Source organism: Marinactinospora rubrisoli (genome assembly GCF_042664915.1).
Lineage (GTDB): Bacteria > Actinomycetota > Actinomycetes > Streptosporangiales > Streptosporangiaceae > Marinitenerispora > Marinitenerispora rubrisoli.
The window spans coordinates 1-89,340 of the sequence record NZ_JBHTBH010000016.1 but is presented as its reverse complement, the minus strand read 5'-3'; the positions used below and the strand labels follow the sequence as shown (position 1 = coordinate 89,340).

The window sequence follows — 89,340 nt, the reverse complement described above, 5'->3', positions numbered from 1 at the left end:
CGCGGCGGACGCCAGGTCGCCGCCCGCCTCGGCCGACGCGCGGAGCGCGTCGACCGCCGGGGCGAACGCGTCCACCATGGTCTTGTCGCCCACCTGGGCCGAGCCGAGGCGGCGCACCGCGGCCAGGCCGGCGTCGAGGGCGGCCGCCAGCTCCGCGGGCGCGGCACGCGCACCGGTGAGGTCGCGGCCCGCGGTGCGCAGCGCCGTCCCGTACAGCGGCCCCGCGGCGCCGCCGACCCGAGAGATCAGCGTGTTCCCCGCCTTGACGAGGACGTCGCCGACCGTCGCGGGCCGGTAGCCGTCCAGGACGTGGCGCACCGCCGTGAAGCCGCGGTGCATGTTCGTGCCGTGGTCGGCGTCGCCGATCGCGGAGTCGAGCCGGGTCAGATGGTCCCGGTTCACCTCGACCGCCGTGGCCGCCGCCCGCAGCCAGGCACAGGCGAGATCGATGTCCACCGCGCTCTCCTTCCCCGGATTCCCTGGCCGCCCCCCGGCCGCGCCCCTGGACGAGTGGTTTCGCCGTGGTCGGTGGCCGTAGGCGTCAGGGGCCTGGTGAGCGGCGCGCTCTGACCGAGGCCCCGCAAACCTCCGCCCCCGTGGCGCTCGGGGGCCGGCCGGTCCTTGAGGGTGCCGTTGACCGAATCGATCGACCGCCGCAGCCCTTTGAGCAGGTGCTCCCCCGGCCGGGGCGCTTCCCGCTCGACCGTGGCCCGCAGCAGCGTGATCTCCCGCCCGGCCGGCTCCGCTTCGGAGTTTTCGGTGGCGAAACCCTCGTCCGCGATCAGCGGCGGCCGTGGTCCGGTGGCGGCCAGGCGCGGTTCGGCTTCGAGCAGGGCACCCGGCATCCGCCGCGCGCCGATCTCCGGGCCGGCCGGGTACCGGGTGATGGGCATGCCGTGCGGGGTGCGCACCGGGAACAGGCGCACTAGCAGCCCCACCGGAGGGCCGGCGTCCGCACGGGCGCGTCCCACAGGTCGAGGAACGGCTCCTCCACCGCGCAGATCGTGATGGAGCATCCGGCCATGTCGAGGCTGGTGACGTAGTCGCCGACGAGGTTGCGGGCCACCGTGACGCCCCGGCCGGCCAGCACCGCGGCCACCTCACCGTACATGAGGTACAGCTCGCTGAGCGGGGTGCCGCCGAGCCCGTTGACCAGCACCATCGTCTCCGCCCCGCGCGGCAGCGGGCGGTCGTCCAGGATCGCGCGCACCGCCTCGGCGGCGATCTCGCGCGCCGGGCGCAGCTTCTCCCGGCCGCGGCCCGGTTCGCCGTGGATGCCGACGCCCACCTCGATCTCGTCGGCGGGGAGGTCGAAGCCCGGCCGGCCCGCCGCCGGGGTGGTGCAGGCGGTCAGCGCGACCGCGAAGGACCGCGACGCCGCGTTGGCCCGCCGCCCGATGCCGGCCACCTCGTCGAGGCCGGCGCCGCGTGCGGCGGCGGCGCCCGCGAGCTTCTCCACGAACACGGTGGCGCCGGTGCCGCGCCGCCCGGCGGTGTGCGTGGAGTCGCGCACGGCCACATCGTCGTCCACGAGCACCGTGCGCACCGCGATGCCCTCGTCCGCGGCGAGCTCGGCCGCCAGCTCGAAATTCATGACGTCGCCGGTGTAGTTCTTCACGACGAACACCACGCCGGCCCCGCCATCGGCCGCGGCGGCCGCGGCGAGGATCTGGCCGGGCACCGGCGAGGTGAAGACCTCTCCCGGGCAGGCCGCGTCCAGCATCCCCTCGCCGACGAACCCCGCGTGCAGCGGCTCGTGCCCCGAACCGCCCCCCGACACCACCCCGACCTTGCCGGGCACGGCGCCCGCGGCGCGCGCCACGGTGCGGGCCGCGGCGTCGACCCGCAGCTCCGGGTGGGCGGCGGCCAGCCCCGTGAGCGCGTCCGCGACGAACGACTCGGCGGTGTTGAGGAACTTCTTCACTCGGGACTCCCGCGGGCTCGGCGGACGGACGCACGGCCCGGCCGGTCGCCGGGCCTCCCGGGCGCCGGGGGCGGGCTCCCGGCCGGGGCGCCCGGCGGGCCGGGGCCGGGCGGCCGCTGAGTGGGACGCTAGGAGTGCGCTGGGTCACTGTCAAGCGTCCGGCCGGCCGCGGCCGGGCCGCGGCGCCGCGGCCCGGACCGCCACGCCCACCGCCTCACTGGTAGCCGCGGATCTCCCGGAACGCGGCGTCGAGGGAGTCCGAGCGGGCGTCGAACGTCCGGCCGCCGGTGAGCTCGGCGAGTTCCGTCATCTCCGCAGCGTCGCCCTCGCCGAACAGCACCGTGAACACCGGCACGTCGCGCAGCCCGGCCGGCAGGCGGGCGTGCGTCTCGTCGCGCAGCTCGGCGAAAGTCCGGCCGGTGTTCACCTCGCCGTCGGTGAGCAGCACGATGGAGGTGAAGCTCTCGGCGGCGTCGCCGCGATCCTCGGCTTCCAGCAGGCGGTACGCCTCGGCGACCGCGTCGTAGGCCGCGGTGCCGTCTCCCAGTTCCAGGGCGTCGACCTCGGAACGGATCGCGTCCAGCGTCGCCGGGTCCGGCTCCTCGGACAGCTCGTGGTCGACGGCCGGGCGGACGGCGCCGTCGAAGGGCAGCAGCGTGACCCGCTCACGCCCGTAGAAGCGCTGGAACCGGCCGGAGACCGAGTCGTCGCCACCGGTCAGCGTCTCCATGGCCGCGCGCAGCGCCTCGATGCGTTCGCCCTGCATGGAGATCGACGCGTCGAGCACGTAGACGGTCCGGGCCGGCTTGCGGATCTCGTCGAAGTAGGCCGCGATCAGCCGGTCCACGGTCTCCGCCCGGGTGGGGAACGGCAGTTCGGTGACCGAGGGCAGGCCGGCCTCGCCGAGCGCCTCCGGGTTCATGGGGCGGCGGTGGGTCTCCTGGAGGATCTCGCGCTGCACCTCGGCCGACAGCAGGTGGTCCACGAGCACCCGGTAGCTCTCGGCGACCTCGTCGGTGGCGGAGTCGAGCAGGGAGAGCGGGTAGTCGGCGGTGACGGTTCCGTCGGCGGGCCGCACGATGGTCAGGGGGCGGTCGAGCCGGCCCGAGGCGTTCAGCGAGAGCAGCACCGACTCGTAGTTGACCAGGCCGGCCAGCCCGGCGTCCCCGGACGCGGAGCGCCGCGCGAACTCCTCGGCCAGCCAGCCGGAGGAGCCGGCCGTCAGCTCCTGCCCGGAGAAGAACGCCCGCAGCTCCGGCGCGACCTCGTCGATGTCGGACGTCTCCAGGGCGGTCCCGGTGTCGGCGAGCGCGGACGCCACGCCGACCAGCGCGGAGAACCCGGAGTTGGAGGCGGCCGGGCTGCTCATCCCGTACGCGAGATCGCCGTCGGCGGCGGCCTCGGCGATGTCGGACCAGGTGACCTCCGTGCCGTCGCCCCAGCCCAGACCGGCGGCGGCGTCCTCGGTCACGCCGAGCGCCACCGGTGAGGCCATCACGGCGGTCTCCTCGCGCAGCGCGGTCCGGGCCTCGGCGTACAGGTTCAGGTACCGGTTCGACGCGAACCACACCGCGTCGTAGCGCTGGTCGGTCTGCCCGCCGAGGATCTGCTGCACGCCGTCGAGCGTCCCGGCGTACTCCATGTGCACGGTGACACCGGTGGCCTCGGCCGCCCGTTCCAGGACGGGCTCCAGGTCCGCCAGCTCGCTGCCGGCCAGCACCCGCAGCTCACCGGCCCGTCCCGGGCCGGTGAGGTCCGCGTCGCCGCCCGGCGCCGTGCAGCCGGCGCAGGCCAGCACGCCCGCCAGTGCGGTGGCCGCGAGCCGCCGCGCGGCGCGCGCCCCGTGTCCCGCGGCGCCGGTGCGCGGGGTCCCGTTCCGGTGCCCTCCACCACGCGTCACGCCGCCTCCTCGTCCAGTTCCGGCATGTCGGGAAGTTCGCCCTCGTCCGCCGCGGGCGGCCCCGCTCCGGAGTCGCTGTAGCGGCGCTCCACCTCGGCGATCATCCCGTTCAGCACCTCGTGGGCGGGCGCGTTGACGACATCGGCGATCTGCGCGCGGACCGGGAGGTCGTTCTCGGCCACCACCTGGGCGAACTCGTCCGGGTCGTTGGTCCGGAACCCGTGCCGGGCGGCCAGGCGCTGCAGTTCCGGATCCTCGCTGAGCAGCCGGCCGATCTCGTCGCCGGCCTCGGTCAGCGGCAGCACGGTGTGCGTGGAGATCGTGGTGGGGCCCGGGTACATGAGAACGATGTCCTCGGGGAAGCTCGCCATGTTCAGCTTCGCGGCCACGAACTGCGCCTCGTACCCCCACAGCAGCGGCGTGTGCCCGGCGCCGAGGGCGACGAACTGGTCGAAGGGCTGCTGGGAGGTCTGCGGCGGGTCGCCCTGGGCCAGGAAAAGCCGCGCGACCTCGTCCATCATGTCGCCGTCGGCGTCGCCCTCCTGGACCACCTCCTCGCCGTTGAGCAGGTAGCCGGTGACGACCAGGTACATCGCGGCGGAGTTGGAGCTGCGCGGGTCGGTGGTGCGGACGAGGACCTCGTTGCGGTTGGACTCCTGGCCGCCGAGGTCCCGCCACCGGGTGCGTTCCTCGGTGAGTTCCAGGTAGCCGGCCATGTCGAAGGTCCAGGTGCCGTCCGCGGCGCGCTCGGCGACGCCCTCCGCGGCGAGGGTCTCGGCGACGGAGGCGCGGCTCAGCACCGCCATGGGGGAGTAGAACGGCTCGTATCGGCGATCCACGTCCCACCGCCGGGCGATCTCCTCGGCGGCCGGCGTGCTGGACGGGAACGCGAAGTCGACGCCGGACAGGTCGGCCGAGGTCGCGATGGCGCGCGATCCCGCGGTCTCGACCACGACCTCGTACCCGAGCTCGGCGAACCGCGCCACCACGTCCGGATGCTCGAAGTACGGTTCCTTCTCCGACCCGATGACCCCGTGGACGGTGGTGCGGCCGGTGCCGAGCCGCTGCCACACGACCGTGCCCACGGCCCCGATGGCGAGCAGCAGGCCGGCGAGCACGAGGGCGAGCACGCGGGTGGTCGTCCGGCCGGGCGTGCGCCGCTGGAACGGTGGGGCCACGGTGTCCGTCCTCTCACGAACGCGGCGCGCGGCGTCCCCCCGCCGGGGGAGCGGGGGCGTGCGACCGGGACATGATTGTCGTCACTCCAGGCGCCGGTCCGCGGACCGGTACATGGCCGTGCGGTTACCGGCAGATGTCGGAAGACCCCTGTGCCACGGCGGCGTTCCCGGCCGGCACGGCTGGTGACCCGCGCGTCACGGACCGGTGTCCTCGCCTCCGGTCCGGCGCGGCCGCCGCCCACGTCCCCGCGCGAACGCGAGCGGGCGGCCGGTGTGCCGACGTTCCCGCCGCGGATCCGCCGCCGCGGTCGGCCCGGCCCGCCGCGGCTGACGAGCCGGCGCGGGATCACGGCCCCCACGGCGGCGAGCACCCGCCGGCCGGTGGTGGCCCGTCGCGGACCGGGGTCCGGATGTACGTGGCCGGGCACGCGCGGCACCCCGTCGCCGAAGCGGTGTCCGGCTGAGCGGCGCGCCGGGCGGTGCCGCCGCGCCCGCTGTCACTCCGCCGACGGCGGCGCTACCCTCGGTGTCCATGAACCCGCCCGTCGGCATCGTCCTGGTCTCCCACAGCCACCGACTCGCCGAAGGGCTGCGCGATCTGCTCGCGCAGCTCGTGCCCGATACGCTCCCGCTGGCCACCGCCGGCGGCACCGAGGACGGTGGGATCGGCACCAGCCACGATCTCGTCGCCGCGGCCGTGCGGCGGGCCGACGGCGGCGCCGGGGTCGTGGTCATCCCCGACCTCGGCAGCGCCGTGCTCACCGCGCGCACGGTGCTGGCCGACCTCGACCGGCCGCAGGCCGTGCTCGTGGACGCTCCGTTCGTGGAGGGCGCGGTCGCGGCGGCCATGACCGCGTCCGCGGGGGCCGGGCTGGCCGAGGTCGTCGCCGCCGCCCACGCGGCGCGAGGCGCCGACAAGTTCTGAGCCGCCGGTCCGGCACGCGCCCGAAGCGGGTGTGAATCGCCCGCTGACCTGCTGGTTTGTTCCGGGCGTTCCGTTTACAGTGATGAGGCGATCCTTTTCCCGGCCTATACCGGCGCGGGAGATCGGCGCCGTGAACGCCGCGAGGACCGCCGTCCGCGTCACCTACCCGGAACGTGATACATGCCGCGAACTGGCAGATGCTTGACCTTGCTGCCCGCCCGATCGCGCAGGTCACCCCGGCTCGCCCGGGTCCTCGCGCTCGGACTCGGAGTGGCCCTGGCCGTCGGACCGGCCGCGCCCGCGCAGGCGGCGCCGGCCTCCCCGGCGGCCACCGCGCCGACCGCCGAACGGCCGGCGCCGGCGCCCGGCGCCGTCTGCGGGTCCCGGAAGTACCCCACGCTCGCCAAGCGGCTCGGCGAGCGGATCGCGGCGGTGGCCGACGCCCGCCACGGCGACATCGCCGTCGGGGTGTCGGCGTTCGACGGCGCACTCGCCTGCGGCTACCGCGCCGACCGGGCGTTCGACGCCGCCAGCGTCGGAAAGGTCGTCGTCCTGGGCGCCCTGCTGCGCACCACCATGGACGAACACCGCCCGCTCACCCGCGAGGAGCACCGGCTCGCCGTCGCCATGATCACCGTCTCGGACAACGACGCCACCGTCCGGCTGCGCGACTCACTCGGCCGTGCCCGGCTCCAGCGCTTCCTGGACCGCGCGGGCATGACCCGCACCCGGCTGGATCCCGGCGACGCCGTCGGCCTGATGCGCATCAACGCTCGGGACGAGCTGCGGCTGCTGCGGCTCATCACCGACCGCAACCCCGTCCTCGGCGACGTCCAGCGGGCCTACGCGCGCCGGCTGATGGCCGGCGTTGCCGAGGACCAGCGCTGGGGTGTGCCGGCCGGGGCGCCGCCCGGCGCCCGCGTCCACGTGAAGAACGGCTGGCTGCCCCACGACGGCACCGACGTGTGGCGGGTGAACAGCGTCGGCGCCTTCCGCGGAACGCCCGCCGGCGACTACCGGCTCGTCGTGCTGACCGACGGCAACGACGGGATGCGGTACGGGATCGACAGCGTACAGGCGGTGTCCCGCGTCGTGCACGGCGCGCTGAACGCGCCGGGCGCCACGGCGCCCCGGCCCGCCCCGCACCCCGCCCGCTGACCTGCCGGCGGCGGTGGGCCCGGCCGGTCTCAGAAGTTGATCATGTGCCCGGCCAGCCCGTGCACCGCCTCCTTCACCGCCTCGCTCAGCGACGGGTGGGCGTGCACGTTGCGGGCGACCTCGTGCACCGTGAGATCCCACTGCTGGGCCAGGGTCAGTTCCGGCAGCAGCTCGGTCACCTCGGGCCCGATCATGTGGGCGCCGAGCAGTTCGCCGTAGCGGGCATCGGACAGGATCTTGACGAAGCCACGCGTGTCGCCCAGGCCGTGCGCCTTGCCGTTGGCGGTGAACGGGAACTTCGCCACCCGCACGTCGAAGCCGGCCTCGCGCGCCTGCGCCTCGGTGTAGCCGAAACTGGCGATCTGCGGCTGGCAGTAGGTGGCGCGCGGCACCATCCGGAAGTCGATCTCCTGGGTCTCGGCGCCGGCGATGGTCTCGGCCGCGATGATGCCCATCGCCTCGGCGGCGTGCGCGAGCATCAGCTTGGCCGTGACGTCGCCGATGGCGTAGATGTGCGGCACGCTGGTGCGCCCCCGGCCGTCGACGTCGATCGCACCGCGCTCGGTGAGCTTGACCCCCGTCCGGTCCAGCCCGTAACCGGCCACGTTCGGCGCGAAGCCGATGGCCTGCAGCACCGAGTCCGCCTCCAGCGTGCGCGTCTCGCCGTCGCCGGAGGCGACCACCGCGCGCACCCGGTCGCCGGAGTCGTCGATCGACTCCACCCGGGTCGAGGTGAGCACCTTGACGCCCAGGCGCCGGTACTGCTTGGCGAGCTCGGCGGAGACCTCCTCGTCCTCCGTGGGCGCCACCCGGTCCAGGAACTCCACGATCGTGACGTCCACGCCGTAGTTGCGCAGCACGTAGCCGAACTCGATCCCGATCGCACCGGCCCCGACGATGATGACGCTGCCCGGCAGCCGGTCGGACAGGATCTGCTCCTCGTAGGTGACCACCCGGTCCGAGAGCGCGGTGCCGGGCAGCAGGTTCGCCGAGGCGCCGGTGGCGATGATCGCGTTGTCGAACGTGACCGTCTCGGTGCCGGAGGCGGTCCGCACCGGCAGCGTGTGGTCGTCCACGAACGTCCCGCGCCCGGTGTACTCGGTGATTTCGTTCTTCTTCATCAGGAAGTGGACGCCCTTGACCCGGCCGTCGGCCACCTTGCGGCTGCGCTGGAACGCCGCGCCGTAGTCGAACGTCAGCCCGTCGGCGCCCCCGATGCCGAAGGTCTTGGCCTCGTGCGTCAGGGTGTAGGCGAGTTCGGCGTTGCGGAGCAGCGCCTTGGAGGGGATGCAGCCGACGTTGAGGCAGACGCCGCCCCAGTAGCGCTCCTCCACGACCGCCGTCGTCAGACCGAGCTGGGCGGCGCGGATCGCGGCGACGTAGCCGCCCGGGCCCGCTCCCAGCACCAGCACGTTGTAATGCGCCCTCATACGACTACCTCTCCACGCTTCTCGGCTCCTCGCCGCGGCGCACCGGTTCGCGGGCGTCGCGCGGCCTGGGCACCCCGCACGGCCACCGGGCGGCGCCGCGCCCCCGCACGGCGGTCCGGCCGTGGGCGGGCGCGGCACCGGCCTCTGCCGCCCAGTCTCGCCGAGAACGGCCCACCGCGTCACGGTGGGGGCGTCATGGGCGCGGCGGACCGCGCGGATGAGCGGGCGTCAGCGCGCTCGTCGTCCCTTGCGGCCCGACCCCCCGCGGTCGGGCGCCGAGGACGCATCACGGGACTTCTTCCCGTTGGCCGCACGCTGGACCGCGCCCTTGAGTCCGGCCCGCGTGCCGCGCTGGGCGGCGGCCTGCTTGGCCAGGTCGGCGGCCTTGTGCTTGATGACGAACGAGCTCAGCGCGCGGGCCTGCCGTTCGATGCTCTTCAGCGTGCCGGCGGGGATGGAGTTGTTCCCGTGTACGGGAACGATGACGGACGGGCCGATGTGCTTGCGCCCTCCGTCGGCGCACAGCCCGATCTTGACGTGGCTGCCCTTCTGGCCGACCACCTGCACCTTTCGGCCCTGGGAGTCCGTGTAGCCGCGGTACTCGCCGGTGATCTCCTTGATGACGTCGTTGCCGGACTTCTGGCTAGCCACGGCCGGTCTCCACGGTGACGACGCTGAGGACCGGCTCCTCCAGGGGCGCCGGGGCCTCCGCGTCCTCCAGGTACAGCTCCAGTGCCTCGGTGATCATCCGCTCCGCCTCCTCACGGGTGTCGCCGAAACTCGACACCTCGACCTCCAGGCACTGGGCGACGTAGCTGTCGCCCTCACGGTGGACGACGACGGTCAGGCGGTGCTGCGACATGCGGTTCTCCTCTTTCTGCCGAAGGACGCGCGGCGCCACGGCAGCGGCGATCGTGGACGCGTGCGGCGGGCCGGCGACGGAAGGCTACAAGCGATCCACGCCGGTCACGGGTATGGGACGTAGGTCCCGCGCGGGCGGTTCCGTCGCCCCTGGCGACGCGTCCGAAGCCACGGATAACCAGGAATCAGCGGCCGTGATCGGGCGCGGCCGGGGAAGCGACGCCCGGGAAGGGAGCCGCGGGTGAGGCCAGGGGCAGGCCCACCGCCGGAGACCGGCGGTGGGCACGAGGAGGCGAGACTCCGCGGGAGCGGCGAGATCGTCGTGGGGGTGGACGGTTCGCCGGCCAGCGAGACCGCGCTGCTGTGGGCGGTGGACGTCGCCAGGGTCGTGGGGCGGCCGCTCCGCCTGCTGCACGCGCTGAACACGCCGCTGGCGAACGTCCCGTTCGAGCAGCCGATGCTGCCGCGGCCGACTCTGGAGACGGTCGGCCGGGCCGACGCGCTGCTCTCCGACGCCCTCGAACGCGTCCGGGGACTCGCCCCCGGCGTCTCCGTCCGCACCCAGGTCTCCACGCTGTCGGCCCCCGAGGCGCTACTGGCCGCCTGCCGCCGCGCCGAGCGGGTGGTCCTCGGCTCCCGGGGGCTGGGCGCGGTGCGCTCGGTGCTGCTCGGCTCGGTCGGGGTACGGGTGGCGGCGCAGGCGGAGTGCCCGGTCGTCGTGGTCCCCGCCCCGCTCGGCTACCCCGGGCGCGGGTGGCGGCAGGTGGTCGTCGGCGTCGACGGGACCGAGCGGTCCGCTCCCGCGCTGGCGTTCGCCCTGCGGGAGGCCCGGCGGCAGGGCGCGGAACTGCTCGCCGTCTACGCCTGGGAGTCGCCGGGCTGGGACGACCCGCTCACCGTGCCGGCCGCGGGTTACGCGTTCGACCACGACGCCTTCGTCGTGCGCAGCCACGAGCGGATCGCCCGGATGATCGACGAGGCCGACGAGGGCGGGGCCGCCGGGCTCACCACCCGGATCGACGTGCCCCAGGACCAGCCGGCGCACGCGCTGCTCGAAGCCGGGGCGCACGCCGACCTCATCGTCGTCGGCTCCCGGGGCCGCGGCGGGGTCCGCGGGCTGCTGCTCGGCTCGGTCGGCCAGACCGTGCTGCACCACGCCCGCGTTCCGATCGCCGTCGTGCGCGGTGCGTCCGGCGGCGCCGCGCCCGCGGCGGGTGAGGAGGGGGCGGCATGACCGGCGGGACGGGGGACCGGCACGGCGCCGCCCGGCGGCGGGCGGCCACCGGCCCGGCGCGGGCGGCCACCACCGTGGGGACGCTGATGACCCGCGACGTCGTCGCCGTCTCCGAGGCCGCCGAGTTCCGGGAGATCGTGACCGTTCTGCGGCGGCACCTGGTGGGCGCGCTGCCCGTCGTCGACGCCGAACGGCGGGTGGCCGGGGTGGTCTCGGCCACGGACCTGCTGGTCAAGCTCGCCGATCCGGACCCGGACGAGGGCGGCGTCTTCGAGGAGCACCGGCGCCGCGCCGAGCGCCGCAAGTGCCGTGCGGCGACGGCCCGCGACCTCATGACCGCGCCGGCGGTCACCACCACGGCGGAGGCCACCCCGCGCGATGCCGCGGAGCTGATGCGGCGGCACCACGTCGGCCGGCTGCCGGTGGTCGACTCCGGTGGCCGGCTGGTCGGGATCCTCGGCCGGCTGGACCTGCTGCGCGTCTACACCGTGCCGGACGCCGTGCTGTGCGAGCGCGTCCGCCGGGCGCTCGCGGACGACGTCCCGCAGGACGGCGGCGGCGTTCGCGTGTCCGTCCACGGGGGCGAGGCGTTCCTGGACGGCCGGGTGCCCCGGCGTTCCGACGTGCCGCGGCTGGCGCACGCCGTCCGGGCCGTCGAGGGCGTGGTCGACGTGTGGTGCCGGCTCGACTTCGACCACGACGACCTGGAAATCCCGCTTCCGGGCGCCGGAAGGGACCTTGGTCCCTCATTCTCGACCAGCGACTACGGCATCGTGGAGCCGAGGAGGGAACCACCCACATGACCGATCACCACCCGCCGGACCCGACGGAAGGCGCGGTGGTCCCGCCCGCCGCGCCGCCCGCGTCCGTCGTCACCGTGCACGGGCCGGACGGCCGCGCCGTCGTCGTCGCCAGGGGAGAGCTGGACGTCGCGACCGCGGACGCTTTGGCGGACGCGCTCACCACCGCCGCCGACCGCACCGGACGCGATGTCACGGTGGACCTGTCCGGCGTCGCCTTCTGCGACGCCGCCGGTCTCGGCGGCCTCGTCCGGGCCGCCAACCACGCCGACCGCGCCGGCCTGCGGATCGTCCTGCGCGCCCCCACGCAGCGGATCGCCCGCCTGCTGTACGTCACGGGGCTGTCCGGGCGGTTCCGCATCGTGCCGTCCCGCCGCGCCCGGCGCCCGCCACCGGCCAAGGACGCGCGCGATCCGGCCGCCGCCGGGTAGCCCGCCGCGCGGCCGTCAGGAATGGAACCTGGTGGTCTCCGCCAGGTCCGCCCGGGGCATGGTGACGGCGTTGGCGGGGGCGGCACTGTCGGCGTACCCGAAGGAGACGCCGAACAGCACCTTGCGGTCCCGCACCCCCAGCTGCTCCCGGATGGTGTCGGCGTAGAAGCCCAGCAGGCCCTGCGGGCAGCTGGCGACACCGTAGGCGGCCATAGCGAGCAGCAGCGTCTGCCCGTACATGCCGACGTCCGCCGCCATCCGGGCGTCGGCGTCGGGCGGGGTGAACAGGACGGCGACGTGCGGGGCGCCGTAGAACCTCAGGCTCTCGGCGTTGTAGGCGTCGCGGGCGGCGTGGTCCGCGCGGTCGATGCCCACCGCCGTGTACATGCGCTCGCCGGCGTCCCGGCGGCGCCGCTGGTAGACGCCGTGGTACAGGTCCTCTCGGTAGGGGAAGTCCATGGAGACGCGCCGCGCGGCGTGCGCGGCCACCAGGGCGGCGCTGAGGCGGTCGCGGGCGGCGCCGCTGAGCACCTCGACGTGCCACGGCTGGGTGTTGGAGTTGGAGGGCGCCGCCCCAGCAAGGGAGAAGATCGCCCGCAGCGTGTCCTCCGGCACCGGGTCGGGGCGGAAGGCGCGGGTGGCCCGGCGGCCACGGATCAGCCGCTCGGCGTACGCGGGTGCGAATTCGGTGATCACGGTGGTCCTTTCTCGGCGTCCGGCCGCCAAGGTATACGCGACCGTTTACTTATGAGGGTGACTGTAGCGGACGCCGCCGGACTAAGTAAACGGTCGTGTATAGTTCGCGGTATGGACGGCGGGAACACGGGGCAACGTCGCCGCGGGCGGGGCGGCCGGGAGCGGATCCTCGCCGCCGCCACGAGCCTGTTCGCGGCCCACGGCATCAACGCCACCGGCATGGAACAGGTGGCCGCCGCCGCGCCGGTCTCCAAACGCACGCTGTACGCGCACTTCCCGGCCAAGGACGATCTCGTGGTGGCCTACCTGCGCCACCTCACCGAGTCGGGACGGACCCTGGAGAGCGTGCTCGACCGGGAGGACCTCGATCCCCGTGAGCGGATCCTCGCCTTGTTCACGATCCCGCACGACGGCACCGGTCCCGTGCGCGGCTGCCCGTTCGTCGACGCGGCGGCGGAGTTCCCCGACCCCGGCAGCCCCGTGCACGCCTACACCCGCGAGCAGAAGCGGCGATTCGCCCTGCGCCTCGCCGAGCTGCTGACCGGGCTGGGCGCCGCCGAGCCCGGTGCCCTCGGGGAGCAGCTCGCGATGCTCGCCGACGGTGCCGCCAGCCGGGCCATGGTCCTCAACGACACCGCCTGCGGCCGGCACGCCCGAACCGCCGCCCAAGCCCTCCTCGACGCGGCGCTCGCGGAGCCGTAGCCCCGGCCCCGCGAGCGAGGCCGCGCCGCGGTCAGCCCCCGGCGCGCAACGCCACCGCCGCCACCGGGGCGAGCGGCAGCCGCGGCAGCAGCACGGCCTGGTAGGCGTGGTACACGTCCGGCTTGCCGGCCCACACGGTGCGGGCCGGCCGGTTTTCGGCGTCGAGTTCGTGGTGCCAGCTGCCCGCCCGGTGGTCCAGCAGGTACCGGGCCGCGTAGTCCCACCACGTCCGGTACCAGTCCTCGAACCGCGCCTCGCCGGTGCGGCGGCGCAGGGCGGCGGCGGCCAGGATCGCCTCGGCGACCACCCAGTGCATACGCGGCCGGACGACCGGGCGGTCCGACCAGTCGAGCGTGTAGACGAAGCCGTCGGCGCCATCGGCCCGCCACCCGTACTCCACCGCGCGGTCGAACAGCGTGACGGCGTCCCTCAGCAGCCAGCCGGGGGGCTCGGCCATGCCCGCCTCCAGGTGCAGGAGCAGCCGGGACCACTCCAGCCAATGGCCCACGGTGCTGCCGTAGGGGCGGAAGGGATGGTCGGGGGCGTCGGCGTTGTATTCGAGCAGGGGCCGCCACGCGGCGTCGAAGTGCTCGACGAGCCGCCACCCGTTCCGCGCCGCGGATCCGTGGACGATGCGCTCGGCGATGCCGAGGGCGCGCTGCCGCCACACCGGGTCGCCGGTGACGTCCCCGGCCGCCAGGAACGCCTCCACCATGTGCATGTTGCTGTTGGCGCCGCGGTACGGCTCCGGGTCGCTCCAGGTGCGGTCCCAGCTCTCCAGGCAGCGCCCCTCCGCGGGGTCCCAGAACCGCTTCTCGACCACGTCGAGCGCCTCGGCCAGCAGGTCGGCGGCGCCCGGCCGCCCGGCGGCGGTCGCGCTGGCGGCCGCCAGGACGACGAAGGCGTGCTCGTACCCCGCCTTCACGGTGTCGGCGGGGTCGGCGCCCGCGTACCAGCCGCCGTGCCCGGCGTCGCGCAGCGGGCCGCGCAGCGCGGCGAGACCGTGGTCGGCGAGCGCGCCGCCGCCGGGCTCGCCGCGCAGGTGCGCCAGTGCGAACACGTGCGTCATGCGCGCGGTGATCCAGGTCTGCGTGGGGCGGTCGCCGTCGAGGTCCCCGCGCGCGGTCAGCCACCCGAACCCGCCCCGGGGGTCGGCGGCGCCCGAGGCGAACGCGGTCAGCCGCCGCGCCTCCGCGTCCAGCCACGCGCGGTGGGTGTCCGAATCCAGCCAGGAATCCGGCACGGTCTCCTCCTCAGCAGACGGTTCATCCGCGGTCGCCGGCGGTACGCGGCGGCCGGCGGTCGGTCACGCCGTACGCTAGGGGCCCGCCCGGCGGCCCGTCCAGGGGGACGGGCCCGGCGGCGGTTCCGCTCCCGGGCGCGGGCCACGGACGCACCGCGCCGGTCGGTCCGGACGCCCGGTGGCGTCAGCCGGGTTTGCGGGCCTCGATCAGGAACCGCGTCGCGTGCGCCACGAAGGGGCCGTGCGCCCGGATGTGGTCGTGCAGGGCCCGCAGTTCGGCGCGGTACCGGTCCACGGTGAAGCCCGGCACCAGCCAGATCACCTTGCGCAGCAGGTAGCAGACGGCGCCCACGTCGTGGAACTCGGCGCGCAGCCGCGCCGTGCGCAGGTCGATGACCTCCAGGCCGGCCGCCTCGGCCGCGGCGCGCGCGGCCTCCGGGTCGCGGCGGGCGCGGACCTCCGCCGGCTGCCGGCCGAGGAAGTGCTCGACGAGTTCGAACATGCTGGCGGGGCCCACCTGCTGGGAGAAGTAGCGGCCGCCCGGCCGCAGGACACGGGCGATCTCCTCCCACCACGTGGTGACCGGATGGCGGCTGACGACGAGGTCGAACGCCTCGTCGCCGAACGGCAGCGGGGGTTCGTCCGGGTCGGCCACGACCGCGACCCCGCGCGGGTGCAGCAGCCGGGTCGCCCGGGCCACGTTGGGCGGCCACGCCTCGGTGGCGACCGCCAGCGGCGGCAGGGTGCGGACGCCGGCCAGCACCTCTCCGCCACCGGTCTGGACGTCCAGGGCGGCCGAGGCCCGCGCCATGCGCTCGCCCATCATCCGCGCGTATCCCCACGGGGGACGCTCCTCGCTGGCGCGTCCCTCCAGCCACGAGAAGTCCCAGCCCTCGACGGGCGCGGCCGCCGCCTCGGTGAGGAGTTCGCCGAATCCGCGCGGCGTCCCCCGGTCTCCGGTCTCCGTTGCCATGCCGTCAGCCTGCCATCCGGGGCCGGCCACCGGCCATCGGTTTTCCGGCCCGCCGCACCGGCCGCGGGCGCGGCGGGCCGGTGCGCCTCACAGGCCGCGCAGCCGCTCCACCAGCGACAGAGCGTGCTCCTCGGCGGCGGCGTGCGCGTGCGCCAGCGAGGTGTCGGCCAGTTCCCGCAGGTGGTGCATCGCCGGGTTGACGGCGGCCAGCGTCAGTTCCGGCGTGATGATGCGCAGGTCCAGCCCCATGGTGCCGCTGAGGAGCTTGTCCAGGAAGGGGATGACGAAGTCGTTGCGGTGCTGCGGCGTTCCGGGTGCGTAGGAGCCGCCGCGGGAGGCGATGACGATCGCCGGCCGGCCGCTCAGTGGTCCCTCCAGCGGGTTGCCGGACATGCTGGCGGTCCGGCCCGCGACCAGCACCTGGTCCACCCACGCCTTGAAGGCCGACGGCACCGACCAGTTGTACATCGGCACGCTGAACAGGTAGGCGTCCGCCGCCCGGAGTTCGCCGATGAGCAGGTCCTGCAGTTCGATCGCCGCCCGCTGCTCCGGCGTGTGCAGTTCCCGGGGCGTGGTGCGGGCCGTGACACCGGCGCGGTCGATGTGCGGCAGCGGCTCGGCGGCGAGGTCGCGGTAGGTCACCCGGCCGCCCGGTTCGGCCTCCTGCCAGACCGCGCGGAAGGAGGCGGCCACGTCGCGGGAGACCGATCCCTCGGCCAGTGAGCTGGAGTCGATGTGCAGGAGGTGCGGCATGGGTCCTTCCCGGGGGTGGGCGCGATCGCGGGCGCGTCGGCCGCTCTGCGCGCCAGAGCACGCGGACGCGGGGGTCCGGGGCGCCGGACGGAGGAGGTCCGACGGCGCGGCACCGGAGACGGAGCGCGCGGCCCGTGACGCCGGTGGTCGGTCGCGCTCGGTGGGCAGTATGCCACCCAACGCACGGTTCCGGTGATCTTGACCGCCGGCTCGCGGCCGGCGGGCGGGGCGGGACCGCGTCGGGGCCGGTGTGCCGGCCGGTGCGGGGGAGGGGCCCGACGGAGGGGGAGCGGGCGGACGGGAGGGTGAATTTCGCGCGCGGGGCGCTGCCAACGCGATTTTTCGGTTTTCTCGGCCATCTTGCGCGAATCACCGGAATTCCGCAGAGGGCTTCGATACCGTCATGCATGCGGACGAACCTCTGGTTCCCCCTCTCCGGAGGCGTCCGTACGGCAGGGGCCGCGCTTCGTGGCGCGCGGGCGCCGGTGCCCTGCCCCGAGTCCGGCCCCGGGTTTCCGTTGGTCATGCCGGGGCCGGACTCGGTCGGGTGCGACCGCCGTGGGCGCGCGGGCGGGCCCGGGCCGCGTCAGGCGGTCAGTGCTCGTCCCAGTGCCCGGCGTGCGGCGCGTGGCGGTGGCCGTCGTGCACGTAGTCCACATGGTCACCATGTGGGACGGCGACGTGTCCGCACCCCTCGCCGTGGGTGTGCGCGTGGTCCTCGTGCACCGTGTGCGCGCCGCTCTCGCACTCGTCCACGTGCCCCTCGTGCGTCCGGTGCAGGTGGCCGTCGTGCACGTAGTCCACATGGTCACCGTGCGGGACGGCGACGTGTCCGCACCCCTCGCCGTGGGTGTGCGCGTGGTCCTGGTGCGTGCGGTGCGCGGACGTGACTGACATAGGGCTGCCCCAAACAGTGGATGGTCGCTCGGCCGCGGCGCCCCGCCGCGGGCGAACGGCGCCGTATCTTCGAACGCTAGGCCGGGGCGACCGCGCCGGTCGCCCCCGTGCGACGGTCCTTGACCGGAATATCGTCGCGGTTTTGCGGGCCCCGGACCCGGCCCCGCCGGTGCGCGGTCAGCGCGCCCGCGACCGGAACTTCTTCGTCCACGCCCCGTCCGGCCCCACATGGTGGACCGTCCGGATGTACCACGTCCCCGTGGGGCCGGCCACCGTCTCGATCACGTGCAGCTCCGAGCCGTCCGGCCCGGTCCGGGTGAACGAATGCCGGAAGGCCGACTCGGCCGCGGCGAGGCCGGGCGCGGCGCACGTCAGCACCGGCGCGGCCATGGCGATGCAGACGGCGCGGCGCAGGACGGAGGTGGCCATGAGCGGCATAGGCGTGTTCCTTTCGCTGGGATCGGCGGCGCGCCCGGCGACGGGCGGCCACCCACCCATGTTCTGGTGATATGTCCCAAGTTGAAACACTCTGTAGCCATCGGATGGCTAAAGGTGAAGGCCGGCAAGGTAAATAGCCGTTCGGCGGGCAACGGGGGCTCCGGCCGCTTCGTGCCGGGACGGGGCACGGTCTGCATTCGGTAATAACGGAGCGTGTCCTGTCAATTCTCCGCTGTCATGAAATTACGCTCCGTGACCAGCAAGGTGGGGGTCGCATGGGCATCCCGCTGGTGTTCGGCTCCGCCACGTTTGAGAACCGCTGCGCTTGGTAGTCGAGTGCCCGTGCCCGGCGATGGGCACGGAGCACGCCGCGCTCAGGAGAGACGGGAGCAGTGTCTATGCGTTTCCTCGGTGTCAACGCCGTGTTCCATGATCCCGCCGCCGCTCTCGTGGTCGACGGCGAAATCGTCGCGGCCGCCGAGGAGGAGCGGTTCAGCCGGCGCAAGCACGGCAAGCAGCCCGTTCCCTTCTCGGCGTGGGAACTCCCCGAACAGGCGATGCGCTGGTGCCTGCGCTTCGCCGGCGTGACCCCCGAGGAACTCGACGGAGTCGCCTACTCCTACGATCCCTCCCTGGTGCGCCCCGCCCAGGGCGGGCTGGCCCCGGGCTGGGAACGGCTGCGCACCCTCTACGCCGAGCGCGCCCCGCGGTTCCTCGCCAGCGCACTGCCCGGACTCGACCCGGCGCGCGTCCACCACGTCCCCCACCACGTCGCGCACGCCGCCTCCGCGGGCCTGGCCGCGCCCACCCACGGGGGCGGCATGGACTACGCCGTCTTCGTCGCCGACGGGCGCGGCGAGGACGCCTCCCACCTGGCCGGCGTCTACCGGGACGGCGAGCTGACCGTCCTGGCCCGCCAGAGCCTGCCCGACTCGCTCGGGCTGATGTACGAGGACCTGACCCAGCACCTGGGCTTCCAGCGCTCCAGCGACGAGTACAAGGTGATGGCGCTGGCCTCCTACGGGACGCCCCGCTTCGAGGCGGAACTTCGGCGGCTCGTCCGGCACACCGGGGACGGCCGGGTGCGGGTCGGCCCCTTCGACTGGGACGCCCTCGTGAAGCGGCGCCGCCCCGAGGAGGAGTGCACCCCCGACCACGCCGACCTCGCCGCCAGCGTGCAGCGCCGCCTGGAGGACGTCCTCGTGGAGCTGACCAGGTGGCTGCGCTGGGAGAGCGGGGCACGCCGGCTCGCCATGGCGGGCGGAGTGGCGCTGAACTGCGTCGCCAACACCCGGATCGCCGCCGAGAGCGGCTTCGACGACGTCTGGGTGCAGCCGGCCGCCGGGGACGCCGGCACCGCGCTCGGCGGCGCGCTGCACCTCGCCCGGCAGGCCGGGGACCGCATCATCCCCATGCACGGTGCCGACCTCGGGCGTGGATGGAGCGACGACGAGCTCGCCGCCGCCCTCGACACCGCGGCGCTGCCCTACGAGCAGCCGGACGACCTCGCCGAGACGGTCGCCGCCGCCCTCGCCCGCAACGAGCTCGTCGCCTGGTTCCAGGGCCGTTCCGAGTACGGCCCGCGGGCGCTCGGCCGGCGCTCCCTGCTCGCCAACCCCACCGACCGCGGCAACCTGGAGCGGCTCAACGACGTGAAGGGACGCGAGCAGTTCCGGCCCGTCGCCCCGATCGTCCTGGCCGAACGGGCCGGCGACATCTTCCTGCGCGGCCCCCTGCCCAGCCCGTACATGCTCTTCGTGCACGACGTCGCGCCGGACTGGCGGGACCGGATCCCCGCCGTCGTGCACGCCGACGGCACGGCCCGCGTGCAGACGGTCGCGGTCGCCGGCGACCCGCTCCTCGCCCGGCTGCTCTACCGCTTCGAGGCGCACACCGGGGTCCCGGTGCTGGTCAACACCAGCCTCAACACGGCCGGCCGCCCCATGGTCGACGCCCCTCGGGACGCGCTGGAGTGCTTCGGGGCCGCGCCCATCGACATGCTCGTGCTGGGCCCCTTCGTCGTCCGCCGCAGCCACGTCCACGGGAGGCGCTAGACCGTGCCATCCACAACGTCCGGAGCCGCCGGCGGGCGGCCCGCACGCACGGCGGAGGTCCGCTACGCCGTGGTCATCCCCACCGTGGGGCGGCCCGGGTTGCGCTCGATGGCCGAACGGCTGCTCGCGGCGGGGCGCACCGCCCCCGAGGAGGTCATCGTGGTGGACGACCGGCCCGGCGGCGCTCCGCCGCTGCCGGTCGCCGGGCTCCCCGGGGTCCGGGTGCTGCGCTCCGGCGGCCGCGGACCGGCCGCCGCCCGCGACGCCGGATGGCGCGCCGCCCGGGCCGAGTGGATCGTCTTCCTCGACGACGACGTGCGGCCCGGCCCGCGGTGGACGGACCGGCTGGCCGCCGACCTCGCCGGCCTGCCCTTCTACACCGCCGGCAGCCAGGCGCGCGTGCGCGTCCCGGCCCCGGCCGGCCGGCGGCCCACTGACTCCGAACGCGGCACGCTCGCGCTGGCCGGCGCCGCCTGGATCACCGCCGACATGGCCTACCGCCGCTCGGTCCTGGCCGAGGTGGGCGGCTTCGACACCCGTTTCACCCGCGCCTACCGGGAGGACACCGACCTCGCACTGCGCGTGTTCAACGCCGGTTACCAGCTCGTGCGCGGCGAACGGGAGATCACCCACCCGCCGTTGCAGGCCGGGCCGTGGTACAGCCTCGGCCGGCAGCGCGGCAACGCCGACGACGCGCTCATGCGCCGCCTGCACGGCCCGCGCTGGCGCGAGCGGGTCGGCGAGCCGGCCGGCAGGCTGCCGTGGCACGTCCTGACCACCGCCACCCTCGCCGCCGCCGGTGCGACGTCCGTTCTGGCGCGACGGCACCCGGCCGCCCGGCGGGCCGCGCCGCCGCTCGCGGCCGCCTGGCTGGCGCTGACCGCCGACTTCGCCCGCCGCCGCATCGTCCCCGGGCCGCGCACGCCCGGCGAGATCGCCGCGATGGCGGCCACCAGCGTCCTCATCCCGCCGGTCGCGTGCGCGCACCGGCTGCTCGGCGCGGCCCGGCACCGGGGGGCGCGCCCGCACCGGCGCCCCGCCGTGCGCGCCATCCTCTTCGACCGCGACGGCACCCTGGTCCGGGACGTCCCGTACAACAACGACCCCGCCCGGGTCCGCCCGACCCGGACCGCCCGCGCCGCGGTGGCCCGCGCCCGCCGCGCCGGGGTGCGCGTCGGCGTCGTGAGCAACCAGTCGGGCGTGGCCCGCGGGCTGCTGACACGGGAGGAGCTGGCCGCCGTCAACGCCCGGATCGACGCACTGCTCGGTCCCTTCGACACCTGGCAGGTGTGCGTGCACGGCCCCGGCGACGGCTGCCGGTGCCGCAAACCCGGCCCCGGCCTGGTCGAGGCGGCCGCGGCCGAACTCGGCGTGCGGCCGGCCGAGTGCGCCGTCATCGGCGACATCGGCGCCGACCTGGCCGCGGCCCGCGCCGCCGGCGCGCGCGGCATCCTCGTCCCCACCCCGGTGACCAGGCCCGAGGAGATCACCGGCGCCGAGGAGACGGCCCGTACCGTCGACGCCGCCGTCGATCTGGCACTGGCCCCGCGGCCAGAGCCGGGCCCCCCGACGGCCCCGCCGCACCGGACGCCGGATCCGCGGCGCGGCGCGACACGCCTCGCGCCCGCGCTGCTCGTCCTCGCGGAACGGCTGCGTGGGCGGTTGCGGGCCACCGCCCGGCCCGCCGAGCGCGAGGGGCGGCCGGCCGGCCCGTACGACGCGGCGCCGGCCTTGACGCTGCTCACGGCGTTGGCGCTCCCGGCCTTGTCGCTCACAACGGTGGTGGCGGTGCCGCCACCGCTCCCGGCCGCGCGGGCCCGCGCCGCCCGCCGGGTGCGGCCGGACCCCGGCCGGCCCGGCCGCTTCGCGGGGGTCCGGGGCCCGATCCGGGGCTTCGCGCGGCCCGCCGGCCCCCGCCCACGCCATCGGCCCTCCGCACCGGACCGGGACAGCGCGGGGGGTGCCGCCTGATGGCGCCGATGACAGAAACCACCGCCGGAACGGGCGGGACCGTCCTGGTCGCCCGCCTGGACAGCGTCGGCGACGTGCTGCTCGCCGGCCCGGCGGTGCGCGCCGTCGCCGCCGGTGCCGACCGGGTGGTGCTGCTCGCCGGGCCGCGGGGCCGGGCCGCGGCCGACCTGCTGCCCGGCGTGCACCGGGTACTGACCTGGTGCGCCCCGTGGATCGACCCCGAGCCGCCGGCCGCCACCGAGAAGGCCGTCGCCGACCTGCGCGCCGCCGTGGCCGCCGAGGCGCCGCGTGCGGCGCTCATCCTGACCTCGTTCCACCAGTCCGCGCTCCCGCTCGCCCTCATCCTCCGCACGGCCGGCGTCGGGTGGATCGGCGCGGTCAGCGAGGACTACCCGGGCAGCCTCCTCGACCTCCGGCACCAGCGGACCGACCTGCCCGAGCCCGAGAGCATGCTCGGCCTCGCCCACGCCGCGGGCTTCCGGCTGCCACCGGGCGACGACGGCCGGCTCGCGGTCCGCGGGCCGCTGCCCGACACCACGCACCTGACCGGGGCCGACGGGTACGTGGCCGTCCATCCCGGTGCGTCGGTGCCCAGCCGGGCCGTCCCGCCGTGGCTGGCCGCGGACACCGTCGCCAAGCTCGCCGCCGAGGGGCACCGTGTCGTCGTCACCGGCCGGGCGTCCGACCGCGAACTGACCGCGGCGGTCGCCGGCGGTTCCGCGATCGACCTGGGCGGGCGCACCGACCTGCCGGCGCTGGCGTCCGTGCTGCGCCGGGCCGCCGCCGTCGTGTGCGGCAACACCGGGCCGGCCCATCTCGCCGCGGCGGTCGGCAGCCCCGTCGTCTCGCTGTTCTCCCCCGTCGTCCCGGCCCGCAACTGGGCGCCGTACCGCACCCCGCACCGGCTGCTCGGCGACCAGCAGGCGCCGTGCCGCGACACCCGCGCCCGGACCTGTCCCGTGCCCGGGCATCCCTGCCTGAACTCGCTCGGCGCCGATGACGTCGTCGCAGCCGTGCACGAGCTGATCGAGGAGGGAGCATGACCGCCACCCGCCCGGGCGCGGCGACGCGGCCGGCACGGCCCCGAGCTCCCCGGCCGCGCCGCACCCTGCGCATCCTCATGTGGCACGTGCACGGCTCGTGGACCACCGCCTTCGTCGCCGGCGGGCACACCTGCCTGCTTCCGGTGACCCGTGACCGCGGCCCCGACGGCCGGGGCCGCGCCGCCACCTGGGACTGGCCGGAGAACGCCGTGGAGGTCGCGCCCGAGGACCTGCGCCGCCACGACGTCGACGTGGTCGTCGCGCAGCGGCCGCACGAACTCGGCCTCGCCGAACGGTGGCTCGGCCGCCGCCCCGGCCGCGACCTGCCCGCCGTCTACGTGGAGCACAACACGCCCAAGGGCGACGTCCCCACGACCCGGCACCCCCTCGCCGACCGCCCGGACGTCACCATCGTGCACGTCACCCACTTCAACGCGCTCTTCTGGGACTGCGGCCGGTCGCCGACCGCGGTCATCGAGCACGGGGTGCCCGACCCGGGGCACCGCTACACCGGCGAGCTCGCGCGGGCGGGCGTCATCGTCAACGAGCCGCTGCGCCGATGGCGGGTCACCGGAACGGACCTGCTCCCCGGCCTCGCCCAGGCCGTGCCGCTCGACCTCTTCGGCATGGGGGTGGCGGGCGTGCCCGAACGCCTCGGCACCCCGCCGCACCTGCTGCGCGCCCACGAGGACCTGCCACAGCACGCCCTGCACGCCGAACTCGCCCGCCGCCGCGTCTACCTGCACCCGATCCGGTGGACCTCGCTCGGCCTGTCGCTGATCGAGGCCATGCTGCTCGGGCTGCCCGTGGTCGCCCTCGCCACCACGGAGGCGACCGAGGCCGTGCCGCCGGGGGCCGGTGTGGTGAGCACCCGGCCGCAGGTGCTGCACCGCGCCCTGCGCGACCTCGTCGCCGATCCGGAGCGCGCCCGGTGCACCGGGGCCGCCGCCCGCGAGGCGGCGATCCGCAGGTACCCACTGTCTCGGTTCCTCATCGCCTGGGACCGGCTACTCCAGGAGGTCACACGATGAGGATCGCGATGGTGTCGGAGCACGCCAGCCCGCTGGCCACACTCGGCGGCGAGGACGCCGGCGGCCAGAACGTGCACGTGGCGGAACTCGCCCGCGCCCTCGGGGCCCTCGGCCACGAGGTCACCGTCCACACCCGGCGGACCGCACGGTCCCAGCCCGACACGCTCGGCTTCGCGCCGGGGGTGGTGGTCCGGCACGTCACGGCCGGACCGGCGCGCGTCCTGCCCAAGGACGGACTCCTGCGCTACATGCCGAAGTTCGGCGACGCGCTCGCCCGCGACTGGGCCGCGGCGCCGCCGGACATCGTGCACGCGCACTTCTGGATGAGCGGCGTGGCCGCGCTGCGGGCGGCCGAACGGCTGGACCTGCCGGTCGCGCTCACCCTGCACGCCCTCGGCACGGTCAAGCGGCGCTTCCAGGGGGACCGGGACACCAGCCCTCCGGAGCGGATCGGCACCGAGCGCGACATCGCCCACCGCGCCGCGCTCGTCATCGCCACCTCCGCCGAGGAGCGCCGGGAGCTGCGCTCCTGGCAGGTGCCCGCCGACCGGATCACCGTGGTGCCGTGCGGCGTCGACCTCGGCCGTTTCACGCCGGAGGGCCCGGCCGAGCCGCGCGGTGAGCGGCCCCGCCTGGTCAGCCTGGGGCGCCTGGTGCCGCGCAAGGGCGTGGAGACGGTCATCCGCGCGCTCGTCGCCGTCCCCGACGCCGAGCTCGTCGTCGCGGGCGGGCCCGGCGAGACCGAACTCGTGGGCGACCCCGAGGCGGTGCGCCTGCGGCGCATCGCCGAGCGGGCCCAGGTCGCCGACCGCGTCCGGTTCCTCGGCCGGGTGGCACGCACGGACGTGCCGGCGCTGCTGCGCTCGGCCGACATCGCGGTCAACGTGCCGTGGTACGAGCCCTTCGGCATCAGCACCGTCGAAGCCATGGCGTGCGGCGTCCCCGTCATCGCCTCCGGCGTGGGCGGGCACCTGGACACCGTCGTCAACCGCGTCACCGGCCTGCTGGTGCCGCCCCGGGAACCCGCCCTGCTCGCGGTCCGGCTGCGCCGGCTGCTCGCCGACCCGGTCAGCAAGGACAGCTACGGCATCGCCGCCGCCGACCGGGCGGTCGCCCGTTACTCCTGGCCGCTCGTCGCGCGGCAGACCGAGGACCACTACCGCGCGGTGCTGGAGGACTGGCGCGCCGGCCGGCGTCCCGGCCCCGCGCGCGGTGCGGAGCGGCCCGGTCCCGGCCACGGCCGCCCGGCCGTGGCCACCGCGCTCTCCCGGGAGGGCATGTGATGCATCCGCACCTCGTCGAACTCCAGCGGGCGCTGAGCCGCACCGACACGGCACGCGTCGAGGAGTGGGGGCGCCGCCTCGCGCGCGTGCTGCTGGCCGGCGGCCGGCTGTTCGCCTGCGGCAACGGCGGCAGCGCGGCCGAGGCCCAGCATCTCACCGCCGAGCTCGTCGGCCGCTTCGACGGTGAGCGCCGCCCGCTCTCGGCCATCGCCCTGCACGCCGAGACGTCCAGCCTCACCGCCATCGCCAACGACTACGGCTACCGCGACGGCTACGCCCGCCAACTGCGGGCGCACGCCCGCCCCGGCGACGTGCTCGTCTGCCTCTCCACCAGCGGCGCCAGCGAGAACGTCGTCGCCGCGGCCGCGGCCGCCCGCGAGCTGGAGGTCCGCACGTGGGCGCTCACCGGCGCCGGCCCGAGCGCGCTGCTCGCCGCCTGCGACGAGGCTGTCCGGGTCCACGCGGCCGCCCCGTCCACCGTCCAGGAGGTGCACCTGGTGCTCATCCACCTGCTCTGCTCCGCCGTCGACGCCGAGGTGCACCGCACGGCCGGGACCGTGCCGGCGGCGGTCCGTCAGGAGGTCCAGCCATGAACCGCGACACCCGCCCGCTCGTCGTCGTCGGCGACGCGCTGTTGGACATCGACCTGCGCGGATCGGTCCGCCGCCGCTGCCCCGACGCCCCGGCCCCGGTGCTGGACGCGACGGTCGCCCTGCACCGTCCCGGCGGCGCCGCGCTCGCCGCGTGGCTGGCCGCGCAGGGCGACCGCCCCGTCGTGCTGGTGACCGCGCTGGGGCGCGACGCGGCGGGCGCACGGCTCGGCGAACTCCTCGGCGACACCGTGTCGCTGGTCCGGCTGCCGCTGCGCGGCCGGACCCCGACCAAGACCCGGCTGCTCGGCGACGGCCGCACCCTCGTGCGGGTCGACGACGGCGAGGGCCGCGCCGAGTCCGGTCCCTCGGTGGCCGAACTCGCGCCGGTGCTCGACTCGGCCGCCGCCGTGCTCGTCTCCGACTACGGCCGCGGCGTCGCCGCCGTCCCGGAGGTGCGTGCGGCGCTGAGCGCCGTCACCGGATCGGTGCCCGTGGTGTGGGATCCGCATCCGCGCGGCGCCGCGCCCGTGCCCGGCCTGCGGCTGGTCACCCCGAACGCCGCGGAGGCCGAGGTGCCCGAGGCCGATCCGCGCCGTGCGCTGCGGCGGGCCCGCGCGCTCGCCCGCCAGTGGCGCGCCGCGGCCGTGGCCGTGACCCTTGGCCCGTGCGGCGTCGCCTGGGCCACGCCCGGAAACGGGCCCGGCGAGCACCTCAGCGCGCCCCGGATCGACGTTCCCGGCGACCCGTGCGGCGCCGGCGACCGGTTCGCCGCCGCGGCGGCCGAGGCGCTGGCCGACGGCGCCGCCACCGGTGCCGCCGTGGCCGGCGCCGTCGGTGCGGCCACCCGGTTCGTCGCCGCCGGTGGCGCCGGCACCGCGTCCGAGCGCGGACCGGTCGGTGCGACACCGCCACTCGGACTGGCCGACGGGCCGGTGGAACTCGCCGAACGCGTCCGCGGCGCGGGCGGCACCGTGGTCGCCGCCGGGGGCTGCTTCGACGTGCTGCACGCCGGCCACGTCAGCCTGCTGCGCCGCGCCCGTGCGCTCGGCGACTGCCTGGTGGTCTGCGTCAACTCCGACGCCACCGTCCGGCGCCTCAAGGGCCCGGACCGCCCGATCATGGCCCAGGAGGACCGGGTGCGGGTGCTGTCCGCGCTGGACTGCGTGGACGCCGTGGCGCTCTTCGACGAGCCCACCCCGGCCGAGATCCTGGACCGCCTGCGGCCCGACGTGTGGGTCAAGGGCGGCGACTACGCGGTGGACGACCTTCCGGAGGCCGCCGTCGTCTCCGGCTACGGCGGCGAGGTGGTGCTGCTGCCGCTGCTGCCGGGCCGTTCCACCACGCGGCTGGTCGCGGAGATGCGCGCCGCGAGCGACTGACCCTGTATCCGCACCGCACCGTATACGCAGAGGAGCACCATGCGCCTGTTGGGCAACACCCTGATCACCGGCGGCGCCTCCGGCCTCGGGGCCGCCGTCGCCAAGTCGGTCCTCGCCGAAGGAGGGCGCCCCCTCATCATCGACCGGGCCCGTCCACCCGGCGACCTCCCGTTCGCCCAGGCCGACCTGGCCGACCGGCGGGCGACCGAGGAGGCGGTGCACGAACTGGCCCGCCAGGCCGGGGGACTCGACGCCGTCGTCAACGCGGCCGGCGTCGACGCCTGCGGCCCGCTGGAGGACGTGCCCGCCGACGACTGGGAGAACGTCATCCGCGTCAACCTGCTCGGCACGGCCGCGGTGGTGCGCGCCGCGCTGCCCTACCTGCGCGAGAGCGGCGGCACCGTCATCGACTGCGCCTCGACCCTGGGACTGCGCGCCGTCAGCGACGCGACTGCCTACTGCGCCGCCAAGTTCGGCGTCGTCGGGTTCACGCGGGCGCTCGCGGCCGAGACGGCCGGTCAGGTCGGCGTGACCCTGCTCGTCCCCGGCGGCATGGACACCGCCTTCTTCGACGGCCGGCCGGACCAGTACCGCCCCGGTCCGGACGCCAAGCTCAACCCGCCGGAGCACGTGGCCCGCGCGGTCGTCTTCGCGCTGCGCCAGCCGCCCGGCTGCGAGATGCGCGAGATGGTCATCTGCCCGTCCCGTGAGTCGTCCTGGCCGTGACCGGGCGCCGCCCGGCGGATTCGAACCGAGGAGGAGCGAACATGGCACGTCACCGCACCGTCCGCGCCGTCGTCACCGGCGGGGCCGGGTTCGTCGGCTCGCACCTGTGCGAGCGGCTGCTGGAACAGGGCGGCGAGGTGGTCTGCGTCGACAACTTCTCGACCGGGCGCCCCGGCAACGTGCGGCGGCTGCGTGACGTCCCCGGGTTCCGGCTGGTGGAGGCCGACGTCACGGGTCCGCTGCCGGACACCGGCCCGGTCGACACCGTCTTCCACCTCGCCTCCGCCGCCTCGCCGGCCGACTACCTGCGGCTGCCGGAGGAGACGCTGGAGGCGGGGAGCCTGGGCACGCGCACCGCGTTACGCCTGGCCCGCCGGTACGGCGCCCGCATGGTCCTGGCCTCCACCAGCGAGGTCTACGGCGATCCCCTGCAGTATCCGCAGCACGAGGGCTACTGGGGCAACGTCAACCCGATCGGGCCGCGCAGTGTCTACGACGAGGCCAAGCGCTACGCCGAGGCGCTGACCATGGTGTACCACCGCACCTTCGGGACCGACGTCGCTATTGCGCGCATCTTCAACTGCTACGGCCCGCGGATGCGCCCCGACGACGGCCGGGCGGTGCCCACCTTCATCGCCCAGGCGCTCGCCGGCGAGCCCATCACGGTGACCGGCGACGGGCTGCAGACCAGGTCGATCTGCTACGTGGACGACACCGTCCGCGGCCTGCTGGCGCTCGCCGGAAGCGGCGCCACCGGGCCCGTCAACATCGGCAGCGCGGAGGAGCTGTCCATGCTGCGGCTCGCCGAGCTGGTCCGCCGGCTGGCGGACTCCGCCTCGCCGATCGTGCACGTCGGCCGTCCGGCGGACGACCCGCGGTTCCGGCGGCCGGACCTCCGCCTCGCCGAGGAGGTGCTCGACTGGCGCCCCACCGTGCGCATGGAGGACGGGCTGCGCCGCACCATCGACTGGTTCCTGACGGCGCCCGCCGAGTCCACGCCCCGCCCGGCGGTGCCCGCCGCCCGCGGCGGCGAGCCGGCGGCCGGCTAGCCGCGTGAGTCCGGTGTTCTTCATGGGCGTGGGCGATCAGTGAGCGTTGGACGGGCGCGTCGGTCCGCCGGTTGCGTCAGAGGGCGGCGGTGCGGGTGAGCGGGCGCTGCCCGACGCGGGCATACCCCCTGGCGTTCGGGGTTCGGGCGCGGTTTTCGTCCGGCGTGAGCCGGCCCGTCAGCGTATCGATGGCCGAGGGCGTTCCGGTCGCGCGTGGGGAGCCGCCTGGGGTGGGGGAGGCGATCGTCGTCCGACGGCCGTGATCAGGACGGCGGCCCCGAACCTCAGGACGAGCCCGCCGAGGCGGCAGGCAGCCGCGCGGCCGGGGCGGAGCCGGCCGGTCCCGCGCTCCGCCTCGGCTCGGCCGCCGCGGCCGGGCGGGGCGCGGTGCGGACCCTTCCGGTCGCGCCGCACCGAATGCGGTGGGCCGACGGCGGTCCGGTGACCGGGGGCCGGAGCGGCGCGCAGCGCCCGCCGGGTATCGGTGCGGCGGCCTCCCCGCGGGCGGGCGGAGACGGTGCGGAGCCCGCGGTGTGCGGGGTCGTCCGGGGCCTCGATTCCGGTGGCGGAGGCTTTGTGCGGGTGTTGGGCGGCACGCCCCGAAGCCGCCGATCCGGCACCGGCCGTCCTGGGCGGGCGGGTTCTTCGAACGCGTGCTAGTCGAACCCGCGCGCGGTGATGGCCAGGGCCGACCGCAGCGTCGCCGCGAGTTCGGCCTGCGCCGTCGCGGTGTCCGTCTCCTCGACGGGCGTGTGCCACGCGTGGTACTCCACCGCCGTGCGCAGGGCCGCGTTGAGGAGCGCGGCCTGGGTCATCGGCCGCAGGTCGTCGGCGGGCAGCCCGGCGCGGGCCGCGAGGGCGCGGGCGAAGGCCGGCTCGGCGTCGTCGCGTGCCTGCAGCCACACCGCGCGCAGGCCCGGTTCGGTCCGTGTCAGGCGGACCAGCGCCCAGGCGGGGGCGCCGTCCGGCGCGGCCAGGAGGGTGGTGCCGGCCGCGAAGGCGCGGTCGAGAGCCTCGTCGAGAGGCCGGCCGGGCGGCCAATCCCGCAGGCACGACGCGATCGCCTCGATCCCGGCGGTGAGCAGCGGACGGACGCAGCTCTCCTTGTTCGGGAAATAACGCCACACCGTCCGGGCGGACACGCCGGCGGCCGCGCCGATCTGCTCGCCGGTGGTGGCGGCCACCCCCTGCCCGACGAACAGGTGCACCGCGGCGCGGGCGATCTCCAGCCGGATCTCCGCCCTGCGGTGCTCGGTCAGCGGCGGCCGTCCCGTACGGCCGCCGTGGGAGCGGGTGGTCGCGACGTCCGGCACTGGCGGCTCCTTCCTTCGCGCTGCGGCCCCGGTCCGGTCCCGAGTCTAACCATCCCGGACTTTGTGTCACTTTGCGCCATAAAGTGCTAGGTTGAGCCGGCGGCACCCCCGCCGCACCTGGGCACACACGTTGGGAGCACCTCATGACCGGCACCGGACTGGACGGCCGCAGCGTCATCGTCACGGGAGCGGGGTCCGGTATCGGACGCGCCACCGCCCGCGCCTTCGCGGCGGAGGGCGCCCGCGTCGTCGTGGCCGACCTCAACGCCGAAGGCGCCGACGCCGTCGTCCGTGAGATCGAGGAGGCGGGCGGCACCGCCGTCGCCGTCACCGGAGACCTGAGCGAACAGGCCGTCGTCGACCGCGTGACCGAGACCGCCGCGACACGGTTCGGCGGAGTGGACGTCCTGGTGAACAACGCGGGCATCATGGACCGCATGTCGGCGGTGGCCGACGTGACGGACGGGGAGTGGGAACGGGTCATCCGGATCGACCTCACCGCGCCGTTCCTGCTCACCCGGGCCGTGCTCCCGCACATGCTGGCGGCGGGCCGCGGCGCGATCGTCAACACCGCCTCCGAGGCGTCCCTGCGGGGCAGCGCCGCCGGCGCCGCCTACACGGCGGCCAAACACGGCATCGTCGGACTCACCAGATCGCTCGCCGTCACCTACCGGGACCAGGGCATCCGCGCCAACGCCATCGCGCCCGGCGGCACCCGCACCGGGCTGATCCCCGACGTCGACGCAGACGCCCACGGACCGCAGGTCATCGGCTCCTACCAGCGCAACATCGGCCGGGTGGCCGAGGCCGCGGAACAGGCCGCCGCCATCCTGTTCCTGGCCTCCGACGCCGCGAGCAACATCACCGGCGCGATCCTGCCCGTCGACGCGGGCTGGTCGGCGGTCTGAGCGCCGCACCGCACGGCGGGCGACGGCCGGAACCGCGGCCGGCCGTGGCCGCCTGTGTTACCGGTCGCGCACCCCACCTCGCTCCCCTCCACCGCCCGCGCAAAAGTGGCCTACGGCAATCGGCGTCGGCGGCTCGCCGCTCTGTGTTTCTGGTCGCGCTCGCCGCCTCGCTTCCCTCCACCGCCCACGCAAAAGTGGCCTACGGCAATCGGCGTCGGCGGCTGCGGGCGCTCGGCGGCTCGCCGCTTTGTGTTCCTGGTCGCGCTCGCCGCCTCGCTTCCCTCCACCGCCAACACGGATGGCGCTGCGCGCGAGGGCGTTGACGGCTGCGGGCGCTCGGCGGCTCGCGCTCCGGTCACTCCGGCAGTAGCTGGGTGCGCAGCTTGGCGAGGGTCGCCCCCAGCGTGCGGGAGACGTGCATCTGCGACAATCCGACGAGCTCGGCGATCTGCGCCTGGGTCTTGTTGCCCGCGAACCGCAGCAGCAGGATGCGCCGCTCGCGCGGGGGCAGCCCGGCGAGCGCGGGCCGCAGAGCGGTGCGGTCCACCACGCTCTCCAGGTCCGAGTCGTCCTCGCCGAGGGTGTCGCCGAGCGTCTTCTCCTCCTCGTCGGCCCCGTAGGGCACGTTGAGGGAGAGGGTGCTGTAGGCGGCGGAGGCGTCGATCAGCTCGACCGTCTCCTCCTCGGTCATCTCCAGCAGCTTCGCGGTCTCCGCGACCGTCGGCGAGCGTCCGTGCTCCTGGGCGAACTCCGCCGTCACCCGGTTGAGCTCCGACCTTTTCTCCTGGTATTTGCGCGGCACCCGGATGGCCCATGTGCGGTCCCGGAAATGCCGCTTGACCTCGCCGGTCATCATCGGAAGCGCGTAGGAGATGAATTCCTTTCCGTAATCGGGGTTGAAATCGCGGATGGCCTGCACAAGTCCGACCGTCGCCACCTGCCGCAGGTCCTCTTCCGGCTCGCCGCGATTTCGGTACTGCCGTGCGATTCGCCGGACCACCGGTAAATGCAGTTCGGTCAACCGGTGGTAGATCCTCTCCCGTCGCGGGTCCCCGGGGTCGATGCCGGCCAGCTCGGCGAGCAGTTCCCGCGTCTGGCGCCGGTACTCCTCGTCCGACTCGCGTCGTGACGGCCGGCGGGCCTGCGGTGCCCGCGCCGGGCTCTCCGTGCGGAGTGTGTTCGATGGAGCCATCGAAGAACGCCCTCCAGTGCGCTCGAAAAAAAGACCGAAAACTGCGCGGTGCGCTTGAGTTGATGAATCCGGGCACGGGCAACCGCCGAGCCGTCGCCGTCATCCGCGGCGGAACACCTGCGAATCGACGCGTCGGGCGGGTATCATCCGCTCCATTCGCTGGCAGCGGTTCACCGGCGCGCAACCCGGTTCCCGGATAAAACGCAGGACATGGTGCCGACCCCGTGGCACAACACATCCGAGTGTAGGTAACCCGTGCCCGAAATGAAACAGGGCCGGTATGTTATAGCAAGCTTTTACGGGGAATTCGCATGCGCGGCGGGACCCCGGGTAGCGGGTCGCGGCAGGAAGTCCCGGCGCAGCCCGGCCGCCCGCATCCCCGCGCGGCGCCCGGGCCGCGCGAACGTGCGGGGAGGTGCAGGGGTGACACCTGACGACGTGATTGCCCGATCCCAGGTTTCGGTGGTGGTGGCCACCCGCGACCGGCGGGCCGAGCTGGCGCGCACACTCGGCCGGCTCACCGCGCTGCGCCCACGGCCGCCCCTGATCATCGTGGACAACGCCTCCTCCGACGGCACCGCGGCGTTCGTCCGCCGGACCTTCCCCGAGGCCACCGTCGTCACCCTGCCCGAGAACCGCGGTGCGGCGGCCCGCAACGTCGGCGTCGCGCTGGCGGACACCCCCTACGTCGCCTTCAGCGACGACGACTCGTGGTGGGAACCCGGCGCGCTGGACCGCGCCGCCGCCGCGCTCACCGCCCGGCCGCGGCTCGGCCTGGTCGCCGCCGCGGTCCTCGTCGGCGACGCGGAGCGGCCCGACCCCATCAACGAACGGCTGGCCGGCGGCCTGCCGGACGATCCCGGCCCCGGCCGCCGGGTGCTCGGCTTCCTGGCCTGCGCCGCGGTCGTGCGCACATCGGCGTTCCGGCAGGTCGGCGGCTTCAGCGACCTGCTCTTCTTCTGCGGCGAGGAGGCGCTGCTCGCCCAGGACCTCACCGCCGCCGGCTGGGAGTGCCGCCACATGCCCGAGGTGCGCGCGCACCACCACCCGTCGCGGCACCGGCCCACGGGCGGCTGGCGGTCCCGCCTGGAGCGCCGCAACGCCGTGCTGTCCGCGTGGCTGCGCCGGCCACTACCGCGCGCCGCCGCCGAAACCGCCGGTCTGGCCCGCGACTCCGTCACCGACCGCGACGCCCGCCTCGCCCTGGGCGGCGCGCTGCGCCGGCTGCCCAGCGCCGTGCGGCATCGCCGGCCGCTGCCCAGGGCGGTCGAGCGCGACCTGCGGGTTCTGGAGGCGCGATGACCACCGCCCGGATCACCGTCGTGCTCATCACCCACGAACGCCGTTCCGAGGTGCTGCACACCCTGGACCGGCTCGCCGAGCTTCCCGAGCGCCCGCCGGTCGTCGTCGTGGACAACGGGTCGGCGGACGGCACCGCGGCGGCCGTGCGCATCCACCACCCGCGGGTGCGGCTGATCCGGCTCGCGGCCAACCTCGGGGCCGTGGCCCGCAACGTCGCCGTCGCCGGGGTCGACACCCCCTACGTCGCGTTCTGCGACGACGACACCTGGTGGGAGGCGGGCTCCCTCGCGCTCGCCGCCGATCTGCTGGACCGGCACCCGTCCGTGGCGGCGCTCACCGGGCGCATCCTCGTCGAACCCGGGGGCCGGGAGGACCCGATCACCCCGGAGCTGCGCCACTCACCGGTCCCCGCCCCGCCCGGGCTGCCCGGCCCTGCGCTGCTCGGCATCCTCGCGGGGGCCTCGGTGCTGCGGGTGAGCGCCTTCCGCGAGGTGGGCGGATTCTCCCGGCGGCTCTGGCTGGGCGGGGAGGAGGAACTCCTCTCCATCGACCTGGCGGCCCGCGGCTGGTGGATGTGCTGGATCGAGGACATGCGGGTGCACCACGCCCCGTCGCCGCACCGCGACGGCCGGCGCCGCCGCCGGCTGGGCATCCGCAACACGCTGTGGACCGCGTGGCTGCGCCGTCCGCTCGGCGGCGCGGCGCGGCACACCGCCGACGTGCTGCGTGGCGCGCCCCGCGACCTGGTCAGCGCCGCGGCCGTCGCCGAGGCCGCGGCCGGACTGCCATGGGTGCTGTGCGAGCGCCGCCGCATCCCCGCCTCCGTCGAGCACGGGCTGCGGCTCCTGGCCGAGCCTCGCCGGAACTCCGCCGCCCGGCGCTACGTCGGCTGAGCCGGAGGGCACCCGGGCCGCCGGGAGTGGATGGCAGTGGGCGACGGCCCGGGTGGTCCACGACCCGGCGTCCGCGCCGGGACGGGCCGCGGGCCGGTGGGACGACACATCCGGACGAGCACCACAGCCGCGCCACAGGTATGTCCGGCCCGCGGTGCCCCTAGCGCTACCCCGGACGGCCGCCGCCATGCGGACGGGGAGCGCCAAGAGCGGGTAACGGCCCCGGCTCCGCGCCGGAGCGCGCATGTTTATCCGGCGCGCGGACCGGCAGTGGACAGGGGAGCAGCCGGACCGCGACGAAGGGGCACCCGATGCGAGCCGTGACCTGGCAGGGGCCGGAGGACGTCCGCACCGAGACCGTCCCCGACCCGGAGCTGCGCGAGCCCACCGACGCCATCATCCGGGTCACCTCCACCGCCATCTGCGGATCCGACCTGCACCTGTACTCGGTGCTCAGCGAGTACATGGAACCCGGCGACATCCTCGGCCACGAGCCGATGGGCGTGGTGGAGGAGGTCGGCCGGGAGGTCACCGCGATCGTGCCCGGCGACCGGGTGGTGGTCCCCTTCAACGTCTCCTGCGGCCACTGCCACATGTGCCGCCTCAACTACTACGCCCAGTGCGAGACCACCCGGACCCCTGGCAAGGGCGGGGCGCTGCTCGGCTACACCCGGTTGTACGGCCACGTGCCCGGCGGCCAGGCGGAGTACCTGCGGGTGCCACAGGCGCACTTCGGCCCCATCCGCGTCCCGGACGGCCTGCCCGACCTGCGGCTGCTCTTCCTGTCCGACGTGCTGCCCACCGCCTGGCAGGCGGTCGCCGACGCCGACGTGCCGCCGGGAGGCTCCGTCGCGGTGATCGGCCTGGGCCCGATCGGCCAGATGGCCGCCCGGATCGCGGTGGAACGCGGGGCGGAGCAGGTCTTCGGCCTCGACCTGGTGCCCGAACGGCTGGAGATGGCGCGCCGGCACGGCGTGCTGACCGTCGACGTCTCCGCCGGCGATCCGATCGAGGCCGTCCGGGAGCAGACGGAGGGCCGCGGCCCCGCCTCCGTCATCGAGGCCGTCGGCATGGAAGCGCACGGGCCGCCGATCGGCGCCCTTGCCGGGCGGGTCGCCGCCGCGCTGCCCGGCGCGGACGCGCACCTGTCCGAGCGGTCGGGAGTGGACCGGCTGGCCGCCCTCTACCTGGCATTCGACCTGGTGCGCCCGTCCGGCGCGGTGTCCATCAGCGGCGTCTACGGCGGCATGGCGGACCCGCTGCCCATGATGGACCTCTTCGACAAGGGCCTGCAGATCCGGATGGGGCAGGCGCACGTCCGGCGCTGGACGGACGCCATCATGCCGCTGCTCACCGGCGACGAGGACCCGCTCGGGGTGGGCGACCTCACCACGCACGTCATGTCGCTGGACGACGCGCCGCTCGCCTACGAGATGTTCCAGCACAAGCGCGACGGCGCCATCAAGATGGTGCTGCGCCCGTGAGCCGCCCGGCGCGGCGATCGGCCGGCCACCGGGCGCGGGACCGGCCATCGGATACCCTGAAGACCGTCGAACGGCCGCGCGGACCGGGGGTCCAGCCCGAGCGGCTGCGGAGCGGGAAATACCGCCGAGCGGCTGCGGAGCGGGAAATCCGTCCGAGCGGCTGCGGAGCGGGAAAAAACCGTCCGAGCGGCTGCGGAGCGGGAAAAGCCGTCCGAGCGGCTGCGGAGCGGAAGAGTTCAGCCCGAGCGGCTGCGGAGCGGGAGGAGTGCCATCATGAGCCGACCTCCGAGTACCAGCCACCGGTAACCAGGGCGTTCCGGCGATCAGGCGCCCGCGCACAGCGCGCGGCCCGCGCCTCCCGGCGCCCTTTCCGAAGCCATCGCCGGGAGACTCCAATGAACCAGCGCCGCATGCGCGGGTGGCTGCCCACCCTGCGCGCACCCCAGCAGCCCGACCGGAACGGCGCCATCGCGCCCGCGCCCGAGTACTCGATGGACCCGCGCGCTGACGAAACCGGCGCCCGCCGCACCCCGGTCGAGCACAGCGTCGTCGACGCCGCCGTCTACGTGGACGGCCACCGCCAGTACACGCCCGCCGAGATCGCCGGCATCTACCCGAGCCTGCCGCGGCGCCCGGGGGCGCTGGCCTGGGTCGGCATGCACCGGCCGGACGAGTCGCAGCTGCTGGCGGTGGGCGAGGAGTTCGGGCTGCACAAGCTCGCCGTCGAGGACGCCATCGTCGCCCACCAGCGCCCCAAGCTGGAGCGTTACGGCGACACGCTCTTCGTGGTGCTGCGCGCCGCCCGGTACCTGGACGATGTGGAGGAGGTGCGGTTCGGCGAGGTGCACGTCTTCACCGGCCCGCACTTCGTGCTCACCGTCCGGCACAGCCACGCCCCCGACCTGGGCGCCGTGCGGCGGCGGCTGGAGGCGGACCCCGCGCTGCTCGCCCGCGGCCCCGAGGCGGTGCTGTACGCGATCCTGGACGCCGTCGTGGACGGCTACGCGCCGGTCGTCGCCGGACTGCAGAACGACATCGACGAGATCGAGACCCAGGTGTTCAACGGCGATCCCGCGGTGTCCCGGCGCATCTACGAGCTGTCCCGCGAGGTCATCGAGTTCCAGCGGGCGGCCCGGCCGCTGCTGGGCATCCTCGGCGGGCTGGCCGCCGGGTTCGACAAGTACGGCACCGACGAGGAGCTGCAGCGCTACCTGCGCGACGTCGCCGACCACGCCACGACCGTGGCCGAGCGGGTCGACGGCTTCCGCCAGATGCTCGGCGACATCCTCACCGTCAACGCCACCCTGGTCAGCCAGGCGCAGAACGAGGAGATGAAGCATCTCACCCGGGCCAGCTACGCGCAGAGCGAGGAGGTCAAGAAGATCTCCGCCTGGGCGGCCATCCTGTTCGCCCCGACCCTGGTGGGCACCGTCTACGGCATGAACTTCGCCGACATGCCGGAGCTGCGCTGGCCGTTCGGGTACCCGTTCGCGCTGCTGCTCATGCTGCTGGTGTGCGTGACGCTCTACGCCGTCTTCAAGCGGCGGAACTGGCTGTAGCCGGACGGCGGGCCGGCGCCGGCCGCCCCACGCGGACGCTCACCGGCGGGCGTGCAGCAGGAAGGTCGACGGCAGCCGCCGGCGGACCTCCTCCGGCATGTTCGGGAACTCCGCCCAGAAGGCGTCCGGCAGCTCGGCCAGCCGGGTGATGGTCAGACCGGCGTCGATCAGCGCCTGCACCACCTGGCCGATGGTCCACAGCCGCTCGTACTTCACCGACGGCTCGCCCGCCAGCGCACCGATGTAATCGGCCGACCAGCCGATGTTGCTCTCGGCGTGGGCGAAGTAGTCGATGCCGCTGTAGCGCGGGTGCGCCGGCTCCCGGTCGAACAGCCAAGCGGCGGGGTGGCCGTCGAAGACCGACAGCAGCCCGCCCGGGCGCAGCAGCCGGGCGGCCACGGCGGCCCACCCGTCCAGGTCGTGCAGCCAGCACAGCGCGCCGCGGCCCGTGTAGACGAGGTCGGCGGTGCCGTCGAGCTCGCGCGGGGTGTCGAGCACGTCGCAGACGTGGAACTCGGCGGGCGCGCCGAGCGCCGCGGCCGTTGAGCGCGCGTTGGCGATGTGCGCCGCGGAGATGTCAACGCCCACCACCTCGCCGGCGCCCTCGGTCAGCAGCGACAGCGTGTCCTCGCCGGAGGCGCACTGCAGGTGCACCGCCCGGCGGCACCACGGCGCGAGGTCGCCCAACGCGGCGCGCTCCACCGGGTGCACGGAGGAGTGCCCGGCGCGCAGCCGCTCCACGGCGGCCGGCAGCTCCTCGGTGTAGCGGACCGCGGCCTGGTCCCAGGCGGCGCGGTTGGCGGCGTGCCGGCGGCGGACCTCCGGCCGCCCCTGGGCGGGCTCGATGACGGTGACGTCGTCCGGGGCGTGCTCGGTCACGGAGGTCCCTAAGGTCGTGGGTGTTCAGGACGTGTCGTCCTGGACGGCCAGGACGGTGGGGTGTGGCCGAGGGGGATTCCGTCCGTCCTGGGGGCGGTCAGGTGGACCCTAGCGACCCCGCCCCGGCGCGCGGAAGCGGTTTTCCGCGGACCGGGGCGGGCCGGGCGCGGCACCGGCCGCACCCGGCCGCGGGTCAGGCCGCGCCGACGGCGTCGAGCGAGGCGCGCAGCTCGGTCAGCATGGACTCCGGCAGCGGCGCCGATCCGGTCTCCTGGGCGGCCGCCCGCTGGCCCTCCTCGCTCAGGACGTAGTGCAGGAAGGCGGTGACGCGTCCGGCGTCGGCGGCGTCGGGGTAACGCAGGCAGACGATCTCGTAGCTGACCAGGACGATCGGGTAGGTGCCGGGCTCGGTGGTGGCGTAGTCGAGGTCGAGCGCGTGGTCGTGCTCGCCGCCGCCGGGCCGTTCGGGCGACACGGCGACGACGGCCGCGGCGGCCTCCGGTTCCGGGGCGACGAACTCGCCGCCCACGCCCACCCGGACGGTGGCCAGGTCTCCCACGTGCGACGCCTCCAGATACCCGATGGCGCCGTCGCCGTGCTCAAGGGCCTGGGCCACGCCGCTGTTGCCCTGGGCGGCCTCGACGGCGGGGACCGGCCACTGGCCGCTCGGCTCGTGCGGCCAGGCGCCGCCGGCCGCGGCGGCGAGGTAGGCGGTGAAGTTCTCGGTGGTGCCCGACTCGTCGGAGCGGCTGACCGGGGTGATCCGGGTGTGCGGGAGGGGGACGCCGGGGTTGGTCTCGGCGATCTCGGGGTCGTCCCAGTACCGGATCTGGCCGGCGAACACCCGCGCGATGGTGTCCGGGGACATGTTGAGCGACTCCACGCCCTCCAGGTGGAACGCCACGGCGATCGGCACCACGTAGGCCGGGATGTTGACGGCGCCGGAGTCGGCGCAGCGCGGGCGCGCGTCGGCGGCCTCCTCCGGATCCAGCGCGGTGTCGGAGCCGGCGAACGCCACCGCGCCGTCGATGAACTGGCTGCGGCCGCCGCCGGACCCGATGGCGTCGTAGTAGACCCGGGAGTCCTCGCAGGCGGTCTGGTAGCCGGCGATCCACACCTGCATGGCGTTCTCCTGGGCGCTGGAGCCGGAGCCGGACATGCTGCCGGGCGGGCACTCCAGGTCGGCCGGGACCGGAGGGCGTTCGGGGCCGCGGACGGCGTGGTCACTGCCACAGCCGGTGACGGCGGCGAGCACGCCGGCGAGTGCGATCGCGGACAGCCCTCGGGAGGTGGACGGCAACACGGTTCTCTCGATGCTCCTTCCGCCGCCGCCCGCCGGGCCCGCGCTCGGCCGGCCCCGGGGCGCACCAGCGATGCGTGAACGTGGGACGACGAGAAATCTAACAACAGATGTCCGGTTCGGCGGACCCGGAGGCGGTTCGCGCGTGCCGGCGTCCCGCTGACGTGCCGGAAGGTGACGGCCGGCCACGGGCCGTCCGCCGCTCCGTGTCCTGGGGAAATTGTGGTCAGGTATGGCCATCTGTATGCTGCCGTCCCTAATTGCGCTGTTCGTCCGAATCATTGGTCTTGTGCGATAAATACGGGGGTTTCGCATGGAAGCGGCGTCAGGGATCGACCACTTCGGCTACGGGTGGGTGACCCCGTTCCTCGCCTACCTCTCCTCCTTCGTCGGCGCGCTCGTCGCCCTCCTGGCCACCTCTCGCGCCCGGCCCAGCGACGGAGCGCGGCGGTTCGGCTGGCTGACCGTCGCGGCCCTCGCCCTGGGGTGCAGCAGCATCTGGTCCATGCACTTCATCGCGATGCTCGGCTTCGACGTGCACGGCACCGCGATCCGTTACGACGTCGGGCTCACCGTGCTCAGCCTGGCGCTGGCGGTGCTCGTCGTCGGCCTCGGCCTCGCCGTGGTCACGCTCGGGCGCGGGCGGCTCTGGTCCCTCCTGGTGGCCGGCCCCGTCACCGGCCTGGGCGTCGCCGCGATGCACTACACCGGCATGGCCTCGGTCCGGCTGCACGGGACGCTCCACCACGACCGCACCTTCGTGGCGCTCGCCGTGCTCATCGCGATCCTCGCCGCCACCGCCGCCCTCTGGGCCGCGCTGTACGTCCGAGGCCGCCTCGCCAGCGTCGGCGCCGCACTGGTCATGGGGGTCGCCGTCTGTGCGATGCACTACACCGCCATGGCCGGCACCGGCGTGGACGTCGCCCCCGACGCGCTGCTGCTCAGCCCGCCGGCCGGCGCACGGGAGACCGACTTCGTGCTCCCCCTCATCCTGGGCGTCGGCCTGCCGACGATCGTGCTCGTCCAGTTGCTGCTCATCAGCGACAACGAGCGGGAGATCGTGCGGGAGCGCACGCTGCGCGACCGTTTCGAGGCGCTGCGCGGCGCCGCGCGCGCGGCGGACGACGCCCACCCGACGGCGGCGCCGCCCGGGCCGGGCATGTTCACTCCCGGACCAGCAGCGCCACCGGATAACGGTCCAGCAGGTCCGCCGCGCGGGGAGCGGTGAAGCCGTCGGTCCGCTCCGGAGCCAGGGTGCGGCCGGTCAGCAGGTCCGTCCAGGCCCCCGGCCCGGACGGCAGCGGCAGCACCGTGTCGCGCCAGCCGCCGCCCGCCGCCAGACCGATCGGCAGCCGGGTGGCCACCGTGACCGCGACGGGATTCCCGTCCCCGTGCCGCCCCTCGCCGCGGGCGAACGCCAGCAGGTGCCCGGCGGCGGCCCCCACCGCGGGCAGCGGCCGGTAGCCGGTCAGCGCCCGCCGGCGCCGCAGGTGCAGCGCCTGCCGCACGACGTGCATCTTCACCGCGCCGGTGGCGTCCACCGGGGGCAGCCAGCCGGTCTCCAGCCGCTCCAGGAACACCTCGCGCTGCGGGTAGTCGACCGGCCGCCGGTTGTCCGGATCCACCAGCGAGAAATCCCACAGCTCACTGCCCTGGTACACGTCGGGGACGCCCGGCGCGGTGAGCTGGACGAGCTTCTGGCCGAGGGAGTTGGACCAGCCGGGGCGGCGGATCCGGGCCACGAACGCGGCCACGTCCTCCGACAGCTCCCGGTCGATGAGCACCCGCTCCGGCCAGGCCCGGACCTCCGCCTCGAACTCCGGATCGGGGTCCAGCCACGATGTCCGCAGCTTCGCCTCGCGGGCCGCCTTCTCCAGGTAGCCGCGCAGCCGCGCCGCGCTGATGGGCCACGCGCCCACCAGGGTCTGCCACGCCAGCAGGTTCAGCGCCGGCTCGGGCAGCCCGAGCCGTTGCGTCCAGCGCCGCGCCGCCGCCGCGAACTCGCCCGGTAGTTCGGCGATGGCCGCCAGGCGGGCCCGCACGTCTTCCGACCGCTTGGTGTCGTGGGTGGACAGTGTCGTCATGGCGGCCGGCCAGGACGCCTCGCGTTCGGCCGCGCGGGCGTGGAACTCCGCCACCGGCACGCCGAACCTCTCCGGAGCGCCGCCCACTTCGTTCAGCGCGATGAACCGGGTGCAGCGGTACAGCGCGGTGTCCTCGCCGCCCTTGGCGGCCACCATCCCGCTGGTCTGCTGGATCCGGTGGGCCGGCTCGCCGCCCGGGTCGGCGCGCACGGCCGCGTCGATCCGGGCCAGCGTGTCCGCGACACCGGGCCGGCACCGCCGGGCCCGCCGGACCGCGCGCGCCCACGCCTCCTCACCCTCGGGCAGGTAGCTGCGGTAGACGTCGAAGGCGGCGAGCAGGGCGGCGACCGCCTCCCGCGCCCGCTCCCGCCCGGTGCCGGGCAGCAGCGCGGCGATCCGGTCGACCTCGGCCGCCAGCAGCCGGTCGGTGACGTGGCGGCGGCACTCCCGCTCCACCTCGGCCACGTCGGTGCGCACCCCCAGCGACGCCGCCAGCTCGGTCAGCGGCTCGGCCCCGTCGGGGTCGATGAACACCCCGCACACCTCGCGCAGCGCGTCGTAGCCGGTGGTGCCGGCGACCGGCCACGACGCCGGCAGGGACTCGCCGGCCGCCAGGATCTTCTCCAGCACGATCCAGCCGCCGAAGGCCGCCCGCAACCGCCGCGCGTAGCCGCCCGGGTCGCTCAGGCCGTCGGGGTGGTCCACCCGCACGCCGTCCAGCTCGCCGGCCCGCGCCCAGCGCAGGATCTCGCCGTGCGCCGCGGTGAACACGGCCGGGTCCTCCACCCGCACCGCGGCCAGGTCGCTCACGTCGAAGAACCGCCGGTAGGTCAGCTCCGCGGCGCCGCGCCGCCACGACACCAGGCGGTAGTGCTGGCGAGCGTGCACCGTACGCGGATCGTCGCCCGCGGCGTGGCTGTCCGGCGCGAGCGGGAAGCGGCGATCGCCGTAGCAGAGACAGCCGTCGGCCACGGTCAGCTCGTCGAGCGCCGCCGCGCCGTCGTCGCCCTCGTCGGCGAGAACCGGCAGCAGGATGGGGCCGCGGCTCCAGTCGACGTCGAAGCAGCAGGCGTAGCGCGACTCCCGGCCCAGCCGCAGCACGTCCCACCACCATGGGTTCGCCGCCGCGTCGGCCACCGACATGTGGTTGGGGACGATGTCCACCACGATCCCCATGCCCAGCTCGCGGAGCCGGGCCACCAGCGCCCGCCGCGCCCGGTCGCCGCCCAGCGCGGGAGAGACCCGGGTCGGGTCCACCACGTCGTAGCCGTGCGTGGATCCCGCGCCCGCCGCCAGCAGCGGCGAGGTGTACACGGCGCCGGCACCGAGCCGGTCCAGGTAGCCGGTCAGTCCGGCGGCGTCGGCCAGCGTCCAGCCGGGGTGCAGCTGCAGCCGGTAGGTGGACGTGGGCGGACGGGCGGCCCCGGGCGTGCGGCCGTCGGGCGCGGTACCGCGCGCCGCGGTCTGCCGCTCCGTCGCGTGGTCCCGGTCGGGCACGCTCACCTCCACGTCGGTCGTCGGGGTGCGGCATACCCGCTCGGCGGCCTGCGGAAGCGGCCCCCGGCCGTGCCGTGCGCCCGCTCCCCGCGGCGACGCCGCAGACGGCCGACGGGGTTCGCCGGACCGCCGGTTCCCGTGGTGGACGGCGGCGGGGAGCGCCGGGTGAGGTCCACCCCTGGAGCCCCGCGCGGCGTCCACGTTCCGCCGGACCGGACGGTCGAGCGCCGGGCGCGCCCGGGCGTGGCGCGCCGGAGGGTGGCGGCGTGGCGACGGGTGGTCCCCCAGCGCCGTACCGGCCGTGCCCGGCCGGATCGCGGTGACAGCGGTACCCGGCGGGGACTAAGCCCGGCCGGACTCCGCAACGGCCCGATGGCCATCGTCGTCCCGAACGAGCCCGGCCCACGCGCGTGCGCCGGCCTCGCCCGCTGTGTCGGCGCTGCGGGGCACGGCCGGTGTGGCGCGTCCCGAGCGTTCGGCTCCGCGGACGAACCGGCGCTCAGGCGGCGTTCGGGACCGGGCCGCGCCGCGACGCGCACCGCCGAAGTCCCGGCGGGCACGCCGCCCCAGGGCGTCACCGCCGCGCTCCGGCGCGACCGGCCGGTCCGGACACCACGAACGCCGCAGCACCATCGGCCCACTGATCGCCCGGCTCGCGGCCCGGGCCCGGCACGTCCCCAGCCGGGACGGCGGCCTCCGGCCGATCGGCTCGGCTCCGATCCCGTGCGAATCCGCACGCGAGACCGTCGAACGTCCGGCCCCGGCCGGTACGGCCGGCCACGGCCACCGCCGCGCGCACTCCCGTCACTTCCGGCGGAACCGGCGATCCGGCACCCGCCGAACGCTCACTGATCGCGCATGACCATGAAGAACATCGGTCTCACTCATCTAGGGTTGAGCGTGACGACCCCGGAACGGAAAGGCCGCCCGTTGCCCACGCCCGCCGCCCCAGACGCCGCCCGCCGCACCGTGCTGCTGCTGAACGGGCCCAACCTCAACCTGCTGGGGGAGCGCGACCCGGCGCAGTACGGCACCACCACGCTGGCCGACATCGAACGGCGGGTGCGCGAGCTCGGCACCGAACTGGGCGTGGACGTGCGGTGCGAGCAGAGCAACCACGAGGGCGTGCTCGTGGATCTGGTGCACGAGGCGCGCGGCTACGACGGCATCGTGCTCAATCCGGGCGCGTTCGCGCACTACAGCATCGCGCTGCGCGACGCGATCGACGCGGTGGACACGCCCTGCGTCGAGGTGCACATCTCCAACGTCTACGCCCGCGAGGAATTCCGGCACCGCTCCGTGACCGCCCCGGTCGCCGCCGGTTACGTCGCCGGGTGCGGGGTGTTCGGGTACGAGCTGGCGTTGCGGGCGGTGCTGAACCGGATCGCCGAGGCGCCCACGCGGTAGCGCGGCCCTCCCGCCCCGCGTACCGGCCGGCGCCCCTGGTCACTGCCAGGTGGTGTGCTCCGGGCGCACGTAGACGACCACGCGGCGCGCGTCCGGACCGTCCCACGGGTAGACGTCCTCGCCGAGGTACTTCCGGGCCAGGCCGTTGATGAAGCTCCGGTCGGTGTCGTCCTCGATCCGGTCCACGGTGCCGCGGATCTCCAGGTACCGGTACGGCTCGTCCGGGTCGTGCACGGACAGCGCGATGCGCGGTTCCCGCCGCAGGTTGCGGTACTTCTGCCGGCCGGTCGTCTGACTGAACCTGACGAACTCACCGTCCCAGTCGACCCACACCGGGCTGGACTGCGGTTCGCCCCGTGGCCCCAGCGTGGCCACGTGCGCGAACGCCCGCTTGCTCAGGATGCCCGCACGCTGCTCCGGGAGAGTCGACATGACCGGCTCCTCTCTGCTCGGCTGCCCGGTGCGGGGGCGGCGGCCCGCCGCCCCCGCACCTTCGCGGCTGCCCGCTCCGCCGCCGCCCACACATCCGCAGGGCGGCGCGTCAGGACTTGCCGCCCGAGTTCATCTGCGACGCGACGAAGTACCGCTGGAACACCAGGTAGACCAGCAGCACCGGCAGCGTGGACAGCGTGGCCAGCGCCAGCTTCAGCGGGAACTGCTGGGCGCCGCCCAGCGGCCCGGCAGCCAGCCGCGCCAGCCCCAGGTTGAGCGTCTCGTACGCCGGGTCCGACGTCGCCACCAGGAAGTGCGTGAACTCGTTCCACGATCCCTGGAAGGACAGGATCGCCACCGTGATCAGCGCGGGCCGCACCAGCGGCAGCACGACCCGCCAGTACGTGGTGAAGACGCCGGCGCCGTCCATGCGGGCCGCCTCCTCCAGCTCGCGCGGCACCTGCTCGAACGCGGTCTTCAACAGCATGATGCCCACCGCGTCGCACAGCAGCGGCAGGATCATGCCGGCGTAGCTGTCGAAGATGCCGAGCTGCTTGAGCACCAGGAACTTCGGGATGAGCAGCACCACCCCGGGCACGGCCAGCACGGCGAGCACCAGGGCGTTGACCGCCGAGCGCCCCGGAAAGCGCAGCCGTGCCAGCGCGTAGCCGATCAGGCTGTCCACCAGCAGCCGCCCCACCGTGACCGAGACGGTCACGAACACCGAGTTGCCCAGCCACCGGCCGATCGGCATGTCCAGCGCGGTGTCCAGGCCGAACGCCTTGCGCCAGGCGTGCACCGAGAACGGGTCGGGCAGCAGCGCCAGCGGATTCGCCGCGGCGTCGGCGTCGGTCTTGACCGAGTTGGCGAGCTGCACGATGAACGGGCCGAGATACAGCACCGTCCCCACGGCGAGCACCGCGTAGCCCGCCACCCAGATCGCCGCCCGGCCGCGCACCCGCGGGCGCGCGGCGTGCGTCGCCTGTGCCATCAGTCCCTCTCCCTGCCGATCCAGCGCTGGACCACCGTCAGCAGCACGATGATCGCGAACAGCACGAACGCCATCGCCGCGCCCGCGCCGAACTGCCCGTCGCCGAAACTGCGCGAGTAGGACAGGTAGGCCGGGGTGAGCGTCGTCTTGGCCGGCGACCCCTGCGACATGATGTACACCTGGTCGAACACCTGCCAGCTGGCGATGAGCACCAGCGTCATCACCAGCGTCACGCTGCGCCGCATCAGGGGCAGCGTGACGTAACGGAACCGCTGCCAGGCCGAGGCGCCGTCGATCATGGCCGCCTCGTACACCGAGGCCGGGATGTTCTGCAGCCCGGCCAGGAAGAACAGCATGAACGTGCCCGAGGACGCCCACGTGGTCAGCGCGATGATGGCGCACATCGCCACCGACGGCCCGGACAGCCACTCCCAGAGCGGCAGACCGCCCAGCGTGCCGCCGGCCCACTCCGGGGTGCGGCCCGGCTCGGCCAGCCCCAGCGCACCCAGCAGCACGTGCAGCACGCCGCGCGAGTCGGTGAACCAGTTCGGGCCGTCCACCCCGGCCAGCGCCAGCAGGCCGTTCACCGCGCCCGAGCCCTGGAACAGGAACAGGAACACGATGCTGACGGCCACCGAGCTGGTGATGGACGGGAAGTAGAAGACGGTCCGGAAGAACGCCCGGCCCTTCAGGATCCGCTGGTTGACCACGAGCGCCAGGGCGAACGCCAGGGCCGTCACCGCCGGGACGTTCAGCACGACGAAGTACAGCGTGTTGCGCACGCTGAGCATGAAGTCGCGGTGCAGCAGCGTGTCCTCGGCGAGCAGCCGCCGGTAGTTGTCGACGCCGACGAACTCCTGGTCGCCGTCGAACGGGTTGGACTGGCCGTTCCAGTCCAGGAAGCTGACCCAGAGCGCCATGAGCACCGGGGCCACCAGGAACAGCAGCAGGGCGAGCAGCGCCGGGGCGGAGAGCAGCCATCCGGCGCGGGCTTCCTCCGCCCCCGTCGGGCGGCGCCGGCGCGGCGGGCGGAGCCGGCCGGCCCGCGGCGGCCGGGAGGACGGGGCCCCGCCGCCTGCGGGCGGGGCCGTGGGAGTCGCGGTCATCGGTTACGGCCCTTATCCGCCCAGGGCCTCTTCACCGTCGCGCTGCAGCCGGTCCAGCACCTCGGCGGGCTCGGTGCTTCCGGCCGCGACGCCTTGGAGGCCGGTGGTGAACTCGTTGAGCACGGACATGAACCCCGGCACCGGGACCTGGCCGCGGGCGTAGTCGACCCCGGCGGCGAACGCCGCGTGCTCCGGGAAGGTCTCGGCGGTCCAATCGGCGAGGCTCTCGCGGGGCGGGACGGCGCCGAAGTCCTCGGCGAAGGTCTGCTGCTGCTCGGCGCTGGTGAGCTGCCGGACCAGGTCGACGGCGGCCTCGTGGTCGCCACTGGCCTCGGCGATCCCCCAGCAGTTGCTGAACACGGTGGTCGCCCGGCCGCCCGGCCCCTCGGGCAGCTCCACGGCCCGCCAGTCCAGGTCCGGGTAGTCGTTGTCGAACGCCCCGGTCACCCAGCCGCCGTCCATGACCATCGCCGCCCGGCCGCGGCCGAGCGCCTCGGAACCGGACTGGGCGTCGATGTCCTTCACGAAGGAGAAGTAGCCCTCGTCCAGGCCGGTCCGCAGGTACTCCAGCGCCGCCAGGTTCTCCGGCGAGTCCCCGGTGGCCTCGGTGTTGTCGTCGTTGACGAACCACCCGCCGGCCTGCTGCATGAACGTGCCCACGCTGTTGTAGTCGCCGTTGAGCGCGAAGCCGACGCGGTCGCCCTCGGTCAGCTTCTCGGCGGTCTCGGCCAGCTCCTCCCAGGTGGTGGGGACGTCGTCCTCGCCGAGCCCGGCCTCCTCCCACATGGCGGTGTTGATGACCAGCGCGTGCGTGTTGTAGTCCTTCGGCACGCAGTACAGCTCGTCCTCGTAGGTGTAGGAGTCGCGCAGCGCGGGGTAGAAGTCGCCGGTGTCCTCGATCTGGTCGCCGTAGGGGTACAGCGAGCCGCCCTCCGCGTACTGCTGGAACAGGTCGGGGGAGACGTAGAAGACGTCGGCGGGATCGCCGCCCGCGAAGCCCTGCCGTAGCTGCTGCACGAGGTCCTGGGCCGGGACGGCTTCGGCGGGCGTGCCGGACTCCTCCGACCACGCCGCCACCGCCGCCTTGACCGCGGCGGTCTCGGCCTCACCGGAGGAGCCGAACAGGACGGTGATCGTGCCGTCGCCCTCGGAATCGCCGTAGCCGCTGCCGCACGCGGTGAGCAGCAGCGTCAGGCAGGTCCCGGCCGCGACGACGGCGCCGGTGCGGCCGGCCGGGTGGGATCTCATGGGTTTCTCGCCTCCTGGGAACGGGGGAACGGGGTGGAGCTGGCGCGCACGACCAGGGAGGGTCGCAGCACACGGTGCGGCGGCCGGCCGGGCGCTGGGGCGCGGTCGCCGAGCTGGTCGAGGACGAGGCCGACGACCTCGCGTCCGATCTCGCCGAGCGGCTGGCTCAGGGTGGTCAGATCGATGCCGGGCAGCGCGGCGGCGGGCAGGTCGTCGAAGCCGACGACCGCGACGTCGCGTCCCGGCCGCAGCCCGCGCTCGGCGAGCACGCCGAGGCAGCCGATCGCGATCATGTCGCTCACGCAGACCAGGGCGGTCGGCGGCTCGGGCAGGTCGAGCAGGCGGCGGGCCGCCGCGGCGCCGTCGCGCACCTCGTTGTTCTCGGCGGCGGCCGAGGGCTGCGGGCCGAGGCCGTGCGCGGCGCACGCGCGTTCCCACCCGGCGCGCCGGTCGTCGCCGACCCCGGAACCGGGCCGCCAGCCGATGAAGCCGATACGGCGGTGGCCCTGCTCGTGCAGGTGGTCCACGGCGTCACGGGTGCCGGCAGCGCCGTCGACGTCCACCCAGCCGCCGTGTTCGGGCTCCGACCACGACCGTCCGAAGGCGGCGAACGGCACGTCGCGTTCGGCCAGCCACTCCTGCCGGGGATCGCCCATGAAGGTGTCGGAGAGCACGAACCCGTCCACGGTCTGCTGCGCGAGCAGGTCGGCGTAGGCCGGCAGCCCGGCGTCGCCGGGTGGCGCGCTGAACAGCAGGACGTGGTAGCCGCGCTCGGCGGCGGACTCGGTGACGGCGTGCAGGAACCGGTCGAGCACGACGTTGCCGTCGCCGCGCGGCTGGACGCAGTAACCGAGCATGCGCGAGGCGCGTGTGCGCAGCGAACGCGCCAGGCGGTTGGGCCGGTAGCCGAGCTCTCGGATCACCGCCTCGACCTTCTCCCGGGTCGCCGCGCGGACCCGGTCGGGCGCGTTCAGCACGTTGGACACGGTCTGCCGGGACACGCCGGCCGCCGCCGCCACGCTGGTCAGGGTGACGGTTCGCGGTTGCTCGGGGGGCTGTGCCAAGGTCGGCCTCACTGCTGGACGGTAACCGTTCGTGACCATTTGATCGTTCAAGCCCACGGATGTAGCGTCCGCTTGCGCTTTTTATCGTTCAAATGAACACTGTGTGTCGAGAAGTGAACGACGTCACCCGTGTATCTGTCAAGACCCCAGGAGGAGACGTGGCCGACGAGCCCCGTGTGATCCAGCCGTACCTCCACCGGCTGCTGAGCTGCGTCCGCGCTCCGAGCGTGGTCCTCGCCGGTGAGGACGGCCAGATCCGTCCGGGCGGCACCCAAGGCTGGCTGCGCGACGACACCCGGCTGCTCTCCATGCTCGTGGTCGACGTCGACGGGATCGAGCCCGAGCCGGTGGGCCACGCCCTGCTCGGCGCCGACCGCGCCGCCTTCACCGGCGTCGCCCGGCTGCTCGGCGACACCGGCGCCGACCCCACCGTCCGGGTGGAGCGCGAGCGCGCCGTCCACCAGGACGGGCTCACCGAGTCGGTCCGGCTGGCCAGCGACGCGCGCGGTACCGTCCGCACCCGGCTGCGGCTGCGGCTGGCCGCCGACCTCGCCGGGACCTCGGAGGTCAAGCACGGCGGCGCCGGCGAGACCGTCCCGGTGCGGGTGACCGGCGGCCACCTCACCTGGGGGAGCGGCGCCGCCCGCGTCGAGGCGGAGATCGAGCCCGCGCCGGACCGGGTGGAGTCCGGCCCCGACGGCGTCGACCTGGTCTGGGACCTGGCGGTGGCCGGCCACACGGCGTGGACGGCGGTGCTGCGCGCGCGGGCCGTGGGCACGCCGCTGTTCGGCGGCGCCGGCCCCGAGTCCCCCGAGTGGCCGGTGGCCGTCGCGTCCCGGTCCGGCGACCTCGACCGGCTCGTCCGGCAGGGCGTCGCCGACCTCGCGGCGCTGCGGCTCACCGACCCCGAGGACCCGGACGACACGTTCCTGGCCGCGGGCAGCCCGTGGTTCTTCACGCTGTTCGGCCGCGACTCGCTGTGGGCCGCCCGGATGCTGCTGCCCGCCGGCACCGGCCTCGCCGGCGGCACCCTGCGCGTGCTCGCCCGCCGGCAGGGCACCCGGCACGACCGCGGCACCGCCGAGCAGCCCGGCCGCATCCTGCACGAGGTGCGCGGCCGCCAGGCGGTCGCCGGCGGCCACGCCCTGCCGCCGCTGTACTACGGCACCATCGACGCCACGCCGCTGTGGGTCGTCCTGCTCCGCGACGCATGGCGGTGGGGGCTGCCCGAGGCGGAGGTGCACGACCTGCTGCCCGCGCTGCGCGCCGCACTGGACTGGATCACCGGCCCCGCCGATGACGACGGCGACGGCTTCCTCGACTACATCGACACCGAGGGCACCGGGCTGGCCAACCAGGGCTGGAAGGACTCCGGCGACTCCATCCAGTGGCCGGACGGCCGGATCGCCACCGCCCCCATCGCGCTGTGCGAGGCACAGGCCTACGCCCACGAGGCGGCCGTCGCCGGGGCCGAACTGTTCACCGCGTTCGGCGCGCCCGGCGCCGGGGACCTGCTGGACTGGGCCGCCCGGCTGCGCGAGAGGTTCCGCGGCGCGTTCTGGGTGGGGGAGGGCGACGCGGCCTTCCCGGCGATCGCGCTGGACGGTGCCAAGGTCCCCGTCGCCACCCCCACCTCCAACCTGGGCCACCTGCTGGGCACCGGGCTGCTGGACGACCGCGAGTCGGCCCTGGTCGCCGCCCGGCTGGCCGGCCCCGACCTGGACTGCGGCTACGGGCTGCGGACCATGAGCAGCACCGCCGCGGGCTTCAATCCGCTCGGCTACCACGCCGGCAGCGTGTGGCCGCACGACACCGCGATCGCCGTCCAGGGCCTGTCCCGCACCGGCGCCGGCCCGGCGGCCGCCTCCCTGGCCAGCGGGCTGGTGACCGCTTCGGCGTCCTTCGGCCACCGGCTCCCGGAGCTCTTCGCCGGCACCGACGCCCGCGCCGGTGAACCCGTGCTCGCCTACCCGGCGGCGTGCCGCCCGCAGGCGTGGTCGGCCGCCTCCGCCCTGGCGCTGGTCACCGCGGCGCTCCGGCTGTCCGCGGACCTGCCGGCGGGCGTGCTGCGGGTCGCCCCGGACCCGGCGTTCGCCGACTGGTTCCCGATGACGGTGGACGGCCTGCGGGTCGGCGGGCACCCGCTGCGGGTGACGGTGGACGCCGACGGCGCAGCGACGGCGGAGACGTCGGCCCCGGTGCGGGTGGAGGGGGCGGTGCTGCGGCGGTCGGGAGGCTAGGAGGCGGCGAGGCAGGTATTCCCGTATTCCTGAGAACACGGGCGATCGGCGGGGAGAGTATCGATGAGAGACCTGCTCTCCCCGCCGATCTCACGCGCCACGCGAGTACACACACCCCGGGAGCGGTTTCGGTGGGTGTGAAGGCCGGCCACTTGGTGTCCGACTCGGCCGCATGCAGGGCCGTCCGCACGTTGGCCATGAAGAGGCGTTCCGCGTCGTCGCGGGAATCCGCGGCGATCGTCATGCTGATCGAGAGGGAGCGCTCAGCGATGCTGCCGACGATGTCAGGGTCTTCGATGCCTGGGTCGCGCTCTTCCAGATTGAGTAGCTCGTTCATGACGCGGTCGCTGAAGGTGCCGAACGCGTCGTCGCTGTCCACGGAGGACGGCGCGGTGAACACGAGATCGACGCGCAGGTCGTAGGTCATCATCGCTTCTCCCGGCAGGTGCTACGCCTCAACTCACCGAGCAGGTTCTTGATGTGGTTCGCCCCAGAGGGGGAGATTTCGACACTCTTCATGTGCCCTTTCGGGCGGGGGAGTACATCCTGAATTATCGCGAGTCCCTGATTCGCCTTCCTTGCGCTTCGATTTCCCGGAGGATGGCTTCTAAATCCCTGCCTGGATGCTTGACGTCGGTCCATGTGCATCCTGAAAACGCTGTTTTTTCATCTTTGCTGCTCCCCGTGAAGGGCTGTGTGATGAGAATACGCATGGTGATGTGATTTCGTGTCTCACTGCCGAAATTCATGGTGATCTGATGGGGGTTCCAAGAAACGCCGCCCCTCTCAGCCCAACCGCAGCGTGAAGAACCGCCAAATCGGGCAGTAGCCTCGCCGGCCGGCCGGCCGGCCCTCGGCCCGCGTTGGCACTGCGTCCTCTCCCGCTACGCTGGCCACTGCCATGACGAGCAGCCACTCCACGCCCCCCGCCGTCCCTGCCCGCCTTCGGATGCCGCCGCAGGTGCTCGCCGCGCTGTGCTGCCCGCTCTGCCAGGGGGCGCTGACCGGTCGCGGAGAGTCGCTGGCCTGTCCTGCCGGGCACGCCTTCGACGTCGCCAGGGAGGGCTACGTCTCGCTGCTCACCGGCCGCGCGCCGGCCAGTGGTGGGGACAGCGCCGACATGGTCCGGGCGCGGCAGGAGTTCCTGGCGGCCGGGCATTTCGCGCCGCTGGCCGACCGGCTCGCCGCGCTCGTGGCCGATGTTCCGCAGCCCGGGCTGGTGGCCGACATCGGGGCCGGGACCGGGTACTACCTCGCCCGGGTGCTGGACGCGGTGCCCGGCGCGCTCGGGCTCGCTCTCGACGTGTCCCGGTACGCGCTGCGCCGCGCGGCCAGGTGCCACGCCCGCGCCGGGGCGGTGGGGTGCGACGCGTGGCGGGGGCTGCCGCTGCGCACGGGCTCGGTCGGCGTGCTGCTCAACGTGTTCGCGCCGCGCAACGGGCCGGAGTTCCGGCGGGTGCTGCGCCCGGACGGCCTGCTGGTCGTCGTCACGCCCACCGAGGACCACCTCGGCGAGCTGCGGGCCGCGCTCGGTCTCGTTGAGGTCGATCCGCGCAAGGAGGAGCGTCTGGAGCGGTCGCTCGGACCGGGCTTCGGGCTCGCCGGGGACGAGCGGCTGGACGTCCCGCTGCGGCTCGGGCACGCCGACGCCCGCACGGCGGCCGGCATGGGGCCGTCCGCCCGGCACCTCGCCGCCGGGGAACTGGACCGCCGGGTGGCCGCGCTCCCCGACCCGGCACCCGTCACCGCCGCGTTCCGGTTGACGGCGTACCGGCCCCGCTCCGGAGCGTGACACCGCCGTCACCTGGGTAGACAGCCGCACGTGAACGCAACGCACTCGTTCTCCGTGTGGGCCCCCGGCCGCGACCGCGTCCGGCTGCGCACCGGCGGCGCCGACCGGGACATGGCGCGCGGCGAACGCGGCTGGTGGCACCCGGAGCCGGGGACGGCAGCGGTCCCCGGCACCGACTACGCCTACCTGCTGGACGACGACCCGACCCCACTGCCCGACCCCCGCTCGCTGTGGCAGCCCTCCGGCGTGCACGGCCCATCGAGGGTCTACGACCACGCCGCGTTCGAGTGGACCGACGGCGGCTGGACCGGCCGCGCGCTCGCGGGCAGCGTGCTGTACGAGCTGCACGTCGGCACGTTCACCGCCGAGGGCACCTTCGACGCCGCCCGCACCCGGCTGGATCACCTGGCCGACCTCGGGGTGGACATGGTCGAGGTGATGCCGGTGAACGCGTTCGACGGCGTCCACGGCTGGGGGTACGACGGTGTGCTGTGGGGGGCGGTGCACCAGCGCTACGGCGGCCCCGACGCCTTCAAGCGGTTCGTGGACGCCTGCCACGCGCGCGGGCTGGGCGTGCTGCTCGACGTGGTGTACAACCACCTCGGCCCATCGGGCTGCTACCTGCCCCGGTTCGGGCCCTACCTCCATGGCGCGAACGCGTGGGGGCCCGCCCTCAACCTGGACGGGCCCGGCTCCGACGAGGTGCGCCGGTACGTCATCGACAACGCGCTCGGCTGGCTGCGTGACTTCCACCTGGACGGGCTGCGGCTGGACGCCGTGCACGCCCTCGTCGACCGGCGGGCCACCCACCTGCTCACCGAGCTGTCCGCCGAGGCCGACGCGCTGGCGGCCCGGGTGCGCCGGCCGCTCAGCCTGATCGCGGAGTCCGATCTCAACGACCCGGCCATGGTGACCGCGCGCGAGGCCGGGGGCCACGGCATGACCGCGCAATGGGCCGACGACCTGCACCACGGCCTGCACGCCGCGCTCACCGGCGAGCGCCAGGGCTACTACGCCGACTTCGCCACACCGCAGGCGCTGCCGGTCACCCTGCGCCGGGTCTTCCTGCACGCAGGCACCTGGTCGAGCTTCCGGGGCCGCCACCACGGCGCACCGGTGGACACCCGCGTTATCCCGGGAAGCCGGTTCCTCTGCTACCTGCAGAACCACGACCAGGTCGGCAACCGGGCGGCCGGCGACCGGCTGTCCGCGACCGTCACGCCGGGACTGCTCGCCTGCGGCGCGGCCCTCATGCTCTGCTCGCCGTACACGCCGATGCTGTTCATGGGCGAGGAGTGGGCGGCGGGCACCCCGTGGTGCTACTTCGCCTCCTTCACCGACCCCGGCCTGGCCGACGCGGTGCGGAACGGGCGGCGGCGGGAGTTCGCCGCCCACGGGTGGGGGAGCACCGAGGTCCCCGACCCGATGGCTGGAAGCACCCGCGACCGCTCGGTGCTGTGCTGGGAGGAACGGGACCGGGAGCCGCACCGCAGCGTGCTGCGGCTGTACCGGGACCTCATCGCCGCGCGGCGCGCCCACCCGGACCTGGCCGATCCCCGGCTGGACCGCTTCGCCGTCGCCGCCGACGCGGACGGGCGGTGGCTGGTGCTGCACCGGGGCCGGCTGCGGGTGGTGGTCAACCTGCGGAGCCTTGCGTCCGCCGGCCCGCTGGACCGTCCCGGACGCGAGATCGTGCTCGCCTCGCGGGAGGCGGAGCTGACGGCCGACGGCGTGCGGCTGCCCGCGGAGTCGTTCGCGATCGTCGCCACCTGACCCGCACCGGCCCACTGGACCGGCCGGGGGCACCCGGGAGCGCCACCGGTGGTCAGGGCCGGGGCGGGTGCGTCCGGTCGTAGGCGGCCTGTGCCGCCAGGACGTCGGGCATCCGGCTCTCCACGTGGTCGGCCAGCGCGTACAGCAGGGCGGTGGTGGAGGCCCCGAGCTCGGTGAGGCGGTACTCCACGCGTGACGGGTAGCCCTCGCCGGGGTCGCGGTGCACGAAGCCGTCCCGTTCCAGCGCCCGCAGCGTCTGGGCGAGGGCCTTCTCCGCGATGCCGTCGACGCGGCGGCGCAGCGCGCTGAACCGCAGCGGCCCCTCGCGCAGCCCCAGCAGCGTGAGGGCGCCCCAGCGCCCGGTGATGTGCTCCAGCACGGGCCGCGAGACGCAGCCGCGGGCGAGCACCTCGAAGCGCGGCGCCGACGGACAGGGGTTCGGGGTGGACGTGGCGCTCATACCTCGATGCTAGCCCAGCGATAGTACTTTCTGTTGGGTTGTACTTTCAGTTCGAAAGTGCCAGACTGGCCGAGTTCGCTTCCCGAATGGAGACTTCCCCGATGATCGTTGTCACCGCAGCCACCGGCGCCCTGGGGCGCCTCGTCATCGACGGCCTGCTGGAGCGGGTCCCCGCCGAACAGGTCGCCGTGGCCGTCCGCGACGCCGGCAAGGCCGCGCACCTGGCGGCGCGCGGCGTGACGGTGCGGGTCGCCGACTACGACGACCCCGCGACGCTGGCCGGCGCGTTCCAGGCCGGCGATCGGGTGCTCTTCATCTCGGGCAACGAGCCCGGCCGCCGCATCCCGCAGCACACGGCGGTGATCGACGCCGCGAAGGCCGCCGGTGTCGCCCTGCTGGCCTACACCAGCGTGCTCGGCGGCCCGGAGGCGGACTTCGCGCTGGCCGACGACCACCGGGCGACCGAGCGGCTGATCCTGGACTCCGGACTGCCCTACGTGCTGCTGCGCAACGGCTGGTACAACGAGGTCTACACCGAGCGGCTCGGCGAGGTGCTGGAGACCGGCGCCGTGCTCGCCAGCGCCGGAGCGGGCCGGGTCGCCTCCGCCGCCCGCGCCGACTACGCCGCCGCCGCGGTGGCGGTCCTGACCGGCGAGGGGCACGAGAACCGCGCCTACGAGCTCAGCGGCGACGAGGCGTGGAGCCTCGCCGAGTACGCCGCCGAGGTGTCCCGCCAGTCCGGCAAGGAGATCGGATACCAGGAGGTCGACGCCGAGACCCACACCCGGATCCTCGTGGACGCCGGAGTGCCCGGGCCGTTCGCCGAGATCCTGGTCGGCATCGACGCCGCCATCGAGCGCGGCCTGCTCTCCCGGCGCACCGGCGACCTCGCCAAGCTGATCGGCCGTCCCACCACGCCGATCTCGGCGAGCATCGCCGCCGCGCTCAAGGGCTGAGCACGCCGTTCCCCGCGCCCGGTTCTCCCGGGCGCGGGGAACCGCCCGGCCCGCGCACGCGTCCCAAGATCACGAGGCGAGTCCGCCCGGGCCGGGAGCGAGGCCGGGGCGCGGTCATCTCGCCGCCGACCGTGCGATCAGGAAGAGCGACGCGACCATGCATCTCGGCGTCCCGGGCACCCCGGCCGCGCGTCCCGGACCGGTGCGGATCCTCGTGGTCGCGGTGATGAGCGGCCGTGACCCGCGTGGCGGCGGGCTGGCGGCCTTCAACCAGGACTTCACCCGCGCCCTGGCGCGCGAGCACGACGTCACCCTGCTGACCACCGAGTCCTTCGGCGACCACGGGGCGGCCCGGACGGTCACCATCGGGCCGGGCAGCGTCGACCTCCCCGACGGGGTGGCGGACGTGCCGCACGCCCGCCTCGTGGGCCTGGGGCGCCGGCACCGTCCGGAGGACATCGGGCTCGGCGGCGCGAGCGAGCGCTATGACCTCGTGGTCGCGCACTCGCTGTTCCTCGACGCCGCGGCGACCGAGCTGCGGCGCCTGTGGTACCCGGGGACTCCCGTGGCGCACGTGCTGCACACCGCGCCCGAGCGCTACCAGACGCTGCTCGGCCGACCTGAGGAAGGCAGGTCCGCCGCCCACCACCTGCGGCGGGTCATGAGCCGGGCCGACATCCTGGGCGGCGTGGGCCGGCTGCTGACCGACGAGGCCGTCCGGCTGGGGCAGGGCAGCGGGCGGACGCACCCCTCCCACGAGATCGTGCCCGGCGCCGAGATCCGCTCACCGGGCGGCATACCCCCGCTGGACGACGGGATGGTCGTGACCTTCCGGGGGCGGCTCGGCGACCCGATCAAGGGCCACGCCGACCTGCTGGGCGCCGCACGGATGCTGCACGAGGGGGGCCAAGACGTCCGGTTCCACAGCCGCGGCGCGGACCCCGAGACGTGGCGGCGGGAGCAGACCGCGGCGGACGCCGCCGTCGGCGCTCCGGGGGTCGTGCGCGTCGCGCCGTTCACCTCCGACGAGGCCGAACTGGAGCGGGACCTCCACGGGGCGCACCTCATGGTGATGCCGTCCCTGCACGAGGGGTTCGGTCTCGCCGCGTGGGAGGCCGCGGCGCGCGGGCTGCCGGTCCTGGTGAGCGAGGAGAGCGGGGTGGCCCGCTTCCTCACCGACCCCGCTCGGGTCCCGCCCGAGGTGGGGCGGCCGTGCGTGGTCCGCGACGCCGGGCTGACCGGCGAGGCCCGGTCCCGGGCGTGGGCGCAGGCGATCCTGCGCGCGCGGGCCGAACTGCCGCTGCGCTGGCACAACGCGCGGCGGCTGCACACGATCCTGGGCGGCTACTCCTGGGACGACAGCGCGCGGGCCTTCGTCAACGGGACACTGCGCACCCCCCTCACCCGGCACACCGTGCAGGTCGCCGGCGGTGCGCTGCACTCCTCGGCGTCGCCGGCCGGCCGGGGGGAGGCCGACCCGCGGGTGGCCATGTGGGGCCGCCCGGGGGCGCGTGGCCTGACCGGTGCGGTCGGCCGGGCCGTCAGCGGGGCTGGGCCCATGGAACGGCCGCGGCGGGTCGGTGCCGCGCATGCGGCGCGGCGGCGCACCGCAGGCGGCTGAGGCTCCGGAGTGCCGGTTGCGGCGGACCTGGCGGTCCGTCGTCCCCTCCCCGCCGGGCAGGGCACGTCGCCCCACGGTGCCCGCTGGTGATCGCGTCGAGAGTGTTCGCGTGGTCGTCGGCACCGTCGCGAGACCCGCGATGAGGAAGGCCGCCGCGACGATGGCCACCGACGGCCACGGGGGGGCGCACCGCCGAGCCCGTGCGGACCGGCGGTGAGGCACGGGAGCCCCGGCCGATCCGGGGAGCGGCGCCCGCATGTTCCTGCGGAGCGCCGCTTCCTCGCCAACGAGGCCGCGGCGACGACGCCTATCGCGTCCGGGCCCGGGCGCAAGGTCCGGGTCCGGCCCGGCGCGTCCACGGCGGGATCGCGGTTCTGCCCGGCGCCCCGGCGCCGCACCGTGCGCCGCCGGGTGCTCCTCGCCCGCCGGTCTGCTCTTTGCCAGCCACATTCCTGGCGAAGGGGACGAAACGGCGGGGGCGAGCCGGCCGGTCTGCTGCAATTGACGCACCGCGGCGACCGTGCCGCCGGTCTTGACGCCGGACGGTCCGCCGCCGAGGATCGGCCTGCGATACGGGTTCGATGCCGGTATCCGTCCCCCAAATCGGAGTACTGGAGGTACTCAGGTGGTTCGTCGATATCGCCGCAGGGTGTCGATGAGGGCGGCCGCGCTGTCATTGCTGACCGCGGCCGCCCTCACGCTGTCCGGGCTCCCCGCCGCAGCGAGCGAGGCCCCGGACATCCGCGAGCGGCTGGAAGCGATCCCCGGTCTGACCGTCGTGGAGGAGCGGCCGACCGAGCCCGGTTTCCGCTACTTCGTGCTCAGCTACTGGCAGCCCGCCGACCACGCGCACCCGCGGCGTGGCGGCTTCCAGCAGCGCCTCACCCTGCTGCACCGCGGCTTCGACCGGCCCACCGTGCTGCAGACCAGCGGCTACAACGTCCGTACCACGCCCTCACGGGCCGAGCCGACCCGGCTGGTCGACGGCAACCAGATCTCCACCGAACAGCGGTTCTTCACGCCGTCGCGGCCCGAGCCGGCCGACTGGGACCTGCTCACCATCCGGCAGGCCGCGGCCGACCACCACCGGATCATCCAGGCGCTGGACGGCCTCTACCAGGGCGCGTGGCTGTCCACCGGCGGCTCCAAGGGCGGCATGACCTCGGTCTACCACCGCCGCTTCTACCCCGGCGACCTCGACGGGACCATCGCCTACGTGGCGCCGCACGACGTCGTGGACGACGAGGACTCGGCCTACCTGGAGTTCTTCGAGACCGTCGGCGACGACCCGAGCTGCCAGGCGGACCTCGCCGCCCTGCAGCGCGAGGCGCTGCAGCGCCGCGACGAGTTCGTCGCCTACTACGAGGAGCGCGCGGCCGAGGAGGGCTGGACCTTCGACCGCACCATCGGCAGCGCCGACGCGGCCTTCGAGATGCTGGTCCTGGACACCGCGTGGGCGTTCTGGCAGTACCAGCCGGTGGACCGGTGCGCCGAGGTGCCGGGCACCGACGCCGCCACCGCCGACATCGCCGCGTTCCTGGACGACGTGGCAGAATTCGGCTTCTACACCGACCAGGGCACCGAACCGTACATCCCGTACTACTACCAGGCGTCCACCCAGCTCGGCACCCCGAGCGTGCCCACCGACCACATCGACGACCTGCTGCGCTACCCCGACCTGTACCAGGCGTCCAGCTACATCCCCGACGACATCGAGCTGTTCCCGTTCGACCGCCGGGCGATGCCGGACATCGATCGCTGGCTGCGCACCCGGGGCACCGAGATGCTGTTCGTCAACGGCGAGTACGACCCATGGGGCGCCGAGCCGTTCGACACCGGCCGCAACGCCCAGCGCCGCGACACCATGACCTTCGTGGCCCCGCGCGCCAACCACGGCGCGAACATCGCCCAATTGACCGAGGCCGACCGCGCGGCCGCCACCGACGCCGTCCGCCGCTGGGCGGGCGTCGCCGACGAGGTGCGGACCCTGCGTGGCGCGCAGTACATCCCGGCATTGGACGACGTCGAGGAGGAGACCGAACGCCGGCCGCTGTGACCCGGTGACACGCCCACACGGAACGGAGGCCCGGGGGCGGATACGATCCCTCCCCGGGCCTCCGGCCGATGCAGGGCGCCCCGGGCACGCGGTCACACGGTGCCTTGACGTCGCCGCCACGGGTCACGCCAGGCGGTGGCGCCGGCACCGCCGCCCCGTCGACCGGGGTCACACCCGCTCTGGGACCTCGTTCCCGGCCGCGCGGATCGCCGCCGGGACGTTCACGGCGCACAGGATCACGAAGCCGATCACGAAGAACGCGATGAGCGACAGGATCGCCAGCCGGTAGTCGCCGCCGGTGGCGTCCAGCGCGACACCGATGGTGAGCGCCCCGAGGAACGCCGAGCCCTTGTCGCTGATCTCGTACAGGCCAAAGTACTCCGCCTCCTTGCCGCGCGGGATGAGCTGGGAGAACAGCGAGCGGGAGAGCGCCTGGGTACCGCCCAGGACGATCGCGATGCAGAAGGCCAGCGCGAAGAACTGGCCCGCGGCGCCGGTCTGCAGCAGCGGGGCGGCCCCGACCACCAGCACCCACACCACCAGGCTGGCGAGAACGGTGCGCTTCGTCCCGAACCGCCGGGCGAGCGCGCCGAGCAGCAGCGCCCCGCCGAACGCGACGAACTGCACCATCAGGATCGCGCCGATCTGCACGTCCTGACCGAGGTCGAGCGCCTGGTCGGCGAAGGTCGCCGCGAAGGAGACCACCGACTGGACGCCGTCGTTGAACGCGATGTAGCCCACCAGGAAGAGCAGGGTGCGCGGATACCGGCGCAGGCCGCGCACCGTGCTCCACAGTTGCCCGAAGCTGGCCATGACCACCCGCGTCCCGCGCTCCGGCGGGCGCGCCGCAGTGGCGCGGCGCCGGTCGCGCAGACGGGCCAGCGGGATCAGCGCGAACAGCGCCCACCACACGCCGGCCGACGCCATCGAGATCCGGACCGCGTGCTCCTCCGCGAGGCCGAGCGACTCGTGCGACAGGTAGAGCGCCAGGTGCACCGTGAGCAGCAGCGCGCCGCCCAGGTACCCCGCGGCCCACCCGCGCGAGGAGACCCCGTCGCGCTCCTGCGCGGTCGCGATCTCGGGCAGGAAGGCGTTGTACACCACCACCGAGGCGCCGAAGGCCAGGTTGGCCAGCACGAACAGCGCCGCGCCGAGCAGGTAGCCGGTGCCCTGCACGAAGTACAGCCCCATGGTGGCGAACGCCCCCACGTAGGCGAAGGCGCCCATCAGGGCGCGCTTGCGGCCCGTGTGGTCGGCAACGGCGCCGATGGCCGGCAGCAGCACGAGCTGCAGCAGCACCGACAGGGAGGTGGCGTAGGGGTACAGCGCCTCGGGACGCATCGCCCAGCCGAGCACCTCCACGTGCACCGTGCCGTTCTCCCTGGCCGCCCGCTCGGCGATCGAGGTGAGGTACGGGCCGAGGAAGACCGTGATGACGGAGGTCGAGAAGACCGAGTTCGCCCAGTCGTACATGTACCAGGCGCGCTGCTCGCGGCGGCGGGCCTCGGGGCCGGGCGGCGCGGGAGCGCCGGTGGGGTCGGGCACGGGAACCGTCCTGTCGTGGGGATGTCCGGTCGGCGGCGGATGGAGCTCGGGGAGGTTCGGGCGAGGGACGTCAGGCGGGAGCGGCGGATCCGGCGGCCGGCCACGCGCCCCGCTCGGCGAGCACGCGGCGCAGCTCCACCACGTTGTCGCTGACGATGCCGTCGACGCCCGCGTCGAGCAGGCGGCGCATCACCGCGGGCTCGTTGACCGTCCACACGTGCACCTGGACGCCGGCGCGGTGCGCCGTGGCGATCAGGTCGCGGCTCACCACGGGGAAGCGCCCCAGCCGCAAGGGGAGCTGCGCGTAGCGGACGCCGTGGCGGGCCAGTGCCGCCAGCGGCGGGGCGAACGACGCGAACCGCAGCCGTGCGGCGTCCACCGGACCGCACGACATCGCGACCGGGCGGTCGACCGCGCGGCGCACCCGCTCCAGCCGCCGCTGGCTGAACGAGCCGACGCACACCCGGTCCCAGGCGCGGGTCCGGCGCAGCACCCGCACGAGCGGCGGCACCGCGGAGTCGGCCTTGACGTCGATGTTGAAGCGGACGCCGGGCCACGTGCCGAGCAGGTCCTCCAGCAGCGGCACCGGCTCCGTCCCGGCCACCCGGGCGCGCGCCACCTCGGCGTAGGGCAGGTCGGCGACGGCGCCGGAACGGTCGGTCGTGCGGTCCAGCGTGGCGTCGTGGAACGCCAGCAGCACGCCGTCGCGCGTGGCGTGCACGTCGGTCTCCAGGTGGCGGTAGCCGAGGTCGACGGCGTGCTGGAAGGCGGGCGCGGTGTTCTCCAGTTCGGTGCGCGCCCGCCCGGCGGCGTCGGTCAGCCAGCCGCCCCGGTGCGCCAGGCCGATCGGGGCCGGCGGATCGAGGAGGTGAGGGGTCACCCGAGCAGTATGCCGCCGGAACGGGCACGCGGTCGCCCCCGGAACGGCCGGGAAAGCTGGAATTCCATGTGGCACCGGAGACGGTGTGCGGACTCTGCTGCGGGTGACGGCTCACCCCGGAGCCGTCGAGACCAGCCCGCGCCCGTCCCGGCGGCGCCCGCGCCCCCGGCCGGCCGTCCGCACCCGAGAGGAAGTCCGGATGCCCGCCCTCCGCCCGCAGCACTCCTCCCACCCGGCCACGTGCCGCCACGCCGCCGTCCCCGCGACGCACGGCCGGGCCCGGGAACTCACCCGGTTCACCCAGCTCGTGGCCGAGGTACTGGCCGGCCAGCGCGACCCCGCGCAGCTGCGCGACCACATGTCCGGATCCGCCTACGGCGCCCTGCGCCGCCGGGCGGGGGCGTACGCGGTGTCGCGCTGCCCGCGACTGCGCCGCACCCACCTGCGTTCGCCCGCACCGGGTGTCACCGAGGTGTCGTGCGTGATCGACTGCGGAGCGCGGCACCGGGCTCTCGCGCTGCGGATCGAGTCGGCGCCGCGGTTCTGGCTGTGCACGTCGGTGGAGACCGATGTGCGGCATCGATAGGCGGTGGGACGCGACCGGGGTGTGGGCGCGGCGGCGCCCACACCCCGGTGCTCGGCACGGTGGAACCGTCCTACACGTAGGAGTAGCCGCCCCTCGACAGGTTCGACCCCACGCTCGCGCAGTAGGCGTAGGACCAGGACCCGTTGCTGGCCGTGGCTCCGTACACGCGTCGGCCGTTCGTGCAGTCCGCCCAAGCGCGGTAGGTGCCGCTGGTGCACGAGGCCCCGAAGGTCCGGCTGTCCCGCCACGTGGTACAGGCCGCGGCCTGCATGTCATCGGCGCTGGCCGCGGTCGGGGTCATCAGGAGCCCGGTGCTCATGACCAGGGCGGCGAGAACGGCGGGAAGGCGTTTCATCAGGACATACCTCCAAGGGGGTGGGGCCGCGAGACCCCGCGCGGTCGCGAGATGTGCCCATCCTGGCTCCGGGACCCGCGTCGCGCCTTAGCGGTGCGCGCCGAGGGGCGCGCACCGCGCGCCGACCTCGCGGAGCGGCCGACGCATGGTTCCACCGCCGGAGCCGTACGCCACCGGTCCGGAAGCGCATGCAGGGTCCACTAGTGACTGAACGCGCGTCCGGGCGGCCGTCGCCGCCGCTCCGGTCAGCGTGCCCACCCGGCCAGTGGGCCGCGCGACAGGTGCCGCGGCGGTCCGGCCCGACCGGGCGCCGGCCGACGTGCCCGCGCCGCCGTTCGCCGCCGTCGGCGGTCGCGGCGATCCCGGCACCGGCGCCGACCACGCCCGCGCCGTCGAGGCGCTGCGCGCCGTCGCCCACACGATGGAGTTCACCGGCAGGAAACCCTCGACCGGGACTTCGCCGTCGGTCCGCTCGAAGGGCCGTGGCGGTCCGGCCGCCCGGAGGTGTTCACCGGCCGCGCCAAGGACGCCCGGCACCGGCGCATACTGATCGGCTGGCCCGACCGGATCACCGAGGACCTCATCGGCGAGGCCGGACAGGCCCGCACCAACGGACAAGGGCGGCTCCGCGATCGCCGAGGTGCACCGCGAGACCCACCTCGGAGACCGCACCGGACCCGGCCCGCCCGATTCCGGACCGTCCTCCGGCAGCCCGTTCGACCGGCGAACACGCGGCGGCCGACGAACCGCCGGATTCGGTGACACGCGGCGGCCGCACCCGCTGAGCGTTCGTGGTCATCACACCGGGGTCGCGTGGCACAGGGGAGAGGGCTCGCCGCGTCCCCGTACGGACACCGGTGCCCCACCTCCCACCTGCTGGGTAAGCGCTTACAGCACTTACGTGTGACGGAGCTCGCATCAGCCCGCCCGGCCGTGCGGCTTCGGCGCTGGGTACTGGCGTGGTGGGGTGGGATGAAGTACCTTGGAAAGCGCTTTCTCGTTGAAAGGTAGGACAAATGGGAGATCAGGTGCTCGGCGTCGCCATGAACGGCGTCACCGGCCGCATGGGCTACCGCCAGCATTTGACACGGTCGATCCTGGCCATCCGGGAGGCCGGGGGAGTGCCGCTACCGGACGGGACCCGGGTCATCCCCGAACCCGTCCTCGTCGGGCGGTCGGCCGGCAAGCTCCGCGAGATCGCGGCGCGCCACGACATCCCCCGTTGGAGCACCGATCTCGACACCGTGCTCTCCGACGACTCCATCTCGGTCTACTTCGACGCGCAGATCACCAGCGCCCGCGAGGAAGCCGTCCGGGCCGCCATCGCCGCCGGCCGGCACGTCTACGCCGAGAAGCCCGTCGCCGCCACCTACGGCGCCGCGCTGGAACTCGCCAAACTCGCCCGCGCCGCCGGGGTCCGCAACGGCGTCGTCCAGGACAAGATCTTCCTGCCCGGCCTGCTCAAATTGCGCCGCCTGGTCCGCTCCGGCTTCTTCGGGCGGGTGCTGTCCGTCCGCGGCGAGTTCGGGTACTGGGTGTTCGAAGGCGACTGGCAGGCCGGCCAGCGCCCCAGCTGGAACTACCGCGCCGAGGACGGCGGCGGCATCGTCCTGGACATGTTCCCGCACTGGCACTATGTCCTGGAGCACATCTTCGGGCCGGTGCGCGCCGTCACCGCCCGCGCCGTCACCCACATCCCGCGCCGGTGGGACGAGAACGGTGAGCCCTACGACGCCACCGCCGACGACGCCGCCTACGGCATCTTCGAACTCGACGGCGGCGTCATCGCCCAGATCAACTCCTCCTGGTGCGTCCGGGTCGACCGCGGCGAACTCGTGGAGTTCCAGGTCGACGGCACCGAGGGCAGCGCCGTCGCCGGCCTGCGCCACTGCCGGGCCCAGCACCGGTCCGCCACCCCCCGCGCCGTCTGGGATCCCGACGCCGGGCGCGACGAGCCCTACCGGGACCAGTGGGAGTCCGTCCCCGACAACGACGAGTTCGACAACGGCTTCCGCGCGCAGTGGGCCCTCTTCCTCCGGCACGTCTGCGCCGGCACCCCCTTCCCGCACGACTTCCTCTCCGGCGCCCGCGGACTGCAGCTCGCCGAGGCCGGGCTGCGCTCGTCGCGCACCGGCGGCCGCGTCGAACTGGAGGAGGTCACGCTCCCGTGACCCGCACTCTGCGCCTGCCCACGCCCGACGGCCGGCTCGCCCCCCACACGCTGCGCGGCACGGGGCCGGACCGGCCGGCCACCGCGAAAGTCGGCACCCCACCGCGCACCCGCACCGCCTACGCCGCCGCCCACGTCGTGGCCGACCCGCTCGCCGACAACGCGCCCGGTGCCCCCGCCCGGCTCGACTGGGAGGCGACGCTCGCCTTCCGGCACCGGCTCTGGGACCTCGGCCTCGGAGTCGCCGACGCCATGGACACCGCGCAGCGCGGCATGGGCCTGGACTGGCCGGCCACCGCGGAGCTGATCCGCCGCTCGGCCGCCGAGGCGGCGACGCGCGGCGCGGCGATCGCCTGCGGCGCGGGCACCGACCACCTCGACCCGCACTGCCCCGACCTGGAAAGCGTTCTCGCGGGCTACCGAGAGCAACTGGAGGTGGTCGAGTACGCCGGCGCCACCCCCGTGCTCATGGCCAGCCGGCAGCTCGCCGGCCTGGCCCGCGGCCCCGAGGACTACGCCGCCGTCTACGGGCGGCTGCTCACCGAGGCCGGGCGCCCGGTCATCCTGCACTGGCTCGGCGCCGCCTTCGACCCCGCCCTGGCCGGTTACTGGGGCCACGACGACCCCGCCGACGCCATCCCGTTCGTCGCCGACCTGATCCGCGCGCACGCCGACCGCGTCGACGGGATCAAGGTCTCCCTCCTCGACGCCGCCCTGGAGGTCCGGCTGCGCAACCTGCTGCCGCCCGGCGTCAAGCTCTACACCGGCGACGACTTCAACTATCCCGAGCTCATCAGGGGCGACGCCGACGGCCACTCCCACGCGCTGCTCGGCGTCTTCGCCGCCATCGCCCCGGCCGCCGCCGCGGCGCTGCACGCCCTCGACGACGGCGACACCGCCCGCTACGACGCGCTGCTGGCCCCCACCGTGCCGCTCGCCCGGCACCTGTTCGCCGCCCCCACCTACTACTACAAGACCGGCATCGCCTTCCTCGCCTGGCTCAACGGCCACCAGCGGGCGTTCAGCATGGTCGGCGGCCTGCAGAGCGCGCGCGGCCTCCCCCACCTGGCCGAGGCGTTCCGGCTCGCCGACGCCGCGGGCGTGCTCACCGACCCCGACCTCGCCGCGCTGCGCATGCGCCGGCTGCTCGCCGTGGCGGGGGTGGACGAGTGACCGGCGCCCCCACCGCCCGCACCGCGCCGCGCGACGTCCCCTCCGGCCGGCCCGCCGCCGTCCCCACACCGCAACCCGGCGACCCCCGCCTCGCCCGTCTCGCGGTGAACCAGATGACCGTCCGGTCCTGGGGCGTGCGCGATCTCGTGCAGGGCTGCCTGCGCGCCGGCATCCCCGCCGTCGGGCTGTGGCGCGAGCCCGTCGCCGAGGCCGGGCTGTCCGCCGCCGCCCGGTGGGTCCGCGACGCCGGCCTGCGGGTCTCCTCCTACTGCCGCGGTGGCTTCCTCACCGGTGCCGACCGCGCCGCCGCCCTGGACGACAACCGGCGCGCCGTCGACGAGGCCGCCGAACTCGGCGCCGCCTGCCTGGTCATGGTCGTCGGCGGGCTCGGCGCGCACGGCCGGGACCTGCCCGGCGCCCGCGCCCGCGTCGCCGACGCCCTCGCCGAGCTCGCCCCCTACGCCGCCGAACGCGGGGTCCGCCTCGGCCTGGAGCCGCTGCACCCCATGTTCTGCGCCGACCGCGCCGTGCTGTCCACCCTCGGACAGGCCCTCGACCTCGCCGAGACCCTGCCCGGCGCCGGCGTGGTGGTCGACGCCTACCACGTGTGGTGGGATCCGCAGGTGGCGGAGCAGATCCGGCGGGCCGGGGCCGCCCACCGGATCGTCTCCTTCCAGACCTGCGACTGGACCCTCCCCCTGCCCGCCGACGTGCTGGAGGGGCGCGGGATGCCCGGCGACGGCCACGTGGACCTGCGCGCCCTGCGCACCGCCGTCGACGCCGCCGGATACACCGGCGACATCGAGGTGGAGATCTTCAACGCCGATGTCTGGGCGGCCGACCCCGACGACGTCATCGCCACCATCGCCCGCCGGCACGTCCAGCACGTGCTCTGACCGCCGCCCGCACCCCGGCGGCCGTGCCCGCCGGCCGGACTCCGGACCCACCGTTCAGCGCGCCCGACCCAGCAGAGAGGACCCTCCAACGGTGCACTTCGACGGAATCCTGTTCTTCCCGGTCACGCCCTTCACCGATGCCGGTGCCGTGGCCGAGGACGCGCTCGCCGAGCACGTCGCCGCCGGGCTCGCGCACCGCCCCGGCGGTGTGTTCGCCGCCTGCGGCACCGGCGAGATCCACGCCCTCTCCGGTGCCGAGCACGCCCGCGTCGTCCGCGTCGCGGTCGAGACCGCCGCCGGCCGGGCGCCGGTGATCGCCGGCGCCGGCGGCAGCGTCGCCACCGCCGTCGAGCAGGCCGCCGCCGCGCGCGACGCCGGCGCCGACGGCGTGCTGCTGCTCCCGCCCTACCTCGTCAACGCCCCGCAGCGCGGCCTGGTCGACTACGTGCGCACCGTGGCCGAAGCGGTCCCGATCCCGGTCATCGCCTACCAGCGCGGCACCATGGTGTTCACCCCCGACACCGCCGCCGAGGTCGCCGCGCTGCCCGGCGTGGTCGGCATCAAGGACGGCGTCGGCGACCTGGACCGCATGGCGCGCATCGTGGCGGCGGTCCGGGCGCGCCGCGGACCGGAGTTCACCTTCTTCAACGGGCTGCCCACCGCCGAACTCACCGTCCGCGCCTACCAGGGCGTCGGCGTGCACCTGTACTCCTCGGCGGCCTTCGCGTTCGTCCCCGAGATCGCCACCGCCTTCTACCGGGCGGTGCGCGAGGGCGACCCGCTCGCCGACACCCTGCTCGACGTCTTCTACCAGCCGCTGGTGCGACTACGCGACCGCGCGCCGGGTTACGCGGTGTCGCTCGTCAAGGCCGGCGTGCGCCTGCGCGGCGGCGCGGCCGGCGGCGTCCGGCCGCCCTTCACCGACCCCACCGAAGCCGAGGTCGCCGAGCTGTCGGCGATCATCGACGCCGGGCTGGCGGCCGTCAAGGACCTCCCCCTCACCGCGCCATGCTGATCGCCGACCTCAGCGCCGCCGCCTACCGCCTGCCGCTCGCGCGCGCCTGGGACGGCGGCGTCGACCGCAACGACCTCGTCGTGCTGCGCCTGCGCACCGACACCGGCGCCGTCGGCACCGGGTTCGCCTGGACGCCCAAGATCGGCGCCGGAGCCGTGCTGGCCCTGCTCCGCGACGACTGCCCCGAGGCGCTGATCGGGCGCCCCGCCGTCCCCGGGCCCCGGTGGCGCGACCTGCGGCACCACCTGCGCGAGGCCGGCACCACCGGGCTGACCGGGCTCGCCACGGCGGCCGTGGACATCGCGCTGTGGGACCTCGCCGCCCGGACGGCCGGCCGCCCGCTGACCGACCTGATCGGCCGGTGCCGCGACCGGGTGGCCGCCTACGGCAGCGGCGTCAACCTCGACTACGAGCTGCCCGACCTGCTCGACCAGGTGCGCGGCTGGCTCGCGGCCGGGCACCGCGCGGTCAAGATCAAGGTCGGCTCACCCGAGCTGGAGCGCGACGTCGAACGGGTCGCCGAGGTCCGGCGGCTGATCGGCCCGCACCGCCGGCTGATGCTCGACGCCAACCAGCGCTGGGACGTGCCCACGGCCGTCCGCGCGCTGCGCGCGCTCGCCCCGTTCGAGCCCGACTGGATCGAGGAGCCGCTGCCCGCCGACGACCTCGCCGGGCACGTGCGGCTGCGCGCGGCCACGCCGGTGCCGTTCGCCGTGGGGGAGAACCTGCGCAGCGTCGCGGAGTTCCGCGCCGCGATCGAGGCCGGGGTGTGCGACGTGGCCCAGCCCAACGTGGTGCGCGTCGGCGGCATCACCCCGTTCCTGCGCGTCGCCGACCTCGCCGCCGACCACAGCGTCCCGGTCGCCCCCCACCTGCTGCCGGAACTGTCCGCCCAGCTCGCGGTGTGCGTGCCGCTCGCCGCCATGGTCGAGGACATCGACCGCGCGTCATTCGGCGCGCTGGGTGCGCTCGCCGGTCCGAGCGGGGTACGCGTGCGGGACGGGTACGCCGACGTGGCGACCGGCCCCGGTCACGGGCTGGACTTCGCCACCGGCACCATGACACCGCTGCCCGCGGCGGGCGGCTAGCTGTACTGACCACGGAGGTCGGTAACACCGGCCCCGGCGGAAACAACGAAGAGGGCCTCCGGTAACGGTGTGGATGTCCGACGTCCCACCGCCCGGAAGGCCCTCAACGCCCCACACCACCCAGGCCAACGCCCGCCTGACCCCTGCCGGTCGCCCGGCCCTGGCTCGCTGCGCGGTGGAGGACCGATGGCCCCCGCGCCGCGCGGCCGAACGCTTCCAGGTCGCGGTGACCACCGCCCAGCGCTGGGCGGGCCGCTACCGCGCCCACGGCCACCCGCACACCGCCATCCACGACCACACCCGCCCGGCCTACACCGAGATCCCGGACGACGAGAGGAAGGACACCGCCACCTGGGCGCGGGCGGCGGCCCACTTCGCCCCGGGTGAGCATCGCGGTGGAGCGGGTGCCGACCGGCAACGGGTCCCGCCACACGTCCCGGCTGTGGCGCGAGGCCCTGGCCCGAGGCAAGATCACGCACAAGCGCACCCGGCCCTAGGCCCCAGACCAACGGCAACGCCGAACGCTTCCACCGCACCCCGGCCGAGAAACGGGCCTACACCCGCCCCTACCGCTCAGAGACCCAACGCCGGCAGGCGTTCGCGAGCCGGCCGCATCACCACGATCACCACCGGTTCCACACCACGATCGGCGGCCCCCGCCACCCGCGTACCTGACCTCTCAGGTCAGTACACCTGGATCGTTGATGGGAGATCATGGAACCGGCTGCGGGCATAGCCAAGGGCGTCCACCATCAGCGGGTGAAGACGAACCCGGAGGCCCTTCAGGCCGCACTCCACGTCCATCCCGGGCCGGAGCGGCCGCTCACCCGGGCGGGCCGGTCCGCGCGGCCGTGGCCACGTACTCCTGGGATGCGACCCCGGACGATGGTTGCCGCACCCGGCACCGACCCGGATCGGCCAGCTCTTCCCACGCCCGCCCGGCCACCCGGGAGTACGACCCGCACCCGCGGCGCCCCGCGCTCAGGCTCCCGTCGGCGCCGCCGTGCTGTCGCGCACCACGACCTCGCCGGCCACCGACACCGTGCGGGGCCCGGCGGGCCGGCTCTCCTCCAGGGCGAGGCGGGCGGCCTCCTCGCCCATCCACTCAAGGGGCAGCCGTACGGTGGTCAGCCCCGGGGTGAGGTCGCGCAGCGTGGGGATGTCGTCGAACCCCGCGACGGACAGGTCGTGCGGCACCCGCAGGCCGGCGTCGCGCAGCGCCGCCATGGCGCCGGTGGCCATGACGTCGTTCACCGCGAACAGGCAGGTGGCGTCGGTGCCGGTGGCGAGCAGCCGCCGGGTCGACTCGTAACCGCCGTCCCGGGTGAACGCCCCGTGCACAACGTTGTGCGGGTCGAGCGCGATGCCACCGGCCGACAGCGCCGAGTGGAAGCCGTCCAGCCGGTCGCGCGCGGTGCGCAGGTCGGTCGGCCCGGCCAGGATCGCGAACCGGCGGTGGCCGAGTTCGAGGAGGTGCCGCGCCAGCGCAGCAGCGCCGTTGCGGTTGTCCGGCACCACCGTGTCGGCCGGCAATCCCTCCTGGGACACGCACGCCACCCGGCCGCCCTGCCGGGTGAACATGGTGATCTCCTCGGCCAGCCCGCCCCCGGTCTCGTCGTCGACGGTGCGGCTGCCCGCGAGCACCACGGCCCGCGCGCGGTGCGAACGCAGGGTGGCCAGCAGTTGCGTCTCGCGGCGCGGGGCGCGGCCGGTGGTGCCCAGCACCACGATCAGGCCCTGCTCCTCGGCGGCCCTGGTCACGCCGGAGGCGATGCTGGAGAAGTACGGGTCCGCGATGTCGTGGACGACCAGGCCGACGAGGGTGCTGGTGTTGCGGGCCAGCGTCTGCGCCGACGCGTTGGCCAGGTACCCCAGCTCATGGGCGCTGGCCGTCACTCGCCGGCGCAGTTCCTCGCCCACCTGCCTGGTGCTGCCGTTGAGGACGCGGGAGGCGGTCGCCAGCGAGACCCCGGCATGCCGGGCGACCTGTTCCAGAGTCACGTAACCGCTGCCCACGACTCAACCCCTCTGGCGGTTGGAAAACTCTTTCCCCATGATCATAGAAGCGGCGGAGAGCCGGTGACCAGCGAGCACGGCGCGGTCGTTGGTGATGCCTACCACGGTTCCGCGGTTCTGTCGACTCTGAGCCGTCTCAGGAGGCGGGGGCGGAAGCCCCCAGCTCGGTCCGCCAGCTCCGCCGCGGCCGCCACCCGACGGACGCGCGGGCGGCCGCGTTGGAGAACGCCGGCAGGTCCCCGGTGAGGCCGTCGGCGAGCCCGGCGGTGCCGGGGTGGAAGCGCGGCAGCAGCTCGGCGAGCGGCGCCCGGGCCAGCGCGTCGTCGGCGATCGCGTGCAGGATCTGCCCGCTGCGCACGTCCCCGGGCCGCTCGGCGAGCAGCGCGAACAGCTCCGCGGCGTCGCGGGCGTCCACGTAGTTGAACAGGGAGCCGGCCGCGAGTTCCGGCCGGTCCAGCCGCTCGGCGACGGTGTGCCCCTGCTGGGTGGGCGCCCCGGCCCACTCCTCCGGCGCGATGACGTACCCAGGCCGGACGGCGGCGAACACGCACCGCTCGCCCTCGGCCCGCGCGAGCGTGCGCACCGTCTCCTCGATGATGGCCTTGGACAGCCCGTAGGAGTGCAGCGGCGCCACCGGGTGCTCCTCGTCCAGGGGCAGCCGCAGCGGCCGCCACCCGGGCGTGCCGTAGCCGAACACGGTGGGGCTGGACGCCGCCACGGCGATCCGCGCCCCGGCCCTCGCCGCGTCGGAGAGCACCGTCCAGGCCAGCAGGGTGTTGATCTCCAGGATCTCGGTGTCCGGACGGCTGTGCGGGACCGCGATGCCGGCGAGGTGCAGCACCGCCTCGGGCCGGGCCTCGGCGAACACCTCCGAGCGCGCGGCGTCGTCCAGCAGGTTCACCACCCGCTGGGTCGCCTGCGGGGCGATCGGCCCGGCGGTGAGGTCGGCCGAGACCACCTGGTGACCGCGCTCCACGAGGACCGCGACGACGCTGCGGCCGAGCCTGCCGGCTCCGCCGGTGACGAGGACGCGCATGACTGCCTTTCCGTTCGGGGTGCCGGCGAGGGCACGAGGGAACTGGTCGACCGGCCGGCCCGGGAGGTCGGCACGGGCCGGCCGGCGGTCGGGGGAGCGCCTCTCCGGGCGGGCCGGCCACCGCGGTCGCGGGAGCGGTCGGGCATGGCCGCCCTTCCCTTCGTCGGGGCGGGATCCCCGGATACGTGGGGAACCGCGGTGCGGAAAGCGCTTACAGGGCAGATTGGCACGCCGCGGTGACCACGTCAATGGGCGGCCGGAACCGGCCGCCCATTGACGTGGTGGTGGCGCCTCGACGGGGCTCCGGCCGGAGGCGGCGCACCGACGCTCGCGGCCGTTCCTGCGGTGGGCGCGGCGGCTACTGCCAGGCCCGGACCAGGTCCTCGGGGCCCCAGTGCGCTGCGAGAGGCACATCGGGTGTCACCCCGCAGCGGGACACGGCCACCAACGGAGTCGCCGGCTCGGCTCCGGGGACCGCGAGCTTGTCGCGCACCAGCGCCTCGTACTCGCGCGGCCCGAACGGCTGGGTGTCCAGCCACTTGATGGATCCGACGAAGTGAACCTGGCCGGCAATGGGCTGGCGGTCCGCGCCGATCAGGTCGATCTCAGGCTTGTTCTGCCGGTTCCACCATCCGCCGATCGCCTCCGTCTCCGGCCACCTCTCGTCAGGCAGCGACCTGAGCAGCGACTCACGGATGACGGGTTCGACGGCGCGCCCTCGCCAGCTGCTCCATGAACTTTCGATGCGCTCCAGCGCCAGATCACCGCGACCGCGTTCGATGAGCGGAATCCCCCGCTGCAGGAAGGCGAGCCAGAACCGCAGGTACGGATCGGCGATCCGATACCTCTTGTTCTTGCTGTCCGCCTTGGTGGACAACGGGAGATCGGCGGCCAGGACACGCTTGGCCAGCAAGGTGTTCAGCAGTGGGGAGAGCGTGCCCGACGGCAACGCGCCGGTGCCTCCGGTCTGTGCGGCGATGGCGCCGAAAGTCCGCTCACCGCTGCCGACCGCCTCCAGCACCGCCCGCGAGAGCGACGCCTCAGGGAATTCGCCCAGCAACGACAACTCGCCCGCCGCCAGCAGCGGAGACAACGGATTGGCCACCGCCTCGCGCAGGAAGTCCTTTCGGCTCATCCCGGAACGCCATGACTGAACGATCTCGGGGAAGCCCCCCGTGATCAGCAGCGCGTCCATGGCATCCGCCGCATCCAGCCCGGTCATGGCCTGAACGTCGGCGAGGTGCAGGGGCTGGACGGTCATCTTCGCCGCGCGGCCGAAGAACGGCCGGCCGTAGGACCGCAGCGCCTCCATCACCGACATGTCACTGCCGACCAGAATCAGCAGGATCGGCTTGGCGGACAGGTGGCGATCCCAGACGGTCTGCAGTGCCCCCTCGAACTCCTGGTCCTGCTCTACCAGCCAGGGCACCTCGTCGATCACCGCGATACTCGGGGCGTCGTGGGGGGCGGCGATCGCCAGGGAGCGAAGGGCCTGGTTCCAGTCCGCCGCCTGAAGCCCGGCCACCAACTCGGCCCCGGGCAGCGACGACTGTGCGAGCATCGCGGTGAAATCCGCCCGCTCGGCCACGGCGTTACGGCCACGGGTCGCCTGGAACACGACGTAGGGAAGTCCGGAGCGGTCGCAGAACTCCTGCACCAAGCGGGACTTCCCCACCCGGCGCCGCCCCGTCATGATCACGGCCTGCCCTCGCGACGCGCCATGGCCGTCGGCCACTAGTTCGAGCTGCCGAGCCAGTACGCCAAGGTCGGCCGCCCGCCCTTTGAACTCCATGAGCACCACCGCTCGAACAGTAGATCCGATCTAACGTAGATTGAATCTACCTTAATGAAGAAAGAGTTATCACCGGGCTCAGGGCGGGGACATCGCCGGCTTCCGCAGGGGCGAACGCGTCCGCCACACACTGTGGCAGGGCGGCTAGCCCCCCGCCCGCACCCGGAACGCCCCGAACTCCGCGAACCCGCCCGGCGCCGCCCGTACCGTCTCGGGGGCCGTCACCGCGAACAGGCCGAGCGTCGCGCCCACCCACCGGCCGGCCGTGGCCGGGTGCGGCGGGCCGATCGGACGCGTACGGCCGCCGGAGCCGAACCGGAACCGGCACAGCCCCCGCGCGTCGACCGACACCTCCAGGTCCACCGGCCCGTCCGGATCCGGCAGCGGTACCGACCGGTCGGGGAGCGGCGTGGCGCCCGCGGGGGCCGGGCCGGAGCGCCGGACCAGGAAGCAGCCGTGCGGGCCGACGTGCTTGCGGCGGACCCCGATCCAGGCGTAGGCGTCGCCGAGCACCATGAGCCCCGCCGAGCCGCCGGGGGCCAGCCCCGCAGGGAACAGCCGGGTCGACACCGTGCACGGCACCGCGGGCAGCCGCTGGCCGAGCACGTTGGGCGCCAGGCGCAGGTCGCCGTCCCCGGGGCCGGGCAGCGCGGTGAGCCGCAGCCGGCCGCCGCCCACCGTGTACCAGCCCGCGCCCGGGTTGGCCTGCCACGTCCACTGCGGGCCGAGTTCCGTGGACGTGAAGTCGTCGTCGGCGGCCGGGCCGGCCGCCGGGCCGCGCGGCCCGGCGGGGACGGTGTGCTCCGGCACCGGTGTCCCGCAGCCGGTGCCGCCGGGATCCGCGCCGATCACCGGCCAGCCGTCCGGGCGCCAGGTCATCGGCTGCAGGTGCACGACCCGGCCGAAACGGCCACGGTCCTGGAAGTGCAGGAACCAGTCGCCCCCGGCGGTGTCGGACACCCACGCGCCCTGGTGCGGCCCGTTCACCGGGCCGCGGTTGCGCGCCAGCACGATCCGGTGCTCGTACGGGCCGTCGACCGTGCGGGAGCGCAGCACCGACTGCCACCCGTCCGCCACCCCGCCCGCGGGCGCGAAGATCCAGTACCAGCCGCCGTGCCGGTACAGCTTAGGACCCTCCAGGGTGTGGCAGCCGGGGATCAGGTCGCCGTCGACGAGCACCCGCCCCTCGTCGAGCAGCCGCGTGCCGTCCGCGCTCATCCGGTGCAGCGTGAGCCGGTTGTGGACGCCGCTGCGGCTCCGGGCCCACGCGTGCACGAGGTAGGCGTCGTCGCCGTCCCACAGCGGGCACGGGTCGATGACGCCGTAACCGCCCTTGACCAGGTGCGGCTGCGTCCACGGCCCGCGCGGGTCGGCGGCGGTCAGCACGAACACCCCATGGTCGGGATCGCCGTAGTAGAGCCGGAACCGGCCGTCATGCCAGCGCAGCGCCGGAGCCCAGACACCGCAGCCCCGCCGCGGCGTCGAGTAGTGCGCCTCCGGCGGAAGCCGCGGCAGCGCGTGCCCCAGAAAGGACCAGTTGACCAGGTCCCGGGAGTGCAGTAACGGCAGCCCCGGCGCCCGGTTGAAGCTGGACGCCACCAGATAGAAGTCGTCGCCGACCCGGACCACGTCGGGGTCGGAGAAGTCGGCCGCGAGCACCGGGTTGCGGTACCGTCCATCGCCCTGGTCGGCCCGCCACACCGGGGCGCGCGCGGCCGCCGGACTCACCCCACGCCTCCCGGTGGCTCCTCCGCCCCGGCCGCCGCCTCCAGCGCCGAGCGGGCCACCGGGACGAGCGCGTCGAGGCCGGCCGGGGCCGGATGGCCGTCCAGCACCACGGTGGCGGTCCGCCGCCGTAGCCAGCCGCCGGTGTCCAGCCATAGCGGCCGGTCCCAGGCCAGTGCCGCCCCCACGCCCGGGTACTGGCCGGCGCGCAGGAACCACGGGTCGGGGTCGGGCGGGAAGGCTAGGAACACCAGGGTCCAGGGCGCGCCGTCGCCGGGAGCCGCGCCGCTCATCGCCAGCCACGGTGCGCGGGTGCCGTGCAGCGCCTCCTCGCCCTCCAGGCCGGGACCCAGGCAGCGCGGTGGCTCCTTGCCAAGGGGCGCCCGCCAGAAGAACCCGCCGTACCCGGCACCGGGCCGGCCGTTGGTGGCGGGGCTGCCGATCCGCAGCGGGCGCCCGGCGGAGTTGCGCAGCCGGACGTCGATGTCCAGCGCCCAGGCGCCGCCGCCGGGGGCCGCCACGGGCACCGCGCGCACCGTGCGCCGCTCCTCCAGCAGGACGGTGCCGTCTGGCCCGCGCCAGGCCAGCCGCTGCACGTATCCGTCGTCCGCGCGGCGGTCCCAGGACACGTGCTCCTGGCGGCCGTGGTTGGCCAGCATGGTCGACCCGCGGTCCCGGACGAACGTGCGGCCGCCCCAGAAATTGGCCCCGGCGACGTCGGCCACGGCCACGCCGACCCCGAGATGGTGCGCGTGGTCCTCGGGCTGGAACTCCGACACCGTGGTGCCGCCCAGCGTGCGGACCGGGTGCAGGTACGGGCGGGGGGACAGCAGCGGATCCAGATCGGCGCCGTCGTGGTGGGTGGCCAGGACGCGCCCGGCGAGCCGCAGCACGGGGGCCCCGGCGGACGTTTCCTCGGGTCGCTCGCCGGTCATCGCGGCACCTCCAGGCCACTCGCGTTCTCGCTCGTCACGGCCCAGTCGGCGCCGAGCTCGGAGAACAGCGCGCGACGGCGCGCGCTCTCCTCGACCAGCTCCACGACACCGTGCACGACGCGGTGCACGCCGTCCTCGGCCACGTCCACCTGCTGGGCGGCCAGGGGGATGGGCCGCGGTTCGGGGGCGGTGCGCACCGCCTCCAGGACCGTCATGAACCCCGCCGTCGCCTCGCACGGCACCAGCAGCGGGACGCCGTCCCGCAGGTGCGCCACCAGGTTACGGAGCAGGTCGGTGCGCGGGTGGACCGTGACGGCCGGTGGCTCGCCCGGCCGTTCCAGCCGCACCTCGTCCAGGGTGTAGGTGAGCCGGACCCGCCCGGACTCGCCGTACACCGTCACGTGCGGCTCCTGACGGTACGGTGCGCACAGGGTCGCCGCCACCGTGACGGGAATCCCGTCCGGGGTGCGCAGCCGCACACAGGAGGTGTCATCGGCCTCGATCTCGTGGGCGTGGAACAGCTCCACCTCGACCTCGCCACCGAGCGCCCGCTCGGCGCCGCCCAGGGCGAGCGCGGTGGCCACCGCGTGCGCCAGCGGGTTGGTCAGCACCCCGTCGACGACGTCCCGGCCGTCCAGCCGGCGCCGTCCCGCCCAGTCGGCCCGCGCGTAGTAGGCGGACGTGCGCACCCAGGTGCCGGCGGCCCCGATACCGCGCACCGCGCCGATCGCACCTGAAGATACGAGTTCACGCACCGCGCCGATCGCGCTGGAGCCGAGGCTCTGGAAGCCGATCTGGCAGGCCAGGCCGGTCTCGCGGACCCGCTCGCACAGCGCGTGGTACTCCGCCAGCGTGGCGGTCGTCGGCTTCTCCAGCAGCACGTTGACACCGTGCGTGAGCGCGATGTCGGCCAGCGGCAGGTGGGTGTGGATGGGGGTGGCGATCACCGCGACCTCGGCGGGGACGCGCGCCAGCAGCGCGGCGAGGTCGCCGGACCACTCGACACCGGCCAGGTCGCCGGCGTCCTCCCCGGCCGGGGGAACACGGTCGCAGATCCCGGCGAGCTCGACGAGGCCCTCCGCGGCGAGCCGCCGGATGTTCGCCAGGTGCCACGACCCGTGCCCGTTCGCTCCGACCAGGACCACCCGCACCGGCGCCGCTCCGCCGCTCCCGCCGTCCACGCCACCAACTCCTCGCCCGGTACCAGATCAGCCTCGGCAAGCGCTTTCCAACCTAAACAGCGGGGTGATCCGGTGTCAACGGCCACCGGCGCCGATCCGGTCCTGCCGGGGCGTGCACTCGGCGTCAAGGAACCGGGCACGCAATGCCAACGACACCCGTGCCCTCCACCGCCACCATGGTGGGCGAGACGCGCGCCAACGCGCCGAAGGAAAGGGCACCCCCATGCCAGGAACCTTCTTCCGTACGCTGAAACGCGCCGCCGTCGCCATGCCGATGGCCGCGCTCGCCCTCGTGGCCGTCGCCGTTCCGGCATCCGCGCACACCCTTGAGGAGGCCGTGCGGTCCCCCTCGGGCTGCGGATGGTCGAGCGGCGGGTACGACACGCTGGACTCCGAGCCGGTCACCACCGGCTCCGGCACCCGCTACGGAACCGTGTACCTGCTGTGGAGCAGCACCTACCAGCAGAACTGCGTCGTCACCCTGAAGAGCTCCTACCACGGGACGAGCACCCGGACAGGCGCCGGGCTGTCCATTCAGGACGTCGGCCGCTACGGCGATGACGGCTCCTACGCCCACTACGCCGCGGTCGCGAGAGACGCTGCGGGACGCTGCGTCGCCTATGAGGGCTACATCTACTCCCCTGGCGGGACCCAGGCGTGGGGCGGCCGTCCCAGCTGGGGCAACTGCCGCTGACGCACGCCACGGCGTGGGCGGTCACGCGCCCGGCGTCGGCGCACACACCGGAGGAAGCGGTCCGCGCCTCCGGCGGCTGTGCATGGTCGAGCGGCGGGTACGACACGCTGGACTCCGACGCGGTCACCACGTCGGCAGGTGCGTCCGGTACGGGGTGTGGATCGGCACGCCATCGCCCACGGCGGTCGGCCACGGCGGCCGGAACTCGTGGGGCAACTGCGGCTGAACGCCGCCCCCCGGACGGACGTCAGCCCGCCCTGACACCGCTGGGGCAGGCCGGTGAACGGGCCCCGCCGTACCACCGTGACCGCGACGGCCGCTCGCGCCAGGTTTCCCGAGCGCGAGCGGCCGTCGCCGATGGACCGGCCGTCAGGCGTTCACGCGATCGCCCGCGCCGCCGTCCGCCGGCGGGGTGGCGGCGGACTCCGTCGCTTCGGCCGCCGTGGGCTGCGCCGCGGCGTCGCGGCGGTTCTTGTACAGGCTCGCCACGGTCGTGGCGATCAGGGTGAGCAGGATGACGACCAGCGACAGCCAGGTGGGGATCTCCGGCACGTGCAGGTCCGTGGTCTCGTGCAGGGCGTGCAGGATGAGCTTGACCCCGATGAAGCCGAGGATGAGCGCCAGGCCCTTGCTCAGGTACACCAGCTTGTCCAGCAGCCCGCCGATGAGGAAGTAGAGCTGGCGCAGGCCCATGAGCGCGAACGCGTTCGCGGTGAACACCAGGTACGCCTCCGAGGTGATCCCGAAGATCGCCGGGATGGAGTCCAGCGCGAACAGCACGTCGGTCATCCCGACCGCGACCATCACCATGAGCATCGGGGTGACCAGGCGCTTGCCGTCGACCTTCACGGTCAGCTTCGCCCCGTGGTAGACGTCGGTGGTCGGCAGCACCCGCCGCACCATCCGCACCGCCGCGTTCTCCTTGTACTCCTCGTCCTCGTCGCCGTCGGCGATGAGCTTCCAGGCCGTGTACAGCAGGAACGCGCCGAAGAGGAAGAACACGCCGGCGAAGGCGTTCACCACCGCGGCCCCCAGGGCGATGAACAGCCCGCGGAAGACGAGCGCGAGCGCGATGCCCACCAGCAGCACCCGCTGACGGTGCTCCGGCGGCACCGCGAACGAGCCGAGGATCAGGATGAACACGAACAGGTTGTCCATGCTCATCGAGTACTCGACGATCCAGCCGGTGAAGAAGTCCAGGCTCTGTTCGCCATCGGCGAACACCGCGATCCCGATCCCGAAGAGGATCGCGAGCGAAACATAGACCGCGATCCAGATCCCGGCCTCCCGCATCGACGGCTCGTGCGGCCGGCGGGCGATGATGACGAAGTCGAGCGCGATCACGCCGAGGAGGACGGCGATGGTCACCCCCCACACCCACGGTTGAATATCCACGTTGTCCCACTCCTGAGGTCCGAGGCACGGCCGGCCGTGCCAGCCCCGGGCGCTGGGCGGCGCCCGGGGCCGAGGATGTTTGCGTAGGTCGGGCCGGGACGGGGTCACCGTCCGCGGTCGGCCGCCCGTTCTCGACGACGGGCACCCACGGAACTCACGTGCTCGACGTAACGCGCGACGAGAGTTGCGGCCACGTCATTATGGCCGGTGATGCGCAGCAGCCAACGAGGGGCCAGCCGTTCGTGCAGCCAGAGGAACCCGATCGCGTACCCCAGGCTGAGCATCGCCTGGAACAGCAGGAAGGACGCCAGCGGCTCCCGCAGCACCGATTCCTGACCGATCGCCTGGGCCACCACGAACTCGTCCACCAGCCGGGACAGCGGGAACCCGACCAGCCAGAGCAGCGCCACCGGCCCCACGGCCCCGACCCCGACCCGGCCCGCGGCGAGCAGGACGCAGTACAGCATGCCGAACAGCGCCAGCGGAACCCCGAGCCCGACACCGATCGCCGCCACCATGCCCGCCGGCAGGTGCGCCAGGGCGGCGACGCCGGCGGCGAACGCCCCGCTGAGCAGGCCGATCGCCGCGCCCGGCAGCGCGACCTCGGCGTAGCTCACCGCGCGCGGCAGGACACGCGGCGACGTCTGGACGGTGGCGCCCATCAGCTCACCACCACCCCGTAGGCGAACAGCGAGTAGAACAGCGCGCCCAGGTAGAAACAGGCCGCGAACCCGATGATCACGTTGGACACGATCCCCGGCCGGATCGGCTTGGGCAGCGTGATGTTGTTGACCAGCAGCAGCACCACGCAGTAGGCGCCCATGGCGAACGTCGAGAGGAACGCGAGCACGTCCAGGATCGCCGCCGGGCCGTCCGCCGGACCGAACAGCAGCACGAGGATGCCGAACCCGATCAGCGCCCACAGGAAGAACGCGTACAGCTTGGAGATGCTGAACCGCTTGGCGCCCGGCACGAAGTAGTAGGTCATGTCCGCCTGGCCGCGCGAGAACGAGTCGAACAGGCCGAGCGTGGCGTTCAGGCCGATCAGCGCGATGAAGCAGAAGAACACGGTGCCCAGGACCGGGCTGCCCGCCGCGGCGAACGAGCCGGCCATCGCGTCCAGCGCCGCCTCGCGCTCCCCGTCGCGGATCACCTCGGTGACCCCGGGGTCCAGCCGCGCCGACGCCTGCGCCAGCACGGTGAACGCCACGGTCACCAGCATCGTGACACCCCAGAACAGCAGCAGCGCGTCGAAGGTCACCCAGCGCCGCCAGCCCTTCCACTTACGCATCTCCGCGGGGTCGGAGGTGTCGAACATGAACCCGCGCGAAGGCATGCTCTCCTGCTCCTCGGCGTGCCGCAGGCCGCGGATCCGCGGGATGTGCGCACCCATACCGGCGCCCTTGTCGCGCAGGTGCAGCGTGTACCACATCTGCTGCATGCCCGAGGGGCCCGCGAAGGCGATCGAGCCGACGATGATCGGGAACCAGGCCGGCGACAGCGCCTCCTCCGGCAGGTAGCCGAAGTGGAACATCCCGGTGATGGTGGAGGAGAGGTCGGCGAAGCTGCCCACCATGGCCGCCACCACCGACGTGCCCACCACCAGCAGCCCGATGCAGATGGAGAGCAGGCTCTCCAGCAGGTTGTACACGACCTTGGCGAGCGTGAACACCACGCCGACCAGCAGCATCCCGGCGACCGCCGTGGCCTGCCAGGGGATGCCGGTCACCCGTTCGAACGCCGAGGCCCCGGCCGACAGGTGCCCCGGCCAGATGTAGACCAGGATCGCCGTTATGAAGAAGAACCACATCAGCGGTTTGAACACCCGGGCCGCGCCGAAGAAGATGCTCTCCCCGGTGGCCATCGCGTAGCGCGACATCTCCAGCATGACCACGGCCTGCAGCGTGACGCCGATCAGGAACAGCCAGCGGATCTCCGGGCCGAAGACCAGCACCAGGCGCGGCCACATGTAGGACTCGCCCATGCCCACGCCGAGCGCGACGAGGAAGACGGTCGGGCCGAGGATGTGAATGGAGGGCGGCGCCTCGGGCAGCGGCCGGATGGGTAACGGCTCCAGCCTTCCGGCGCGCCAGAAGCGTTCCTTGGGGCGTTCCCGCGACGGAGCCGTACCGGAGGCGGCGGACCCGCCGGCCGACTCGTCCGGGGCGGGACGGCGCTGACGGGGGATCAGCGGTTTACGCGTCTCGTTCGGGGCACCGGCGGGAGTGGTGCCGCTGGGGTTGACGTCAGAGGAATCCATCCGTGGATCTCCCAGGAAGAGGAGTGGTCGTGAGCTGGTGGCCCCCATGCCCCCGTGCTCTTCGTGGTCACCTCCCTTCGGCGCGTGGCCTCCGGCTCGCGTCCCGGTCGCTGGCGGAACGAACGGGCGCGGCACCGGTCCCGGGCGGCCATCGGCGGCGGCTGCACGGCCGCCCGGGGTGTCGGGCGCCGGATCAGAGTAGTCCCGCGGCCCTGGCCCAGCGGTACTTGGCTCCCAGGACCTGGACCGGCTTCTCCGTGGTGTAGGGGTAGGCCACGATCCCGCGCTCGAAGAGGTAGGCGCTGGCCTGCTCGACCTCGGTGTCGCCGGACAGCGACGCCACCACCGGCTTGTCGATGCCCTTGGCCCGTGCCTCCTCCACGACCTTGGAGACCACCTCGGCGAACACCATCGGCGGCGTGACGATGGTGTGCCAGTAGCCGAGGATCAGGGCGTGCACCCGCTCGTCCTCCAGCCCGAGCCGGATGGTCTTCTCGTAGGTGGCGGGCGGCTCGCCGCCGGTGATGTCCACCGGGTTGCCGGCCGCGCCGAACGGCGGGATGAAGGCGCGGAACGCCTCGTCCAGGTCCGGCGGGATCTCGTACAGCGACATCCCGTTGTCCACGACCGCGTCGGAGAGCAGCACGCCCGAGCCGCCGGCGCCGGTGATGATGACGACGTTCTCCCCGGCCGGCGCGGGCAGCACCGGCAGGGCACGGCCGAACTCCAGCAGCTCGTTCAGGCCGGGTGCGCGCACCACGCCGGCCTGGCGCAGCACGTCGTCGTAGACCTTGTCGTCCCCGGCCAGCGCGCCGGTGTGCGAGCCCGCGGCCCGCGCCCCGGCCGAGGTCCGGCCCGCCTTGAGCACCACCACCGGCTTCTTCGGGACCACCTCGCGGGCCGCCTCGACGAAGGCGCGGCCGTCCTTGAGGTCCTCCAGGTGCATGGCGATGGCGTTGGTGTTCTCGTCCTGGCCGAAGAACGTGAGCAGGTCGTCCTCGTCGATGTCGGCCTTGTTGCCCACCCCGACGATCGCCGAGACGCCGGTGCGGGTGCTCCGGCTGTAGCCGAGGATCGCCATCCCGATGCCGCCGGACTGCGAGGTCAGCGCCGTGCCCCCGGCCACGTCGTAGGGCGTGCAGAAGGTCGCCGACAGCCGCTCCGGCGTGTAGTAGTAGCCGTAGATGTTGGGCCCGAGCAGCCGCACGCCGTGCTTGCGCGCGATGGCGAGCACCTCGTCCTGCAGCTCCTGCTCCCCGGTCTCGGCGAAACCGGAGGGGATGAGGATCGCGCCGGCGACGCCCTTGCGGCCCACCTCCTCCAGCGCGCCGGCCACGAACTTCGCCGGGATGGCGAAGACCGCGACGTCGACGTCCCCGGGCACCTCGGTGATGCTGCGGTAGGCCTTGCGCCCGTACACCTCGTCGGCCTTGGGGTTGACCGGGAAGATCTCGCCCGCGTAGCCGCCGTCGACGATGTTGCGCATCACCGAGTTGCCGATCTTGCCGGTCTCGTTGGAGGCGCCGATGACGGCGATCGAGCGCGGCCGGAAGATCCGGTTCATGGCGGTGAGGATCTCCTCGCGCCCGAACTGCTTGGGCCGGGCCGGCGGCGCGAAGTCGAGCACGAACCGCAGGTCGGCGGCCACGGCGCCGGTCTCGGTGGCGAACACCGGGTTGAGGTCGGCCTCGGCGATCTCGGGGAAGTCGGTGACCAGGTCGGAGAGCCGGCTGATCACCTCGGCCAGCTTCTCGCGGTCCACCCCGGCCTGGCCGCGCACGCCGGTCAGCACCTCGGCCGCCTTGATGTCGCCCACCTGGGCCAGCGCCTCGGCGGGCGTGACGGGCGCCAGCCGGAACGTGACGTCCTTGAGCACCTCCACCAGGACCCCGCCGAGCCCGAACACCACCAGCTTGCCGAACGTGGGGTCGGTGGTGGCGCCGATGATGACCTCCTGGCCGGCGCCCACCTGCTGCTGGATCTGCACGCCCGTGATGCGCGCCGCGGGGTCGTGGGCGCGGGCGTTGGCGACGATCCGGTCGTAGGCGGCGGCGACGTCCTCCGGCGAGGACAGCCCCACGGCCACCCCGCCGGCCTCCGTCTTGTGCAGGATGTCGGGTGAGACGATCTTGGCGACCACCGGCAGCCCGAGCTCACCGGCCAGCGCCGCCGCCTCCTCCGGCGAGGTGGCCAGGCCCTCGCGCGGGGTGGGGATGCCGTAGGCGGTGGCGACGGACTGCGCCTCGGGCGCGGTGAGCGAGCCGCGTCCCTCGGCGCGGGCGCGGTCCAGCACGGCGCGCACGGCGTCCCGGTCGTAGCCGTCCCGGCGAGCGGCTTCCCCGGTGGATTCCGCGGGTGTGCTCTGGGTGGCCAATTCAGATCACTCCGTTCGATTTGAGGGCGGTGAGTTCGTTGGGGGTGATGCCGAGTTCGCCCTGGTAGATGTCGGTGTTGTGCTCGCCGAGGAGGGGGGAGGGGTGGATGTCGGCGGGGGAGTCCGACAGCCGGATGGGCAGGCCCACGGTGGTGTAGCTGCCGCGTTCGGGGTGGGGGACGTCGACCACGATGCCGTTCTCGCGCAGGGTGGGGTCCTCGATGATCTCCCGGGTGGACAGGATCGGTCCGCACGGGATGTTGTGCGCGTTCAGCGCGGCCAGCACCTCCCACTTGGGCAGCTGGCTGGACCACTCCTCGATGAGGGCGAACGCCTTGTCGAGTTTGTCGAGCCGGGCTTCGGGGGTGGCCCACTCGGGATCGGTGGCGAGCTCGGGACGGCCGATCAGCCGGGTGATGGGTTCCCAGCCGGGCGGCTGAATGATCACGTAGACGTAATCGTTCGGGCCGCCGGGAGCGGTGCGCACGGCCCAGCCGGGCTGGCCGCCGCCGGAGGCGTTGCCGGAGCGCGGGACCTCCGCGCCGAAGCTCTCGTTGGGGTACTCGGCCAGCGGGCCGTGCTCCAGGCGCTGCTGGTCGCGGAGCTTGACCCGGCACAGGTTGAGCACGGCGTCCTGCATGGCGACCTCCACCCGCTGGCCGCGTCCGGTCCGGGTGCGCTGCAGCAGCGCCGCGAGAATGCCGGCAACGGTATGCATACCGGTGCCCGAATCGCCGATCTGCGCGCCGGTCGCCAGCGGGGGGCCGTCCTCGAACCCGGTGGTGCTCATGGAGCCGCCCATCGCCTGGGCGATCACCTCGTACGCCTTGTACTTCTCGTAGGCGCCGGGCCCGAAGCCCTTGATGGAGGCGTACACCAGCCGCGGGTTGACCTCGCGCAGCACCTCCCAGGTGAAGCCCATCCGGTCGAGGGCGCCGGGGGCGAAGTTCTCCACCAGCACGTCGGACCGCCGGACGAGGTCGAGGAAGATCTCCTTGCCCCGCTCGGTCTTGGTGTTGAGGGTGATGCTGCGCTTGTTGGAGTTCAGCATCGTGAAGTACAGGCTGTCCACGTCGGGCAGGTCGCGTAGCTGCCGCCGGGTGATGTCGCCGCTGGGCGCTTCCAGCTTGACCACGTCGGCGCCGAGCCAGGCGAGGATCTGGGTCGCCGACGGCCCGGACTGCACATGGGTCATGTCGAGGACGCGAACGCCGTCCAGTGCCTTCGTCATGGTGCGTCTCCCGGACTGAGGATCACTTGTACATGGTCTGGTTGCGGGTACCGGGCGCGTAGACCTCGGGGTCGATCCAGACGTTGATCAGCGACGGCTTGCCGGACTCGCGGGCGCGGCGCAGCGCCGGGCCGATCTCGGCCGGGTCGTGCACCTCCTCGCCGTAGCCGCCGAGCATCTTGGCGAACTCCGAGTAGCGGACGTCGCCGAGCGTGTTGCCGACGTTGCCGCGGTCCTCGCCGTACTTGGCGATCTGGCCGTAACGGATCTGGTTCATGGAGGAGTTGTTGCCGATGATCCCGACGAAGGGGAGGTTGAAGCGGACCAGCGTCTCGAAGTCCCAGCCGGTGAGGCTGAAGGCGCCGTCGCCGAACAGCGCGACGATCTCCTTGTCCGGCCGGGCGTACTTGGCCGCCATCACGAACGGGATCCCCACGCCGAGCGTGCCGAGCGGGCCCGGGTCGAGCCAGTGGCCGGGCGACTTGGGCTGCACGACCTGGCCGGAGAAGGTGACGATGTCGCCGCCGTCGCCGATGTAGATCGAGTCCTCGGTGAGGAAGTCGTTGATCTCGCTGACCAGGCGGTACGGGTGGATCGGCGCGGCGTCGGAGGTGAGCAGCGGTGCGCGCTTCTCCAGCGCCTGGCGCTCCTGGGCGCGCAGCTCCTCCAGCCACGCCTTGCGGCCCTGCGCGCCGTTGTCGCCGTAGCCGGAGGTGGCCTGCAGCACCGCCGACAGGATGACGTCGGCGTCGCCCACGATCCCCAGGTCGATGTCGCGGTTGCGGCCCACGGTCGCGTACGACAGGTCGATCTGCACCACCGTGGCGTCGGGGGAGAGCCGCTTGCCGTAGCCCATCCGGAAGTCGAACGGGGTGCCCACGATGATGATCAGGTCGGAGTTGGTGAACGCGTAGCGGCGCGACAGCTGGAAGTGGTGCGGGTCGCCGGGCGGGAGCGTGCCGCGGCCGGCGCCGTTCATGTAGGCGGGGATGTTGAGCGCGCGCACCAGCTCGGTCGCCGAGTCGGTGGCACGGGTGGTCCACACCTGGTTCCCGAGCAGGATGCTCGGCTTCTCCGAGCGCACCAGCAGCTCGGCCAGCCGCTCGATCGCCGCGGGGTCGCCGGCCTGCCGGGTGGACGCGCGGTAGTGGCCGGCCTTGGGGATTCGGGCCTTCTCCACCGGCACCGAGGCGTCCAGGATGTCGCGCGGGATCTCCAGGAAGGACGGGCCGGGCGCGCCGTTCAGGGACTCCCGGAACGCCATCGAGACCATGTCGGCGACCCGCTCGGTGTGCGGCACGGTGGCCGCGAACTTGGAGATCGGGGTGATCATGTCGACGTGCGGCAGGTCCTGCAGCGAGCCCATCTTGTGCTGGCTGAGGGCGCCCTGGCCGCCGATGACCAGCAGTGGGCTCTCGGCGCGGTAGGCGTTGGCGATGCCGGTGACGGCGTCGGTGGTGCCGGGTCCGGCCGTGACCACCGCGCAGCCGGGCTTGCCGGTCACCCGCGCGTAGCCGTCGGCGGCGTGCGCCGCCACCTGTTCGTGCCGGACGTCGATGACGTCGATGCCCTCGTCGACGCACCCGTCATAGATGTCGATGATGTGGCCGCCGCACAGCGTGAAGATCACGTCGATGCCCTCGGCCTTGAGCGCCTTGGCCACCAGGTGGCCACCGGAGATGGTCGTTCCGTCGCTCTGCTGGTCCGCCATATGCCTGCTCAACTCCTCCAGCGGCGCGCCGAGCCGGCACGCGCCACGGCTCGTGAATACTGCATACCGTATGGGTTCCATTGCTACATGACGTCGTGGCGCGTGTCCAGACCGCAGTGGCGGCGGATCTTCCGGTGGCCGGAGTGCCACCCGAACGGGGATTGCATACTGCATACGATGTGGCGTATGACAGGAGGGAACCGACGTACGTGACCCGAAGGAGGCCCGATGGACCTCTACGAACACGAGGCGAAACAACTGTTCGGCGAGCACGGCGTGCCCCTCGTGCAGCGCCAGCTGGCCGGCACCCCCGAGCAGGCGGCCCTCAGCGCGCAGCGGCTCGGCGGCCGGGTGGTGGTGAAGGCGCAGGTCAAGACGGGTGGCCGCGGTAAGGCGGGCGGCGTGAAGGTCGCCGATGGTCCCGAGGACGCCCGAGCCAAGGCCGGGCAGATCCTGGGCATGGACATCAAGGGCCACACCGTGCACCGGGTGCTGGTGGAGGAGGCCAGCGAGATCGCGGAGGAGTACTACTTCTCGGTGCTGCTGGACCGGGCGAACCGGACCTTCCTGTCGATCTGCTCCGCCGAGGGCGGCATGGACATCGAGGAGATCGCCGCCACCCGGCCGGACCGGGTGGTGCGCACCCCCATCGACCCGGTGCGCGGCCTCGACCGGGACACCGCGCGGGAGATCTGCGAGCGCGCCGGGCTCCCCACGCCGACCCACCCGCACATCGCCACGGTGCTGTCCCGGCTGTGGCAAGTGGCCCGGGAGGAGGACGCCGTCCTGGTGGAGGTCAACCCGCTGGCCCGCACCTCCGACGGCCGGATCCTCGCCCTGGACGGCAAGGTGACGCTCGACGACAACGCCGCCTTCCGCCACCAGGAGCGCGCCCCGTTCCACGACGACGAACACGGCGATCCGCGTGAGGTCGCGGCGAAGGCTAAGGGGCTGAATTATGTGAAGCTGGACGGCCAGGTCGGGATCATCGGTAATGGTGCGGGTCTGGTGATGTCCACGCTGGACGTGGTGGCCTATGCCGGTGAGGCGCAC

At 74.3% G+C, this 89,340-nt stretch carries 75 protein-coding genes and 1 pseudogene; 37 read left to right on the top strand and 39 right to left on the bottom strand.

Translation table 11 applies throughout. The features are described 5' to 3' along the window. From dhaL to ACFQRF_RS25920, 4 genes are all read right to left on the bottom strand, one after another. Positions 1-456, bottom strand: a 456-nt coding sequence (dhaL, locus tag ACFQRF_RS25935) for a dihydroxyacetone kinase subunit DhaL (RefSeq protein ID WP_379873867.1), incomplete at its 3' end; no start/stop codon positions are given. 469 nt (positions 457-925) lie between these two features. Continuing rightward, the gene (dhaK, locus tag ACFQRF_RS25930; protein WP_379873865.1) at positions 926-1,924 is read right to left on the bottom strand and encodes a dihydroxyacetone kinase subunit DhaK; all 999 of its coding nucleotides are present in this window, start codon (positions 1,922-1,924) and stop codon (positions 926-928) included. Between the two features lie 214 nt (positions 1,925-2,138). Continuing rightward, positions 2,139-3,824 (bottom strand): substrate-binding domain-containing protein, encoded by a 1,686-nt coding sequence (locus ACFQRF_RS25925; protein WP_379873864.1) that lies wholly within the window; start codon positions 3,822-3,824, stop codon positions 2,139-2,141. Next, positions 3,821-5,002: a hypothetical protein gene (locus ACFQRF_RS25920; RefSeq protein ID WP_379873862.1), complete on the bottom strand. Its 1,182-nt coding sequence runs from the start codon at positions 5,000-5,002 to the stop codon at positions 3,821-3,823. Before ACFQRF_RS25920 ends, ACFQRF_RS25925 begins: the two co-directional genes overlap by 4 nt. Positions 5,003-5,534: 532 nt before the next feature. Here ACFQRF_RS25920 and dhaM point away from each other — a divergent pair. Together dhaM and ACFQRF_RS25910 are read left to right on the top strand one after the other, a co-directional pair. Continuing rightward, the gene (dhaM, locus tag ACFQRF_RS25915) at positions 5,535-5,927 is read left to right on the top strand and encodes a dihydroxyacetone kinase phosphoryl donor subunit DhaM (protein WP_379873861.1); all 393 of its coding nucleotides are present in this window, start codon (positions 5,535-5,537) and stop codon (positions 5,925-5,927) included. A gap of 201 nt (positions 5,928-6,128) precedes the next feature. After that, positions 6,129-7,085 carry a serine hydrolase gene (locus ACFQRF_RS25910; RefSeq protein WP_379873859.1) on the top strand — a complete coding sequence of 319 codons (957 nt, stop codon included), beginning with the start codon at positions 6,129-6,131 and terminating at the stop codon, positions 7,083-7,085. Positions 7,086-7,114: 29 nt separating this feature from the next. Here the strand turns inward: ACFQRF_RS25910 and lpdA are convergent, their stop codons facing one another. The 3 genes from lpdA to ACFQRF_RS25895 all read right to left on the bottom strand — a co-directional run bounded on the left by lpdA (position 7,115) and on the right by ACFQRF_RS25895 (position 9,377). Further along, a complete protein-coding gene (lpdA, locus tag ACFQRF_RS25905; protein WP_379873857.1) occupies positions 7,115-8,515 on the bottom strand; it encodes a dihydrolipoyl dehydrogenase in 1,401 nt (466 codons plus the stop codon). A 228-nt stretch (positions 8,516-8,743) separates the two neighbouring features. After that, positions 8,744-9,166 carry a type II toxin-antitoxin system HicA family toxin gene (locus tag ACFQRF_RS25900; protein WP_379873855.1) on the bottom strand — a complete coding sequence of 141 codons (423 nt, stop codon included), beginning with the start codon at positions 9,164-9,166 and terminating at the stop codon, positions 8,744-8,746. Further along, on the bottom strand, positions 9,159-9,377 hold the full coding sequence (locus ACFQRF_RS25895; RefSeq protein ID WP_379873853.1) for a type II toxin-antitoxin system HicB family antitoxin: 219 nt from the start codon (positions 9,375-9,377) through the stop codon (positions 9,159-9,161). Before ACFQRF_RS25895 ends, ACFQRF_RS25900 begins: the two co-directional genes overlap by 8 nt. Positions 9,378-9,617: 240 nt before the next feature. On the opposite strand from ACFQRF_RS25895, the gene ACFQRF_RS25890 reads away from it, so the two are divergent. The 3 genes from ACFQRF_RS25890 to ACFQRF_RS25880 are packed head-to-tail and all read left to right on the top strand — an operon-like array spanning position 9,618 to position 11,841. Further along, positions 9,618-10,610: a universal stress protein gene (locus tag ACFQRF_RS25890; RefSeq protein ID WP_379873852.1), complete on the top strand. Its 993-nt coding sequence runs from the start codon at positions 9,618-9,620 to the stop codon at positions 10,608-10,610. Continuing rightward, positions 10,607-11,413 (top strand): CBS domain-containing protein, encoded by an 807-nt coding sequence (locus ACFQRF_RS25885; protein WP_379873850.1) that lies wholly within the window; start codon positions 10,607-10,609, stop codon positions 11,411-11,413. The genes ACFQRF_RS25890 and ACFQRF_RS25885 overlap by 4 nt, the downstream gene beginning before the upstream one ends. Beyond that, a complete protein-coding gene (locus ACFQRF_RS25880; protein ID WP_379873848.1) occupies positions 11,410-11,841 on the top strand; it encodes an STAS domain-containing protein in 432 nt (143 codons plus the stop codon). The genes ACFQRF_RS25885 and ACFQRF_RS25880 overlap by 4 nt, the downstream gene beginning before the upstream one ends. 15 nt (positions 11,842-11,856) lie before the next feature. On the opposite strand, the gene ACFQRF_RS25875 is transcribed toward ACFQRF_RS25880, so the two are convergent. After that, positions 11,857-12,537, bottom strand: coding sequence for a nitroreductase (locus ACFQRF_RS25875; protein WP_379873847.1), 681 nt, complete (start codon positions 12,535-12,537; stop codon positions 11,857-11,859). Between the two features lie 111 nt (positions 12,538-12,648). Here ACFQRF_RS25875 and ACFQRF_RS25870 point away from each other — a divergent pair, with 111 nt between their 5' ends. Further along, on the top strand, positions 12,649-13,239 hold the full coding sequence (locus ACFQRF_RS25870) for a TetR/AcrR family transcriptional regulator (RefSeq protein WP_379873845.1): 591 nt from the start codon (positions 12,649-12,651) through the stop codon (positions 13,237-13,239). 31 nt (positions 13,240-13,270) lie between these two features. Here ACFQRF_RS25870 and ACFQRF_RS25865 read toward each other — a convergent pair whose 3' ends face one another. From ACFQRF_RS25865 to ACFQRF_RS25845, 5 genes are all read right to left on the bottom strand, one after another. Next, positions 13,271-14,482, bottom strand: a complete 1,212-nt coding sequence (locus ACFQRF_RS25865) for an AGE family epimerase/isomerase (RefSeq protein WP_379873843.1) — start codon at positions 14,480-14,482, stop codon at positions 13,271-13,273. 184 nt (positions 14,483-14,666) lie between these two features. Continuing rightward, the gene (locus ACFQRF_RS25860; protein ID WP_379873842.1) at positions 14,667-15,455 is read right to left on the bottom strand and encodes a class I SAM-dependent methyltransferase; all 789 of its coding nucleotides are present in this window, start codon (positions 15,453-15,455) and stop codon (positions 14,667-14,669) included. 87 nt (positions 15,456-15,542) lie between these two features. After that, positions 15,543-16,208, bottom strand: a complete 666-nt coding sequence (locus ACFQRF_RS25855; RefSeq protein WP_379873840.1) for an FMN-dependent NADH-azoreductase — start codon at positions 16,206-16,208, stop codon at positions 15,543-15,545. A 594-nt stretch (positions 16,209-16,802) separates the two neighbouring features. Then, complete coding sequence (locus ACFQRF_RS25850; RefSeq protein ID WP_379873839.1) at positions 16,803-17,105, bottom strand: hypothetical protein; 303 nt, start codon at positions 17,103-17,105, stop codon at positions 16,803-16,805. A gap of 177 nt (positions 17,106-17,282) precedes the next feature. After that, positions 17,283-17,543 carry a hypothetical protein gene (locus ACFQRF_RS25845; RefSeq protein ID WP_379873837.1) on the bottom strand — a complete coding sequence of 87 codons (261 nt, stop codon included), beginning with the start codon at positions 17,541-17,543 and terminating at the stop codon, positions 17,283-17,285. A 398-nt stretch (positions 17,544-17,941) separates the two neighbouring features. Here ACFQRF_RS25845 and ACFQRF_RS25840 point away from each other — a divergent pair, with 398 nt between their 5' ends. Genes ACFQRF_RS25840 through ACFQRF_RS25800 form a run of 9 tightly spaced genes read left to right on the top strand, consistent with a single transcriptional unit; the run spans position 17,942 to position 28,672 of the window. Then, positions 17,942-19,597: a carbamoyltransferase family protein gene (locus ACFQRF_RS25840; RefSeq protein WP_379873835.1), complete on the top strand. Its 1,656-nt coding sequence runs from the start codon at positions 17,942-17,944 to the stop codon at positions 19,595-19,597. Positions 19,598-19,600: 3 nt separating this feature from the next. Next, positions 19,601-21,568 (top strand): HAD-IIIA family hydrolase, encoded by a 1,968-nt coding sequence (locus ACFQRF_RS25835; protein ID WP_379873834.1) that lies wholly within the window; start codon positions 19,601-19,603, stop codon positions 21,566-21,568. After that, positions 21,568-22,611, top strand: a complete 1,044-nt coding sequence (locus tag ACFQRF_RS25830) for a glycosyltransferase family 9 protein (protein WP_379873832.1) — start codon at positions 21,568-21,570, stop codon at positions 22,609-22,611. Before ACFQRF_RS25835 ends, ACFQRF_RS25830 begins: the two co-directional genes overlap by 1 nt. Next, positions 22,608-23,642, top strand: a complete 1,035-nt coding sequence (locus ACFQRF_RS25825) for a glycosyltransferase (protein WP_379873830.1) — start codon at positions 22,608-22,610, stop codon at positions 23,640-23,642. Before ACFQRF_RS25830 ends, ACFQRF_RS25825 begins: the two co-directional genes overlap by 4 nt. After that, positions 23,639-24,925 (top strand): glycosyltransferase, encoded by a 1,287-nt coding sequence (locus ACFQRF_RS25820; protein WP_379873828.1) that lies wholly within the window; start codon positions 23,639-23,641, stop codon positions 24,923-24,925. The genes ACFQRF_RS25825 and ACFQRF_RS25820 overlap by 4 nt, the downstream gene beginning before the upstream one ends. Next, complete coding sequence (locus tag ACFQRF_RS25815; protein ID WP_379873827.1) at positions 24,925-25,518, top strand: D-sedoheptulose-7-phosphate isomerase; 594 nt, start codon at positions 24,925-24,927, stop codon at positions 25,516-25,518. The genes ACFQRF_RS25820 and ACFQRF_RS25815 overlap by 1 nt, the downstream gene beginning before the upstream one ends. Next, positions 25,515-26,897, top strand: coding sequence for a D-glycero-beta-D-manno-heptose 1-phosphate adenylyltransferase (gene rfaE2, locus ACFQRF_RS25810; protein WP_379873825.1), 1,383 nt, complete (start codon positions 25,515-25,517; stop codon positions 26,895-26,897). The genes ACFQRF_RS25815 and rfaE2 overlap by 4 nt, the downstream gene beginning before the upstream one ends. Positions 26,898-26,936: 39 nt before the next feature. Continuing rightward, positions 26,937-27,623 (top strand): SDR family oxidoreductase, encoded by a 687-nt coding sequence (locus ACFQRF_RS25805; RefSeq protein WP_379873823.1) that lies wholly within the window; start codon positions 26,937-26,939, stop codon positions 27,621-27,623. 41 nt (positions 27,624-27,664) lie between these two features. Beyond that, positions 27,665-28,672, top strand: coding sequence for a UDP-glucuronic acid decarboxylase family protein (locus ACFQRF_RS25800; protein WP_379873821.1), 1,008 nt, complete (start codon positions 27,665-27,667; stop codon positions 28,670-28,672). A gap of 656 nt (positions 28,673-29,328) precedes the next feature. Here the strand turns inward: ACFQRF_RS25800 and ACFQRF_RS25795 are convergent. Continuing rightward, the gene (locus ACFQRF_RS25795; protein ID WP_379873819.1) at positions 29,329-29,985 is read right to left on the bottom strand and encodes a TetR/AcrR family transcriptional regulator; all 657 of its coding nucleotides are present in this window, start codon (positions 29,983-29,985) and stop codon (positions 29,329-29,331) included. 143 nt (positions 29,986-30,128) lie between these two features. Here ACFQRF_RS25795 and ACFQRF_RS25790 point away from each other — a divergent pair, with 143 nt between their 5' ends. Continuing rightward, positions 30,129-30,893, top strand: coding sequence for an SDR family NAD(P)-dependent oxidoreductase (locus ACFQRF_RS25790; RefSeq protein ID WP_379873817.1), 765 nt, complete (start codon positions 30,129-30,131; stop codon positions 30,891-30,893). Positions 30,894-31,248: 355 nt separating this feature from the next. Here ACFQRF_RS25790 and ACFQRF_RS25785 read toward each other — a convergent pair whose 3' ends face one another. Then, a complete protein-coding gene (locus ACFQRF_RS25785) occupies positions 31,249-32,085 on the bottom strand; it encodes an RNA polymerase sigma factor SigF (RefSeq protein WP_379873815.1) in 837 nt (278 codons plus the stop codon). 423 nt (positions 32,086-32,508) lie between these two features. Here ACFQRF_RS25785 and ACFQRF_RS25780 point away from each other — a divergent pair, with 423 nt between their 5' ends. The 4 genes from ACFQRF_RS25780 (at position 32,509) to ACFQRF_RS25765 (ending at position 37,323) form a co-directional block, all read left to right on the top strand. Further along, positions 32,509-33,387, top strand: coding sequence for a glycosyltransferase family 2 protein (locus ACFQRF_RS25780; protein WP_379873813.1), 879 nt, complete (start codon positions 32,509-32,511; stop codon positions 33,385-33,387). After that, entirely contained in the window at positions 33,384-34,280 is an 897-nt protein-coding gene (locus ACFQRF_RS25775) for a glycosyltransferase family 2 protein (protein WP_379873811.1), read from the top strand. Before ACFQRF_RS25780 ends, ACFQRF_RS25775 begins: the two co-directional genes overlap by 4 nt. 311 nt (positions 34,281-34,591) lie before the next feature. After that, complete coding sequence (locus ACFQRF_RS25770; protein ID WP_379873809.1) at positions 34,592-35,764, top strand: zinc-dependent alcohol dehydrogenase; 1,173 nt, start codon at positions 34,592-34,594, stop codon at positions 35,762-35,764. Between the two features lie 395 nt (positions 35,765-36,159). Then, positions 36,160-37,323: a magnesium and cobalt transport protein CorA gene (locus tag ACFQRF_RS25765; protein ID WP_379873807.1), complete on the top strand. Its 1,164-nt coding sequence runs from the start codon at positions 36,160-36,162 to the stop codon at positions 37,321-37,323. A 39-nt stretch (positions 37,324-37,362) separates the two neighbouring features. Here ACFQRF_RS25765 and ACFQRF_RS25760 read toward each other — a convergent pair whose 3' ends face one another. Continuing rightward, entirely contained in the window at positions 37,363-38,202 is an 840-nt protein-coding gene (locus ACFQRF_RS25760; RefSeq protein ID WP_379873805.1) for a class I SAM-dependent methyltransferase, read from the bottom strand. Positions 38,203-38,395: 193 nt separating this feature from the next. After that, positions 38,396-39,505, bottom strand: a complete 1,110-nt coding sequence (gene pstS, locus ACFQRF_RS25755) for a phosphate ABC transporter substrate-binding protein PstS (RefSeq protein WP_379873803.1) — start codon at positions 39,503-39,505, stop codon at positions 38,396-38,398. Between the two features lie 310 nt (positions 39,506-39,815). Here pstS and ACFQRF_RS25750 point away from each other — a divergent pair, with 310 nt between their 5' ends. Beyond that, positions 39,816-40,730 carry an MHYT domain-containing protein gene (locus ACFQRF_RS25750; protein WP_379873801.1) on the top strand — a complete coding sequence of 305 codons (915 nt, stop codon included), beginning with the start codon at positions 39,816-39,818 and terminating at the stop codon, positions 40,728-40,730. On the opposite strand, the gene treY is transcribed toward ACFQRF_RS25750, so the two are convergent. Then, positions 40,666-42,978, bottom strand: a complete 2,313-nt coding sequence (gene treY, locus ACFQRF_RS25745; protein ID WP_379873872.1) for a malto-oligosyltrehalose synthase — start codon at positions 42,976-42,978, stop codon at positions 40,666-40,668. The genes ACFQRF_RS25750 and treY overlap by 65 nt on opposite strands. A 963-nt stretch (positions 42,979-43,941) precedes the next feature. On the opposite strand from treY, the gene aroQ reads away from it, so the two are divergent. Beyond that, positions 43,942-44,490, top strand: a complete 549-nt coding sequence (aroQ, locus tag ACFQRF_RS25740; protein WP_379873799.1) for a type II 3-dehydroquinate dehydratase — start codon at positions 43,942-43,944, stop codon at positions 44,488-44,490. 39 nt (positions 44,491-44,529) lie between these two features. Here aroQ and ACFQRF_RS25735 read toward each other — a convergent pair whose 3' ends face one another. The 5 genes from ACFQRF_RS25735 to ACFQRF_RS25715 form a co-directional block, all read right to left on the bottom strand. After that, positions 44,530-44,922 carry a PPOX class F420-dependent oxidoreductase gene (locus ACFQRF_RS25735; RefSeq protein ID WP_379873797.1) on the bottom strand — a complete coding sequence of 131 codons (393 nt, stop codon included), beginning with the start codon at positions 44,920-44,922 and terminating at the stop codon, positions 44,530-44,532. Positions 44,923-45,031: 109 nt separating this feature from the next. Continuing rightward, a complete protein-coding gene (locus tag ACFQRF_RS25730; RefSeq protein WP_379873795.1) occupies positions 45,032-45,913 on the bottom strand; it encodes a carbohydrate ABC transporter permease in 882 nt (293 codons plus the stop codon). Next, positions 45,913-47,019, bottom strand: coding sequence for a carbohydrate ABC transporter permease (locus ACFQRF_RS25725; RefSeq protein ID WP_379873793.1), 1,107 nt, complete (start codon positions 47,017-47,019; stop codon positions 45,913-45,915). The genes ACFQRF_RS25730 and ACFQRF_RS25725 overlap by 1 nt, the downstream gene beginning before the upstream one ends. Before the next feature lie 12 nt (positions 47,020-47,031). After that, a complete protein-coding gene (locus ACFQRF_RS25720; RefSeq protein ID WP_379873791.1) occupies positions 47,032-48,267 on the bottom strand; it encodes an ABC transporter substrate-binding protein in 1,236 nt (411 codons plus the stop codon). Next, a complete protein-coding gene (locus ACFQRF_RS25715) occupies positions 48,264-49,331 on the bottom strand; it encodes a LacI family DNA-binding transcriptional regulator (RefSeq protein WP_379873789.1) in 1,068 nt (355 codons plus the stop codon). Before ACFQRF_RS25715 ends, ACFQRF_RS25720 begins: the two co-directional genes overlap by 4 nt. A 158-nt stretch (positions 49,332-49,489) precedes the next feature. On the opposite strand from ACFQRF_RS25715, the gene ACFQRF_RS25710 reads away from it, so the two are divergent. The 3 genes from ACFQRF_RS25710 to treZ all read left to right on the top strand — a co-directional run bounded on the left by ACFQRF_RS25710 (position 49,490) and on the right by treZ (position 55,136). Then, positions 49,490-51,571 (top strand): glycogen debranching N-terminal domain-containing protein, encoded by a 2,082-nt coding sequence (locus ACFQRF_RS25710; RefSeq protein WP_379873787.1) that lies wholly within the window; start codon positions 49,490-49,492, stop codon positions 51,569-51,571. Between the two features lie 901 nt (positions 51,572-52,472). Beyond that, a complete protein-coding gene (locus ACFQRF_RS25705; protein ID WP_379873785.1) occupies positions 52,473-53,363 on the top strand; it encodes a putative RNA methyltransferase in 891 nt (296 codons plus the stop codon). Between the two features lie 30 nt (positions 53,364-53,393). Next, complete coding sequence (gene treZ, locus ACFQRF_RS25700; protein ID WP_379873783.1) at positions 53,394-55,136, top strand: malto-oligosyltrehalose trehalohydrolase; 1,743 nt, start codon at positions 53,394-53,396, stop codon at positions 55,134-55,136. A gap of 52 nt (positions 55,137-55,188) precedes the next feature. On the opposite strand, the gene ACFQRF_RS25695 is transcribed toward treZ, so the two are convergent. After that, positions 55,189-55,596, bottom strand: a complete 408-nt coding sequence (locus ACFQRF_RS25695) for a winged helix-turn-helix transcriptional regulator (protein ID WP_379873781.1) — start codon at positions 55,594-55,596, stop codon at positions 55,189-55,191. A 101-nt stretch (positions 55,597-55,697) separates the two neighbouring features. On the opposite strand from ACFQRF_RS25695, the gene ACFQRF_RS25690 reads away from it, so the two are divergent. The 3 genes from ACFQRF_RS25690 to ACFQRF_RS25680 all read left to right on the top strand — a co-directional run bounded on the left by ACFQRF_RS25690 (position 55,698) and on the right by ACFQRF_RS25680 (position 60,229). Next, the gene (locus tag ACFQRF_RS25690; RefSeq protein WP_379873779.1) at positions 55,698-56,552 is read left to right on the top strand and encodes an SDR family oxidoreductase; all 855 of its coding nucleotides are present in this window, start codon (positions 55,698-55,700) and stop codon (positions 56,550-56,552) included. A 157-nt stretch (positions 56,553-56,709) separates the two neighbouring features. Then, positions 56,710-58,173, top strand: coding sequence for a glycosyltransferase family 4 protein (locus ACFQRF_RS25685; RefSeq protein ID WP_379873777.1), 1,464 nt, complete (start codon positions 56,710-56,712; stop codon positions 58,171-58,173). 655 nt (positions 58,174-58,828) lie between these two features. Beyond that, complete coding sequence (locus tag ACFQRF_RS25680) at positions 58,829-60,229, top strand: S28 family serine protease (protein ID WP_379873870.1); 1,401 nt, start codon at positions 58,829-58,831, stop codon at positions 60,227-60,229. Positions 60,230-60,397: 168 nt separating this feature from the next. On the opposite strand, the gene ACFQRF_RS25675 is transcribed toward ACFQRF_RS25680, so the two are convergent. After that, a complete protein-coding gene (locus ACFQRF_RS25675; RefSeq protein WP_379873775.1) occupies positions 60,398-61,774 on the bottom strand; it encodes an MFS transporter in 1,377 nt (458 codons plus the stop codon). A gap of 70 nt (positions 61,775-61,844) precedes the next feature. Further along, positions 61,845-62,654: a glycerophosphodiester phosphodiesterase gene (locus ACFQRF_RS25670; RefSeq protein ID WP_379873774.1), complete on the bottom strand. Its 810-nt coding sequence runs from the start codon at positions 62,652-62,654 to the stop codon at positions 61,845-61,847. 199 nt (positions 62,655-62,853) lie between these two features. On the opposite strand from ACFQRF_RS25670, the gene ACFQRF_RS25665 reads away from it, so the two are divergent. Then, positions 62,854-63,240, top strand: coding sequence for an Rv3235 family protein (locus ACFQRF_RS25665; RefSeq protein ID WP_379873772.1), 387 nt, complete (start codon positions 62,854-62,856; stop codon positions 63,238-63,240). 70 nt (positions 63,241-63,310) lie between these two features. On the opposite strand, the gene ACFQRF_RS25660 is transcribed toward ACFQRF_RS25665, so the two are convergent. Next, positions 63,311-63,595: a hypothetical protein gene (locus ACFQRF_RS25660; protein ID WP_379873770.1), complete on the bottom strand. Its 285-nt coding sequence runs from the start codon at positions 63,593-63,595 to the stop codon at positions 63,311-63,313. A gap of 1,016 nt (positions 63,596-64,611) precedes the next feature. Here ACFQRF_RS25660 and ACFQRF_RS25655 point away from each other — a divergent pair. From ACFQRF_RS25655 to ACFQRF_RS25630, 6 genes and pseudogenes are all read left to right on the top strand, one after another. Further along, positions 64,612-65,766 (top strand): Gfo/Idh/MocA family protein, encoded by a 1,155-nt coding sequence (locus tag ACFQRF_RS25655; protein ID WP_379873768.1) that lies wholly within the window; start codon positions 64,612-64,614, stop codon positions 65,764-65,766. Beyond that, positions 65,763-66,938 (top strand): dihydrodipicolinate synthase family protein, encoded by a 1,176-nt coding sequence (locus ACFQRF_RS25650; RefSeq protein WP_379873767.1) that lies wholly within the window; start codon positions 65,763-65,765, stop codon positions 66,936-66,938. The genes ACFQRF_RS25655 and ACFQRF_RS25650 overlap by 4 nt, the downstream gene beginning before the upstream one ends. Beyond that, positions 66,935-67,834 (top strand): sugar phosphate isomerase/epimerase family protein, encoded by a 900-nt coding sequence (locus tag ACFQRF_RS25645; RefSeq protein ID WP_379873766.1) that lies wholly within the window; start codon positions 66,935-66,937, stop codon positions 67,832-67,834. Before ACFQRF_RS25650 ends, ACFQRF_RS25645 begins: the two co-directional genes overlap by 4 nt. A gap of 91 nt (positions 67,835-67,925) precedes the next feature. Beyond that, positions 67,926-68,849 (top strand): 5-dehydro-4-deoxyglucarate dehydratase, encoded by a 924-nt coding sequence (locus ACFQRF_RS25640; RefSeq protein ID WP_379873765.1) that lies wholly within the window; start codon positions 67,926-67,928, stop codon positions 68,847-68,849. After that, a complete protein-coding gene (locus ACFQRF_RS25635) occupies positions 68,843-69,937 on the top strand; it encodes a mandelate racemase/muconate lactonizing enzyme family protein (protein WP_379873764.1) in 1,095 nt (364 codons plus the stop codon). Before ACFQRF_RS25640 ends, ACFQRF_RS25635 begins: the two co-directional genes overlap by 7 nt. A gap of 73 nt (positions 69,938-70,010) precedes the next feature. Beyond that, positions 70,011-70,673: pseudogene (locus tag ACFQRF_RS25630) on the top strand (integrase core domain-containing protein). 245 nt (positions 70,674-70,918) lie between these two features. On the opposite strand, the gene ACFQRF_RS25625 reads toward ACFQRF_RS25630, so the two are convergent. The 6 genes from ACFQRF_RS25625 to ACFQRF_RS25600 form a co-directional block, all read right to left on the bottom strand. Next, a complete protein-coding gene (locus ACFQRF_RS25625) occupies positions 70,919-71,953 on the bottom strand; it encodes a LacI family DNA-binding transcriptional regulator (RefSeq protein WP_379873763.1) in 1,035 nt (344 codons plus the stop codon). Between the two features lie 136 nt (positions 71,954-72,089). Continuing rightward, the gene (locus ACFQRF_RS25620; RefSeq protein ID WP_379873762.1) at positions 72,090-72,989 is read right to left on the bottom strand and encodes an NAD-dependent epimerase/dehydratase family protein; all 900 of its coding nucleotides are present in this window, start codon (positions 72,987-72,989) and stop codon (positions 72,090-72,092) included. A 358-nt stretch (positions 72,990-73,347) separates the two neighbouring features. Further along, positions 73,348-74,781 (bottom strand): ATP-binding protein, encoded by a 1,434-nt coding sequence (locus ACFQRF_RS25615; protein ID WP_379873868.1) that lies wholly within the window; start codon positions 74,779-74,781, stop codon positions 73,348-73,350. Positions 74,782-74,925: 144 nt separating this feature from the next. Beyond that, positions 74,926-76,509 carry a glycoside hydrolase family 43 protein gene (locus tag ACFQRF_RS25610; protein WP_379873761.1) on the bottom strand — a complete coding sequence of 528 codons (1,584 nt, stop codon included), beginning with the start codon at positions 76,507-76,509 and terminating at the stop codon, positions 74,926-74,928. Then, on the bottom strand, positions 76,506-77,441 hold the full coding sequence (locus ACFQRF_RS25605) for a DUF6807 domain-containing protein (protein WP_379873760.1): 936 nt from the start codon (positions 77,439-77,441) through the stop codon (positions 76,506-76,508). Before ACFQRF_RS25605 ends, ACFQRF_RS25610 begins: the two co-directional genes overlap by 4 nt. Continuing rightward, complete coding sequence (locus ACFQRF_RS25600) at positions 77,438-78,622, bottom strand: Gfo/Idh/MocA family protein (protein WP_379873759.1); 1,185 nt, start codon at positions 78,620-78,622, stop codon at positions 77,438-77,440. The genes ACFQRF_RS25605 and ACFQRF_RS25600 overlap by 4 nt, the downstream gene beginning before the upstream one ends. A gap of 223 nt (positions 78,623-78,845) precedes the next feature. Between ACFQRF_RS25600 and ACFQRF_RS25595 the strand changes: the two genes are divergently transcribed. Beyond that, positions 78,846-79,316: a hypothetical protein gene (locus ACFQRF_RS25595; protein WP_379873758.1), complete on the top strand. Its 471-nt coding sequence runs from the start codon at positions 78,846-78,848 to the stop codon at positions 79,314-79,316. Between the two features lie 369 nt (positions 79,317-79,685). Here ACFQRF_RS25595 and ACFQRF_RS25590 read toward each other — a convergent pair whose 3' ends face one another. The 6 genes from ACFQRF_RS25590 to ACFQRF_RS25565 form a co-directional block, all read right to left on the bottom strand. Continuing rightward, a complete protein-coding gene (locus ACFQRF_RS25590) occupies positions 79,686-80,711 on the bottom strand; it encodes a TerC family protein (protein WP_379873757.1) in 1,026 nt (341 codons plus the stop codon). Positions 80,712-80,815: 104 nt separating this feature from the next. Beyond that, positions 80,816-81,373, bottom strand: coding sequence for a hypothetical protein (locus ACFQRF_RS25585; RefSeq protein WP_379873756.1), 558 nt, complete (start codon positions 81,371-81,373; stop codon positions 80,816-80,818). Then, a complete protein-coding gene (locus ACFQRF_RS25580; RefSeq protein ID WP_379873755.1) occupies positions 81,373-82,971 on the bottom strand; it encodes an Nramp family divalent metal transporter in 1,599 nt (532 codons plus the stop codon). The genes ACFQRF_RS25585 and ACFQRF_RS25580 overlap by 1 nt, the downstream gene beginning before the upstream one ends. Before the next feature lie 193 nt (positions 82,972-83,164). Next, a complete protein-coding gene (locus ACFQRF_RS25575) occupies positions 83,165-85,345 on the bottom strand; it encodes an acetate--CoA ligase family protein (RefSeq protein WP_379873754.1) in 2,181 nt (726 codons plus the stop codon). A gap of 1 nt (position 85,346) precedes the next feature. Beyond that, positions 85,347-86,576: a formyl-CoA transferase gene (frc, locus tag ACFQRF_RS25570; protein ID WP_379873753.1), complete on the bottom strand. Its 1,230-nt coding sequence runs from the start codon at positions 86,574-86,576 to the stop codon at positions 85,347-85,349. Between the two features lie 22 nt (positions 86,577-86,598). After that, positions 86,599-88,287, bottom strand: a complete 1,689-nt coding sequence (locus ACFQRF_RS25565; RefSeq protein WP_379873752.1) for a thiamine pyrophosphate-binding protein — start codon at positions 88,285-88,287, stop codon at positions 86,599-86,601. A gap of 228 nt (positions 88,288-88,515) precedes the next feature. Here ACFQRF_RS25565 and ACFQRF_RS25560 point away from each other — a divergent pair. After that, positions 88,516-89,340 (top strand): ATP-grasp domain-containing protein (locus tag ACFQRF_RS25560; protein WP_379873751.1); only part of this gene is annotated, 825 nt, incomplete at its 3' end.

Bases quoted from the DNA above. Each gene is read 5' to 3' on its own strand.
- ACFQRF_RS25660 (WP_379873770.1), bottom strand. From the start codon at position 63,595: ATGAAACGCCTTCCCGCCGTTCTCGCCGCCCTGGTCATGAGCACCGGG.
- ACFQRF_RS25775 (WP_379873811.1), top strand. From the start codon at position 33,384: ATGACCACCGCCCGGATCACCGTCGTGCTCATCACCCACGAACGCCGT.
- ACFQRF_RS25735 (WP_379873797.1), bottom strand. From the start codon at position 44,922: ATGTCGACTCTCCCGGAGCAGCGTGCGGGCATCCTGAGCAAGCGGGCG.
- ACFQRF_RS25685 (WP_379873777.1), top strand. From the start codon at position 56,710: ATGCATCTCGGCGTCCCGGGCACCCCGGCCGCGCGTCCCGGACCGGTG.
- ACFQRF_RS25620 (WP_379873762.1), bottom strand. From the start codon at position 72,989: ATGCGCGTCCTCGTCACCGGCGGAGCCGGCAGGCTCGGCCGCAGCGTC.
- ACFQRF_RS25820 (WP_379873828.1), top strand. From the start codon at position 23,639: ATGAGGATCGCGATGGTGTCGGAGCACGCCAGCCCGCTGGCCACACTC.
- ACFQRF_RS25580 (WP_379873755.1), bottom strand. From the start codon at position 82,971: ATGGATTCCTCTGACGTCAACCCCAGCGGCACCACTCCCGCCGGTGCC.
- ACFQRF_RS25860 (WP_379873842.1), bottom strand. From the start codon at position 15,455: ATGGCAACGGAGACCGGAGACCGGGGGACGCCGCGCGGATTCGGCGAA.
- ACFQRF_RS25605 (WP_379873760.1), bottom strand. From the start codon at position 77,441: ATGACCGGCGAGCGACCCGAGGAAACGTCCGCCGGGGCCCCCGTGCTG.
- rfaE2 (WP_379873825.1), top strand. From the start codon at position 25,515: ATGAACCGCGACACCCGCCCGCTCGTCGTCGTCGGCGACGCGCTGTTG.
- ACFQRF_RS25725 (WP_379873793.1), bottom strand. From the start codon at position 47,019: ATGACCGCGACTCCCACGGCCCCGCCCGCAGGCGGCGGGGCCCCGTCC.
- ACFQRF_RS25765 (WP_379873807.1), top strand. From the start codon at position 36,160: ATGAACCAGCGCCGCATGCGCGGGTGGCTGCCCACCCTGCGCGCACCC.
- ACFQRF_RS25635 (WP_379873764.1), top strand. From the start codon at position 68,843: ATGCTGATCGCCGACCTCAGCGCCGCCGCCTACCGCCTGCCGCTCGCG.
- ACFQRF_RS25730 (WP_379873795.1), bottom strand. From the start codon at position 45,913: ATGGCACAGGCGACGCACGCCGCGCGCCCGCGGGTGCGCGGCCGGGCG.
- ACFQRF_RS25750 (WP_379873801.1), top strand. From the start codon at position 39,816: ATGGAAGCGGCGTCAGGGATCGACCACTTCGGCTACGGGTGGGTGACC.
- ACFQRF_RS25845 (WP_379873837.1), bottom strand. From the start codon at position 17,543: ATGCCGCTCATGGCCACCTCCGTCCTGCGCCGCGCCGTCTGCATCGCC.
- ACFQRF_RS25785 (WP_379873815.1), bottom strand. From the start codon at position 32,085: ATGGCTCCATCGAACACACTCCGCACGGAGAGCCCGGCGCGGGCACCG.
- ACFQRF_RS25870 (WP_379873845.1), top strand. From the start codon at position 12,649: ATGGACGGCGGGAACACGGGGCAACGTCGCCGCGGGCGGGGCGGCCGG.
- ACFQRF_RS25665 (WP_379873772.1), top strand. From the start codon at position 62,854: ATGCCCGCCCTCCGCCCGCAGCACTCCTCCCACCCGGCCACGTGCCGC.
- ACFQRF_RS25720 (WP_379873791.1), bottom strand. From the start codon at position 48,267: ATGAGATCCCACCCGGCCGGCCGCACCGGCGCCGTCGTCGCGGCCGGG.
- ACFQRF_RS25815 (WP_379873827.1), top strand. From the start codon at position 24,925: ATGCATCCGCACCTCGTCGAACTCCAGCGGGCGCTGAGCCGCACCGAC.
- ACFQRF_RS25850 (WP_379873839.1), bottom strand. From the start codon at position 17,105: ATGTCAGTCACGTCCGCGCACCGCACGCACCAGGACCACGCGCACACC.
- ACFQRF_RS25680 (WP_379873870.1), top strand. From the start codon at position 58,829: ATGAGGGCGGCCGCGCTGTCATTGCTGACCGCGGCCGCCCTCACGCTG.
- ACFQRF_RS25585 (WP_379873756.1), bottom strand. From the start codon at position 81,373: ATGGGCGCCACCGTCCAGACGTCGCCGCGTGTCCTGCCGCGCGCGGTG.
- ACFQRF_RS25595 (WP_379873758.1), top strand. From the start codon at position 78,846: ATGCCAGGAACCTTCTTCCGTACGCTGAAACGCGCCGCCGTCGCCATG.
- ACFQRF_RS25790 (WP_379873817.1), top strand. From the start codon at position 30,129: ATGACCGGCACCGGACTGGACGGCCGCAGCGTCATCGTCACGGGAGCG.
- ACFQRF_RS25855 (WP_379873840.1), bottom strand. From the start codon at position 16,208: ATGCCGCACCTCCTGCACATCGACTCCAGCTCACTGGCCGAGGGATCG.
- ACFQRF_RS25840 (WP_379873835.1), top strand. From the start codon at position 17,942: ATGCGTTTCCTCGGTGTCAACGCCGTGTTCCATGATCCCGCCGCCGCT.
- ACFQRF_RS25800 (WP_379873821.1), top strand. From the start codon at position 27,665: ATGGCACGTCACCGCACCGTCCGCGCCGTCGTCACCGGCGGGGCCGGG.
- ACFQRF_RS25825 (WP_379873830.1), top strand. From the start codon at position 22,608: ATGACCGCCACCCGCCCGGGCGCGGCGACGCGGCCGGCACGGCCCCGA.
- ACFQRF_RS25770 (WP_379873809.1), top strand. From the start codon at position 34,592: ATGCGAGCCGTGACCTGGCAGGGGCCGGAGGACGTCCGCACCGAGACC.
- aroQ (WP_379873799.1), top strand. From the start codon at position 43,942: ATGACCATGAAGAACATCGGTCTCACTCATCTAGGGTTGAGCGTGACG.
- ACFQRF_RS25565 (WP_379873752.1), bottom strand. From the start codon at position 88,287: ATGGCGGACCAGCAGAGCGACGGAACGACCATCTCCGGTGGCCACCTG.
- ACFQRF_RS25880 (WP_379873848.1), top strand. From the start codon at position 11,410: ATGACCGATCACCACCCGCCGGACCCGACGGAAGGCGCGGTGGTCCCG.
- ACFQRF_RS25695 (WP_379873781.1), bottom strand. From the start codon at position 55,596: ATGAGCGCCACGTCCACCCCGAACCCCTGTCCGTCGGCGCCGCGCTTC.
- ACFQRF_RS25805 (WP_379873823.1), top strand. From the start codon at position 26,937: ATGCGCCTGTTGGGCAACACCCTGATCACCGGCGGCGCCTCCGGCCTC.
- ACFQRF_RS25655 (WP_379873768.1), top strand. From the start codon at position 64,612: ATGGGAGATCAGGTGCTCGGCGTCGCCATGAACGGCGTCACCGGCCGC.
- frc (WP_379873753.1), bottom strand. From the start codon at position 86,576: ATGACGAAGGCACTGGACGGCGTTCGCGTCCTCGACATGACCCATGTG.
- ACFQRF_RS25705 (WP_379873785.1), top strand. From the start codon at position 52,473: ATGACGAGCAGCCACTCCACGCCCCCCGCCGTCCCTGCCCGCCTTCGG.
- ACFQRF_RS25885 (WP_379873850.1), top strand. From the start codon at position 10,607: ATGACCGGCGGGACGGGGGACCGGCACGGCGCCGCCCGGCGGCGGGCG.
- ACFQRF_RS25830 (WP_379873832.1), top strand. From the start codon at position 21,568: ATGGCGCCGATGACAGAAACCACCGCCGGAACGGGCGGGACCGTCCTG.
- ACFQRF_RS25615 (WP_379873868.1), bottom strand. From the start codon at position 74,781: ATGGAGTTCAAAGGGCGGGCGGCCGACCTTGGCGTACTGGCTCGGCAG.
- dhaM (WP_379873861.1), top strand. From the start codon at position 5,535: ATGAACCCGCCCGTCGGCATCGTCCTGGTCTCCCACAGCCACCGACTC.
- ACFQRF_RS25690 (WP_379873779.1), top strand. From the start codon at position 55,698: ATGATCGTTGTCACCGCAGCCACCGGCGCCCTGGGGCGCCTCGTCATC.
- ACFQRF_RS25895 (WP_379873853.1), bottom strand. From the start codon at position 9,377: ATGTCGCAGCACCGCCTGACCGTCGTCGTCCACCGTGAGGGCGACAGC.
- lpdA (WP_379873857.1), bottom strand. From the start codon at position 8,515: ATGAGGGCGCATTACAACGTGCTGGTGCTGGGAGCGGGCCCGGGCGGC.